Raw genomic sequence first — 98882 nt, forward strand, 5'->3', positions numbered from 1 at the left:
TCAACGTGGCTCTTCCTCTTTCCATCAACCCTTAGAGCAGCTGTTACCTTCCGCGTTGCTGGAAACGGCGGCCCGAGCGCAAAGGCGCGTCGAGGCGGCGTCTCCGCTCGATGGAGCAGGACTGATCAAAGCGGCCACCCAATGTGCAACCCGCTTGAAGCGCATGCGGCTGATGCAGCTCAATACGGAGCTGCGCTATTTGATCCAGGAGGCCCGGGAAACGGGGGACCTGACCGCAGTGCACGAGCTGGAGCGTCAGCTGCAGGAAATCCACCGGCAGATCCGCGAGATTCACGTGAAGACGAATCTGCAGGGATGAAAATCCTCAAGCCCAGATGTTAGATGGGTGAGGTGGGATAGCCTGGGTAGGGGAGTGGGGTGGGCGGGCGGCGATGATCAGCATCGCATAGCGCTATTATCTTACTCTTTATTTTCAGAGAGCAGGGTCAGTCTCTTTATTCGTTATTCATTGCGGACCCGTTTTCTGAAGGGGGAGCCAGAATGGTGAATCAGAAGCAGGATGTCATGACGAGATCGCGGAATGAAGAGGTGCATACTGAACAATTGAGCGATGTATATGAGCCTTTCGAGGCGGACATGCTCCTCGAAGACTCGCACCGTGTTTTTGACGATATCGATTCACTAGGTCTGCGTGCTACCACCGCTGGTAGCCTTGTCACGGCTGCCGATGACGGTGAGTCATATGACCTGTTCTCCAAGTTACAGGACGAAGAAACCATGGATGCCCTGGATACCAAGGAGCCACCGGCAGACTGGGAACCCGGACCGGAGGACGAGGTCGACGTAGAGGCGATGACCGGGGCCAAGTGGGATGATCTCCAGGACGGCCTTGGAATCGTTGTCGCCGACCTCGAAAATAGCCTCGACGATCCGGTGCGCATGTACTTGCGCGAGATCGGGCGGGTTCCTCTGCTGACCGCTGAGGAGGAGGTCCGCCTGGCGCGGCTGATGGAGCGGGGCAAGGCTGAGGCTGCCAAGCCTAACCCGAATCGGCGCATTATCGAGGAGGGTGAGGAGGCTCAGCGGCGCCTGACCGAGGCTAATTTGCGCCTGGTGGTGAGCGTTGCCAAAAAGTACATTGGCCGGGGCATGAGCCTGCTGGACCTGATCCAGGAGGGCAATATTGGCCTGATTCGTGCCGTCGAAAAGTTCGACTACACCAAGGGCTACAAGTTCAGTACCTACGCCACCTGGTGGATTCGCCAGGCCATTACCCGTGCTATCGCCGATCAGGCTCGCACGATCCGCATCCCGGTTCACATGGTCGAGACCATTAACCGGCTGATCCGCATTAGTCGCCGCCTCTTGCAGGATCTCGGACGTGAGCCAACTTCGGAGGAAATCGCCGAGCAAATGGACATTAGCCCCGAGAAGGTGCGTGAGATCATCAAGGTCAGCCAGGAGCCAGTGAGTCTGGAGACGCCGATCGGCGAGGAGGAAGATAGTCACCTGGGTGACTTTATCGAGGATCACACGGCCCTTGCTCCCGCTGATGCGGCCAGCCATCAGCTCCTGAAGGAGCAGGTTGAGGATGTGCTTGCCAGCCTGACCGAGCGCGAGCGGAAGGTGCTCCAGTTGCGCTTTGGTCTCGATGACGGTCGGAGCCGTACGCTCGAAGAGGTTGGCAAGGAGTTTCATGTAACGCGCGAGCGCATCCGCCAGATCGAGGCGAAGGCTCTGCGCAAGCTGCGCCATCCCAGCCGCAGCCGTAAGCTCAAGGATTATCTCGATTAGCTTCTTCCCAAGGTAGCTATGGGGCGCGTTTAACGCGCCCCTACTTTTTTGGGTGATGTGGCTGGGCCAGGCCGGTCAGCCTCCGGCCCAGTCCAGCCCGGTCTATTCTATTCCCTCTGCAGCGCTCTTTCTCGCGTGATCCGGTCTTAGCTCACATAGATGCTGCCTTCGATCAAACCCTCCATCTCCCCTTTGGGGTCGCGCATCATCAGTTCCAGGACGGCTTTGTAGGGGTCGTAACTCTCGAACAGGACGAGGGCGAGCTGCTGGGTAATGGGCATTTCAACACTGTAGCGCTGGGCTAGCTGGAGGGCGGCACGGGTGGTATAGACACCTTCGGCCACGCTGTGCATGGAGGCCAGGATGTCGTCAAGCTTTTCGCCTGCAGCCAGGCGGCGGCCAAGTTGGTGGTTGCGGCTCAAGGGGCTGGAGCAGGTGGCCACTAGATCACCTAAGCCTGCCAGGCCGGCAAAGGTCAACGGATGTGCCCCAGCAGCGGTGCCGAGCCGCGTGATCTCTGCCAGACCACGGGTGATGAAGGCGGCGCGGGCGTTCTCGCCGTAGCCCATGCCGTCATTGATGCCTGCTCCAATGGCGATGATGTTCTTCAAGGCTCCGCCCAGCTCAATCCCGATGATGTCTTGGGTAGTGTAAACCCGGTAGCGCGCTGTGCTCAGCAGGGTACGCAGGTAGATGGCGGTAGCCCCGTCTTGGGCTGCTACCACGGCAGCTGTGGGTTTCCCCTCGGCGACTTCGCGCGCGAGGTTGGGACCGCTGAGGGCGGCAAGACGTGCACGAGCCTCCGGTAGCTCTTCGGCCAGCACCTCCGACATACGCTGGAGCGTGCTGAGCTCGATCCCTTTGCTGGCACTCACGACGATGGCGCCGCGCTCCAGATAGGGGGCTAGCTGCCGCGCGTTTTCGCGCATGCGCTGTGAGGGTGTGACCAGGATGATGACGTCGCGATGGCGAACGGCTTTTTCCAAATCGGCGGTGACTCCTAGATGCTCGGGAAAGCGAAAGCCGGGCAGGAAGAGTCTATTTTCACGCAGACGCGCCATGTCGGCGGCCCGCTCGGGTCGATGCTCCCAGAGGACCGTATCGATCCCTTTGTCGGCCAGCAAAAGCGCCAGCGTGGTTCCCCAGGCACCACTGCCAATCACTGCAACGGATGCCATTGTCCTCCTCTCCTATGCTCGGTTGCCCGCAGGCTCGCTCGCTGAAGGGCTATGGGCTGTCTCTCATTGTAGCACAGGGGAGGTGACGGTCAACCTCGTGTCTCTACTGAGGGGCCTGGCTCCCCTCTCTTTCCCACCACTTCCTCCGCCGCGACACCACGCGAGCAACTCTCTCTGTCTAGCGCTCGCGCTTCCTGGCCCGGCGACCCTCTGCCATGCGTTGCTCGCTTTCTCCGCGCAGAAATGGCCCAATGTCAGCAGATTGATGATCACATGAATAATAGTGCTTGAAATAGTGACGCAGCTCTCTCAGAACTTTACTCGTCTCGTCAGGTGAGGCTCCGTGGCGGTAGAGACAGGCTTTCCACTGCAGTCGCTGGATATACTTTTTCCCTGGCTCTCCGCATTCTTTACATAGGAGATCTTCGATACATTGGCGAGTACGGATGAGCTGGGCAGCGGCCTCCTCGACGCGGCTATGCTTCAGCTCAACCAGGCAGATGGTGCGTTCTGGAGAGCCATCCCGGCTGTAGAAGATGAGGCCATCGCAGCGGCGATCGCCGTCTCTGATGCCCAGGCTGCGGAGCAGCTCACGGGCCTGATCGCTACCGTCGTCGAGCTGGAAACAGAGAATGACCTCGCCGGCGTAAGGGTCGTCCAGATGGCCAAAGTTGGCTTTCGCCTTCTGATTTTTAGGTGCGATGACGACCTTGTCTCCCTTTTCGCCGTTGATACATTTTGAAGAGTTTGCGCCGATGAGCAGCAGACGTGTCAGCGGCATAGCGTGTCAGCTTCCTTCCTGCTGAACTGAAGGGTGATCTTTTTCTCCCTTACCCTTAATCGGCCACTTCGAAGTGGATGCGCTCGACGAGGCGCGTCACTTCGCTAAAGGTGCGCCAATGAATGATGCCCTCTTCATCGAGGATATTGACAGCCTCGCCATCGTCGCGGATGTGGTAGACGGCGACCTGATTCTGAGCGAGAAAGGCCTCTTTGCGCTGAAGGAAAAAGAGCGAGGCCAGCTCATCGTGACGCTCCTGCGGGTGTCTGGCGGCGGCCAGCAGATTGATCAAGTGATCAATCATATAGGTGCTGTGAGTAGTTATCATGATCTGCAAGCCGGCATTCACCAGCATAGCCAGCAGCTCGATCATTTTGACCTGAGCTTCCGGGTGGAGGTTCATTTCCGGCTCATCAATGACGAGCAGCTCGCCCGGGCGAGCCAGATAGCGCAGATAGAGGGCCAGCGAAGAAAGCTCCTTCACCATCGAGGAGGAGACGGATAATTCCAGCTCTGTTCGGGGCGTCGGCTCAGGAGAGGCGGCCATTGGGATAGGGCAAAACAGAATCTCGCGCGCCGTGCCGGCTTCGGCGGGGGTAAAGTCGAGTGTTCCCTCCAGAATCTCCTCTTGCAGAAGAGCGCCCAACTCCAAGTAAGGGCTGCGACTGGCTGCAGCCTGGTCCTCTACCTGGCTCAGACTCAGGCTACTCTGGCGATGGAAGCGCCAGACGATCTCGACGAAGTCGGCGATGGGCACAGGCACGAGACGCGGCTGTTGCTCTGAGAGGGCTGTCAGCAAGCGCTCCAATAAACCTCTGGTATCGGTTGTCCGGTGGCCTCGTTTGTTCCTCACTGAAGGAGGTAAAGAGATAAAGCGCTCGTAGATAATGCTGCTGCGCTCGGTCGGGAAATAGCTGATATTGCGCCAGAAGGCCTGGAGGATCTCGCGGAAGACGATGCCATTCACGAAGCCCGCGATTTCTCGACGGGGAAGGCGCTCGCTCACATTCTGGCCTGGGTAGAAATAGAGGCGGGCCTCTCCACTCTCCTTCAAGGCTTTCAAGGGGGCATCCTCCTTGTCTCCCCCGATATAATCGCTGACGCTGGCCAGGAGCAGCCTTCGAAGGAGCTCCGGCTTAAATGCTGCGATATCGATGCTGAGAGTCAACTCCTCGAAACGCGCGTGGTCGCTGCCCAAGAAGAGCGGCAGCCATTCCGGTACCCCCAGGAGCAGGTCGTTGAGGAAACGCTCGGCGTGCTCCTCGGCGAAGTCCAGCAGATCGAGGAACCCACTGCTCTGCTCGGCAACGCGCCGTACCAACTGATCGAGAGGGCGATACTTCTGGCGCGTCTGCCCACTCAAGTAGGCGCTGAGGTAGCGGCTCCAGCTATAGCGCCCGAGGGAGCCTGCAATCGTATAGGCCAGCCAGGTTTTACCCGTATTGTTCTTCCCGACAAAGACCGTCAGGGGCTTCATGACGATCTCTGCCCGTCGCAATGGGCCGAGGTTACAAACTGTGATCTGCATCGCCTTCCTCCTCGAACGCCCTTCTGATCCTATGAGGAATTATAGCACAAAGCAGGCTCCCTCTGCACCAAGCATGCGCTATTTTAATGATCGATCGCGATCTGAGAGAGAACGGAAGCGCTAGCTGTTTTCTGCTGGACTTTTATGCTGGCGCTCTGGTTTCTGATTGTTCTGATACACCTCGGGCTTCAAGACGCCGATGTAGGGCAGATTGCGGTAGCGTTGGGCATAATCGAGGCCGTAGCCAACCACAAACAGATTGGGGATACGAAAGCCGATGTAGGCCAGCTCCAGGGACTTAGCGCGTTCGCGCTCCTTGTACAGCAAGGTACAGACGCGCAGGCTCAGTGGATGTCGCTGGCGCAGGAGGTCTAGCATATAATGCAGCGTCAGGCCGCTATCCACGATATCCTCGACAATCAGCACATGCTTCTGATCGATTGGCCCCTCCAGATCCTTGAGGATACGCACCACACCACTCGACTGCGTGGCATTGCCGTAGCTAGAGACGGCCATATAGTCGATTTCGTGCAGCATATCAATCGCGCGCGAAAGATCGGCGATGAAGGGAATGGCACCCTTCAGAATTCCCAGGAGCAGCAGGTTCTTCCCCTGGTAATCCTGGGTGATCTGGCGTCCCAGTTCCTTGACTTTCTCCTCAATCTGCTCCTGAGTAACGAGAATCTCTTCGATATCCTCGTGCATAGTTTTTCCCTTCCCGAAGAATAGCAATGAAAAAGCGCTGCTCGCCCTAGCGGCTGATGCTGAGCTGGACAATGCGGCGGGTAGTACGGCTGAGGCGAACGGACTCAGCCAGGCAGAGGCCAGCGACCCAGATGCAGCGCGAGTCGACGAAGAAGAGCGGGAGCGTATCCCGTTCTGAGCGCGGGACGTGGGCGTCGACAAGTACATCCTGGACCTTACGGCTCTGCTGCATGCCCAGAGGCTGAATACGATCACCCGCCCGGCGCGTGCGCACCTGCAACAGTGGGCCAGCGGCCTCGCCGTCGATATATACAAGATAGCGTGTCCGTGGCAGAAGGTGCCAGACCGCTTCCCAGTCTTCACGCGCCAGCGCCTCCAGTGCTGCCTGCTCGACCTCGGGGGCCAGTGGCATCGCCCGAGCGCGCCAGGGGGTACCGGGAACCTGGCCTTCCCCTGGAACGGGTAACAGGAGCGTCTCGCCACCTGCAGTGGTCTCAGAGGTCTGCCGACGCAGAGAATGGTGGAAGAGACGCAGCTTTGACCCGCTGATCTGCAGCTGTAGCTGACCTGGCAGATCCAGCGAGCGCTCGGCCCGCGAGCGCTGGGCCTCCTGCAAGAAGGCTGTAAGCAGAGCATAGTGGCGCGGCTCTAACGGGGACTGCCCTCCACAGAGCAGGGCCGTGGCGCGACGAAGCAGGTGACGCTGCAAACTGAGTGGCTGCGCAAGCAGCGCCGGCACAGTCATGGTCACCTCTTCCGCGCTGGCGCTGGTTACTATTGCCGACCAACTCTGCGAGACACAGCTTTCTATCCATTCCAGGTCGACACGAAGAACCTCAGCGCTACGGCGCAGCGTTTCGCGGATACCCGAATTCAGTTGTTCAAGGAGCGGTAGCAGCTCATGACGGACACGGTTGCGCAAAAAGCGCGGGTCACGATTACTCTCGTCTTCGAGGGGCTGGAGGCCCTGCTGCTGGCAGTAGGCCAGAATCTCGGCCCGGCTCACTTCCAGTAAGGGGCGGATGATATCCTGCTGGCGGGGAGCCATACCAACCAGTCCCGCCAGGCCACTGCCACGCAGCAGGTGAAGCAGAATCGTTTCCACTTGGTCATCAGCCTGATGGGCAACGGCGATGAGGCGGCCCCGGGCTACCTCGCGTAGAAAGGCATAGCGTGCCAAACGAGCGGCCTCCTCAAGCGAGCGTTTCTCTCGTCGCGCCAGGGCCGGGACATCCACGCTACCGATGGTCAAAGGAATGCCCCATGTAGAGACCAGCCGGGCGACAGAGAGGGCGTCTCGCTCGCTCGCCTCGCCGCGGAGACGGTGGTTAAGGTGGGCGGCCAATAGACGCACCGTGGGAAAGGGCCTACCCTCGCCACAGAGCGAGCGCAGCAGGTGAAGCAGACAGAGCGAATCAGCCCCACCCGAGACAGCGACTATGATCTCACTCTGGGGAGGAAGCAGGCCGTGACGGGCGATGTAGGCGGCCACTCTGTCTGTGAGCATCTCACTGGTTGCTGGCGCAGATCCCACGTTCCACCTCCGCCGTCTATGGATAATCGCATGCCCATGTGATAGGATATATACGCAAATTATATAACATTGACTGCCAGACTGTGGCTGTGTGGCAATTCATTCGGGATACGTCTCGGGAAAAGAGCTATGGCGATTCGCAAGATCATTACGGCTGAAAACCCAATCTTGAGGCAGAAAGCCAAGAAGGTACACCGCTTTGAAGCCTCCATGAAGCGGCTGGTGGAGGACATGTTTGATACCATGCATGCCGCGCATGGGGTGGGCCTGGCTGCTCCCCAGATCGGCCTGTCGATTCGCGTCTTCGTCGCTGAGTACGAGGACCACAAAGTGGCGATCTTCAATCCAGAGATCACCAAAGCCGAAGGGGAGACGCTGGGAACAGAGGGATGCCTGAGCATTCCAGGCTACGTCGGAGATAACATCAGACGAGCCGAAAAGGTAGTGGTCAAAGGTCAGAACGTCGAGGGCAAACCGATCAAGGTGAGTGCTGAGGGCTGGTTTGCTCGTATTCTGCAGCATGAGATCGACCACCTGGATGGCATCCTCTTTCTGGACCGTCTCGATCGCCCTGAAGACCTGCGTCCGGCGCGCGAGGGGGAGATCGAGGAGCCGGAACCAGAGGTCGTCTAAGGCCAACGGGAGGACCCGCACCAGCAAGGAATAGGGCGTTGCGTTGACGCTGGCGCGGGCCCTTCTTTCACTTTCCTGCTCTGCGCGCTTGTCTCGGCAGGGCTGCCAGCTTCTGTGGTGCGACTCGGGCTGGCTAAAGGAACCCCTGTCGACTAGCCCTGTCGTTGCTGCTTGCGTAACATCGGCATCGGTTGCTGGCCTAAAAGGCGCTCGCACTCGCGACAAATGTAGAAGCCTTCCTCTCGCCAGCGCAGCTCGCTCAAGCGATAGTGCAGATAGCAGATGCCGCAGCGCGTACTATCGGGCTGGCTGGCTATCTGCCGGTCCCGCTCAAACAGGGCGCGTAGTTCTGCAATGAGGCCGTTGAGGTCAAAAGAACCAGCAGATCCGCGTCCACTGGCGCTCTGTGACACTGATGCTGGTGTTGCGCCGTTCGTCGTGCGCCCTTCACGCCGATGTGAAAAAGAGCTGCCGCTGGCCGAAGCACCATTGCCTGAGCCTGGTATTGGATGGCTGCTCACTGCCAGTATTCTCCCCCTTTATGCCGGCGATGCAAGAATAGCTATTATCTGTAAATTATATACCTCGTCGAAGCTCTTCGTCTAGGGCCGCTGCCGCGCGAGAGCTGCGCTCTGATGGGACGCTATGCGAGCACGCTATAGTTCCTCGCTCCTCTCCCTTCCCTCCATCTCTGGCGCTCTGCATCCTGGCTGCCAGACCTTTGCTGTCCTTTCAGAAAAGAGAAATCTCCTCCAGCAAGTATTGGTTCTATCTCTTCATGTATCTTTGCCTATCTATCTTGTACAATACTCCTGATTGAGATCCTGGCTGCCAAGAAGCTGGCAGCTAGAGCGTTCTATCTATAGGGGAGAAGATAAGGGGGAGGCTCTTCTGAAGAGCGTGGAAGGAGGGAATGGCCTGTTCGGCCTGGACCGTGAAGGAAGCGAAAAAAATCGAACGCCATGCGTATCGCTGTGCTATGATAGACTTTGTTATGGCAGCGCAGTGATATTCGACTCGGGGACAGGATGCCTGCTATGAATCGCTATATAACAACCTCTGCCGGAGCCAGCGGCAGTTATGGGCGGGAGAGAAAGGCCAACTCAAGAGGGTTGTTCCCTCTACTCGTGGTGATGTTCTGCTTCATCTGCGGGCCATCGCTCATACTGATTGCTCTGGGAGGGTCAGCGGTGCGCGCCGAGGGTGTGCCGGGGGGCAATATCCAGGACCCGGCGGTGAAAGCGGTTGATATTGCCCGACCAGCTGTTGTGCGCATCGTTACCCAAATTAACGGGCGGCTCACGGTGCAATTCCCCAATGGGCGCAGCGCGACCTTCCCGCTCGATGGAGGCAGCTATGGCCTGGCCGCCCTTGGGACGGGGACCTTTATCAGCGCTCACGGTGATATCCTCACAGCTGATCACGTTATTAATCCTCCTCATAGCGATGAGCTCAATGCTGTACTCATCAGAGCCGCCGCTCCCGACGTTACCGCCTACTACAATAGCGTGCTAGCGCGTGGCAATCAGCTCAGCGCCGACCAGGTGGCGCAAGATCTACTCAGTGGTCAGTTTCCCTCTACGCCCAGCTATGCGCCTCCTGTAAGTGCCGTTTACCTCAGCACTGACTATAGTGGTCCTTTAAGTGCGGCCCGCTTGCGTGATGTGCCAGCTCTCTATTTTGCCCGCGTTGACCGCGTTGAGCAAGAAAGTCCCCCCAACCAGAAGGACACTGCCATTATCCATGTGGCTATGGAGGATACACCCAGCGTTGAACTCGGCGACTCCTCTGCTGTCCAGGTCCAGGACAATCTCACTATTATCGGTTTTCCAGGCAATGCTGATGTCAGCATGCGCCCGACAGACTTTCTGACTTCATCGGTGAATCGCATCTTTGTCAGCTCTATCAAGACAACCGACAGCGGAGCGCAAGTCATTCAGGTGGGGGGCAATGTAGAGCAAGGTGACAGCGGTGGGCCAGCCCTCGATAGTCAAGGTCATGTAGTGGGGATTGTCAGCTTTGGCACCCCTGGGGGGACCAGTTTTCTGCAGGCCAGCAATAGCGCGCGAGCTTTGTTGCAGAATCTTCACCTGGATACTGAGCCGGGGCCATTCCAGCGGGCCTGGAGCCAGGCGTTCAACGATTATGCCTCGACTGCTCCTGGCCATTGGCATCGTGCGGCTCAGGAGTTTGCCACCCTGGCAGCTCGCTATCCTGCGTTCAAGGCAGTGATGCCCTACCTGACCTATGCCAGGCAGCAGGCTGCTCACGAGCAATCATCGGGGACGACAGGCCAGAGCCAGGGTCTGCCGTTGCTCCTCGTAGTGATTGGGGGCGTGGGGGCTCTGATCATAGTGCTGCTGCTTGTGGGGGCCATCTTCCAGATCAGGCGCCGGCAGGCAAGCGTATCCCCAGTCGTGAATGCTGCGAGCGGTATCCTGCTCCATCCCTCTGGCCCGGCCCATAGAGGGCCAGGCCAGGGCGCGCTGCCGGGATTGCCATCGGCTGCTGCTCCCTATGCCTCGATGCCACCAACTGGGACGCAGCCGCCGCAGACTACAGCGAGGACCGCGGCGCCCGCCGGGCCATCGGCTCCTCCCCACTCGCCGAGACCGTGGCCTCCAAGTCCTGGCAGTCAGTTCTCCGGGCTTCCCCGGCAGCCGGCAGCATCGTCGTCAGCCCCTGGTTCTGCATCTTCTTATCCCTCCCCAGACCTGGAGGATGAGAACACGCTGGTACCGTTCGGGGGCCCTCCACGAAGTGCTGGCAGCAGAGGTCAGCCCTGGCTCTCCAAGGGAGACCAGGCTGCTCCTGCCTCAACCGCTGGCGGAAACCAGCCTGGGCTTCCGCCAAGAAGGAGTGAGGCCTCCTCGTCCTCAGCGCCTGCCCAGGCCCAGGCTGCTAGCGCGCCTTCTTCAGGGCCTGAGCCGCCGACAACGACAGAGCAGCTGCGTCCCTGGCCCTGTGGTCACATGAATCGTCCCCTCGCACGCTACTGCAGCACCTGTGGAGAGCCAGCGCCGCCACCGCCGACAGTGCGACGCATCGAGCAGTGGACCGATCGCCAGGGCCAGTACCAGTAGCCAGGGACTGAAGAACGAGGACCAACCGAACCAAAGCACAAAGGCACTCCCCCACTGGGGGAGTGCCTGCCTTTCTCTTGTTGCCTCTCTCGCGTCATCGAATAGCGCCAGGCCAGGCAAGCGAGAACCGGATAGCTTCTTCTATAGAGAAGCTCAGCTCTCCTGGCGCGCCGCAAGCGAGGCTCAATCTGGTAGAGCGCCGTTGGCGTTTAGGCGCCCATAATATGGTAGCCGGCGTCCACAAAGAGCACCTCGCCCGTGATCCCACGGGACAGTGGGCTGCAAAGGAAGAGTGCAGCGTCGCCGATCTCACTCTGCTCAATGTTACGGCGTAGAGGTGCTACCTCCGTCATGTGGTCGCGCATGGTCGTAAAGCCGGGAACGCCGCGGGCGGCCAGCGTATTCACCGGCCCTGGCGAGACGGCATTGACCCGGATATTGAAAGCACCAAGCTCGTAGGCCAGGTAGCGCACGCTACACTCCAGAGCCGCTTTGGCCACAGCCATCACATTGTACTTAGGCATCACCCGCTCGCTGGCGATGTAAGTAGCGGTCAGAATGCTGCCACCGCCGCGCGCCTGCATCAGGGGCACAGCGCGCCGTGCCAGAGCCACCAGTGAATAAGCACTGATGTCCAGAGCGGTCGAAAAGCCCTGACGGCTGGTCTGCCAGAAAGGATTCTCCATATCCTCTTTCGGCGCAAAAGCGATCGAATGAATCAAAATATCGAGGCCGCCGTCGAAGAGTTCCGCCGCCTGAGCGAAAGCGGCATCAAGCTGCTCATCGCTTTGGACATCGCAGGGGATCAGCGGCGTGCCTGGTACCTTATCGGCCAGCTCCCGCACAAACTTTTCCATGCGCTCCTGATAGGTCAAGGCCAGACGGGCGCCCTCGGCAGCCAGGGCCTGAGCGATGGCCCAGGCGATCGAACGATGGTTGGCCACACCGAAAATAAGCGCGTTCTTTCCTTCCAAGAGAGGCATAAGGTCTTACTCCTTCCTTATGGGTAGGGACTGACTCATCGACAGTCTGAGCTATCAACCAAACAAGCAAGCAAGGATAATAGCGGCAGAGAGAAGGCATCTCTTCGGTCACGAGGAAGAGGCCTACTCGACGGGATAGCCGGAAAGCAGCCAGCCATGCATGCCAGAGGCCAGATTATAGACCTGCTGGAAACCGAGCAGTGAGGCGATCTCTGCAGCGATGGCGCTGCGCTGGCCGACGGCGCAGACAAAGATCACCTCCTGTGAAGGGGAAAGAGGCAGCTCCCGCAGGGCCTGGCCGAAAGCATAGATACCACTGAGAGGGAGAAGCGTGGCACCGGGAATATGGCCCTGCTGCCACTCAGTGGGCCAACGCACATCGATCACGTGGGCGCCGCGTGCCATCAGCTCTTTGGCCTCGGCGGGGCCAATCGTTTGATAGGGCTGGGAGGCCGCCATTTCATACTCGTCAGCGGACATTGTACTGCTCCTTTTCACGCTGATCAGCTTCGTACTGCTCCAGCCAGATCTGGCCCAGCATCGTCTGACTAATCATATACTCATCTCCCACAAAGGTCATCGTCAGCAGCCCCTGATCCTCCATCTCACGGAAATCGTCTGTCACCAAGAAATACCTGCGCAGCATGCGAGAGAGGTCGCTTTCTGGCAGATGCTTCCAGATGCGTAGCTCGCGCAGAACGGCGGCGTACTTCTCGCTGCTATCATCGATAGCCCGCATACTGCTTACTCCTTCCTGCTGGCTGGGGCGCTCCACACTGTCCGTCCGAGCTTGTGGCAGCGGGAGCCGACGTGATTGAGCCACTCACCACTACGAATGGAGGGCATTCGGCGTTGCGGAACAGCAGAGCGACCTGCTTCCGAGGAGAGTGTAGCAAATGCAGGGACGAGCCGCAAGCCTCGACGTTGAGAGGTAACTATGCTATAAAAAAACAGCATAGCGAGCCTCACTCACAGCCCTTACAAGGAGAAGCAACTCATGCAGGCTGAATCAGCGCAGCCTCCGATCCGAGCGAGCGCAGTCATTCGCAATATCGGGCAGCTTGTGACAGTGGCCCAGCGGCCAATCGAAGGAGCCAGGGGAGCGCTGCAAGTCTTGGACAACGCGGCTTTAGCGATCTACCACGGTAGAATTGTCTGGATTGGGACCGATGATGAAGCGGAACCCTTATTCCTCTCGACACGCCAGGACGGCGTCACCATAGTCGATGCCCAGAGAGCGGTCATTACCCCCGGCTTTGTCGACTCGCACACCCATCTCGTTTTTGCGGGTCAGCGCGCTGAAGAGTTTCACCTGCGTCGGGCAGGGATCACCTACGCTGAACTGCTGGCGCAAGGCAAAGGGATCTTAACAACTGTAGAAGCGACCCGCAAGGCCGATGCCGAGACCTTACTGGCCCTGGCGCAGAAGCGGCTTCATCTCATGCGTGATCACGGCACGACCACGGTTGAAATCAAGAGTGGCTACGGTCTGGACCGCATTAACGAAGAAACCTGCTTGCGCCTCATCAACAACCTCAAGGCCCTGGAGGAGGGGGCGCCGTCTTCTGTCCCTCAGCGGGTGCGCGTGGTGCCTACCTTTCTGGCGGCCCATGTCCTGCCGTTGGAATACCGCGAGCGACGAGCAGACTATCTCGACCTGGTTGTCGAGGAACTGCTGCCCTCCTTTGTGGGGCTGGCGCGCTTCTGCGACGTCTTCTGCGAGACAGAGGCCTTCACTGTAGAAGAGTGTCGCAGGATTCTGAGCCGGGCCAAAGAGCTGGGCTATCGTCTCAAAATCCATGCGGATCAGCTCAGTCCCTCGGGTGGGGCACGCCTGGCGGCGGAGTTAGGGGCGACCTCTGCCGATCACCTGGACCATGCCAGCGACGAAGACCTCAAGGCGCTGCGCGACGCCGGCGTGGTGGCGACCCTCTTGCCGGGCTGCTCGTATACGCTGCGAAGCCCGTATCCCTCAGCGCGGCGCCTGCTGGACCTGGGCCTGACCGTGGCCCTGGCTACCGATTGTAATCCTGGAACTTCTTATTGTGAAAACATGCAGATGATGATTGGCCTGGCGATGGCAGCGATGGGGATGTCCCTGGAGGAGGCGCTCACGGCGGCGACTATTAACGGAGCGAAGGCCCTGGCTCTGGACGAGGAGATTGGGAGCATCGAGATTGGCAAGCGCTGCGAGCTGGCACTCTGGCAGCTTGAGGACTATCGTGAGATCGGCTATCATTTTGGGGTCAACCTTGTGCAGTCAACGCTCACGCTGCTCTAGCGCTTTGGCGCCTGGTGGCTCTCGCCACGGTAGGATTTGCTCAGAGGCCCGGTTAGTCGGGGTTGGGCCAGCTTCAGCTCCTTGCGTGGCCGGCGCACTGGCAGTCGACAGCTGAAGATCAGGCTGGGCGGCGCCCGCTGCTCTGTCTGGAGGGTGGCGCTCAGAAAGAAGCTGAGCGAGGAGGGTTTCCAACCGTCAGTCAGACGTTGACTGAGCAGGGACAAGGGGTGCCAGCGGTGCCAGCGGTGCCAGCGCTGCCAGCGCGCCTCGCAGTCTATCCTTAGCAGCAGGCAGTGTTTCACGTGAAACACTGCCTGCTTTATCAGCATTGGGGTCAGGCCAGGGCTGCAGGGTGTAGTCTCTGGCTCCACTGCGCCGCTGGCCGGGCCCGCTGCCGCTGGCGATGCGGCAGAGAAAGGCGGAGCGACCCTTCCGAAGCAGGCCGCTCGTTTGCCTTTCCCTGCTCCTTCTGCTAGAATCCTGGCAGGAGGCGAAGCAGCCAGAAAGGACTTCAGCGATGAAGAATCACATGACCCATCATCATCAAACGGACCTCCGCAGCGCCCCCCTGGTTCTCAACGGCCAGGCCCTCACACCCGCCGAAGTCTGCGGTGTAGCCCGGCGCCTGGTTCCGGTACAACTAGGACCGGAGGCTGAGGTTCGCATCCAGCGTGCGCGAGCCCTGATCGAGCGCATCGTGGCCGAAGACCGCAAAGTCTATGGAGTCACCACCGGCTTCGGTCATCTCAGCCGTGTGCGTATCAAACACGAGCAAGTGCTCGACCTGCAGTACAATCTCCTGCGCAGCCACGCTGCTGGCCTGGGAGAGCCACTTGACGAAGAGACCACCAGAGCCATGATGCTTCTCCTCGCAGCCAGTCTGGCCCGTGGTCACTCTGGCGTGCGTGTAGAAGTTGTACGCCTTCTCATAGACTTACTCAATGCCCGGCTCCATCCCATCGTACCCTCACGCGGCTCAGTAGGAGCCAGCGGGGACCTTGCTCCCCTGGCCCACCTGGCGCTAGTCCTGGTAGGAGAGGGAGAGGCCTGGTATCGTGGGAGACGCCTGCCTGGAGCCCAGGCCCTGGCTGAGGCCGGTCTGCGGCCGCTCCGTCTTGAAGCAAAAGAAGGGTTGGCCCTGATCAATGGCACCCATCTGATGGAGGCCAGCGCTATTCTGGCCCTGGAAGATGCCTGGACCTTACTCCAGACGGCGGAAGTAGCCTGTGCCCTGAGCGTTGAAGCCCTGATGGGCAGCCATGTGCCTTTTGATGAGCGCATTCAGCGCCTGCGCAATCAGCGAGGCCAGCAAGAGAGCGCCGGGCATCTGCGCCGTCTGCTGGCCAACAGCGAAATTAAACGCAGTCATGAGGACTGTCCCCGGGTGCAGGACCCCTATACCCTGCGCTGCGCCCCCCAGGTCTTTGGGGCCGTCCGCGACGCCCTGGAGTACTGCAGAGCGGTCTTTGAGCACGAACTGGGGGCGGTGACAGACAATCCGCTCATTTTCCCTGATGAGGGGGAGGTGCTCACAGGCGGGAATTTCCACGGCCAGCCTCTGGCCCTGGCCCTCGATGTGCTGGCGCTAGCCCTGACTCAGCTCGCAAGCTTCGCGGAGCGGCGGATCTATCTCCTGATGGGGCCGCACGATTGGGATGACCAGGGAGCCCCGCTCTTCTTGACACCCGAGCCTGGCCTCAATTCGGGCCTGATGCTCACCCAGTATGTGGCGGCGGCCCTGGTCAATGAGATGAAGGTGCTGGCGCATCCGGCCAGCATTGACTCGCTCCCAACCTCGGCGGGGACGGAGGATTTTGTCAGTATGGGCGTGACAGCCGCCCACAAGGCGCGCCGTATCCTGGCGCTGGCGCAACAGGTGGTGGCTATCGAATTGCTCTGCGGAGCCCAGCTTTTGGAGTTTCGCCGCCCTCTGCGCGCTGGCGAGGGCGTAGAGCAGGCTTTTGCGCTCGTGCGGACCTATGTGCCAAAACTGGAGCGCGATCGCCCGCCCGCTCCTGATATTGAGCAGCTGGCTCGCGCGGTGCGGGAAGGCGTGTTTGCCCAACTCTAGAACCCGGCGAAGGAAGCAGACCCTGCACCTCTGATCAGACGGAGGCCCTGTCTTCTGTTTCACGTGAAACCAGCGCCGCCTTCTCTTTCGAGAGGGCGCAACGTTTCACGTGAAACAGTGCCAGCGGGAGCAGTTGCTCCTTCCGCAGGGGACAAAGGTCGCCGTCTACTCCGGCACTAAAACGCGCCGATCACCTCGCCGCCATCGACGATCAAGACTTGTCCCGTGATAAAAGAGGCGGCGGGCGAAGTCAGAAACAATGCTGCCGCCACGACATCGTCCGCCTGTCCCCAGCGTCCCAGTGGAATGCGCCCAGCCACGCGCTCGCGAAAGCCTGCTGGACGCGACCGAGCCCAGTCATTCTCAATCCATCCCGGAGCAATACAATTCACGCGCAGTTGGGGCGCCAGCTCGCGCGCCAGGCAGCGGCTCAAAGCGATGACAGCCCCTTTGGCCGTGGCGTAAACCTGACTGACGAAGCCAGGCGCTCCGTCCAGTGCGTGATTCCAGGCAACATTGAGGATGCAACCGCCGCTCCTCATGAAAGGAGCGGCGGCTCGACAACAGCGCCAGGTTCCCAATACGTCAACTTGCAGCAATCGTTCGAAGCGCTCCTCCTCGCTCAGGCCGCGTGTCTCCGAGGTATTGGCACTGGCTCCCGCGTTGTTGACCCAGACGTCAATACCACCAAGTGCCGTCTGCGCCTGGGAGACCAGGCGCTCAACCTGAGCTGACGAGCCCAAGTCGGCTTGCAAGGCCAATGCCTGGCCGCCCTGACGCTCGATTTCGCTGACCAGCTTCTGAGCAGCAGCCTGCGAGTGCCCATAGTGCACCAGCACTTTGGCCCCCTCGCGCGCAAAAGCCAGAGCCAGAGCCCTGCCCAGTCCCCGCGCCGCTCCCGTGATCACAACACTGCGCCCGTGGAATAGCTGCCCTTCGCGCATACGCTTCTTCTCCCTTCCCGTGCTTATGGCCTGCCTATCGATCGGTCGGTCTGCCTGTCTGTCTGTCTGCTTGCTGGTAGCCTGTCAGCGCCATTGCTGGCGGGAGCGAGGATAACGGACTCTTCGCCCGCTCTGCGCCCTCAGCAAGCCAACAATTTAGCTTTTCTTTCCTGTCTGCCTGCTATTGTACTGAGGTCTGGCGGCTGCTGTCAGCTTTGAGAAAGGGGCTGCCTGGCCTGTCACTCCTTCAGCGCGCTGGCAGCTGTCTACCAGCGCCTCGGTTGCCTGCCTTATCCACATATGTTATCCTGTCTGAGGTGCCGTTTCCTCTCAGGAAGCGGCAGGCGACGATCAAGGTCGATCGTTCGCTCTAGCCAGGTTGCGCCATCCTGGCGCATGGAAGGGAGTAAACAGCGGTGACTACTCACGAGACACCTGCTGATTCATCTCGGGCAGACAATCAGCCGTCTCTGCCTGTCCAGGAGCAGCGGGCCATGATCAGGCGCCTGCGCCATGAACTCCTGCTTCGCTATCGACCTGTGTTACAACAGGGGGCGGGACCCATTCGCGTGATGGCGCGGATGGTCGCCGAGCTGAGCAGGCGCTGCCGCGAGCTCGGGCTGGACGAGGAGATCATCGCCAGCGAAATTGTCGACCGTACGATCGGCGACGTCGATCTCCGTCGGATTGTGGAGTGTGAGGGAGAGCCTGGGGGACCAGGTGACTACCGCACGCTCGCTGATGAGCTGGGTATCGCTCTCCCTGGTGAGCATCTCAATGGCTATACAGCCAGCGGCCAGGTTTACCTGTGGCTGCGCGACCAGATGCTCAACTACGAACGCCTGCTTCTGGACCAGAAGATCGATCTGCGTATCTACGATATTGTTGGCACTGGCAATCCTGTGCTGCGTGACTGGCTTGCCGCCAACTGGCAAGAGCAATGGGGCCTGACAGTCAGAGGTGAGCAGGTCTATCTGAGCCTGGGGGCAATGGATGGGATCGATAAGGCCTTGCGCGGCTTCCGCCAGATGTGCGACGAACAGGGAATCAAGGAAAGAGCGGTACTCTTCCCGGCCCCCGGCTTCGGGGTGCCCGAGGCTCAGGCCAGAGCCTACGGCTATCGCCTGCATCGCGTCAGCACACGGCCCGAGCATCGCTTCAAACTGACCGCCGAGGAGCTGGAGCAGGCTCTGCAAGAGGCGCCCGATATCCTCCTGATCTATCTGACGGTGACGAATAATCCTACTACCTTTGCCTTTACTCCTCAAGAACTGCTCGCTCTGCATGCTGTCGTCCGGCGCCAGCGCGAGGCTGGGCGTCAGCTCTTCTTCCTGGCCGATCTGGCATACGTGGGCACTGGGCCGCTGGAGGACGATCGAGCGCGCATGGCCACTTTTGCTGATCCCGCTCACCTGGAGCAGACTATCTTTGTCAGTAGCCTCTCGAAAACACTCTCACTGACGGGCGATCGCTTCGGCTGGGTGACTATTGGAGACGCTCGTCTGGCCCCGGCCCTGGCCCCCGGCTGGTCGAATAGTATGGCTTCACTGCCTGCGGAGTGGCAGCTGCGTTTCATGGCCTATCTCCAGTTGTTACGCGAGCGGCCCTCTCTCATCGAGAAGCTACGCGATCTCTATCGTCTGCGTCGCCGTCGCTTTATCGCCCAGCTACAGCGGCTTGATCAGGAGCTGCAGCTCTTCGCAGAGATCTATCTGGATGACGATGCTACTGTCTATAACTGGAGCAGGCTGCGCCCTGGCGAAGATGCCTTCTCGCTCTTTGAGAAAACCGGCATCGCTGGGGTGCCAGGCTCCGGCTTCGGTTATACCGATGAGTATGTGCGCTTCTCTGTCGGAGTGATTCCTGTCCCTGATGCTACGACCTCGCGACGCTAGCAAGGAGAGGGCGGAGGCGCAGGCAGGTCCAGGGGGCCGGGCCCAGAAAGAGAGGATACGCCCGGCCTCGGCACAGTGAGCGGTTCCCTCTTTCTGGACTTGGCTCATGGGCAGAAGACAGCTCTTGAGGCCGAGGGTCTTCTGCGTGGCTGAACCTTTGCCGGGAGATAGGGCGAGTGAGCGCCCGCCGGCGTGCCTGCTGCTTGACCCTCACTGGAACTGGTGATACTCTTTTAGCTGAGTGTGGGCGCCCGCGGGACGCTTCCGCGGCGCCAGTGTAGTGGCCGCGTGGATGCTGGCACTGGCGTGCGTACAAGCAGGGTACGGCAAGGTGGGCCGCTAAGGAAGGGAGCTGCGCCAGGCGGGTGAGTCTGGCAGGAGGGCCTCTGGCGCGTGCAAGGCAACGCTGTGGCCGGCAGGTATGGTGCGGCGGTCGTTCCTCGACGAAGAGGTGTGAGGGGGCAGACAAGATTCTGTCCAGCGCTTCCTGGTGTTTCACGTGAAACAGCCGGGAAGGGTGTCTTGTCTCAGGATTGTGGAGGCGCTTTATTCCTCCCGCTCCAGCGCTTCGCAGTCATGCTATCTATGACTCGTAGCAGCAAGTAGCAAGAAGGAGAAACATCCGCATGGTAACACGAGTAGGCATCAACGGCTTTGGCCGTATCGGACGGCAATCCTTCAAAGCGATGCTCGAACGCTATCCCCACGAGCTGGAAGTCGTTGCCATCAACGATCTCACCGACACCCACACCAATGCCCACCTGCTCAAGTATGACTCCACCTATGGCCGCTTCCCTGGCCAGGTCGAGGCGACCCCCGAATCGCTGATTGTCAACGGCCACGCTATCAAGGTCCTCGCTCAACGTGATCCTGCGCAGATTCCCTGGGGTGACCTGGGTGTCGATATCGTCATTGAGTCCACTGGCCTCTTCACCGATGCCGATAAGGCAAAGGCCCACCTGCAGGGCGGAGCGAAAAAGGTGATTATCTCCGCTCCCGCCAAGGGAGAGGATATCACCATCGTGCTCGGCGTCAACGAGCACATGTATGATCCGGCCAAGCACCACATTATCTCCAACGCTTCCTGTACGACAAACTGTCTGGCCCCTGCCGCCAAGGTCCTCAATGATCGCTTCGGCATTGAGCATGGCCTGATGAATACGATCCACTCCTACACGAACGATCAGCGTATTCAGGATCTGGTGCACAAGGACCTGCGCCGTGCTCGGGCTGCCGCCCTCAACATTATTCCTACTACCACCGGAGCCGCTCGCGCGGTAGCGCTGGTCATCCCCGAGCTAAAGGGCCGCTTCGATGGCATGTCCCTCCGCGTACCTACTCCTACAGTCTCCGTCGTCGACTTTGTAGCGACCCTGCGCCAGGCTGTGACGCGCGAGGAGGTGAACGCGGCTTATAAGGAGGCCGCTGCTGGCCCCTTGAAGGGGATCCTTGATTACACCGAAGAGCCGCTGGTCTCCTCCGACTTCCGTGGCGATACGCATTCGGCCATTATCGATGGCCTCTCAACGATGGTGACAGGCGGCGGCCTGATGGTCAAGGTGATCGCCTGGTACGATAATGAGTGGGGCTACTCGACGCGCGTGGCCGATCTGACCCACTTCGTGGCCGAGAAGGGCTGGTAGGCTAAGGCGGTAGGTCGGTAGGTAGCTACGGATGTGGCCGCCGATCTGGCCTGGCTAGCTCGCCAGGGCTGAGAAGCGGTCGCTCATGGTATGGGCGGGGTCTCCCCCCGCCCAATGGATGGAGGGTGCACTGGCATGAATAAGAAGACGGTCCGTGATATCGCGGTGGAGGGGAAACGGGTGCTGGTGCGCGTGGATTTCAACGTGCCTCTCGATGAAGAGGGGCACATTACCGATGATACGCGCATCCGTGCCGCTCTGCCGACGATCCAGTATTTGCTCGACCACGGAGCGGCAGTCATTTTGATGTCCCATCTGGGCCGGCCAAAGGGCAAGGTAGTAGAGAAGCTGCGCATGGCTCCGGTGGCCGTGCGCCTGAGTGAGCTGCTGCAGCGTCCTGTCCAGCTCGCTCCCGATTGCATCGGTCCCCAGGTTGAGGAGTTGGCGCGCGCGCTGCAGCCGGGTCAGGTGCTGCTGCTGGAGAATCTCCGTTTCCATGCCGAGGAGGAGCAGAATGAGGCCGGGTTTGCTCGCCGCCTGGCGACCCTGGGCGATCTCTATGTGAACGATGCCTTCGGCACGGCCCATCGCGCTCATGCCTCTACCGAGGGAATTACTCACTATCTGCCCGGAGTAGCCGGCTTCTTGATGGAAAAGGAACTGAATTTCCTCGGCGCGGCTCTGGAGAACCCTCGCCGTCCCTTTGTGGCTGTGGTCGGGGGGGCGAAGGTCTCCGATAAGATCGCCGTCCTGGAGCGCCTGCTGACCCTCGCTGATGCTCTGCTGATCGGCGGTGGGATGGCCAATACGTTCCTGAAGGCCGAGGGCTATGAGGTGGGGGCTTCGCTGGTCGAAGAGGGCAAGCTCGATGTGGCTCGCGATCTGCTGGCGCGCGCGCGTGAGCGCAAGCTGGAGCTGGTGCTGCCGGTGGATGTGGTGATTGCCGATCGCTTTGCTCCCGACGCTCAGTGGCGCGTGGTGCCGCGCGATCAGGTGGAACCTGGCTGGCGTATTCTGGATATCGGGCCAGAGACGGTGGCCGCTTTCCGTCAGGTGCTGGAAAAGGGAGAGACCATTGTCTGGAATGGCACCCTGGGGGTGGCCGAGATGCCGGCTTTCGCCCGCGGTACTCAGGCGGTGATCGAGATCCTGGCGGCCTGTACTGCCCGCGGGGCTACCACGGTCGTCGGTGGTGGCGATTCGGCGGCAGCGGTAGAGCAGGCGGGCGCTGCCGACAAGATGACGCATGTGTCGACCGGCGGTGGCGCTTCGCTAGAGTTTCTCGAGGGGCGCGTGCTGCCAGGCGTCGCAGCTCTGCAGGATCGCTGAGGGTGAGGTGAGCAGCTATGACCACTACCCCAGCGCGTACCGCGATTATCGCCGGTAATTGGAAAATGCACTATGGCCCACGTATGGCCTCTAGCTTTGCCCTGGAGATCACGCCAGCGTTGGGTAAGTTGCTCAACGAGTATCCTTATTTGCTCTGTATTCTTTGCCCGCCAGCGATCTCGCTCTCCGCTGTCCGCGAGGTTCTCGATGCCCTGCTCTTCGAACGCATTGAGCTGGGCGCTCAAAATATGCACTTCGAGGAGAAGGGGGCCTTCACGGGCGAGATCTCTCCTCTGATGGTCCGTGAGCTGTGTACGACGGTGATCCTCGGCCACTCAGAACGGCGCACCTATTTTGGCGAGGGCGATGAGCTGGTAAACCGCAAGGCTCAGGCTGCCCTCAGTCATGGCTTGCGCCCGATTGTCTGCGTGGGTGAGCGCCTGGAGGAGTATGAAGCCGGAAAAACGGAGGCCGTGATCCGGACCCAGGTGCGGCAGAGTCTGGCAAATTTCCGCGGTGAGCGAGCCTGTGACGTGGTCATCGCCTACGAACCAGTGTGGGCCATCGGCACAGGTAAAGCCTGCCCCGGCGAGGACGCTCAGCGCACGATCCGCTTGATCCGCGAGCTGTATGCCGATATGTATGGCGGCGATACGGCCAGCGCCGTGCGCATTCTCTACGGGGGAAGCGTGACCTCTGCCAATATCGCCGAGTACATGGCACAGGCCGACATCGACGGAGCGCTCGTCGGCGGCGCCAGTCTCAAAACCGACTTTGTGGAGATTGTGCGCAAAAGCATTGAGGTACTCAAGCAGGCCTGACAGGAGACTGCCAGTTGTGTCCCATGCTGGCAGCTCATCTCGCCTCCGGCAGGACGCTCTCTGGAAAGACGCCGGTGACCGCTAGTCATCCGTGACGACCTGGCTCCTCTCTCTCCGCTGAAGAGCAGCAAAGGCGGGGCTGAGAGGAGCTTTTGTGCTCGTCCGTTTATCAACCGCTGGCCGCTTACACCCTCCCCTCTGCTGGTCTGCTGCGCGCCAGAGACCATGCGTCCTCCGTGCGAGCAGGTCCGACTGATGGGAAACTGTTACAGTGAGACTGTAACAATTAAGGAGATTCTGGAAGATCATCTGAAGCCTGTCCCGCGGCTATGCAAGGAGCATAGTGTGGAGCAGTGTTCTGAGCATGACTTCCTGGCCCTTGCCCTTCTACTGGAGGCCGGCCGACATACATATGCCGCGCTGCGCTGGGAGACGCCGCTTCCGTGTTGTCGCTGCCGCCTGGTTCGCACCAGTTGGAGTGGCAGGATGGCTCCTGGCGCGATTGCGATACCTGCTTTGGTCCGGCCTTCTTTGTTGGGCAGGAGGTTGTCTCGTGGCGAGACGAACCCGTCTAGTCTCTTGCTTAAGCTGGTGGAATGGCGGCTGACCTGACGATGCAGGGCGAGGCTGGTTGTCTGTATCTACATCTACGCCTTTTTACGAAGCGCGTTGCGTCAGATCTCGGTAGGGCGGCCATTTCGCGCTCCCTCTCTGTGGGAGGAGGCTGACCTGCGCTATCTGAACCGAGCCAGGAGCGACCCGGCCGTCTTCGATGGCCTGCAAGAGGTTTCCTCCTCGGCTACAGGGGTGCTCTATCGTCTGCGCTGCTGCGGAGGTTTCTTGCGCTGATGCCTGCCTGTCGGAGCGCTGCTCCTTGCGCGTGGATGATAAGAGGAAAAGAGGGCACGAAGCAGCGGGCTGGCCGTTCTTGCTCCCATGCCTGACCTGCTTCGTGCCGCCGTGACCGCGCTGGCGGCTTGCTATAGCTAGCCTGCGACAGGCCCGGCCTCCAGACCCGGCTGCGTCATGCGCTCGGGATCCAGAATGCGATTCAGCTCCTCCTCGCTCAGCTGTGTACGCTCGCGGGCTACCTCGCGTACGGTGCGCCCGCTGCGGTGGGCTTCCTTGGCGATCTCCGCGGCTGCGTCGTAGCCGATGATGGGCGCCAGAGCCGTGCAGATCGCCAGTCCACGCTCGACCATCTCTGGCCCCTTCTCGGTAGCTTTAATGCCGCGCAGGCACTGCTCGGTGAAATTGCGCACTGCGGCGCTGAGCAGGCTGATGGACTGGAGCAGATTATAGGCCGTCACCGGCATCATCACGTTGATCTCAAAGTTGCCCGCCTGGCCGGCGACGGTGATCGTCGTGTGGTTGCCCATGACCTGAGCGCAGACCATGCACAGGGACTCAGCAATGACCGGGTTGACTTTGCCTGGCATGATGGAGCTGCCGGGCTGAACGGCGGGTAGCTCGATCTCGCCAAAGCCGGCGCGTGGACCCGAGCCCATCCAGCGGATATCGTTGGCAATCTTCATCAGGCTGACCGCCAGAGTATTGAGGGCACCGCTGGCCTCGACAGCATTGTCCAGGGTGCTCTGGGCCTGAAAGTGGTTGCTGGTCTCGCGGACGCTCACCCCGTTCATGTCCGAGAGACGGCGACAGACGCGAGCGGCGAACTCGGGATGGGTATTGACGCCCGTGCCGACCGCTGTGCCCCCAAGGGCTACCTCGGAGAGTTCGCTTTCGGCGTGACGCAGGCGAGCGATAGCGCGTTCGATCTGACCGGCGTAGCCCAGAAACTCCTGTCCCAGTCGGATAGGAGTGGCATCCTGAAGGTGAGTGCGCCCGGTCTTGATGATCGGCCAGAAGGCTTCTGCTTTCTCGTGCAGCACGCGCTGCATCTCTTCCAGGGCCGGGATCAGCTCTTTGTCAATGCTGACCAGCGCCGAAAGATGGATGGCGGTGGGAATGACATCGTTCGAGGACTGCCCAAAGTTGACGTGGTCGTTGGGATGGACCAGCCGCGAGCCACGCGCTCCTCCCAACAGCTCGCTGGCCCGGTTGGCAATGACCTCGTTGGCGTTCATGTTGGTCGAGGTGCCTGAACCGGTCTGGAAAATGTCGACCACGAAATGCTCATCAAGCTTGCCATCGATGACTTCTTGGGCCGCTTGCACGATGGCGGCGGCCAGACGCTCGTCAAGCAGGCCCAGCTCGGCGTTGGTCTGAGCGGCTGCCTGCTTGATCTGGCCGAGGGCCCGGATAAAAGCACGCGGGAAGCGGAGATCGCTGATGGGAAAGTTGAGAACGGCGCGCTGGGTGCTGGCTCCGTAGTAGGCGTTCGCGGGGACGCGCATCTCGCCCATGGAGTCGCGTTCAATGCGCGTTTCTTCTGCCAGGCTGCTCACAGCATCCTCCTCGATGGAATCCTGGTCTTTCTCGCTGGCTAGCCAGCCAGGGCCGCCGGGCGGTCCGCCGCCTTGCTTTCGACAAAGACGGATCAGGCTCAGCCCCAGGCTGCTGCCTGTCCCATTATATCACTGCCGTGCCGTGGGAGGCGGCAGCTTCCGGGAGAGGGGGACCTGCCGCCAGCCGAAGGACCTCTGGTATGACGGGCTGCTCTTCGCTATAATGTAGCTGAAGGCTGCAAAGCATGGATCGATTCTTTCTGTAGGATGCTCGCGAGACATGTTACTTGAAGTTGAAATACAGAAAATGCTCGTAGATGGCAGCGAGTGGGGTGCGTGGAAGGGCTATCAGCTACCGCTGAGCGAAGAGTACGTGTCGGTCTGGACGCCAGTCGGCACGCCAATGCGGTGGCGGCCAGGTACCTGGATTCTCGAGCGGCATTCGCTGACCTACTTCTGGCCTCATGCCTGGTATACCATTCACATCGGCTACGACCATCAGGACGGGCACTTTGTGAGCGGCTATTGCGATGTTGTGCTGCCGACTGACCCCTATACCAGCACCTCTCAGCGGCTCATCTATGTCGATCTCTACGTTGACGTCGTGATCCGCGAGGATTTCAGTGTCTATACCAAGGACCAGGAGGTCTTCGAACGCGCCGCTCGGCGCTATCCGCTGGTCGAGCAGGTGCGGCAGCGCTCGTTCGAGGTGCTGGACTGGCTGGAGGCGCAGGCCAGACAGTGGAGTGGTCCCTTCGCGGTGATCCCCCGTCGCCTGCCTCTGGTGGACTGGGAACGGTTGAGCGTGGAGGAGATGCGCGCGGCCTGGCAGGCTGCTCTTCTCTAGGCACGTCTCACTCCGCTCTCCACCAGGAAAACAGGCCAATCAGACAGGCTGTGAGTTGCTTGTGAGAAGGAAGGTGGCTGCGGGTGCTCTCCGATGAGCTGCGTCAGGCACTGCTGACACATGGTATCGAGACCTCCGACGATGAGGTGGCCTTACGCCAGATCCTGGAAAGGTATGTTCCGACCTATACCTTGATCCGCCTGGCTCCCTGGCCTGCACGTCGCTGGAAATGTCGTTATCGTCTGTTGATGCGCGACCAGATCTACGATGCTCAGAGTGTCGCCGAGGCATATGCCCGGGGCCTGCTGGCCGTGCTTGAAGGTCGCTATCAGCCGGAGCCGGAGGCCGAGGGGCCAGTGACAACCCAGGAGGAAGCGGGCGAGACCAGCTGAGGCTCTGGACCTGGTAGCTGGTCACCGGGCGCGGGGGGAAACAAACTGGCCAGCGCTGGTCGCGATCCGGTCTCTAACCTCGAAGGGCTGGTAAACGGCGAGAGGACTGTTCCCTGGCCGGGCTTTGCTCGTTTAAGAACAATGAGGGTACCTGGCCTCCGAGGCTCCCTGGTGGCCCTGTCGGGCTACCGGATGCTCAATTGATCGGGCCTTATGTATACTGGTACTGGCGATAGCAGGAGCGCTGGAAGATTTAATCTGGCTCGCCTGCTGGCCGGATCAGGGTGACGGCAGAGGGGCAGTGGTCCATCCTCGACTCCGGGGAAGCCGGATCTGACTGTCGCTGTTGCCTGAGCCCGACTCGATTGGTCAATCGATCGACCGACCGACCAACTTACTGACCGACTGACGAAAGAGGTGTTCTGTATGCAGCGCACGATGTGCAAATCGAAGATCCATCGCGCTACAGTCACTATGGCCGACCTCAACTATGTCGGCAGCATTACTATTGATCAGGATCTCCTGGAGGCAGCAAACATCTATCCATATGAAAAGGTTCAGGTTGTCAATGTGACCAACGGTTCGCGCCTAGAGACCTATGCTATTCCTGGCGAGCGAGGCTCTGGGGTGATCTGCCTGAACGGCGCGGCTGCTCGTCTGAATGCTGTCGGCGATATCGTCATTGTAATGAGCTACGCGCTCTTTAGCGAAGAAGAGATCCGCTCACTGAGACCGCGCATTGTCCTGGTCGACGAGAACAACCGTATCAGCGAGCTACGCGAAGTGCCCTTGATCGAATTGTTGCCCGAGGCGGCGGCCGAAGAAAGCTACGCCGAGGCCGCTCGTTGAGCGCAGCGCAGTAATTCATTTCGTGTAACCGCCCGGTTACATGAATTACTGCTTATACCAAGCCTATCAAACGTTCGTGAGATTTCCCCCTCCTTTCGACAGACAATCCTCGCAGCCAGCCAGCTTCTTCCCCTCGTTGAGCCACCGCCTTTCCTTGCTGTTCCTCTCGCCGGCGTATCTGGTCTCTCCTCTCCTCGCTTATCGGCCTCTTTCTATCCACCCGTTGGCCGGCATCGTAGAGGCTGGCAGAGCTTGTCTTTTCTTCTCGCATGTCCCTATCGTAGCGTTTCAGGGGCAAAGCGCAGGGACTTTTCTGGGAACCGCCTGGTGGATTGCACGCCTGGGCAGCGACATGCTATAGTAGATCCATGCAGATTACAGCAATAGAGCCACAGGCGAACAAAAGCGAGCAAGTGAACCTCTTTGTCGACGGCCAGCGTTTACTGACTGTCAGTGCCCTGGTGGTCGAGCGTCTGGGTCTGGTCGTTGGTCAGGAGCTAAATGCCGAGCAGTTAGCCCAGCTTCGGCGGGAAGCCGCTGTGCAGCAGGCCCTTGATCGCGCCTTAAACTATCTCTCTTTTCGTCCGCGCAGCCGTCAGGAGGTGCACCACTATCTGCGACGGAGGGGGACTGCTCCCGAGCTGATCGAGGCGGTGCTGGAGCGGCTCACCGAGCTGGGCCTGGTCGACGATCGGGCTTTTGCCACTTTCTGGGTGGAATCGCGCGAGCGTTTTCACCCAGAAGGTGCTCAGGCTTTGCGTAGCGAGCTGCGTGCCCGAGGAGTGGCGCCCGAGATCGCGGCTGAAGTGGTGAGCCAGGGGGACGATGAGGAGCGCGCATTGCGTGCCGGGCGCAAGAAAGTGCAGGCGCTGATGCGCGGCGGGGCGGGCAAGAACTATGAGGCTTTTCGCAATCAGTTAGGGGCTTTTCTCCTGCGACGTGGCTTCAGCTATGAAACGGCCAAGCGGGTTGTCCGCCTGCTCTGGCATGAGGCTCGTGCCAGTGCCGCGGACACCGATCCCGCTGATGAGCCTATGGACTAGCAGAAGCTGTGGCGCTTCTGGTCGGTGAGGCCGGAGCTGTCGCTGTTGTGGAGCTAGCACCGCTTGCTGAGGGTAACTGCACGCTCGGCAAGTTGGTAGGGTTCACCGGGATAATCTGGATACGCTGCGGATCGTCGGGCAGCACATCGTTGCTGCCTCCAGCCAGGTGAATACCGATCGAGGCCGGATCAACTCCTGGCTGCTTCTGCAGGTAGGTGCGCGCCTGACTGACCTTCAGACCTTTGATGTGGCTCTTCATGCTCTCCAACTCATCTTGGGAGAAGAGGTACTGGGCTAAAGCCGCGGCTGGTACCTTCAGCGTCGCGGTCCCTTGATTGTCAACGCTCTGCACGTTGACCTTGCCGATCTGGGTCGTCTTCAGTTGAGCATGAGCCCCAAGCTGCTGCTGGGCCTGCTGGCCCAAGAGTTGCAGCACGAGCGAGCGCACATCTCCCAGGAGAAAGTACTCGACGCTGCCCTGCTCGGTGAGTGTGACTGTCACCGTGCTGCTTTCGACTCCGATCGGTGGCTCGGTCTTCTCGTCGACGTCCGAGAAGACGATGTCGCCCACCTGTTGGGCGTTTTGTTGGTGGAGCTGGCGCTGCAGGTCTTGCGAGATCTGATTGACCAGGATCTGCTTAGCCTGGTTAGCCAGTCTGATCTGATCGACGATGTCGACCGACTGCTTGCAGTCGAGGATCAGCAGGGTGCACTTACGGCCTGTGGTCGCTCCCTGCTGAGAGAGAGTCTTGCTCTCGCTCAGCACGCGGGCTGGAATGGTCTTGCTAGCCGTATCGACCTGCTTGACCTTGAGGCTAGCGGTGATCGTAAAGACCTGAGAGAGCGTGGCGGTGCGGGGAGAGATGTTAATGGAGGCGCTCGCCAGGCCGGGAGCCTCCAGGAAGAGCAGACCGCCAATGAGCAAGAGCACCAGGGCAATCGTCACAAAGATCAGGGCCAGCAAGGGATTCTTGCGCCCGCGAGGGGGACGACCGCCGGACCTCCGGCCGGGACCGCCGGAGCTGCTGAGAACATCGCGCCCCAGATCCATCGTCGGCGCATCGTAGTCTTCTCGCGCGAAGCCGCCCTGTCCTGAAAGGGAAATCGGCGGTCGTCCTGTGGGAGACTGCGGTGGCCGCGCAGGGGGAACGTAGGGAGACTGCTCGGGGGCATCTTCGGAACGCTGCAAGGTCATCACCTCAGGAGGAGTGTGGTCCGACAAGGCCGATGGCCGGGAAGCTGCGCCTTGGTTAGCTGATCGGCTGGTGGCGGCTGGCTGGCGTGGGCCAGGTTGGACAGCTACATGTTGAGCCGATGAGGAGCGCTCGCTCTCTTCGACAACCGCTCCGATGGCTCGGTAGGCTTGCTCGAAGGCGGCCAGCAGCTCCTCTGCGCTGCCGAAACGCTCCTTGGGGCGCTCTGCGATCGCCCGTAGCACAACGCGGGCCAGCGGCTCAGGAAGGCGCCTGCGAGGCTGCTCCTGAGAAGGAAGCTGGCCGGTGAGCATCTGATAAAGAATCACGCCCAGAGAATAAATATCGTTACTGACGGCTGCAACGCCCTGCAGGCGCTCGGGTGCCATATAGGCCAGTGTGCCTACCTCGTTGCCAGGCAGAGTCAAAGGCGCCTCGGCGTGCTGCCCCTGGATAGTGGCGATGCCAAAATCGATGAGGCGCACGTAGACCTTTCCATCAGAGCTGCGGTCCAGCAGCACGTTGCTGGGCTTGAGGTCGCGGTGAATGACGCCCCGGCGATGAATATAGGCCACGGCTTGCACCAGAGCGGTGAACAGCCTGTAGACCTCGGGTAGGGGGAGGGGACCACGCTGGAGGCGTTGAGCCAGCGTGCCCCCCTCGATGTAGGGAGTGACAAAGAACAGTCGCCCCTGCTCTTCGCCGAACTCGATCAGCGAGAGAATATGCTCATGCTTCAGATGGGCGTTGACCTCGGCCTCGCGCAGGAAGCGCTGACGAGCGATCGGATCGTGCACCAGGTCAGAGCGCATGATCTTGATCGCAACCTCACGGCCGAAGGCGGTGCGCTGGCGGGCCAGGTAGACCTCACCCATGCCGCCCACGTCAATACGGCGCACTAGCTCGTAGTTACCGAAGCGCCGTCGATTACCATTGCTTTGTTGGCTCCTCTGAGCATTGTTCTCCGGCTCTGGCATAGGAAGACCAAGTTGCTCCCTCATCTCCCAATCCCCTGACCGCCTCTCTCTGCTTAGCAACAGAGAGACATGCATCCAACCAGGATGAACAGCAAAGATGAACAGCAAACAGGAATATGGCAGAGATCGTTACGCATCGCTCGCCGCTCCGTGAGGATGGCTACGATGCCTGTCTCTGCCGGTATTATACCCCGATCGCTACCGCTCGCCCACTGGTAGAAGCTCCTCCATCTTCAGCGGGAGCCGGCGTTGCCTCCTGGTAATGGGCGCGCAGCCAGCGCACGATCAGAACGAAAAGTACCAGGAAGATGATCGTCAGCAAGATGATTAGCAGCTCATCGATCCCAAAGCTCATAGGGCCAAGGTTGAGCTGCCAGCTCTCAAGTGTCGGTCCCACGGGGGCCGGTAGCAGAGTAAGCGAGCCGCAAGCGTTCCAGAGCGCGTGCTGTAGGACTGCGTACAGCCAGCAGGCAAAACCGAGCAGAAAGCGCCGCTGCCTGGTGCGGACCAGGTAGTACCAGCCCAGGGCCACCATACCGGCGCCCAGGCCGTGAAGCAGCCCTGCCCCCGAGCGGACTAGCGCCACGTGAGCCCAGTTGCTGTAGCCCATGCTGATGTAGCCAATGGTTTCAACCAGGTCGAAGCCAATACCTGCGCTCATCCCCAGAATGAAGGCCTCGATCCCGCTGGTGAAACGCCCGCTTAGCAGCGCGACCCCCAGCGGCTTGACAGTCTCTTCGATGAGCGGCGCCACTACTATGGCCAGAATCAAGAGAAAGGTTCTCTGCCCCGTCTGATAGCTGGGATTCGACGGATCGTTCAAAAAGGCCGGGTTAAGATTGCTGCCTGCCGCAATGAGCAGCGTGGCGGATAGCTCGAGCAGCGAAGCCAGAAGAATGCCAAGGGTTGCCCCACTGGTGAGAGCCAGGGTAAAGCGTCGCCAACTGGTCGACCAGCGCGCCTGACGTAGCAGGCGCAGGCCCAGGGTGAAAAGAGTAAGAGCCGGAAGGATGGCCGTCAGCAAGATCAGGATGGTGGTCAGCAGCAAGAAGCTGTCTGCCTGCTGGGTAGCCTGTAGAATCAGCCCAATGGCGAGCGTGATCAGGTAGCCGATCAGAAAGATCCAGAACGGGGGCATCTTCAGAATACGGCTCGGCTTCCCCATCAACGAGCGAATGCTGTGGTAGAGGCAGAAGCTGCCACCAATCAGACCGGCGCTGGTATATACCAGAGTCTGCACCGTCAGGGGGTAGAAAGTGCTCGTCGAGCGCCCAGAGACGGAGAGCAACAAGGCGAAGCTGGCCAGGATCAGCAGGACAAGGCCAGTCAGCAGAGCGAGAGCCGAACCGACGATGCCGACAATGCCCAGCACCATCTGGTAGTTATCTCGCGGACGCTGGGGTGCAGCGGCGAGACCTGGCTGCCAGTAAAAGGGATAACCTGGCCATGCCGGCCAGTTTGGGTAACCGGGATAACCAGGGTAGCCGGTGTAACCAGGGTAACCAGGGTAGCCAGGGTAGCCGGTGTAACCAGGATAGCCGATGTAGCCAGGATAGCCAGGGTAGGGAGGCTGAGCCGGATGCCAGGCACCTGGCCAGCTCGCTCCTCCGCTCTGACCGGCGTATGGCGGGTAACCAGGGTAGGAAGAGGAGGCGGGTGGTCTCACAGAAGCCGGAGGGAAAGCAAAGCCTGAAGACGCTGGCACCGGTGGCGCTCCTGGCGACTGAGGCCAGGCAGGCCCGCCTGCTCCCGCGGCTCCAGCGGCTGGCAAGCCCGCCTGGATAGGCGGCAGAGCCGCTGGCGGAGAGGGAGAGGGCCGGCTCACCTCCGCCAGCGGCTCTGCTCTCTCCTCTAGAGGTTTGGCCTCCCTCTGTGCCTCCTGAGAAGCCTGCTGAGGCGCTCTCGGATCCTCCTGCAGGGACGGGTGCTTTGGCTGAGTCGGCGTCTCCTCGGACGCCTGTGCGATTTTCTCGTATTCTGAACTCACTGTCAATAAGCCTTTTCCAGTACCTTCTACTGTTGAACGATTGATTACAAGACTCACTCAAAGCATATGACAGGTGACGAAAAATGTGAAGAGCCAAAATCTGGTATTCCTGCCGGAAAGGAGCACATCTTGCCCTCTGGCTAGATTCGGCCCTGTTCCTGAGCGACTGCGCTCAGATGGTTGCGCACCTCCCATAGTTCGGGATAGAACACATCATGAATAGTACGTTCGAGCAGAGAAAGAGGTGTGCCGCCGGTGCCGGTCGTCGCCGCGCCGATCATGCGCTCGGCCAGCTTATAATGCCGGAAGCGGAAGGTCTGCATCACCTCGTCGTAATCGATGAGTGCCTCAGCAAAGGCATGGAACAAGGGATAGCGCTCGGCTTCCAGGTAGACATCGCTGAGCGAAGCCCCGGCGGCGGTCAGCAAGGCCCGGAAATCATCCCACAGCGGCGGAGACAGGCGCAGCAGCTCGCGGTAACCGGGCGAGTCGCTGCCCGCTCCGCCAGCCAGCAACTGGCGAAAAGCGTGGAAGTCCCAGGGCGACATTGTCTCCAGCATGCGCATATTCTCCAGCAGCAGATACTGGATGCGGATCACGCGCTGCAGCAAACGCAGAGCCTCGCTGACCTTGGCCTCCTTCAGCAGGCGGCTAATGCTACGCAGCTCGAAAGCTGTCTCCTTCCACCACAGTTCAAAGACCTGATGAACGATCTGGAATTGCAGTTCATCGTGGTGTTTCAGCTCCTCTTCTGGCTTCTGTAGGGAGAGCAGTTCACTGAGCCGCAGATAGCGTGCATAGACGCTCTCGCCGCGCCCAAGGCGACGCACCTCAAGATTGCCAGATCGCTGGCTCATCGTAGCAACCTCCTTCGCTGGAACGTGTGGGCGGCGCCAATGCCGTCCCTCTCCTTTTTACTTATTCGTTAGACGGAGACAGTTGTCATAATAAGAAGGATACCATTTCTAGCGAAAGAGTGCCCTGTCTCAGAGAGCCGGCCTGAGTGGGAGAGGGAGAGAGAAGGCCGAGGCGACGGTCCAGGCTGAGCTAGAAGGTAGCTGGGAGGGAGAAAGAGAACCTGTCTTGTCAGGAGGCTATGGTATAATCTTAGCGATATTTGCAAGCCGATCGGAAAGGCCTGGAAACCACATGGTGCAGGCGGAACGCATTGCCATCGATGGGCCAGCGGGCGCGGGCAAGAGCACAGTAGGCGAGCGCCTGGCGCGCTGTCTGGGCTATCTCTATATTGACACAGGGGCTATGTATCGGGCCTTGACCTGGCTGGCCCTCCAGCGAGGAATTGACCCACGTGACGGGGCGGCCCTCGGGCGCCTGGCCCGCGAGGCCAGCATTATCATCGGCCATCCCCATATTGAGGACGGGCGCCAGTACACAGTGACCGTCAACGGCGAAGACGTCACCTGGGCCATTCGGAGTCCCGAAGTGACCCGGACCGTCTCGCTGGTCTCTTCCCATCCTGAAGTCCGCAGGGTCTTGATCGAGGCTCAGCGCGCACTGGCCCGCGCGGGCCGCGTTGTCATGGTTGGGCGCGACATCGGGGCCGTCGTCCTGCCCGATGCCGAACTCAAGATCTATCTGACGGCCAGCCTGGAGGAGCGCGGGCGCCGACGCTATGCCGAGCTGCTGGAGCGTTTGGGCCAGGATCACCCAGCTCTCCCCTCCTTTGAGGAAGTGCTCGCCGACATTCGGCGCCGCGACGAAATCGATCGTGATAACATGCAGCCGGCGCCCGACGCCGTCGTCATCGACACCGACCATCTCAGCGTAGCGCAAGTCCTGGAACGCATCTGTCACTTTCGGGGAAAGCAATGAAACAAGAAGTCAGCCTCTCCGCCGAACAAGGGCAGCCGGAGAAGCCAGAGAGCCGGCAACAGGCGAAGCGCGCGGCCTCCAGTCGCCGCCAAAAGGACCTCTATCAGCCTTACGAGACGCCGACCCTTATCTATGAGATCCTGCGCATCCTGGCCGTGCTCCTGCTGGCTGTGATCGCGCGCATGCGTCCCCGCGGTCGCCACCACATTCCGCGTCAGGGACCTTATATTGTGGCCTCTAACCATCTGGCCTGGACCGACATCCCGCTTATCCCCATCTATTTGCCTCAGAAGGTCGTCTACATGGCCAAAGAGGAAGTCTTTCAGGGCCGCCTGCACTGGCTGGCGCGCTTCCTGGGGGCCTTCCCCGTGCGCCGCGGCGAGGGGGATCGCCAGGCTCTGCGGGCGGCAGAGACCGTCCTCAAAGCCGGTCGGGTCCTGGTGATCTTCCCCGAGGGAACACGGAGTCGCAGCCGCACGCTGGCCCGCGCCCATGCCGGCCTGGGCATGATCGCCCTGCGCAGCGGCGTGCCTGTCTTGCCGGTGGCGATCTGGGGAAGCGAGGACCTCTTTAAAAAGTTCCGCCCCGAGATTCACATTGTCTACGGCGAGCCACTGCTTTTCAAGCCGCAAGGTCCCAAAATCACGCGCGAGGAGATCGAAGAGGCAACGGAGCGCGTCATGCGCAGTATTGCTGCCCTCTTGCCACCTTCCTACCGCGGCGTCTATGCCACCTCCCTTCCCTCCTCCGGGGAGGAGAAGGCCCCAGCGGCTGGGCCTGTCGGTGATCAGTAGCAGGCAAGGAGACTCAAGCCCGCTCTTCAGATCGCTGCCTGACGTACGGACTGGTTGCCAGGCGGCGATCTGAGCTAGAGGGCGACAGAAGTGACCAGCCTGACTCAGGCGCTGCCTACGAGCTGCCAGACGCGCAACAGGGCAGCCAGATAATCTCGCAGCATCAGCGGCAGCAGAAAGCGCTCCTGCACGCTACGATGGGCAGCGGCACCCATCTGCCGCCACAGCTCGCGTTCCTCCAGCAACCGCAGGGTATAGTCTGCAGCGCTTTCGCTATCATCGGCCAGGAAGCCGTCGTGGCCGTGCGTGATCTGGTAACGCACTCCGGTCGCCGAGGTACCCACCACCGGCTGATACTTCCACATGGCCTCGGTCACTGTCAGCCCAAACCCCTCGCGGCTGGAACGCTGTAGAATCACCTGTGAAAAGCGCTGGAAAGCATTGACCACAGGCGCCGTGAGCTGAGCCGGGTCCCAGAGCAGATGGATATCGGGATCCGAGCCAGCACCCTGTTGCAGATCAGCCAGGATAGCCTGCGCCCGGATATCATCGCTGGCCTCCAGAGCGCCAACAAGCGCCACCTGAACCTCGGGACGCCGTTGCTTCACCAGGCGATAAATCTCCAGCACCTGCCAGGGATTCTTCCAACGCCCAAAGCGCGAGACCTGCGTGATCAGGGGGCGGGCAGGATCAATGCCGCAGCCGGCCAACAGAGCCTGACCCTCGCTCTCGCTCAGAGGAGCATGCCGCTCGCTGAAAGGATCGATGCCGAGGGTGATCACCGCGGTGCGCTCTGGAGGAAGCTGAGGGAAGACCGAGAAAGGCGTGTTAAAGGTGCACAGCGCATAGGCATCCAGAAATTGACTGATGTAATGCAGCGCCGTAGGATCAGGCCGGGCGGTATCGATATGGTTGAACCAGAGTGCCGGGCGCATGTATGGAAACAGCTGCCCCAGGGGAGCGAGCTGGATGTCATGGACATAGTAGAGGTCGGCGCGCTGATCGACGAACGGCTGCATAGCCGACCGCAGCGAGTCCAGAAACTGGCGCTGGTCCTGGGGGGTGAGCTGACCTGGCTCGCCGCCCTGCAGCATATCGGTGAGCCGGGCCATAAAGGTGGCGGCAAACTCGTCAAGCTGGACCACCTGCCAGGTGTGGGGAATGCCCAGTTCTTGGGCCAGCGGCAATAGAACCCGCAGCAGGGCGGCCACGCCCCCGCCCTGGGCCGTTGTGTTGATATGGAGAACATGCACGCCCTGGAGAGGACGCGCCAGATCGTAGATCTCAGAGAGCAGAGCATCGCTCACCAGACCGCGAAAGCGCTCCAGCCCAGGCGTCGTCACAATCGTCATAACTCTCTCCTTCGCCCGCCTTCGAGCGAGCGAAACGCCACTCCTGTGGAGAACGCCTATGGAGAACGAGTCAACAAAAACTGGCTGGCCATTGTTCATGGCTCTCCGCTTGCTGGCTCCCATAGGTGATTACAATCGGGCCAGCGATTCCATTCCCTCCGCAGCCCCATTTTGGGCCGGCTGGCTGAACTCCCCTCAGGCTCTAAAGCGTAACCCCCCTCAAAAGAAAAGAAGCAGGTCAACCAGCAGACGCAGGACCGTCCTCAAGAGCATACTAAGGTAGCAGCCTGGCACTTTTCCTGCTGAATCTGTTGTCGGGCTTCTCTCAAAATGGTCTGGAAAATACTTGACAAACAGCCAGAGCTATGTTATATAGTGCCTGTCAGGAACTTTTTGGATGCAGAGGTACATGTACTGTACCAGTCGCCTACCAGCACGAGTCTGCTCAGAGGACTACCTGCATTCAAATGACCCCTCCTGCGCCAGCCAAATCATCTGCAGAAAAAAGATAATCGCGCTCTATCGCGATCGGTTCTGGGGCAGCCCAGCTTGGCGGCGCTGTTTCCCCTGAGTAAAGAATCAATAGCCTGTCCGACTCCGTCCCGCTGATGGGACAAGGCCGTTGCTGTTTTTTGTTGTTCACCATCTTCTACAGGGCGGGAAGCGTCTATGTTGACCATGCTCAAAGACTTACCGGGTCCAGGATATTACCAAGAGATACTACCTTCGGCGGAATATCCGTTTAAGAAGGGCACCTGGAGTCGCCTGGTGTGGTGCGCTTCCGCCACCTTCCTCCGCAGAAGTCCCCTCAATATTCACCAGCACTTTCTGCGAGGGCGGCAGGCGTAGCCCACAAAGCTCTCAGCGCCGGTCGACCCGTGTTCTCTGGTTCCTGTATCCGTCTTTGCCTGTGCGCGCGCGCGTGACCCACCGCGGCATGCTGTCGTCGTGATTTGGGCCATCTTGCGCTCTTCTTGCGCTTTTTAATCTTATCGTCATGTAGCACTGTGACGGAGAAGCTGCCTATGGATAAGAAGTTGCTCATTGAGTACCTGAACTGCCGCCAGACTCCGCTGACCGGACAGGAGCAAATGGTTACACTGCATCAGAGAATGTGCGAGGCGGCTCCCGAGTTCTATCTGTACCTGCTGACGGATCCATTCGCTGATCTCTCGCATAAGCGAGAGATGCTCGCCAATCTGATCCGTCTGCCCGCAGCTCACACCATCAACAGGCAGCGCATTGTTGAACAACTGCGCGTTCTCTCGGCGGAGGAAGCGTTGTTGGTTGCTGACGTGATCCGGCAGCGGCGCATCAATAACCGGCGCGCGCGCGAGATTGGCCTGCAGCTGCTGATCGGCCATGAGCAGTTTCCGCAGCTTGCGGCGGCTCGGCGACAGCGGGTCACTCTCTTGTTGAAGCACCTCCTGGGAGAGCGCACCTGGTCCTCGGTCCGACGCTTCCTGGCGCAGCCGAGCGAGGTGGGCGAGAAGTTCCTGCGGCGTGAGCTGTTGCACTATGCGCCCGATCCGGCGATTGCGCGGGAAACGCTCTGCTTCCTGGCAGGTGTGCCCTTTGATCCAACCGATCCCACGCTGGCCAGGCGCATGGCCGCGCGCGAGCAACTAGAACAGGGGGAGGGTCTCCCTCGCGAGACCCTCTTCGGACTGCGCGGCATCTATCATCGCGACGTTCCCGCCAGCCGGGTGCGCTCGCTCTCCGCCTCGACGACGCGCCTTGGGCGCCAGGATGGGCCTTTGACTATGCTCTATAAAGAAGCCCTGCAGCAAGGCTTGAGGGCTGAGGAGTATGCTGAAGAGCTGTGGCGGCGCACTGAGCAGGCCGTGGCTTCGCTGCCGCTTGTCGAGGGACGACTGGCTGTAGTCGTGGATCTTTCGGCCTCAATGGCCTCGTCAGGTGAGCGAGCCTTTCATCCGGTGGCCCTGGCCCTGGCTCTGGTCCGCCTGTTGCAGCAGCGTGTGACCTCGGTGACGCTCTATCAGGTCGGCGGAAGCTGTCTGGCCAGTGAGGAGCTGCTCCCAAAGCCGACAGGCCTGACCGACCTGGCCACTGCCCTGCTGGATGCCGCGCGCATGCAGCCGCAGGCCATTCTGCTGATTACTGACGGCTACGAGAATAGTCGCCAGGGCGACGCTGCTCTGATCCTGCAAGGTTTGCGCCTTCTGGGCCTGACTATGCCCGTCTATCAGTTGGTGCCGGTCTTCACTGACTCCGAGCACTTGCAGCAGCGCCACCTGGGCGGCGATTTCATCCTGCTACCTGTTCGACACGAGCAAGGAGTACGCGAGGTGCTGACAAGGCTCTTTCTGGATTATGCTTCCGAGTCTATCTCTCCAGTTGAGGCGGAACAGGTGCAACAACTCTTGCTTACGAGGTGATAACTATGATGGAGATTCAGGTCAAGCAGGAGGTGAGTGAGACCTCTCCTCTTACGGGGCTGCTGGCGCACCTGGCCCCCGGTCCGCTCGTCTCCTGGGGCTTGCTGGAGGTCGTCGGCCTTTTCCCTGTCAGCACCGAGCTGGAGCGGAGCCGCGCGCGCTTTCTCCCCCCGATGCGCTCCCTGGAGGTGGTTGGCTCCCCCTCCTACGGAACGCTCGTGTTGCGCAATCAGGCTGAGGACGGGGTGCTGGTGCTGCCTATGCACATAGCTTTCTTCCAGCCAGGCGTGCAGAATCATGCCACGAGCCGCGTACTCGTTCTCGATGCCGGGGAAACGCTAACGGTAGACGATTGTTTCTGCATCCAGCAGAGGCAGGGCGGTACGCCGCGCCAGGCTCAGCAACGCTTTTGCATGCTGCCTCTGGGGCTGCGCCGCGCCGCTCTCGAGTTGCAGGGCGTCAGGGATTTTAGCCGGCTCTGGACGGCGATTACCGCCTACTCACGCCGCTATGGCATTGACTACAGTGGCCATCTGGAGCGCTGGCTGCGCCCCAACTTTGCTCGGTTGCTGCCCTATCGCCATGCTCTGGAGTGGCTGCCTGGTCAGGTGGGTGCGGCCTTCTTCCTGGCTGGCAAGCTGGTCGGCCTGGAGGTGGCTCCCAATAGCGCCTACTGGCAGGAGCTGCTGCCGGTGCTGCTGATCTACTGCTACGGCCCTGCCGCCCTGCTGGCCGAGCGCCAGCAGCGCACAGCGTCTCGCCCAACCTTCGAGCTGGAGGGCCTGCGCGACCTGGATGATCTCCAGCAGCGCCTCTACGAGGCGCGTCGCCAGGAGCGGAGGTTGCATCTCGAGCAGATCTGCTCGGTGGCTACCCTCCATAAGCAGGCTCGCTCCCAGGAGGAACACGCCGGCCTGCGCGTGCTGTCGATCAATCACGGAGAGTGGCTCGGCCAGGCTGTCTGCTCCGGCTCTGAGGTGGTCTATCTGTCCCTGTTCCGCAGCGAGCTGTAGACTTGCTCCTCGCTGCTTTCCGTGAGCGTCTGTCTCTCTTCTTCCTTCTCCCGGCCCGGGCGCGCTCCTCTCCCTTTTTTCGCCCGGGCCTCTCTGGTCCATGCTCTTGCTCCTGCCGCCGCCTCTCTTCTTCTCTCCAGGTGAGCGTACGCGCATAATGATGGGAATATTTTTGAAGATTAAAAAATTTGGTTGACATAATAATAAAATTCCGTCTATACTTTCGAAAGAAGACTGGAGAGAAGAAGGAGATTGAACCTGTGGAGGAAGCGAGGCGACTTCAGCACCAGCCCGTTGATAATGAGGCGGGGCACAAGCCTGAGCGATTCAGTTGGCCCTTGCCTCCCCTTGTGGCTTATTGGGGGAACAGCGATTATTGCTATACGCATAGCCTGCTTATGGCGCTGCAGGCGGCAGGAGCTGAGCGCACCTGGCTACCTGAGCCGGGCTTTCTCGAGTGTCTGACGACCATGCCCTTTGGCAAGCTCTATCTCGAGCTGCCGACTGGGCCGCAGGTCTTTTTTTCTAACCCCGCGCTCAATCCTGATCAGGGGCTGTCGCTGGCGCTCAAGGCTCTTGGCTGGAGCTGCCAGCAGTGGCCCGAATCTCAGGCCGACACCGTCGATGAGCGCCAGGCTCTGAGCACTCTGCGGGCGGCGGTCAGGGAGGAACCGGCCCTGGTTGGACCGCTCGATTTGGGATGGCTGACCTATCATCCCCAACACAGCTCCTTGCGGGGGGCCGATCATTTCGCCCTGGTGCTGGCGGTCCGCGAAAAGCATGTCTTGTTGCATGACCCTCAGAAACATCCCTATGCCTGGCTGCCTCTGGCCGACTTCCTGCGTGCCTGGCGAGCGAAGAACGTCGGCTATCCTCACGCACCTTTTACTATTCGTATGCATTTTCGTCCTCATGAGCAGCCCGCTCCGTCGCGAGCCACCCTGATCGCCCGCGGCCTGGCTCTGATTCGCGCCCAATTGGGTCGGCCTTTAGAAGGTCCCGTCCTCTATAGCGGTGTAGCCGCCCTGAAGCGTCTGCTTGCTGCTTTGGAGGGAGAGCGCTCGGCGCCGTCGCTGGTGCGCCAGCTTGTCAGCTTTGTCCTGCCGCTGGCTTCGCGGCGTCTGCTTGATGCCGCTCTCTTTCTGCACGAGGCTGGCCTGATTGAGGCTGCGACCTGCCTGCAGAGGCAGGCGCTGCTTTGCGGGCAGGTGCAGTTGGGTTTGGTCCGGCGCCAGGCTCAGACCTGGAAGCCTGCGCTGGAGCAGCTGATGGCTCTGGAGGGAGAGCTACCCGCCTTGCTCGCCGATTAACCTGGCCCATCGCCCCTCTCCTGGGAGCTGCCGCGGCAGCCCCCAGGAGAGAGATCCGATAGCTGCCAGCGAGCACGAGCGGGGGATAGGCCAGTTACCCCTTAGCTGGTTGGCCTATCTCAGTGGCTATGTGCTAGAATGAAGGCTGAGCTGGCTGCTGCCAAACTCCTCCTGTAGCTTCTCTACTCTGGCATACGCTTATGGACAATTTCCACGCAGATCAACAGAAGCCACCAACTCAGCCTTTGCCTATCGCTGTGGACAAGGCGTCGGCCCTCGCGGAGATCAGGGAACCCTTCCCTTCGGTCTGGAAGCTGCTGCGCATCTGGATCTTGATCGGTCTGCAGTCCTTTGGCGGCGGCTCCTCTACGCTGTTGCTGATCCAGCGAGAATTCACCGAGAGGCATCGCTGGTTAACCATCGAGGAATTTGCCCGCGCCTGGAATCTCTGCATTATGACCCCGGGCATCAACCTGGTGGCGATCACGGTGCTTATTGGGCGCAAGCTGGCTGGAATCTGGGGAGTTCTGGTCTCGCTATTGGGTTTGTTGCTGCCGAGTGCGGCGATCACGACTCTCATCGCTGCCGCCTTTCTAGAAATAGAGCATCTGGCCTTTGTCGAAGCGATGTTCCGCGGGGTAGTGCCTGCCACGGCGGGGATCATGCTGGTGGTGGCCATCAACTTTGCTCGCCCTTTGCTCAAGCAAGGCTATCAGGAAGGGATCGGCATGGTGGTGCTCAGCCTTGCCTTTATTGTCCTGGTCACGCTGGCCCTCATCGTCGGCAGAGTCGCTGTAGTCCTGGTTGTCGTTGCCTCCGCGCTGGCTGGTAGACTGCTCTTTGTGCGAGCGCCATCCCTGGCGCGGACCGAGCGGCAGCCAGGGGGGGAGGAGCGATCGTGAAGAATCCGCTCCTCTATTTTTGGCTCTTTCTCAAGGCCTCGCTCTTCTCAACTGGCGGCTTTAGCAACTTTCTGAGCCTGCATCAGGATCTGCTGGCCAACCACTGGGCTGAGGAGAGCGACTTCAGCCAGGCGCTGGTCATCGGGCAACTGAGTCCTGGACCGAACGGGCTGTGGGTCATCGCCCTGGGCTATCTGACCTATGGCTACCTGGGGGCCGCTCTGGCCTTGCTGGCCATCATGATTCCCCCGTTTGTGGTGCTGATCTGGGAGGCCCTTTATCAGCGCCTGGGGGGCCTGCGTTGGGTTGAGGCCCTGATGCGCGGCGTCTCGCTGGCGGTGGTTGGAATCACCGTGGGCAATAGCTGGACGATCATCGGCCACAGCGCGGGTGACTGGCGAGCCTGGCTGATCGGGGCCGGGGCTTGCCTGCTGGGATTGAGCCGGCGCGTCCACGTCTTCGTCATTCTCTTGTTGGCTGCTGGGGCCGGTCTGCTGCTGTACGGAGGTCTGGCGCTGCCCTGGTGGCGCTGAATGAATGGCCATGCCGGCCCGCTGGCTTGGTCACTCGCAGACAGCGGTTAGCCCTCCTGCGGCCTGAGACTAATGGCTTGCTGGGGCACTGTCCTTTCGTTCAGAGGCGATCGGCGCTCCATCCGCTATACTAATACATGAGGCGGACTCGCCACCGGCAGCGCCGCCCGTTGCTGGCGAGGAGGGAGAAGAACGGCACACGGGATGCGTTTTGCCCCGGTCCCTGACCCAGAGCTGTAAGGGGGCGGCCTTCAGTTTAGCCTCCCCTGGGCAGCTTGACGGAAAGGTATGCATCTGCTTGACAATCGCATATCTTATCGAATACAACTAAACAGGAGAGTGCTCTAGTGCTGGCTGACGCGACGCGACGCTCTGGCCTGTCCCTCGACTGCCCGTGTGTTCGTGTGCTCGCGCGCTCGGGCGCTCGTGCACTCGTGCACATGCGCATCTGTGTCTGCCTGCTTGCCGGACCTGCCGCTCTGCTGCCGGGTCCGGTTCGCTTTTCTCTCCTCTGCCAGCCAGCTAGCGCTAGCGCAGGCGAGTGGAATAAGTTGGGCCGGGGCAGGGCGTTGACGCCCTTCGCTTTGAAGCGCCATTTCGGCAATCTCTTGGGTGTAAAAAAGGAGAAGGTCTATGGCATTTGAACTTCCACCTCTGCCCTATAGCTTCGATGCTCTGGAACCGCATATCGATGCGCAGACGATGCAGATCCACCACGATAAGCATCATGGCACCTATGTTGCAAACCTCAACAGCGCGTTGGAGGGCCATCCCTTCGCTAACCTGCCGGTTGAGGAGGTGCTGAAGCGCATCAACGAGGTACCGGAGAACGTGCGCACGGCGGTACGCAATAACGGTGGTGGGCATGCCAATCACAGCATGTTCTGGCGCATCATGAAGCCCAATGGCGGCGGCCAGCCCAGCGGCGATCTGGCGAAGGCCATCGAGCAGACCTTTGGCTCGTTCGAGAACTTCAAGAACCAGTTCAACGATGCCGGCCTGAAGCGCTTCGGCTCCGGCTGGGTCTGGCTAGTTCTCGATAAGCAGGGGAAGCTGCAGGTGATCTCGACCGCTAACCAGGATAGCCCCTACATGGATGGCCTCTATCCGGTAATGGGCAACGACGTCTGGGAGCATGCCTACTACCTGAAGTATCAGAATCGCCGCGCCGATTACCTCAATGCCTGGTGGAATGTGGTCAACTGGGAGGAAATCGAGCGCCGCTATGCCGAGGGACTGAGCCAGCAAAAGTAGTCGCCAGACACGGCGCTTTCTCCCCGTTTTCCGCTGGAGAACAGGGCAAGAGGGTGCTCAGCTAAGCAGGTCTTGGCTGAGCACCCTCCTTTTTTTGGGGAAGACTCCCGGCTCGCGCTCTCCCCCAGATCAGCCAGCCCGGCCCAACCAGCGTTGAGCAAATCTTTGGTTGACCTTGAGCTATTCTTGAGGTTTTTCTGCTACACTACCCCGCGATGTGGTGCTTCGTCGCCACCATCCCACTCTCCGGCACAGTCTCGAGCCGGGCGATCCCTGACTCGCGTCCAGAGCCACAATTGACCAGTTATCAGGCTATTACTGCTATAGAGTATATGCTATGGAGAAGATGAACAAACAGTCGACGAGGCGGCGCATTGCCCCTGGCCGCCCCCTGCTCAGTCTCGTCTTGTTGCTGACCCTGCTCGTGGCGACGCTGGCTCTGACGAGCTGCGGAGGACATGCTTTGCGCTCGCAGGATCAGGCCGTTCCGGCCAGCACACAGAGCCAGACGGCGCCAGCCAGCAGCCAGAGCAGCTCACCTGCCGCGGGAAATAGCAGCCCAGCGCAGCAGGTCCAGGCGATTGACCAGCAGGTCCAGGGTACGCTGCCATCCCTGGACCAGTCCCAAAACGATGCCAATACGAGCGATCAAGGGCAGGATAACGCACCTCTCCCCTAGAAGCTCCTGGCATCTGCTATCCAGGTAATGCTTTTAAGATGCAGATTTATAAATTCATAATAGGAACACAAGAGGCGTAGAGGATGAAAGCGAAGCTCTTCGACGCTATGAAGCGTTCCGCCAGGCTGGCCTTTGTGGCCCTGGTCGGTCTGACCCTGGCGAGCCTGCTGGCCTTTCTAACGCTGCCGGCCAGTGCTCAGGCGGCCCCGGCTGCCGGTGGGCAATGTGCCCGTGGTGACGTCCAGTGCGTGATTAATATCGGAAACCAGCTGATTAATGCCCGCCTGAACGCTCTGAACACGCTCAGCAGTCGCGTAACGCAGCAACAGCAGGCCGGGCATATCACCGCTGATGCGGCCAGCGCCCTCCAGGCCGACATTGCCACCAACCAGAACGGTCTGAGGTCGCTGCAGAGCAAGCTTGACGCTGAAACCTCGGCCCAGGCCGCTCGCCAGGATGTCAAAAACATTTTCTGGCAGTTCCGCATCTACGCGGTTGTTTTGCCTCGTGACTATCAGCAGCTCCACTTTGCTATCGAACAGAAGCTAGCGTCCAGGATGGAGGCCGCCAAGGCTTCCATCGAGAAGGCCATCGCGGCTGCTCCCTCTAGCAAGCAGGCCCAGTTGCAGAGCCTCTACAACGATTTCAAGGCCCAGCTCGCGACGGCGGAAGCCCAGTTTGACACGGTGCAGAGCACGCTGCCGACACTGACGCCGGAGAACTATAACCAGGATCACGCGACCTATGCCAGCAATCTGGCCAAGGTACGTGCTGCTGAGAAAACGGCCCACGCGGCTCTGCATCGGGCGGCCAGTGACCTGCACCAGATTGCCCAACTGTTAAAGAACTGATCTCCTTGCCGCCAAGAGTGGGAACAGGGTCCCTTCACGACGGAGGAGAGGCGAAGAGGGTTTACCCCTTCGCCTCTCCTCTTTGCTTTTGTCGTCTGGCGGATTGGCCCGCCTCGTCTCGCCCTGGCTGGCCTCTCGCTAGCGCTCGCGCTGGCGGTAGCCGTTGCGCAGGCGCTCATAGGCGATGCGTAGGCCCTCCAGGGGAAGGAACTGATTAACGTATTGAATCTCGGGAATGAGCGGGGCCATGAAGTTGGCCAGGCCACCGTGAGCGATGATCTTGACTTCGTCCTGATCGCGCACCTCGGGGATCTCGGCGCGCAGGCGCCGGATCAGCCCCTGGACCAGACCGACATGGCCGTAGATGATACCGGACTGCATGTTCTCGGTCGTGTTTTTGCCCAGGGCCGAGCGTGGCGGGGTCAGCTCGACGCGGAAGAGGCGGGCAGCGGCGCTGCTGAGGGCTTCGGCGGAGATCATCAGCCCTGGAGCGATGGCGCCTCCGAGAAAGTCGCCCTGGGCCGAGATCACATCGAAGGTGGCGGCTGTGCTGAAGGAAATCACGATCGCGGGACCGCCGTATAGCTCGTGAGCAGCGATAGCCGTCACAATGCGGTCCGAACCGACTTCCCAGGGGTTGTCAACAAGCAGGTGCAGGCCCAGATCCAGAGTATGATCGACGATAATGGCTTCCTGATGAAAATAGCGCTGGACCAGTTCCTGAAAGACTGGTGTCAGCGGAGGCACAACGCATGAGAAGATAACGGCGTGCACATCCCCGAAGGCATGGCCGCTGTGATGCATCAGCGTGCCCAGCAGCATCGCATATTCGTCAGCGGTGCGCTGGCGCACGGTGGAGATGGTCCAATGATGCTTGAGGGCCTCACTGTTGTAGAGGCCAAACTTGATATTGGTGTTGCTGATATCAATAGCCAGCAGCATAGGGAACTCCTCTCAGTGGCCAGAGGATAATGTGGAAAGGACAAAAGGAGACTCGTCCGCATGGCGCACAGGCCGAGGATAGCAACCAGCTTGCTCGCTCGCTGATCGAGCCGGCTCCGGCGGGTGGCTCAGGCGATCTGCTGGGCTCTAGCGGCGTACTGTTTGAGCAGGGCGGCAATCAGAAAGGGGTCGCCGTAAGCCGTATCTGTCGTGACAACGACCTCGCTATTGGTGCGCGTGTCGATAAAGGCGAGCGAGGTCGGCGCACGGGAACTCATCGCCTTGCGTCGTTCCTCTGGCGACTGGGTCATGCCGCGCCCAAAGAGAAATCCCACCATGTTGTCGCTGGCGCTGCCAAGCTGGGCTAGCTGGTTGGTGGGTGGTGTGCGGTCCGGCCTGGCACGACCTCGGGCCGTCACATAACGGACGTTGATCAGTGGGACATGGACCACTTTGTTCCCAGCTTGCTGGACAAAGTCCTCAGGCGTGATGACGATCAGGTAGTCCTGGGCCCGGATGAGACGACGCACGTCGTTGACCAGGCACCAGATGCTGCCCAGACCAATAAAGAGGAGGATACCGAGAAAGATTGTGCTGGCAATCGCTCCGAAGGGGCTATGATAGTTTTCGGGCACCATAATGGGGAAGATGGCGGCGAATAGAATCAGGCCCAGGGCTGCCCCAAAGAGCCAGCCGATGATAGAGAGGATCACTCTGCCCCGTTGCAACGGCAGTATGATCCAGCCCTCGGGCTTCGCTTCCCCCGCCCTGGCGCGAGTCAGTATTTCGGATGCTTCCATGACCAGGAACCTCCCGTAGGTGTAAGGGCGTGTCCGCTCCCTTGCCGCCGCGCTGCGCCTGGCCGTCTTGCCCGCTGCGCGCACCAGCTAGGACTAGCCGCCTGCCTGTCTCCCTCAATTATAGCAAAATCCAGGCCGCTGCACAGAAGGTTTCTGTCGGCTTCTGGCGCCGCGCCTGGAACCAGGCTGCTCTGGCTCTGAAGGTGTTGGGCCGGCCCAGGCGAAGATGATATAATGCTTCAGAAGCTGTGGATCTCTTCTTTCCCCCTTCCTACGACCTGGCGGGTATCCGTCCTGGCCACCGTAGCCGGCCGGCGAAGGAGCAGGAAGAGGTAAGGCAAAACAAGGCACAAGGTGCAGGGAGAGAGGTGCCCCGATGGAACAAGAGATACGTGGGCTGGCCATCCAGGCCGCTCGCTATCTGCGCCAGCGCTATCGCCACTACCAGCCATCCCGGGCGGGCGAGGCTCTGCCACTGGATGAGCTGATCGCCTGGCTTGAGCTGGTGATTGTCACCTTTCACCCTGCCGACTATCCCCCGGGCACCTACGGCTTTCTGGAACCCGAGGATAATCTGATCTGGCTCTGCCGCAATCTGCCGGAGACGCAGCGCCGCTTTACGCTCGCCCATGAACTTGGCCATCTGGTTCTTCATTGTCCCCCTACGGAGTCGATGCGCCTCTGGCTGCCCGAGCTGGAAGGCATCTTGGGACCTCTCAGACGCACCCTTACTGGGGAGGAAGCCGATCAGACTGCTCTCTGCGGCCAGGCCGAGATACGCGAGGAGATCGGGGCGCTTTCGGATGGGGAGAGCATCGAGGAGCTGCTCGGACCTGGCCAGTCCTACAGTCCCCGCAGTCAGCGCGAGCTGGCCGCCAACTTCTTCGCCGCCGAGCTGCTGATGCCTCTGGAAGAGGTGCGCACCCTCTACCTGGAACAGCGGCTCTCGCCGGCCCAACTGGCGAACCGCTTCGCCGTCTCGCAGGCTGCCATGCTTAACCGCCTGGCTGGCCTGCTCAAAGAATATTCTCCTGCCATGGAGATGCAAGAGCAGTCAGATCGGCCAGCGGCCCAGCCCGAGCACTCTATCGATAGGGCTGCTGGGTCTGGGCCGGCCTCGATGCCAGGTGGAACGAGCCAGCGCTACGACGAGTTTCAGCAGGCGGCTATTGCTGCTGCCACGCCGGCCCTGGTGATCGCCGGGCCTGGGAGCGGCAAGACGAGCACCCTCATCGGACGTGCCGAGTACCTCATCCGTGCTTGCGGAGTGGCGCCGCGCTCCATTTTGGCGCTGACCTTCTCGCGCAAGGCTGCCGAAGAGATGCAGGAGCGTCTTGGCCGGGCGCTGGGTCTCTCTGCCGCCGGACCTGGAGGCGGCTTCAAGGAGCTACCGACGGTCAGCACCTTTCATGCTTTCTGTGCCGAGTTGCTGCGCCAGTATAGCGAGCTGGCGGGTCTCCGTCCCGACTTTACTCTGGTTGATGACGCCGAGGGCTATTTTTTGCTGCGCCGCCTGGCTCCCCGTCTCCCCCTCCGTTATTATCATCATCTGAGGCAGCCCACGCTCTATTTCCCCGACATACTGAAGGCTATCTCGCGCGCTAAGGACGAGCTGGTAACCCCTGAGCGCTATCGCCAGCTTGCAGAGCGCATGCTGGAACAGGCCCAAACGTTCGAGGAGCGTGAGCGGGGAGAGCGCGCTCTGGAAATTGCGGCGATCTATGCCCTCTATCAGGAGGAGCTGGAGCGGCGCGGGGACACCGACTTTGGCGGCCTGATCATGCTGACCGTGCAGCTGCTCGAACGTCACAGTCCCATTCTGCAGCAACTGCAGAGCCGCTATCAACATATCCTTGTCGATGAATTTCAGGATATCAATCGCGCCAGCGGAGTGCTGTTGCGCCTGCTGGCCGGAGAGGCGCGCCGTGTCTGGGTTGTGGGAGATGCCAACCAGGCCATCTATGGCTTTCGGGGAGCCTCCCCCGCCAACATTGCCCGCTTCCGGCAAGACTATCCTGGGGCTGAGATCCTGTCGCTGAGCCGCAATTACCGCTCGCGCCCCGATATTGTAGCGCTGGCAGAAGCCTTTCGCCGCCAGCGCCTGGAGAGCGGACAGGCTGGCGAGGAGGCGGCTTTGCGGGAGAACGAGGCGGTCCGCCCTTCGCCGCCAGAGGCGTATGTGACGCTGGCAGTGGCCGAGGACGAGGCCGCCGAGCTGACCGGCCTGATTGCCGATCTCCAGGACCGCGCTCGCCAGGGGTATCGCTATCGCGATCTGGTTGTGCTCTGTCGCACGCGCGCTCAGGCCCGGCGTCTCTCTCAGGCACTGGCGCTGGCCGGCCTACCGGTGGTTGAACATGGGGGCACGCTGGAGCAGGAACATGTCAAGGATGTGCTGGCCCCCCTGCTCTTGCTGGCAGGCTCGGACGGGATGGGACTGCTGCGCGCGGCACGCTGGCCTGAGCATCCTCTCAAGCAGGAGGATATCGAGGCTCTCCTCCTATCCGCCTGTGAGCAGCAGGTTGCTCCGGGGTTGCTCGTGTTGCGTGGAGAGATCCCCGAGACAGTCAGCGAGGCCGGACGACGCTCGTTGCAACTGCTCAGCGAGCTGCTTCAGCGCCTGGCTACGGCCCCCGACGTCTGGACTCTGCTCGCTCAATACCTCCTCGGCGAAACGGAGCAGGTCCGGCACCTCCTGGCTCGCGGCGATGCGCGGGCGCGGGCCATGCTGGCCGACTATGCCCTGCTGCTCCAGTTGGCACGACGCTATGACTTGCAGCAAGAACGCCTGCGACACGAAGCAGAGCCTTTGGAGAGCAGCCAGACGACGAGCGCCGCGGAGAAGGTGGCTCCGATCAGCTCTATCTACGAGCAGGTGCGTGGCTTCCTGGAATATCTGCGTGTCCTTTCCATGCTGCGTCAGGACAGCAGCGCGCGCCAACAGAGTCTTGAGGAGAGTCATGGGCAGGAAGTGGATGTTGTGCGAGTCATGACCGTCCATGCCAGCAAGGGCCTGGAGTTCCCTGTAATCTATTTGCCGGGGCTCACCCAGCAGCGCTTTCCGACCACGCGACGCCATAATCCTGTGCCCGCCCCCGAGGGCATGCTCTCGCTGGAAGGCGATGAGGCTGCCCTGCATGACATTGGCGAAGCCTGCCTCTTCTATGTAGGTGTGACGCGCGCTCGTGATCATCTCATCCTGAGCTATAGCCGCCAGACGGGCAAGCGTACCGCCAGACCATCAACCTTTTTGGAGCCGCTGTTGGCTGGCCTACCACCCGAGCGCCTTATGAGGAGAGAATGGCGTAGGCAGGATCAGCCGGCTCTAACCGCGAACGACAAGCCCGCTGAGAAGCCTGAGCTGGCTTCAGTGGCCCGACCCAGCGAAGCATTTATAGAAGCCATGCAGCCCGAGGTTCTCAGCGTCTCCGCTATTGAGTGCTATCAGCAGTGCCCGCGCAAATATCTCTATAGCTATATCTATCGCTTTCAGCCGCTGCAGGAGAGCTACGCGCTCTTTATCCAGGCCACCCGCAAGACGCTAGAGGCCCTCCATACCTGGATCGAGCAGGCGCGCCAGACCGGTGCCGGCGAGCGACAGGTTTCGGCCAGACTGCCGGCGCGCGAGGACGTGCACGAACTCTATGGACGGTACTGGCGCGAGCTTGGCGGCCATGAGTCCCCTTTTGCCTCGCTCTACGAGCAGCACGGGCGTGAGGTAGCCGAGCAGCTCCATCGCAAACTGCTGGAATACCCCGAGAGCCAGCGCTGGCAGCTCTGGCGCGGCTTCACCGTCGAGATCGCCGGACAAACCATTCGGGTCGCCATCGACCGGGTCGAGATCCCACAGGAGCCGGGGCGCGCGGTGCGCTTTGTGCGTACGCGCTTTGGCCGGCGCAAGCAGGAGCCGGAGCCAGACACGCGCGAGCTGCTCTACATGCAGGTCTCACGTGAGCACTATCCTGGACAGGAGGTCGAACTCTGTAGCGACAACCTGACCACGGGCGAGATCAGCTCCCTGAAGCTTGGGCAGCGACGCGAGCAGAATCTCTACACCCGGCTGCTTGAGAGCCTGGAGCATCTCAAAGAGCACGATTTCGCGGCGGCTCCTGCCGACCCGGGACGCTGTCCGGCCTGCCCCTTCTTTCTTATCTGTCCCGCCTGACATCTGCTTCCTGCCCCCCCACCCGATCTATCTGGCCCTGGCCCACCTGAGAAGTCCGGAACCTGGGCCAGGCCGCCAGGGCAAGCGGGCCAACCTCTCTCCTCCCCTGCTACCCAGTATGATATAATGGCCGCCAGGTGAGGCGGAGCGATGATGTCCGTCGCTCCCGAGAACGATGGCCCTCTCTCTCTTGGGAGGCCACTGGGGGCAAGAGGTACTCTTTCACCGAAAGTGGCTTTAAACTCTCTCTCGGGAGAGAGAAGTAACGGGTACAATAGATACAGGGCGTGCTACTCCATGCCCGCACACGAGGCATCGGCATGTTCATAGGGAAGATCGTCAAATCCGACTCGCATATCAATTACGTCTGTCAGATTTATGGTCCGCGCGAGGTCGAGGTCGAGCCGGCGCCTGAAGACTACGCCTTCGGACGCTTCGTGCGTATTGCTGTGCGCGCGCGCCAGGGCGATGATCCCGAGGCGGAGCTGCATCGCGTGCTGGGTATGAGTACGGAGCCAAGAACCTACGCTGTAGGTGTGATCTACGATACCATCCTCTTGAATCCGACCTTTGGCTCGCTGGGGCCTCGCCTCTCTAACGAGACGCAGGTAGAGCTGTTCTCGCCGGACTACATTGCCGAACGCGCCGTGCTCATCTATGTCATGGTGCTCGGCATGATGCAAGAGAGGACAACCCCCGACGGCCAGACAGAAGTCCTCTCAATTATGCATGGCGTGCCCCTGCTCTCGCTGGAGCTGGGCAGCGAGATCGAGACCATGGACGATGAGCAGGTGCGAGCCTTCCATTTCTTCAGCGATCCCGATAGACCGGATAAGCCCCCCTATCTTCATATGGGCTATCTGCCCCACATCATCGCCCAGCGCAATAGCCTGTTGCCTATGGTTACTCTCTGCATCATAGATCAACTTGAGCGTCTATTTCCTCAAAATCTCTCCTTGCTATCGATTGTAAAGCGGAACTTCGCCTGGCGTCTCAAGGTTGAAACCACGGGCTAAGCTGGGGCCGGGGCGGCCCCTGCTCGGCAAAACCGCTGATTGGCCGGCGGAGGCTCAGGCGTGTTGGAAAGGGCCGGGGGCACTCGTGCAGTTCAGAACAAGGGATCTCTCACCTGAGATGGAGTGAAGCGGCTATGGTAAGCGATTCTTCCAATCTGTCACCTGTTTCGCGAGGGCGCACGGGTCGCAAGCCTGTGGGCATTACCAAGGGGCCGGGCGAGTCCGCCCACGAGTATACCTTTGTCTCGCGCGACGATGAGCAGGTCCTCAAAAATGGCGAGTACGTCTATTACGAGCTAGATGAGCCTGATGAATGGGGGCCGAACGGAGCTCAGCCGCTGGCGAGGCGGGTCCTGGGTCGCATCATCAAGCGCGTGCCTCTGCAGCTCTACCCTGATACTTTTCTGGCGGAGCCGGAGGTCTCGCCGGCCCAGGTTGCCGCGATGGTCGGCTACGATGTACGGGCCAACGAACTCTTCGAGCTGCACGTTGCCATCATGGGCTACTATGACCCTGAAAGCGGCTCCTTTATCAATCCCTGGATCCCGCCCCAGTCGGGCAAGCAGATTTTCCTGGCAGACGACGAGATGCTCTCGCAGATTCTCTGTCGCAAGCGTGTCGGCCAGCCTGGCTCGGCGACCATCGGCTCGCTGCTGACGCGGGCGCCTGGGGCGGTCCCCATAGTGCTCTCGGTCAAGGATTTTGTCAGCACGCATCTGGCCATCATCGCCAGCACCGGTGCCGGTAAGAGCTATCTGGCCAGCGTGATCATTGAGGAGCTGATGCGGCCCTACAACAAAGCCTGCGTGCTCATTGTTGATCCGCATGGCGAGTATGGCACGCTGGACCAGTTGCCCAACCTTCCCGAGTTTTCCGAGGGCAGCGACCAGGATGGCGATGCGAGCTACCGGGCTCAGGTGCGCGTCTACCGCCCTGAGCAGGTCAAGGTACGTCTCTCAACCCTGAACATGGGCGATATGCGTCACCTTCTGCCCGAGATGACTGAGAAGCAGCAGCACCTGCTCAGTCGGGCCCTACGCAAAGTCAACGAGATGAAGCGTGGGACGCCTTGGGGCGCCCAGGATCTGATGGAGGCCATCCGCAAGGTAGCGCGTAGCAAGAACGATGAGGACAGCGAGGGGGCCGATGACTCCAGCACAGTTCATGCGCTGATGTGGCGTATCGAGCAGCGCTTTGTTGATAGCTTCACGTTTGACGATGTCCAGCATCTGGATCTGCAGGAGATCTTTAAGCCCGGCCAGTGCACGGTTCTGCAGCTGAACGAGGTCGATGAGCGCGATCAGCAGGTGATCGTGGCCACGCTCCTGCGGCGTCTCTATCAGGCGCGCATGAACACCGAGCGCGGCAAAGTGCACTCTGGCGAATCTTACCTGCCGTATCCGGTCTTTGTGCTTCTGGAAGAGGGCCATCATTTTGCTCCCAGCGGCACCGAGGTTGTCTCGACCCAGATTCTCAAGCAGGTGCTGGCCGAGGGCCGCAAGTTCGGCATTGGCGTGGGCATCATCAGTCAGCGGCCTGGAAAGCTCGATGCCGACGTTCTGAGTCAGTGTCAGACGCAGTGCATCATGCGCATCGTCAATGAGATCGATCAAAAGAGTGTGGCCGCCGCTATCGAGGGGGTAGGCCGCGATCTGCTGGACAATCTGCCGGCCCTCTCGAAGGGCCAGGTGATTGTGGCCGGAGCCGCCGTCAACACGCCGGTGATTTGCCGCGTCCGCCAGCGCCTGACCCAGCACGGCGGCGAAAGCAAGGATGCCCCGGATATCTGGCAGAAATACTTTAGCTCTGAGGCCCGCGAGAGCCGCCGCCTCAAAGAGGCTCCCCTGGGAAACAACCAGGGGTTCAGCCTGTTGAAATAAGCTATGGCCAAGCAAAACGTGCGTTATCGCATCTCCAATCGCGCCGCGCTCTCTCTTCTGGGCGGGCTGGCCCTGCCGGTTTGGGCGGCCTTTCTCCTCTTTACCTATTTTGTTCCGCCACAAGGGCTACTGGCCTTCGTGGCTTTTTTTGTGCTTCTCTTGGGGGCTCTCATCTGCACTTTTGCTCCCCTTGCTTATCTTTTCGGATTGATCTTCATTTCCTCGCGCCTCTACCGGGCCACGATCCGCCATGCCCTTCGTCAAGGCTGCCTGCTGTCGCTCTGCATTGTGCTGAATCTCATCCTGCGCGCTTTACATAGCTGGAGCATCCTGGCCGCGCTTGTCATTCTGGCTGCCGCTGTGCTGGTTGAGATCCTCTCGCTGGCCAAGAAGTGGTGAGAGCGCTATGATGGTGAGCAGGGAAGAGCAGAAAAGGGGGGAGCTGCTGGTAATCCGTCCCGGGGCGATCGGCGATACGCTCCTGGCGTTTCCTGTCTTATCTGCGCTGCGGGCCGCCTCGCCATCTGCCTGTCTGACGCTTGTGGGCAATGCACAGGTGCTGCCGCTGGCGCGCTGGCTGGGGGTGGCCGACGCGGTCGAAGACTATGGCGATCTGCGCTGGAGTGCCTTGTTCGCTGAGGGGGGCCTGGGTCAGGATGAGCTGCGTGCGCGGCTGAGCCAGGCGGAGCGGGTGGTCTGTTGGCTGGCCGACCCCGACGGCCTCGTGAGACGCAATTTGCGCGAGGCTGGGGTGACGATGGCCACGGTGGCCCCGGGTCGTCCACCGGCCGGCGAGCCTGGGCATGTGACGGCCTATCTGGCTCGCACCCTGGGGCTGACATTTGATCTGGCCAGCCGGGGGAGAGAGGTCTACCGACTACCCCCGGTCCTGCTCGAGCGGGAGCCGCCGCTGTTCCCAGTGGCGCCGCTGGTCATTCATCCCGGTAGTGGCTCAGCGGAGAAGTGTTGGCCCCCTGCCCGCTTTGCGGCGGTGGTGCTCTGGGCCTGGGAACGCTCCTGGCCCGTCCTCGTGCTGGCCGGACCCGCCGATCGTGAGCGGCTGGCGGCACTGGTGCGTGCGCTGCCAGCCTCAACCCCGGACAGGCTAAAAGTGCTAATTGACCTGCCTCTCCTGAGGGTGGCGGCCCACATTCAGCGCGCCCGCTGCTATCTGGGCAACGATAGCGGCCTCAGCCATCTGGCTGGTCTGCTGGGGGTCCCGACTGTGGCTCTCTTTGGTCCCACCGACCCCGCGCTCTGGCGCCCCCTCGGGCCGGCGGTCGTGACCGTGCGTGCCCAGCCGCTCGATCAATTGCCGGTCGAGACGGTTGTAAGGCACATCGAGCAGCTACAATGCACTCTCTAGAAAGCGTACTACCTGTGAGTACCGACTCCTTAGCAATAAAGGCTCACTGTTGTATACTGAGAAGCAGTGAATCGTGAGTGAGCAGTGGAAAGGGAAGCTGCCCGGCTCCGGAGGGAGGTCACAGGTGCGTTGGAAGTCAGGATAGGCCCCTGGGCCAGCGGGCCGGGTAAAGAAGGAGGAGGCGGAAGAAAGGAGAAAAGATCTGTCCTGCTCCGCTGCCAGCGGGGGGACTGGCTGACTGCTAAGCTGTCGTTGAGTGCCAGTTGAGTTGAGGATAAGGCGCGATGCTAGATCAAGAGCAACGAGATGAGCAGGGAGCGAGAGGCCAGCCGCTCTCGGGCAAGCTGGTCCTGCCAGCGGCGCCCGGGATGAGGCCGGGAGAGTGGTCCGCTGATCCCCAGCAGCAGACGACCTACATCGCTCCGGAGATGCTGATCCGGCGTCCGCGGCAGAGCGCGCCGCCGACGCTGCTGGGCAAGATGGGCTATTTCTGGCAGAAGGACCCAGCCTACAAGGTCTTGATGGTCGCCAGCGCTCTGGTGCTGATCGCGGGGGTGATTTTCTCTGTAGTTGTGGGCGGTACCCTGATGCAGGGAGGCTCTAATATGGAGGCGCGCGTGCCTTTGACACCACCGCCGGGTGTAGCGCCAACGGGTACGGTAGACCTGCGACCAACCTTTCCGACACCGAGCGGCCAGGGGAGCAATGAGAGTAGTCAGCCCCCGGTGCAGAGCACGCCCGCACTCAAACCCACCCGTACCACCGATAATGGCAACGGTTCCGCTAACGGAGCCGTCCAAATTACCGGCCTCCCGGCCTCCGTGCCTAACAATAGCGATGTCACGGTCACTGTCATTACCAATCAGCCCAATAGCTTCGTTCAGCTCCAGGTGACCTATAATGTGGCGCCCTTCGTGGCCGTGGTCAACGGCAATACCGATGCCTCCGGTACGGCTACCCTGACCTGGCATGTCCAGGTCTTCTCGATGAGCAAACGCGCTCAGGCCCGCGTCCACGCCACGGTCTTCGGCTCCAATGGGGCGGCTAGCTCGAATACGGTGACGGTGCGAATTACAACCAGCGGTTTTGCTCCCGCCGATTAGGGCGAACCTGGCTCTGCGGCACCGGCTGACCCCCTCTGACCGCCTGGATGGCGCACGATCCCCAGGCTGACGGCTTGCCAGACCAGACCGCCGGGCAACGAGTGACGGCGGTCTCTTTTTTATCGCCTGCTTGCCACCAGGAGCAATCTCAACCCTCATGTGGGCGGTCAGAAAACCCTCCGGGGAGGACAGGCCGCCTTCGATCTGCCCGGAGCCGGGTGCAGCGCGCCGCCCAGAGGGACGGCCTGGACTCTTCTCTCGCCGCTTTCCCGAAAGACGACTTTCCTACCTGGCAGGCTTGCTGAGAGGACTGCTACGGCCTGGCAGGCTTGTTTTTCCTGCCGATGGGAAAGCTGCTGTCTGCTCTCGGCTCCGTCGATCCTGCCTCCCGATCAAGTGTTGAACTCTATCCTGCTCCCGAGGGCCTTGCTGGTCAAAGCGCAATACTGTCTACCTGCTTCACGATTCCTACAGAATATGGTATCTTGTAGAAGCAAGCTTATAAGCGTTCTTCTCTTTTCCTGGTGGAATGAGAGGGAGAGCTTCATTCGTGGTTGCTTCAAGGGATTCTTCTGGCAGGCGGACTACTGGCGCTTCGATCTGACAAGGAGGCAGAAGGAGAGTGAAGAAATCTGGTGACTACATTGGACGCTATCGCCTGCTGAGCTGCTTGCGGCAGACTTCTCAGTCTCTCTTCTACCTTGTGGAACATGGGGAGGTCCCTGGCACCCTCTATGCCCTGCAGCTCTGGCCAGAGATCGCTCTGCAATCGAGATCCGCATATATCGAATTTATTGAATGGATGAAGGCGCTGGCCAGCCTGCGTGACCAGGCGATTGTGCCGGTCTTTGAAGGGGATCTGGTCGAGGATCATCCTTATCTTGTGCAGGGGTGCGAGGTCATCACGAGGAGTGAAACGCTGTCGCTGCGGCTGGCGCGCGGCGACAGAGAGCCTTTGTCGGGCGCTCAAGCGCGGGAGCTGATCGAGTGGGTGGGCAGGGGACTGGCGGCCGCGCACGGGCTTGACCTGTTGCACGGCCAGCTCTCGCCGCAGTGGATCTTGCTGACCGCTGACGGGCGGACTCTGCTGAGTGGTCTGAAGCCCCCCTTTGCTCCTCCTGACCAGGATGACCCAGACTGCCTTCCTCCCGAAGGCCGACCCAGCAAGCGCGGCGATCAATATGCTCTGGCCAGGCTGGTACAGCGGATCCTGGCCGCAACCACCCAGCAGGTCTCCGAGCTGGGCCTCAACCTCGCCGCGCTGGAGCCTGCGACCGATCCTGATCCCCAGCGACGCTTCGCCTCGGTGCGGGCTTTTCTGCGGGCCCTTGGCTATGAACTATCCCTTGTGGAGAGTCCGCTGGAGCGATGGGAGCGACCTGGCGAGACGAGAGCGGAGGAGGAAAAGGGCGAGCAGCCTCGGGCCGCGGCCCAGGGGCAGCCAGTGCTGCCGCTCACACCCTTCCCGGAGGGGAGTCTGGCCTCTGAGATTGTTGCTCCTCTCCCAACGGCCAGCAGCTCTGCACCGCTGACACCAGCTTTCCCACTGACACCTGTGACACCGCTGCCCGTCCCAGTGTCTGAGTCGCCTTCGCCGGGCGCGGCGCCACAAAGCCTCAGCGGCGACGAGGGAGGTCCGGGCCAGGCCACGCTCCAGGTGGGGCCCATGCCGGTCGCCGCGCGCAAGACAAAGAAACTGCTGGAGACACGTCTATCTTCTTTCTCTCCCAGGAGCCGCAAGATAGCTCTGGGGGCCGTCATTTCGGGCGTCCTTATTCTGCTACTCATCCTGGGTGGAGTATGGCTCTATGGCCTCTTGCCGGCCACCGCAGCAACCGTGACCATCGCTCCCGTGCGTCAGCAAGTCGTGCAATCCTATAATTTCAGTCGCGGGCAGAACGACGATTTTGCCAATCGCCAGGCAGCGACGCGCCTGCTCAGCTATACCACCCCTCGGCGCTCTAAAACGGTCCAGAGCAGCATCGCTCACGCCAATATTCCGGCCACCCATGCTCACGGCCAACTGGTCTTCTCCTCTGTGAGCCGCGATATCCCGCCCGATGAGCCGCTCTTGCTGCGGGCCAACAATGGGCTGCTCGTTGCTGTCATCAACCACGGCCTGATCAGTGCCCAGGGATCGACTACCGTCGATGCTATTGTCGAGCAGGCCGGCAGCCAGGGCAACATTCCCGCGCATTTCCTGGACGGCTACTATCAGTACAGTGGCAGCGTCACCTATCCCAGCTTCATCGCCTATGTCTCTAACCCGGCTCCCTTCACGGGCGGCGCTGACGCTTACAATGGGCCGGAGGTGGCCCAACAGGATATCGATAATGCCCAGCAAGATCTGACCCAGCAGCTTTGGCAGGAGGCCAGGCAGCATCTGCAAGCCCAACTGCAGCCCGGCGAGGATTTTCTCAGCCTGGGCGGCGATGCGCTTGATTGCTCAACTCAGATGCAGGCTAACCATCGGGCTGGCGACCGCAGTGGCAACGTCACAGTGACCGGACAGTTAAGTTGTGAGGCTGTGGCCTATGATGCCCAGGCGCTTGTTCGTTGGCTAGAGCAGGACCTGCAGCAGCGGATAGCTCACAGTCTGGGCGCCCATTTTGAGCGAGTCGGGGAGCTGCAAACCGCGGCCTCACTGGGACTGATCCAGGCGCCGCAGTTTCTCGTGATTGCCAGCGGCCAGTGGGTGTTACAGCTCGATGCTGCTGGAAGACAGGCCGTAGCGCAGGCCATCGCTGGCCTCTCGCAGGAGGAGGCGCGCGCCATCCTCCTCAAGCGCTTCCATGCTCGGACCAGGAGCCTGCAACTTGCCCCCCTCTGGGGCAAACATTTACCGGCCAGTGCCAGCGCTATTACGGTCATCGGGCTGCCTTCCCTGCCGCCAGGCTCCTAGAGGGCAGGGGAAGCAGCGCGCTCGCGCTGGCTGGCCCTGGCTGCGCCTGGCTGCGGGCCTGGCGAGGGTAAAGAGCGTGGCCTGAAGCCAACGGAGAGAGATGGGTTGGGGCTGGCCTGTCGGCAGGGCTTGTCTGGCAGCGGTGTCTTGCTCTTCTCTTCCCAGGCTCGCTGCCGTCTGATCTGTGATGGCTAACGCGGATCTGGCGTATCTCCACAGAGAAACGTTTGTATGGCCAGGGCCGCGCAGACAGGCAAGAAGGAGGAAGCAGCGCCAGATGGGCACTCCTGGCTTATCTCCTATCAGAGGAGCCAGTTCTGTTCTGGTGACTTCCCCCTGCCAGCGGGCAGGGGCGTTCTGGCCGCCTGTCGTTAGAACCCCGAAGGCGGGGCTTCCGAGGCTCAACGCGGACGCTTCCGCGGCCTGGAGGACGAAGAGCATGATTCAGCCAGAAGAGTTTGTCCAGGTCAGTGAGGCCGCCAGGAGACTGCGAGAGAACATTGGGCAGGTCATTGTCGGCAAAGAGGAGGTCATCGATCTCTTGCTGGTGGCCCTTCTGTGTGAGGGCCACGTCCTCTTTGAAGACGTGCCGGGCACCGGCAAAACTACTTTAGCCAGGGCTCTGGCCCGCTCGCTAGCCTGCTCTTTCCAGCGCATCCAGTTCACGCCTGATCTGCTGCCCTCCGATATCACTGGGACCACCTTTTTCAATCAGAAACAGGGGACGTTCGAATTTCGTCCCGGCCCCTTGCTGACCCAGATTGTCCTGGCCGACGAAATCAACCGCGCCACGCCGCGCACTCAAGCCGCCTTACTGGAGGCGATGGAGGAGCGTCAGATCAGCGTCGAACGCGAGACCATCGTCCTGCCTCGCCCTTTTATGGTGCTGGCTACCCAGAATCCCGTCGAGCTGGAAGGAACCTTTCCTTTGCCAGAGGCTCAGCTCGACCGCTTCTTTATGCGCCTGCGTCTCGACTATCCCTCGGCGGAGGAAGAGCGCCAGATCCTGCGCCGCTTTCGCCAGCGACAGCCTCTGAGCGAGCTGCAGCCCGTGCTCAACGCTGAGCAGCTCGCTCGCTTCCAGCAGCTCGTTCGCGCAGTGGAGATTGAGGAGAGCGTTGAGAGCTACCTCATTGAGCTGGTGCGAGCGACCAGACGGCACGAGGCCGTCGCCCTGGGCGCCAGCCCACGCGGTACCCTGGCCCTCTACCGGGCCGCTCAGGCCCTGGCGGCCATAGGCGGACGCCCCTATGTGCTGCCCGATGATATCAAGCGCCTGGCGATTCCCGTGCTGGCTCATCGTCTGATCCCAACCGATCAGGCCAGCCTGCGTGGCCAGTCGTTGGAGACGATCGTGCTCTCGATCTTGGAAAGCCTGCCGGTGCCAGTAGAGCCATGAAACGCGGTTGGTACGCTCTTGCACTCATCCTCTTAGTGCTCAGTCTTTTCTTTCGGCAGATGGTGCTCATCATCGGCTGTTCACTTCTTTTAGTAGTTCTTCTATTAATAGATATATGGAGTACTTTCTGTCTGACGAACCTGAGCTACAGGCGCTGTTTTAGCCAGCGACGGGCCAGTTTTGGAGAAGAGATCCTGCTGACCCAGGTGCTTGAGAACGCCAAGCTACTGCCGCTACCCTGGGTCGAAGTCAGCGATCGAGTGCCTCTAGCCCTGGTCTTTCGTGGTCTCAGCCCTCATCTTGTTCCTGATGGGAGGCGAGTCATCATCGAAAGCCTCTTTAGCCCGCGCTGGTACGAGCGCATCACGCGCAGCTATCGAGTGCGCTGTCTGGCGCGGGGAGTGCACGCTTTCGGCCCTGCGCTTCTGCGCAGCGGCGACCTTTTCGGCTTTGTCAGCCGGCAGCAAGAACTGGACGACCGCGAGCAGCTTCTTGTCTATCCGCCGATTGTCCCGCTGACGCAGCTCGGCCTGGAGGCGCGCCATCCCTTTGGCGGGCGACGCATGCCGCAGCGCCTGCTGGAAGACCCCACCCGGGTCGGTGGCATTCGTGACTATCGCCCGGGTGACGAGCTGAGGCGAGTGCACTGGAAGGCCACGGCGCGGGTCAGGCGTCTGCAGAGCAAGATCTACGACGCGAGCGCCACCCACACGCTGGTGCTCTTCCTGAACATGTCGTCGCACCTCTCCGCACACGAGCTGGAACCGGCTCAGGAACTGAAGGAGCTAGCCATCTGTGTGGCGGCCTCGGTGGCCGACTGGGCTTTCAAAGCGGGCTACGCCGTTGGCCTCTACTGCAATGGCATGCTCTCCGGCCTGGAAGGCGGCGAGGTACTACCGGGGGGAGTAGTCGGGCAGCCTGAGCAACGGCAGAGAGAACCACGGGGGCAGCCGCCAGCGAGCATTATTCGTTTTCCTCCGGCCAGCGGTGCCCGGCAGCGTCAGCGCATCCTGGAAGCCCTTGCGCGTGCCGAGCCGTACTACGGCGAGCCTATCGAGGCGGTCATCGGTGCCGAGCGGGCGCGCCTGCCCTTTGGGTCCACGGCTATCCTGGTGACCAGCACCGTCAATGAGGCCCTGCTCATGGCCCTGAAGCGCCTCCAGAGCGCTGGTCACTCTCCCTGTCTACTCTGCGTTGGTCAGGTTCCCATAGCCAGGATGCCCGGCATCCTGGTGCAGCACATCGGAGGGGCAGGAACCTGGCGAGCCATTCTCGACTCCTTTGAGCAAGGGCGTGGCGCTCCCAGCTCTGCTTAGCCGGCTCCGATCGCGGCTGCTACCTTCCCCGCTGGCTTGATGCGGGGGCCTCGAGATCCCTGGCATACCAGGCGGTGGCGGCCCTGCTCTACCGAGGCGACCGGCTCCACCAGTCCCAGCCAGGCAGGTGGCTCAGACGGGCGGCCAGAGCTTGCTCGACAGCATCAGCTACAGGCCAGCGCGGCTGCAAACGCCTGGCTGGCGTATTGACAGCCAGCACGAGACCGCAGCGTTCCAAAAAGGCCGCTGTCTCGCCTCCCACCTTGAAGGTCATCAGGCAGCCTTCCGCTGGGTTACTGGACGAGGCAAAATGCACTCGCCCAACCGCGCCGACGGCTCTCCAATCGAAGTCAGCGAGAGCATGCTGAGCGTCAACGCAGGCCGGATCAAGCGTGACCTGCTGGCCATCGATGAAGAGCGCTGAGCTGAGGGATGGACCGGTGAAGGGCTGCGCCTGCCAGCGGGAGCCAGTCCAGATGACGTTGAAAGCGAGTGGAATCGCCTCGGGGGCGAGGCTGTAGAGGCCAGGTGGCTGATGCTGCGCAATGGGCAAACCGTCGTAACGAACGATCTCCCACGAAAGGGTCGTCAGGGCCACAACGTGCCAGCCGTTCCCTGCCAGGCGCAGGCTGGGGAGGGAAGCAGGCTGCCACTGCCAGGCAGGGATCGTACAGAGCTGCAAACAGTTCTCCTCACGCAGCGGGCAATCACCGCTCTCGCCGTAGGGGGTGCCCGTCTGGCAGGCCAGGTAACTGGCCCGCCTTCCGCTCAGGTCGATCATCAGCTGCAGCCGGAGCGTTGCCCGCAGCCGCTGGCCCGATCTGACGACTCCTATATAGCCAGGCTGGTCAAGATCGATATAGCGCTCACCTGGCTCAAGGGATGTGCTCCAGGCTGCCGATTGCCAGGCAGTCCCCAAGGCCGCCAGCAGCGCCTGCTGCTCGCCAGGAAGAAGATCGCTCAGGCGGTCGCGCAGCCAGAGCACCTGAATCCGCTGCCGACCCGGAAGCAGAGCGGTCGAGGTCAGACAGCTATCCTCTGGAGAAGGAGGGACAGAGAGCGTACAGGACTGTTCTTGAAAAGGAGCGGCCTGCCAGCTAATCAAATGGGAACCACGCAGAAGCTGCAGGGGAGCGGCGAAGGTGAGGACCGACCTCTGGTTCAGAGGCTGCCCATCAACGGCCACGCGCGTCCAGGGAAGATCGACGCTCAGGTAGTAGGAAGCGCTATTGACGCTCGCTGTTCCCTGCGTAGAGGAGGCCAGCCGCCAGAGGTGCTGAGCAATCTCCCCCACAGGGAAGAGGTGCCAGAGCAGGAGCGCCGTCGCAAGCGCCGCCAATAAGGCTGCCAGCCCTGGCCGGCGGGACCCGCCAGGCAGAATCGCTGTCTGGGGACGCAACCGACGGGCGCCCGGAAGCGGCAGAAAGGCTGGCTCATCAGCTATCGTCTCCGCTGGCTCTCCCTCTTCTAGAGACGCTCCTGAAGGTTGCTCGCGCGGATTGGACGGCTCGTCCTGGTGCATGGGTCTCTTGGGAAAGCGCGCCTCGAACCAGAGCCAGTGGCGCGCAAGTCGGATCGCGGCAAGGCCATAACCCGGCGCTCAAGCGAGCGGACAGGGGAGGAGTTGAGCGCGGACATTAGGGCCAGGCCATCGGACCACAAACGCCTTCTCTGCGTAGCCTATTATAGCACTGGATGAGTGCGGCATTTCTGTGGACGTGCCACCAAAATCGCCTTGCCCTCGCGTTTTTGCTGGTGATAAGACCGAGTAGTCTATAGGGTGCCAGGATCAGGTCACACAGTACAGAGGAGAAGCAATAGCCCTGGATAAGGCGAAGGCGTCGCTCAGATCAACGACAGAGACATCGAGCGAGGAAGAAGGGAAAGGGATAGGAAGGTTATGCTTGCATTTCCGCCGAGCGAGAGCTTAATCGGTACCACCCTGGGGAACTACTACCTGGAGCAACTCATTGGACGCAACGAGCTGGGGCCGGTCTTTCTGGGGAGCACCGACGAAGGGAGCACCTATCTGGTGCGCTTCATTCTTGCTCCGCGCGCCCTGGACCCCACGGAGCGAGCGGCCTATCAGGAGCGCTTTCTGCAGGTGGCAGGCGAAGTAGCGGCTCTGCAGCACCGTCACATTCTCCCCCTGGTCGACTATGGCAGCTATCTCGGGGGGTCATACCTGGTGACGCCCAATCTGCCCATGCAGACCCTGATCTCAGCGCTCACCAAGAGCGGGCCGCCCGCCTTGAGTACTATCGGCGACTATCTGGATCAGATCGCGCAGGGCCTGGAATATGCGCATGAACAGGGGATCATCCACCGAAACCTCAGCACGGACTGCATCTTTCTGCTGCGCGACGGGCGCCTTGTCATCGGTGACTTCGGCGTCATGCACCTGCTAGAGCTGGCCGCGCCCGCGGGACAGGGCTATCCCGACTACGGCAGCGGCGAGGGGCGAGCGCCAGAACAACTGCAAGAGCATAGCTGCGGTCCTTACACCGACGTCTATGCCCTGGGAGCCGTTCTCTACCGACTCTTGACCACACATGCGGTCTTTCGGGACAGTTCCCGTGAAGGCGTCTACGCGCAGCACCTGCATGCGCCCGTCACCTCGCTCCGCCGCTGGCGCAGCGATTTGCCCGAGGAATTGGACGGAGTCGTCAGACAGGCAATGGAGAAGGAACCGGCACGACGTTTTCAGCGTCCCAGCGAGCTTGTGGCAGCCTATCGTCGAGCTATCGGCCTGAGCACCACGCCGCTCCGGGAGGGGGCCGAAGGGGCTGCTGACCCAAATCCGGCGGCGGTTTCTCCCGACCAGACAGCTCAAGAGGAGCCGCTGCCAGCATCGTCGGACCAGGCCCGGCGCAGGCGAGGAGCCTTGTGGCGCAGCCTGCTCAGGCGACTCCGCAGCAACCGAAACCGCCAGGGCACCTCCTCACCCAGCTAGTCAGGTGAGCGAAGCCTCCCTCGGGCGAGAATCGTCCTGACCTGGCTCCGTCGACGACGGCCTGCCTTCGCGAATAGCGGCGGCCTCCTCGCGTGGCTCCGCCTTGCCGTACTTCTCCTGCACGTAACGGATCTCCCGCTCAAAGATACGGCGCACGATCGCCACGGCACAGGCATAGGTCGAATCCATGCCGAAGTACGAGAGGCTGCCGGCTCCAAGATTCTTGCCACGGGTATAGGGCGTATCCGAGGCATAGTGCAGGATGCCGAGGTCATAAGGCAGGCGCGCAAAGTTAATATTCTCGCCGATGGGGTAGCGCGTCAGATACTGGTCCTCGTAGACCGCGTTGAGGTAGGGGCCGCTCTCCATCTCCACCACAGTGTAGTTGGCGCTATAGTAGAAATCGAAGTACTGGCGGTTCTGGAGAAAGGTCCCCTTGCCGGAGACAGCTTTTTGATTATCGAGCACCGAGCCATAGATCAGATATGGCTGAACATCTTGAGCGGAGAAGCAATTGTCAAGCCAATAGGTATTCTGGCTGTGCTCATCCAGCACCACGTTCGAGATCATCACATCGCCGATGCTGCCATTGAGGGTAGCCGCCTTGCCCAGGATATAGATCCCCAGGATGGTCGCAGTATTCTCCATGATCTCGCGCAGCATGCGGTAGGCGGCCATTCCCAGCGGATAATCGATATTCAGGATAATGGCCTTGCTCTTGGCCAGCAGGTCCATACCGGGCATGCGGCAGCGCGGATCAACGTCGGTCGGGTGGAGGCGGGCCAGCTCGAAGATCTGAGCATCGATCTCCAGTCCGTGGCGAGCGCCGACATGCCAGATCCCGCGCTCCTGCTCCTCTGCGATGCGCTGGCGCATCGCCTCCTGGCCCTGGGGGGTGCGGGCCCACTCGCGGGCGGCAAAGTAGAGGAAATTCTGCCAATTGCCGGGGACTTCGCCAGACTGTAGCTTGCGGCACTCCTTAGCCAGGTACTGATCCTGGCCGCTGAGGGCGAAGTCGATCAGCTCGGCCTCGCGTCGCAGCACCGAGCCAGAGGTCAGATTGACCAGGCTATGGGTATTGCTCGAGACAAAGTAGACCGGGCGCTCGCGCAGACCCAGCGAGTCGAGCAGGCGCTCGACTGGGGCCCACCATTTGCGCGTGGCGCGCACGAAACCGACGTGGGAGCCGCCGAGCATGCGCAGAGTGAAACTCTTGCGCTGGCGCCCGATGATAAGCAGATTTTCCCACAGGCGGTCCCCCCAGACCACTTCCAGGCGGCGCCAGTCGTCGGCGGCGATATGCAGGCGTTGGCGCAGCACGCGGGTGATCTCCGCAAAGACCGGTGACGAGCGGTCCATCCGGGTCGAGAGCAGCTGGATCGTGGTCGGATCGGCGTTAATCAGGTAGTAGAGCTTGTTCCACTCGATCTGGAAGGCCACCAGAATAGGGACAATATCGTCAGTATCGCTGACGCTGGCGACGTAGACCGCCAGCGTCTCTTTGCCATCGTAGAACCACTTGCGGCGGCGGGCGGGCGCTGTCACCGCCTGCCAGCGATCAACCTGGAAGCCCTGTTTCAGAAAAACCTCTTCGGACTGCCCGAGCAGGACGTGAGTGCAGTAGAGGATGGCCGAGGGCAGGCGCAGAGCGCTGTAGATGAGGGCTGACATATCGGGGTAAGGCGAGCGGGCATCGGGATGCAGGCTGGAGTCAATATTGTAGTGGGCCTGAACAAGGGCCTTCAGGCTCACTTCTCCCGAGCTGCGCAGGAGCGTATTGTAGGTCCGAATGTAGAGTTCAACATCGCGTTTCCCCGCCTCATGTCGCCCCTCGCCGCGCTCTACCATATATTCTTCGCTGCTCTCCCGCGCGACCTCCTCCTGCAGACGCTCACTATCTTCTTCCTCATTCAGGAATTCCTCGATGCGCTCGCGTGGCTCAAAGGCATCGGGATCGGGGATACGGCGTGAGGGTGTTGGCTTCTTCCTTGGCATAGGCTCGGTCCTCTTCTTCTTCTCTCCTCTGCTGCGCTGCTGACAAGCCGATCTGAGCAATGCCTGTTCATTCGTTGTTTTCTGGTAATTATAACCTATGCTGTCCACTGACTGGCTGGCTGGCTGGGGAGGTGCCAGGCCCGCTCTCTGCTCTGGCTGGGCTGAGCCTGGCCTTACCGGCCTGCTTCCAGCGATGGCTTACGCAGGACAACGATATACTGGTGGGCGATGTTGGGTACGTAGGCGTTGGGATAGCCGTAGGGACGCAGGCGGGTGCCGGCCTGATACCAGATGATTTCCCCTTTGGGAATGAAGCCTTGCTGGCGAGCGCGTCGGGCCAGATCCACATGCGTAAAAATATATTCCCCGTGTTGATAGGCGTTGCGCACGATCACAACCATATACTTGCGCGGCTTCAGGACGCGGAAGCACTGGGCAAAGACCTGTTCCATTGCCTCCAGGTAGGCCTCGTAGCTGGCCAGATTGGCAAGGTCGCGCGGGTCATCCGAGCGCATATAGTAGTCGGTGCGCCGGTTGGGGAAGGTGGCGGCGTAGCGCCCGTTGCTCATGGTCTGCGTGAGATGGATGTTGTAGGGGGGATCGGTGGCAATAAAGTCGAAGGAGTGGTCAGCAAAGTTCTGCATCACCTGCAGGCAGTCGCCCTGGATCAAGGTCTGAGGCTGCAGTGAGTCACGGTGCTCGCTGAGGATGCGCTCGTAAATCTCTACCCAGCGCGGGTTGATTTCAATGCCCACAGCTCGGCGTGGCTTCTTACAGATGGAGGCGCCGATAAGGGTGCCGCCGACGCCGGCAAACGGATCCAGCACACATTCGCCAGGCTTGGTAAAAAACTCGATGAGCTGACTCATGAGCTGCGGCGGCTTGTTGGCGCCGTGGGCTTTGCGCAGATCATGCCCGTACACAGAGGGATAGTTGGTGATGAGTACGCTTTTGGTGAAATAGAGCCACTCCGCCCCTGTCAGCTCGTTTAATGTGTTTTTCTGCGAGACGCTCTCGGTATCCACATCACCCTCCCGTTGGTATCATCGTTGCTGGGCGCGGGGCTATTCTCTCGCTTGCGGAGCAGGTTACTGCTCTGATTTTGGTCCGCTCCTGCGTTCTCCTGTGGGAGGCGTTACCAACAACGTCGGTTGCCCCATTGACCGACGTTTCCCCCTGGTAGCGTCTCCTTGCTCTTCTTCCTTCGCCTGGCTATCTATGCCCAGCCAGCGGGTGTGACTCTCTTCCTTCCTCTAGCGCGCGCCGGTCCAGATCAACAGGTCGTCTGGACCAGGTACCGGCTCGGCTGCCTCGGCCTGCTCTGGGGGCGGGGCTGGCTGAGAGCGAGGGCGGCGCCATTCGCAGCGGACCTGGCCCTCGCGCAGCAGGCGTCGAATATTAGCATCGTGTTCGGCCTGGGTGAATTGGCCAAAGGTGCTGCTGATAAGCTGCTGGCGCAGATCTGGCCAGCGCCGGCTGCGCAGGGCGCGCCCTGTCTGGAGTGTGCGCTGATAGAGCTGCTCGCGGGCGGCGGCGAGCCGTTCCTCGCGCCGAACCTGAAACCAGGCGCTGGCCAGCAGGTCCGCCTGGCTCTGCTCCTCAAGGCGACGCCAGTAGCTGCAAACGGCGTCGTTCATGGCCAGCAAGCTATCCTGCCGCCGCGTGGCGAAGAGCAGGGTATAGGGGGCTACCTCGAGACGGGCCGGGCCGCTGGTTCGCGGCAGAGTAAGGCGCTGAGCCAGGGGGAAGTGGCGCTGGAGTTGGGATAACAGGAGATCGAGCAATTCGGCGAGCGCCTCCGGTGAGAGCGACGCCCCCTCATCGCGTGGCACCAGGGTCCGCCAGCGATCGCTGCGCAGCAGGTTGAGCAAAGCGGCGGCCTGCTGCTCATGGCGTCGGGCAGCTCGCAGGCGGCTCTCCAGTTGGCGATGCATGATCAGTAAGCAGAGTTCCGTTGGAGCGGCGCGTTGCCAGAGCGGTTCCAGGTCTTCGGAGCGCAAAAGGGCCGGTGCCAGCGGGTTGAGGGCGAAAACCGCCGGTGCCTGGTCAAGGACCTGAAGGACGGCCGGAGCGGCCTCGGGCCAGCTCGCGGCCACCAGGCCACCTTCCCGTGGAATAGCTGGCTGTGGGCTGTGGCTACTGGAGCTGGCATCAGCGCGCGTGGAGCCGCGCCCGCCGGCTGGGCCTGTCAAGACCAGCCCGTAGAGGGCGAACGGGCGCCCTTCGGCGAGCAGGCTCGTCTGAAGCTCGCTCAGGGGTTGTAGCCAGGGATGCGACGCCTGGGCCTGGGACTGGGCACGCCGCTTGCTGCCGGAGCGCCCGCGCCCGCCAGGGGCTTCCTCTTCGCTGGCCTCGTTCCTGGCCGTGGCCTGCTCTCCTCGCGCTGGCTCGCCGCCAAGGGCATCGATCCAGTAGCAACGTCGATAGAGCGGATTCTGCCGTAGTGCCCGGCAATAGCCGGCGAGGTATTCCCTCTGGAGCCAGAGGCGCAGAGAGTTCAGCAGATCTCCTTGCCTGACAGTGCGGGCGCGAGCCCCCGCACGTGTTGCCACCTGGGAGTATTCTTGATCGACATCTGCCCACAGATCATGCATGGTGAACCTATTCTACCACAGGCAGAGGCAGATACGTAAGCAATAACGCTGCCGGTCCAGGTCAAAGCAAAGGCTTTGAGCTGCCAGCCCGAAAGTGGCCTCTTGCTTGCCTGCTCACAATCGGCGAGCGCGAGCGCTGCTGGGACGCCGGAGGGGCAGACCCAGCACCTGAATGCTCGACGGCTGGTAGGGAGCCGTACGTCCCTTCCATTCGGCTCCGCGCCTGCTTAGGGAGAGGCGCACCGCATCGAGCATGAGCAAACCGAAGGCAACCCACCCCACAGGAGCTAAGAGCGAGCTGACGACCGGCAGACCATGCTCACGTTCGATGCAGTGACGGGCCTTGATTTGCAGAGCCAGCGTCACCAGCGCTGGGAGCAGCCCGCGCGGCGGGCGCTTTCCACCGTTTCCAGGGAGGAGCCGGCGCAGACTTATCAAGACCGTCAGCGTCGGTATGAGGCCGTAGCAGATCAGTCCCAGGCCGGCGCCAAGGCACAGCCAGGGGGCTGAGGCCGTCACCGAGTAAACGCTCTTGCGCCAGCCACGCCAGGCGCTGCGCCAGGTCGTCCACTGCTCATTAAAGACCAGGCCCCGCCCATCGACAAAGTCCTCGCGGCACCCTCGACGTTTAAGAAACTGCGCCAGGCCCACATCGTCGCCAAAGCTGGCGCGCAGCTCGGGTGCGCTATAGCCTCCGCTGGATTCATAGGCTTGCCGACGGACCAGCAGATACTGACCAACGGCCAGCGCCCGGCTCGGATGCCTTTGCGCGCGCATCTCCCCAGGGGTGGCGAATTGGGTCATCAACACGGCCCCGGCGGGCGTCAGCAGGCGGGAGCCGGCGCCCACAAGGCGCGCATCCGTTAGCATCGACAGGAAGTCGAGTCGCTGAGATAGGGCATGGGCCATCATCCGCCTCAGCGCCTCGGGCGCGTGACGCGTGTCGGCATCCGTAAAGAGCAGCCAGTCGCCGCTGGCGAGCCTGGCGCCGCTGTGGAGGGCATGGGCCTTGCCGGCCCAGCCGGCGGGTAGCTCCTCGATGCGATGAACCCGCAGGCGAGCGTTGCGCTGCTGCCAGATCGCCAGCAGGGCCGGGGTAGCGTCCGTTGAGCCGTCATCGATCGCCAGCACCTCGAAGTCGGGATAATCCTGGGCCAGCAAGGAGGCCAGGCAAGGACCGAGGTGCTGCTCTTCGTTGCGCATTGGCACGACGATCGAAACGCGGGGCGCTGGCTCCGGCAGAGCAGCCTCAACGGGTGGCTGCGTCTCCCTGATGGTGCGTCGAACGCGCCAGAGCTGCCAGCCGGCTCCCAGAGCGGTCAGGCACAGATAGGCGCTGTGTAGCCAGAAGAGAAGACGAGAATGTTTCCCCATTGCAAAATCCTACCAGGTAGTGCGTGCAGAGGCCAGGCCCTGCAACCGTCCCCCGGCCTGCACGGAGGCGCTCAAGCGCTTTGCCCATAAAAGCCAACGGGTGGATGGCGCGGTGCTGTGGTGGCGCCATACGCCCTTTCCAGGTAGCGCCACGTCCTCCTAGCACGAGCCGTGTTGTGTCGAGCATCAGCAGGCCAAAGGTGGCCCATCCCACGGGAGCCGTCAGCGACCAGGCGAAGGGAAGGCGATACTCGCGCTCAAAGCGCCGCTTGGTATCGATCTGCCAGAAGAGGGCCAGGGCGGCCAGTCCGCTGGTCAGCAGCGAGCCAGGGGATGGTCGGGAAGACACTTGGCGTCGCCTCCTTCGAGCGTGCCACCACTGGCGCAGGAGCGTGAAAGGTGGCAGCAGGCCATAGAGGATCAGGGCCAGACCCAAGACCACGCCCAGCAAGGGGCTACTGGCAACCAGGCCGTAGTTGCTTTTGCGCATCCCTTCCCAGGCGCTCTTCCAGGTGGTCCACTGATCGTTGAAGACCAGTCCCCGCTCGGCCACAATGTCTTCACGGCAGCCATGGCGTTTCAGGTACCAGGCCAGCGTAATATCATCCGAGAAGGTCGAGCGCAGCTCGGGAGCACTGTAGCCCCCGCAGGCCAGATAGGCGGAACGCCGCACCAGCAGATACTGGCCGACCGCCAACACGCGTGTCGGCTGGCGCGGATCACGCATCTCGCCCGGCGTTGCCAGCATGGCCAGCAGGGTTGCGCCGATCGCCGTGAGCAGGCGGGCGGCGGCACCAGGCAGACGAGTATCAGTAAAGAGGGTCAGGAGGTCGAGGCGATGAGCGAGTGCATGGGCTACAGCACGGCGCAGGGTCTGAGGAGCATGGCGCGTATCGGCATCGGTAAAAAGCAGCCACTCCCCCTCAGTAAGCAGTACACCGGTGTGGAGAGCATGGGCCTTGCCAGCCCAGCCGGCGGGCAGCTCTTCGACGCGATAGACCCGCAAGCGCGGATCACGCCTTTGCCAGGCTGCCAGATGGGTGGGAGTGGCATCGGTCGAGCCGTCGTCGATCACCATGACCTCGAAGTTGGGATAATCTTGGGCCAGCAGGGAGGCGAGGCAGTCGTCGATGTGCGCCTCCTCGTTGCGCACGGGCAGGATAATCGTGACGTGAGGGGCTGGCTCTGGCAGCGGAGCCTCATCGAGGGTGACCAGCTCCTGGATGCCTTTCTTGATGCGATGACGCTGCCAGAAGGCGACAACAGTGATGAATAGTAAGAAAAACAGTTGTAGCTGCATAAAGAACTGCGAGAGCTTCATGCTAGACACCTCGCCGCTGCGATGCGCATCCGTGAAACAGAGGGGCCGTTGGTGCGGCCCTGGGCAATCGTCTGCTCGCAGGCCGCGACCAGACCCTGGGGCTGGAAACGTCTACCGGTCTCGGCCTTGCAGGTCTGGTGCGGCTCCACGGAGCCTGGTTTTGCTCCCTTTTCTCTTTCCTTCTCTTCGAGATTACGAATTTGTTACAGCAACGGCAACACACTGGCTTTGGTCAGACGTGGAGCGCGGCGGCCTTTCCAGTCGGCTCCCTGGCCGTTGAGGGCCAGGCGCATCGTATCGAGCAGCAGCAGGCCGAAGGCCGTACTGGCGAAGGGGGCCATCAATGCCCAGCGTGCCGGCAGGCCGAAGGCCTGGCCGAAGCGCCGCTTACTGTCGATCTGCAGACAGAGGGCCAGCAGAGCGAGCAAGGCCGAGAGGCGTTCCTGACGCAGGCGTCCGGGTCGTAGGGCCTCGCGCAGAGTCAGAAGCGGTGCCAGGCCATAGTAGACCAGGAAGCCGCCTCCGACGAGGCCGAGCAGCGGATAGGGAGCCAGTTTCCCGTAGGCTCCCTTGCGCAGGCCGCGCCAGGCGCTGCGCCAGGTCGTCCATTGAACGTTTTTCACCAGGCCGCAGCCGCCGACGATATCCTCGCGCCAGCCCTGGCGCTTGAAGACCTGGGCAATGCCCATGTCCTCAGTAAAGGAAGCGCGTACCTCGGGGGCCGCGAAGCCGCCCGTGGCCTCGTAAGCCTCGCGTCTCACCAGAATATACTGGCCAAAGGCAAAGGCCTGGCGCCGATGGGCGGCACTGCGGATCTCACCCGGCGTAATCAGTACCGTCAGCAGCAGGCCCGTCATGGGCGTGAGCAGACGCGCCGCCAGACCAAGGATCTGCATTTCGGTGAACATCGAGAGCAGATCAAGGCGGTGGGCGATAGCGTGGGCCACCATGCGACGCAGGGTCTGGGGAGCGTGACGGGTATCGGCATCGGTAAAGAGCAGCCACTCCCCGCTGGCCAGAGTGGCCCCAGTGTGGAGGGCATGAGCCTTGCCAGCCCAGCCGGGGGGCAGCTCCTCGATGCGATGAACCCGCAGGCGCGGGTCGCGCTGCTGCCAGCCTGCCAGACGGGCGGGAGTGGCATCGGTTGAACCATCGTCGACCACGATGACTTCGAAGTCAGGGTAATCTTGGGCCAACAGCGAGGCGAGACAGCCATCGATATTCTCCTGCTCGTTGCGTACAGGCAGGATAATCGAGACCCGCGGCGCCGGTTGGGGCAGGCGCCGCGGGAGAGGCCTGGCTGTCTCACGAATCGCCTTCTGAATGCGGTAATCCTGCCAGAGTCCCAGCAGCACGCTGACACCGAGCAGGAGTGTGCGCAGAGCGCCCAGGAAGCGCGTCACGTTCTGCATACCTCTATGATTCCGCCTTTTGTCTAAAGAATTGAGCAAGCAAGCATGCTGTTTTTTTGGGTGCAGCCAGGGCCCTGGAGAGCAGAGGCCCTGGACAAGGAAGCGTAGGACGAACAGAAGAAAGCGGGCGAGCCAGGCGGCTGCAGCTAGATCGGAAGGGGACCTTGTGGGCGCGAGGTAGGTGGGGATGAGGCAGCCGCAGAAAGTAGCTGCACCTGCTCCTCAACGGCGCGCCGCATCTGCTCGGCGGAAGCGAAATCTTTGCGGTAGAGCGCGCGACCGAAGCGCACGGTCACCCGCCAGCGCTGGCGTCGCCCGCCCTCGCGGGCATAGGCCAGGCCAGCCGGCACGACAGCCACCTGGGTGCGGCCATCGCGTTCCGCCAGCTCGACTAGCTTGACAAAGCCCGGGCGAAACGGCAGGAACTGCTCCAGATCCGCCTTCGGCGAGGGATGCGGGTCAATATTGGGATAGGCTTCAGGGAAAATCACCAGCACCTCGCCGGCTCGCAGCAGGCTGACAGCGCGCGTAGCCATCTGCCGCATGTAGCGCCGGACCTCGCGCGGACTATAGGCGCGCGGTTCGGTATTGCCCGGCTGCTCACGAAACTGCTCGCTGCGCAGCACAACGAGCCAGTCGACCAGCGAACAACCTAGCTCGATAGCGAAGCGCAGGCGCTTTGAGCGCAGCCAGTCGAGGGCTACCACCGTATGCAGGCGGCGCGGAAGGGCCCGCAGCAGGGCATAGCCATCGTAAAAGTAGTGAAAGTGGCGAGCGGCGATCAAGATCGGACCCTTGCGCGGCACCTGCTCTAGCCCCTCGACACGGATGCGAACCGCCCAGTGCGAGATCGCGCGGGCGCCAGCGCGCATCAGCAGCCAGGTCGACTGGCTTAGGGCGCGACGCCCCGGATGCCGGGGCTGTGGATGCGCCTGCTCGCGCGGAAAGACCACCAACGACTCCGGTACCAGAACGAAGACCGCCGTTAACAGCAGAGGCGACCAGAGGCCACTGCCCAGATTGAGGGCCATCACAAAGCCTGTGTTCGCCGTGTAGACGGCAAAGGGCAGCCAGATCGCCAGGTGATGGGCATCGAGGTTGGATCGCCACAGCCAGCGGCTAACCGCCATCAGGAGCAAACAGTTGCCGATCCACAGGAAGAGATTGCCCACGGGCAGACCGTAGGCGCTGCTGTAGCCCTCGAGAAGACCGCTAACGCTGGCGAAATGGCCACTCACCATGACAGCGTTCAGCGCCAGATCCCAGACTGTCAGAAAGTAGGTGCCGAGCACCAGCGACCAGAGCGTCTGCCGCTCCAACCCAAGTCGGTCCGTCAGCTTGCTTGCCAGCAAGTAGGATGTGAAGCCCATATAGAACCATGAGAGCGGGAGCGGGTAGGGGACAATACCGGCCAGCTTCGGACCTGGGAAGGCGGAGAAGGAGGCGGTGCTCAAAGGGACACCCCACAGGCTGAGCAGGCTCACGGCAATCGAGATCAGGACGGAGGCGGCGAAAAAGATCAGGGTGCGCCGCACGTCGATGCAGAGCAGGCCGAAGAGCAGCATGGTGGCCGCTCCGAAGAGGATGTGTAGGGAGCCGGCCCAGTGCAGGGCAAACTGGAAGATACGCACTCCAAGCGGGCTGCTGTTCCACAGCTCAGGATGAGGCAGGATGATGAGAAGGCCACCCAGGGCGAAGACAAGCGCCGCCAGGTGGCAGATGAAGAGCAATTTCACAACTCTCATTTGGCAAGGCTACCTCCACGAACACGGACAGTCGGGCGGCATCCGGCGCGAACTCTTCTACATTCTATAACCTCCAGCCTTCCTTCGACTAGTGCTCGCTTGCTTGGGCCTTGCTGCTGCTCGCTTAGCGATTCTGCTCTTCTAAAGCTCGCATCACCTCCTCAGCGAGGCTTTCCGAGGGGGAGCCGTTCTCTTTCACTCGTGAGTGAAAGACACAGGTCTGGCCGCATTTGAACTGCACGCGAATTAAGCGGGCAACGTATCCCTCGCGCTGCAGGGGCTGCTCCTCCTGCTGTTCAATCGTCCCCAGGCCGAGGGCGGGGTGGATGAGGGGATCGCCATCCTGGTATGCTTGCTGGAACATTTCGTGAAAAGCCACTTCCCAGGAGAGGATGCTGAAGTAGAAGGAGCGGCGGTCGCCGATCTGCTCGCCCGGCTCCGGCTGGTCCAGAGTGCCAGCGGCGATGGCGTAGAGCTGGCGGGCGATCGTGAGCAGAAACTGCTGGTCCTGGACGCGGCTCTTGAGGTCCAACGGGATGGCCTGAAGGCCATGGAAGGCTCCCAGCAGGCTCCCCAGGAAGAGGGCGATGGTATCGGTATCGCTGCCGAAGGTATTCACGGCGACGGTGAGGCCCTGCTGAGGATGCTGAAGATATCTCAGGAAAAGATAAATGGCCACGCAGACCGTTGCGAGACCAGATCCTCTGGTCGCGGGTTCGAGGGCACCCGCGAAGGCATAGTAGTCTTTAGGGTCGCGCGCCAGAAACTCGGGAATGTGTTTCAGATAACCCACGGCCTCGCGCAGGGCATGGCGATAGAGCTGACTGAAGCGCAGCTCCTTATTCAGGAGGCCCTGATCCCAGGTGTAGATCCAGCGTTGCAGGCGTGCATCGTCCTGCATGACCCGGGGTATCTGGCGCAGGCCGTCGAGAATGCACTCGATCAGGCGAGCAGGAGGCGGCGGAGCCGACAGAGTGAGGGAGCAGTGAACGGCCAGACCAAAGAGGATGGTTCCCAGGATAGCGCGCGGGTGGCCATGAGTGATGATGGCATTGTAGAAGGAGTCCCGAATGAGGGCTGTCGTATCATGGACATGGGCCAGGGCGATCGGCAGGTTGCGCATAGCAGCCCCGTTGGCTCCAGCCTGTCGGTAGTCAAGATCGCCCTGTCGGTAAAAGTTGTTGAGCCAGCCCGCTCTGCGGGCAAGTAACTTGCGGGCCGCAGTCTTGACGGTCTTCCCGCCACCGCGCTCGTACTGTAGCCAGAGGGGCAGCTCGACGTAAGCGAAGTAATCCGGTACAAAGTGGCCTCTCTCATCGATCGAGCGCGCTACAGCCAGCATCAGCTGCGTATCATCGGAGTACTCGCCGGGGCTGATCGAATCTTCGTAGCCCCACCATTTTCCGCCAACGCGCTTTTTCCAGCTAACAAAGGTCTTCAGCGGAAGCTGGAAAGGATAGCGGTGTTTTGCTGGCCTCAGGGACTCGGTCGGCCAGCCTAGAGCATCGCCGATGGCGCCATAGAGCAGAGCGGCCTCAAAACGCTCAAGCGGTGGCAGGCTCTCTTTCCGAGGTGGACGCTGACCCGCCGGTTCCTCGCCGAAGAGATGTAGTTGCATGGCTCTCTACCTGATTATGTGCTGAGATCGAACAGATAGGAGGCTCTTCTCACCTGATCGAGATAACACTCCAATAAGTATGTGCCAGGCTGCAATCTCTCAGTTGGTATGCTGTACTCGATGTCCAGAAAGGGGCGAAAGGCAGGCCCATAAAGCTGCCTCCGCTCTTTCCAGACCGGACCCCTGGCGGGCTGGTCCAGGCAGGAGAGCATCAGGGAGTTTACTATTGGCGTTAGTGTCGGTAAAAATCACTCCTTGTAATGCTGCTACCTCTGGAGAAATGCAGAGATAACAAAGATGCCTTCTTCTTTTAACATGGTAGGCCATTGGCGTGTAAGGAGTAAAACTTAAAGAAACTTTGTCCCAATTATTATTTTTTTCTGTCGAGCCAGAGGGAACGATTGTCTCCACCGCAATCTACACTATCTAAAATCCCATGTAGCGATAATAATGCTTTGGAGTATAACGAGCCTGCTTTGCAGATAGAGGGGAGATTATTGACGGAGGTGAAATGGTAGAGCCTGCTGATCTCCTCTTTGCGAAGACGGGCCAGAATAGCATCCGCGTCGGGATGGCGGGGGAGTGCCTCCATAGTCTGCTTGCCTTCTAGTTACTGACTGCTCTCTCATTATCTTTATCTAGCCATGTCCTGGTAGCCTCTCTCTCATTATACTCGATGCCTATAAATCTACAGCTTTGGAGCCATAAATAGCGATGAGGGAAGAAGCGGTCTCTATCGCTGCGTTGCGGCTTCTTCCCTCGGATGGCCTTGTTGCGGAGTGGAGGTCTTTCCCCACGAAGACGAGCTAGGGCTGTCCCAGCAGCTCGCGTGCGCGCCAGCGAGCGATGGCCTCGATGATCAGCTCATGCTCGACCGCCTTGACGCGCTCGTGGAGCGTCTCCTCGCTATCGCCCTCCAGCACCGGCACCTCGGCCCGACAGAGCACTGGGCCGGCGTCGACGGCGGGCGTGACGTAGTGGACAGTGCTTCCCGTGACTTTGACCCCGGCTTCCAGGGCCTGACGGATGGCATGGAGGCCGCGAAAGGCCGGAATCGCGCTGCCATCGCTGGCGATGTGCACATTGGCGCTGGGGTCATCGGGCAGCAGTGCCGGATGTAGATTGATCACCCGGCGCGGGAAGCGCTCCAGAAAACCGGCGCTCAGGATGCGCATCCAGCCTGCCAGCACCACCAGGTCGACGCGGAACAGCTCTAGCAGAGCCGCCAGGCGCTGCTCGCTCTCCTCAGGCTCACGCCACGGCAGGTAGAGGGCGGGCAGGCGATGCTGAAGGGCGCGCTGCAGCCCCGCCGCGCTGGCCACATTGCTCACCACCAGCGCGATCTCAGCCGCGGGCAGGCGTCCACTGGCGCAAGCCTCGATGATGGCCTGCAGATTGGTTCCGCTGCCAGAGATCAGAACCCCCAGGCGCAGGTGAGGCAGGGCCTGTTCCCTCGAAAGGCTTTCTCGCTGGCTAACGTCGGCTCTAGGCACCGGCTCCACCATGACTGCGCACCTCGGCATCGGCGCGCTCCAGCTCGGCAGCAAAGCGCTCGCGATAGGTGGCCAGACGCCGGGCAAGGTCCTGATCAAAGAGGGCCAGCATCTTGGCCGCCAGCAGGGCCGCCCCATCCGGCTCAAGAATCGTCGGCGAAGCGATGCCCGAAGGCAAGCGCAGCGACGAAAGGACGTCCATCCCAGCGAAGCGATCGCTGTAGGGCGGACAGGCAATCACCGGAAAGCGCGTGTTAGCATCCACCACTGCCGACAGGGCGTTGGAGCGCCCGGCAATCGTAATATAGACAATGGGGTCGCTGCTCCCCTCATAGCTCTCCAGAATCTCCAGCAAGCGGCGCGTGGCCTTATGAGCCGAGCAGACGCGCAGCTCGTAGGCCAGGTTCAGCTCCTGCAGCGTCTTAACGATGCTCTCGGCGTGGCCACGATCGCCTTTGCTTCCCATGATGATTACAACTTTAGCTGCCATTGCGCCTGAAAATCTCCTTTGACAAGGAATATTCCAAAAGTAGGCTCAGAATAATGCCGTTGAGGCGAAGAGGCTGCGGCTGTCAGGCGCGCAGCCCACGTTTGGCAATATCGCGACGGTAGTGCATGCCCTCGAAATGGATCAGGCGAGCTGCCTCGTAGGCGCGCTCCACAGCTTCGGCCAGCGTTTCCCCGTAAGCGGCCACGCTGAGAACGCGCCCACCCGCGGTCACCAGCTTCCCGTCGCGCAGGGCTGTACCGGCGTGGAAGACCTGCACCTGCTCCAGGCGCCCTGCCTCCTGCAGCCCCTGAATCGGCAAACCGGTGCGGTAGCTGCCGGGATAGCCGCCTGAAGCCAGCGTCAGGCTAACTGCGTACCCCGGGCGCCAGAGAGTGGCGCCTGCCAGGCGCTCAGGGGCTTGCAGCAGATCGAGCAGATCTGCCTCCAGCAGAAGCATCATTGCCTGTGTCTCGGGATCGCCGAAGCGCACATTGTGCTCCAGCACCATTGGCCCGCGCTCGGTCAGCATGATATTTGAATAGAGGACGCCCGAGAAAGGCACGCCGCGCTCTTGCAGCGCGCGCAGCGTGGGCGCGATGATGCGCTCATGGACGGCTTGCTCCGCCTCAGCGCTCACGAAAGGCAACGGGGCATAGGCGCCCATACCGCCCGTATTGAGGCCCTCATCGTTGTCCAGAGCGCGCTTATGATCCTGCGTCAGAACCAGTGGAACAAAGCTGGTGCCGTTGCAGATAGCTGTCGAGCCGATCTCATCTCCCTGCAGATAATCCTCAATCACCACCACCTCGCCGGCGCTGCCGAAGACCCGCTCGACCATCATCTGCCGCACCGCGGTCCGCGCGGTCTCCAGGTCGAGGGCCACGATCGCTCCTTTGCCCGCCGCGTTGCCATCGGCCTTAACAACGACGGGAGCGCCGTGCTCCTCCAGATAGGCGAAGGCGGCGGCGGGATCGCGGAAGCTTCGGTGCCGGGCGGTAGGGATCCCTGCCTCCTCCATTAGCTCCTTGGCAAAAGCCTTGCTGCCTTCCAGCATAGCCCCGGCGCGTGTCGGCCCGAAGATCGGCAGGCCCCGCGCCTGAAAGAGGTCGACGATGCCGGCGATCAGGGGCGCCTCGGGACCAACCACGGTCAGCTCCACTGCCTGGCGCTCAGCGAAGTCGGCCAAACGCTCCAGCTCATCCAGGCCGATGGGCAGGCATTCCGCCAGGTCCGCCAGGCCCGGATTGCCAGGAGCGGCCCAAAGCCTGGTCACGCGCCTGCTCTGGGCCAGCTTCCAAACCAGAGCATGCTCGCGTGCTCCCGAACCGATTACCAGTACACGCATGGTCAGTAGCTCCTCCTTATACCCCTCACTCCGTGCCCTTTGCCTTTGCTCTGTGACCCTGGGCATCAGGAGCGCAAGAGACAGCTGTTGCCCCAGATCCTTCCATCAGGGACTGGTCTCCCTGTTCCTGGACCGCTGTATCTCACGAGCGCGAGGGTTGGCGCATCAGCGGCAGGGGAGAAGACTCGTCGGCAGCCCCGATGGGATCAAAAGGCCAGCCTTCACGGCGCATGCAGCCATAGCAGAACTCGCGATGCAGCAACGCCTCGTAGAAAGCTGAGGTCGCCCCCTCACTGATCTTCGGACCTTGCGCGCTGCTCCTCGCTTCCTGCTCTGGTGGCGCTGACCTGGCTTGCTCGTTGAGACGGCCTACCGAAGCAATGGCGCGCCCCAGGCCAGCAATGCTCAGGTAACCCAGGCTGTCGACGCCGATATAGTCGGCCACCTCCTGAATACTGCGCCCAGCCGCGATCAACTCCGTCTCGTGAGGGATATCGATCCCGAAGTAGCAGGGATGGCGCAGCGGTGGCGCACTCGAGCGCAGGTGGATCTCGCGCACTCCCTGGTGACGGAGGGCTGCCACCAGGCGCTTCATGGTATTGCCGCGCACAATCGAGTCATCGACAATTACCAGGCGCTGGCCCTTCACCTTGGGGCGGACAAAATTAAACTTCAGGTCGACCTCCATCTGGCGCAGGCGCTGGTCGGGCTTAATAAAGGTGCGGTCGCTATAGCGGTTCTTAATAATCGCCTGGCCGTAGGGAATACCAGAAGCGGCAGCGTAGCCCAGGGCTGCCGGAATCGACGAATCGGGGACCGGGACCACCAGATCGGCCTCTACTGGATGCTCGCGAGCCAGCTCGCGGCCCAGGGCCTCGCGCACCAGGTAGACGTAGCGATCGTTCACATAGCTGGTAGCGTCCGAAAAATAGATATACTCGAAGACGCAGAGCGCCTGACGCGGGGCCTGAACCAGAATCTCGGAGCGCAGGCCCTGCTCATCAATCGTGACCAGCTCGCCCGGCTCCACGTTGCGCACGAAGGTCGCGCCGATACGGTCCAGAGCACAGGACTCCGAAGCGGCGATCCAGATCTCGCCAATGCGTCCCAGGCAGAGTGGGCGCATGCCCCAGGGATCGCGCACGGCGTAGAGCTTCCCCTCGGCCAGGATGACCAGACTATAGGCTCCCTTCAAGAGCGGAAAGGCCCTCAGCATACGCTCGCGCAGCGTTGTTCCCTCGGCCAGCAAGAGCAAGAGGGCGATGGCCTCGCTATCGGTTGTTGAAGACAGCAGATGCTGCGGCAGGCGTGCGCGCAGGGCTGGGCCATTGACCAGGTTCCCGTTATGGGCCACGGCGATCGCCCCCTGGCGTCTGCCATCCTGGCTCTCAGCGTCCTCACCGACCACGAACGGGCCTGCGTTCTCAACGCAGCTAGAGCCGGTCGTTGAATAGCGCACGTGGCCGATGCCACAGCGGGTGGCCGGCAAACCCTGGCCCATGTCTGCAAAGACCTCGCGCACCTTGCCCATACCCACACGATGGGCAATGCGGCCCGCCTCATCGTAGACCGCCATGCCCGCGCTCTCCTGGCCGCGGTGCTGCAAAGCTGTCAGCGCCAAGGTCAGATACTGACGCACATCGATGCTTGCCTCACCTGGCCTGGCATAGATCCCAACAATACCGCAGGCATCGCGCAGTCGCTCCATGGCTTCCTTCCTGCTTCTTCTTGTCTCACAAGACGCTATGGGCGGTGCAGCAGAAGCTCTGTGCACCGCCCTCCGATGGCCTAGATCAAATGCGCAGTTTCCCTGTCAAATCGGCCACCAGAGCGTAGCGATCGGCGATTCCCTGCAGATCCTGCTCGGTGACCTCCTTGAGATTGCGGTAGACCTGCTTATCGAGCATGCGATTCTTATCGCCGCCAGGCCAGAGGCGCCAGCTATCGTTATCGATGACGTCGGCGACCAGCAGCTTCCCCTCGCTGTCGCGCCCGAACTCGATTTTCAGATCAACCAGGGTCACATCTACGCTGGCCCAGGCCCGTTCGAGGGTCTCGAAGACGCGGCGTCCCTGCTCGGCCATCCAGGCAATTTCCTCCGCGCTGGCCAGTCCCATCGCAATAATATCCTCGTCCCAGATCTGCGGATCGTGGCGCGCATCGTCCTTCAGGAAGGTCTCGATCACCAGCGGATCGAAGCGTGTGCCCTCGCTGATCTCGGGGTGGCGCTTCAGGTAGGAACCTGTGGCGATGCGGCGCTGCACGTGCTCGATGGGCAGCATCTGGCAGCGCTTCACCAGCAGGGTGGTATCGTTGATCTGGCGAACAAAGTGGGTGGGAATGCCGGCCGCGTTGAGCAGCCGGAAAACGTTGGCTGTGGTGATCGTGCTCCAACGTCCCTTGCCCGCCAACTCATCGCGCCGCGCCCCGTCGCCCGCCGTGATCTGGTCCTTGCTCACCATATAGACCAGAGTCGGGTCCTCGGGGTGGGCGTAGATCTGCTTGGTCTTGCCCTCGGCCAGCAGGGTCCCAAAGGTCACCTGCTCCTCGTGCCCGGTGCTCATGCGATACTGCTCCTCTCTTTCGGATCGCTGTCTTGTGCTCGTGTATGCTTGATCTTCGTTGCGTCTCTCTCTGACCTTGGAGGTAAGAGGCCCTTGCCTGAGTGAGTGAGTAGACGAGAAGGCTCCGCTCCTCACGTCAGTATGACGCCCTCGCCCTGGCGAATGAGGCCGATCCTCACCAGCTCGGGCACCAGACGCTGAGCCTGGTCCGCCTGGTCCTCGGCGACCACCAGCACCATGCCGATACCCATATTAAAGGTCCGGTACATCTCGGCTGCCTCAATTTGGCCCAGCCGGGCAATCAGCCTGAAGAGCGGGGGCACCGTCCAGGCCGCGGTCTCGATAACCGCCTGTCTGCCTGGCGGCAGGATGCGCACGACGTTGCCCTGGAAACCGCCACCGGTGATATGCGCCAGGCCCTTCAGAGCGGGGCCTAACTCGGCCCGCAGGCGCATGATCTCTGGCAAGTAGCAGCGATGGGGGTGCAGCAGGGCCTCACCCAGCGGCTCCCCCAGCTCCGGAAAGACCGTTTCCAGCGGATAAGCGGCGAAGACGCGCCGCGCCAGCGAATAGCCATTCGTGTGCAGGCCGCTGGAAGGCAATCCGAACAGAACGTCGCCGACGTTAATCGTCGTCGGATCCAGACGCTCCGCCGCCTCGACTACCCCGACCAGGGTCCCGGCCAGGTCGAAAGTGCCAGGCACATACATATCGGGCATCTCGGCGGTCTCGCCTCCCAGCAAGGCGCAATCCACTTCCTGGCAGGCCCGGGCCACGCTTGCCACAATCGTCGCCGCCTGCTCGGGATCAAGCTGGCCCGTTGCCAGATAGTCCATGAAGAAGAGCGGTCTTGCTCCCTGAGTCAGCAAATCGTTGACGCAGTGATTGACCAGATCGTAGCCAATCGTCGAAAAGCGGTCCATCTGGACCGCCAACAAAGTTTTGGTACCTACGCCATCGGTTGTGGCCACCAGTACCGGCTCACGCATCTCTTTGAGGGAGGTGGCCCGGAAAGCGGCGGCGAAAGCCCCCATGCCGGCCAGCACAGCGGGACCGTGAGTAGCGCGCACCGCCTCCTTCATCAACTCAACGGCATGTTCGCCGGCCTCGATATCTACGCCGCTCGCCGCATAGGAGCGAGCCGTCGGGACCAGCTCGCGGGTCACCGCCGCCATAGCTGCCGCTCGCTCCCGCTCCCCGCTCGCCAGAGCTGGCGGCAGTGAAGCTGGAACAGAGAGGCCCTCTGGCCGCTCACCTCTCTCCACTCCGCGCTCCAGGCCAGTTGTCCACACGCGCCGTCGGATCCCCTCTTCAGCGCGCTCACGCTCCGTGGGAAGTGCCGGTGGCTCCAGGCCTAGCAACTGGCAGGCATAGGCAAAGGCGTTCTGGAAAAGCAGGAGGCCATCGGCCGGACTGCGCTGCTGAGGATGCTGCAGTGCGCGCACATAGCGCTCAGGGTGGGGCATCAGGCCCAGCACATTCCCCGCTGGATTGCAAATCCCGGCCACATTCGCCAGCGATCCATTGGGATTAGCCGGATAGCCATCGCCGTCGTAGAGCAGGGCGATTTGCTCGTGCTGGCGCAGCTCCGCCAACTGCTCAGCGGCAGCCACCACAAAGCGCCCCTCACCATGAGCAACCGGCAGCTCCAGGGGGCGATAAATACCGCGTGTGAAGATACAGCGGCTGCTTTCCGTTACCAATGAGATCCAGCGGCATTCGAAGCGCCCCGAGCTATTGAAGGTCAGGCTGGCTGTCTGGCGGAAATTCTCCCAATCGGTATGAGGGAGCAGGCCGGCGCGTACCAGTACCTGAAAGCCATTGCAGATGCCCAGCAGCGGGCGACCCTCCTCCACAAAGCGCTGTAGCTGGCGGCCCAAGTGCACCGTCAAGTTTCTGGCCAGCAGCGTACCAGCTCCCAGGTCGTCGCCGTACGAGAAGCCCCCTGGCAGCACCAGGAAATGATAGCTCAGCAGGCGCTCTGGCTCGCGCACCAGGGCATTGATATGGAGCAGCTCCGTCTCGAAACCGGCCAGGCGACAGGCGTAAGCCGTCTCACGTTCGCAGTTAATGCCTGGCGCGCGCAGCACCAAAGCGCGCGGCACAACGCTCATGGCAACTCTCCCTTCCAGGCAGCCTGCAGCTCAGCGATCGAGAGATCGATCAGCGTCTCCGCCCCCTGTTTGATGACAAAACGTCCACTGGCTGTCACGTGGCCGAGCGCCGCCAGGGCCGTCACCCCGCCGGCGCGCATATGGGCCTCGAAACTCTCGCGCTGGCCAGGGGCCACCTCGACCAGGAAGCGCGACGGGCTTTCACTGAAAAGCAGGATTGGCGCGCGAAATCCCTCGGCCAGTCTCTCCAGGCCGCTCGCCGGCTGGCGCGCCAGATCGAGGCTCACTCCGAGTAAGCCAGCCAGAGCCATCTCTGCCGCCGCTACGGCCAGTCCTCCTTCCGAGAGATCGTGACAGGACTGCACCAGGCCCTGGCGGATCGCCTCCCCGAGCGTCTTCATCGTTATCCGCGCCTGTCCAGGCTCCGCCTGCGGCAGGGAAGTCGTCGGCAGCAGCTCCGTGCCCACCACTTCAGCATAATGCGAGGCCGCCAGCTCGTTGCGTGTCAGGCCCACTATATAGAGCAGATTGCCCGCCGCCTTCAGGGCCATATCGACTGTGCGCGCCGCATCCTCGATCACTCCCAAGGCCGAAATCAGCAGCGTCGGAATCACCGGCCAGCGACGCTCGTCGATGCGATACTCGTTATTCAGGCTGTCCTTCCCCGAAATAAAGGGGGTGCCGTAGCCCAGAGCGGCATCGTAACAGCCACGCGCAGCCCGCACCAGCATCCCAAGCTGTTCGGGGTCGGCCGGATTGCCCCAGCAAAAGTTGTCCAGCAGTGCCGCTCGCTCGATATCGCCGCCCAGGGCCGTCAGATTACGCAGTGCCTCATCCACCGCGTTGAGGGCCATATGGTAGGGATCGATTTTGCCGTAGAGAGGATTGATCCCGTTCGTCAGCACCACCCCGGCGCGCGGCAGACTCAGGTCCTCCAGCAGCGGCTGCAGGACAGCCCCATCGCCAGGACCGTTGCCGGCGCGGCCCACCAGCGGCTTGCGTACCGTAGCTCCCTGCACCTCATGGTCGTAGCGCCGCACCACTCCCTCTTTCGAAGCGATCGTCGGATGGCGCAGGAGCGTCAGCAGGGCATCGGTCGCATCGGGAAGGGCTTCCGGTGAAGCGCTCGTCGAACCGACCGTCAGCGGGCGCTGACGCCAGATGGCCTCTAGCCTGCGCTGGGGACGGCCCTCATGTAAGAAAGCCATCTCCAGATCGGCCACCACCTCCTCTCCCCAGGTCACCGTCAGCCGACCATCGGCGGTAAACTCGCCCAGAATCGTAGCCTCCACCTCCTCCAGCGCGCACAGCTCCAGCAGCTCGGCGAGGTGGGCTGGAGGAACAGCCAGGACCATGCGCTCCTGAGCCTCCGACAGCCAGACCTCCCAGGGAGCCAGCCCCTGATACTTCAACGGCGCGCGAGCCAGGTCCACCCGTACCCCCGTCGAGGCCCCCATCTCGCCGATCGCCGACGAGAAGCCGCCGGCGCCACAATCGGTGATCGCATGGTAGAGGCGCCGGTCGCGGGCCTGCAGGACCACGTCCGTCACCTTCTTCTCCGTGATCGGCGCGCCGATCTGCACCGCGCTGCCAGCCACCGCCTGCGTCTCATGGCTCATCTCGCCGGACGAGAACGTCGCGCCATGAATCCCATCGCGTCCTGTGCGTCCGCCGAGCACCACCACCAGATCGCCCGGCTCCACCGTCCGGGGATGGCTTCCATGAGGGAGCAGGCCAAGACAGCCGCAGAAGACCAGCGGATTGCAGAGATACTCGCGATGGTAGAGCACAGCCCCGTTGACCGTTGGGATCCCCATCTTATTGCCATAGTCGCGTACCCCATTGACCACGCCCGAGGCCACCCGGCGTGGGGCCAGCACCCCCGGAGGTAGCTCCTCCACCGGCGTATCGGGCGGTCCAAAGCAGAGCACATCGGTGCAGGCAATCGGACGAGCCGAAACCCCCAGCACATCGCGAATCACCCCGCCGACGCCCGTATTGGCCCCGCCAAACGGCTCAATCGCCGAAGGATGATTATGCGTCTCCACCTTGAAGGCCAGATCGTAGCTCTCCGTAAACTGTACCAGTCCCGCATTATCGCTGAAAGCCGAAACCACCCAGGGACGGGCCAGCTCGCTCGTCGCCCGCATAATGAAAGAGCGCAGCAGCCCCGGGATCGTTTCCTCAACCACCACCTCCCCGCTGGCGCTTAGCTCGCGGTAGTCAACCGTGGCCTTAAAGGTCTTATGAGAACAATGCTCCGACCAGGTCTGAGCCAGCGTCTCCAGCTCTACATCGGTCGGAGCACGTCCCTGTCGCCGGAAATACTCCTGAATGGCCTGCAGCTCTTCCACTGTCAAGGCCAGCATTCTCTCCCTGCTCAAATTGCTCAGCTCTTCGGCGTTCATTTCGGCAAGGGCCAGGCGGGCAACAGGTGGGGGAGAGGGAGGGGAAACAAGAGAGCCGGACGATGAAGAGCGGGGAGCTGAGCGTCCAGAGCTAGCGCCGCCCGAACGCTCGCTCTCCGGCGACAGCAGGCGGTAAGACTGGATCACCGGGTTATAAAGCAGGGCTTCGGCGATCGCTCGCACCTCCTGACGGCTCAAGCGCTCGTCCAGAAAATAACGCCGGCCTGTAGCGACTCGTTCCAGGCCGGCGATGCCGAGCAATGAGGCGGCAAGCAAGACGCTCTCCGCCAGGGTATCAGTGACGCCTGGAAGAAAAAATACGTCTATGATATGGCCAGCGACTCCCGCAGAAGAGCGCGTGGCGGAAGGTAGCAGAGCGAAGGTCTGAGTAACCGGATCGATCAGCAGCTCGCGAGCGAGACGCGTGATCTCCTCCGGCGAGCAAGTGCCACTGAGAGAATAAAGCTGGGCAGTGCGGAGAAAAAGAGGGGGAAAGCTCTCAGCGAGAGCGGCCAGTGCGGGCAGCCTGGCGCGCGAAAGAAAAGACAGCTCACGGGCAAGCTGTTGAGCCAGAACGTCATACTGCGGCGAGGTTGCCCGTACCTCAATATGGTAGTCGGTCACGGTGCTTCTACCCAACACTTCGTCCCCTCGGGGGACAGATTGCTGTTTCCATTGAATGGAACAGCCTCATTGTAGCACTTTCGGGTAACCCCTGGCAAGGCTGAGGTGGGGAAGGCTGCTATGCTTTCTACAGATCAGGATCGGCACATTTACGCTGACCGATAAAAGCCATCTTGCAGTACAATATCTTGATGCAAAACAACCTTTCAGTCTATACTACTATGCAGTAAAACTCTGCTTTAGGAAAAATACCATTTTCTCGTGAACTCGGGGCAGATGTCAATCTTACCCCGTAGGACTGGCGTTTGAGGTGACTGAAGGAGTGCATTTCATGGTGGCTTCCCAGAACCACGTCGTAAGAGACTGCGGCTACGTACTGGATGCGGAGAACGCAGCTGAGACAGCACGTCTTATGTTACGGGACAGGCTGGTCAACGAGGTAATGGGGGGAGTTCTGCCGGAAGGAGTCGATGGCAGGCGCTTAGGGAGCATACTAGACCTGGCTTGTGGGCCTGGGGGCTGGGTTCTGGAGGCGGCGCAGCGCTATCCCTGGGCCCAGGTGACGGGGGTAGACATCAGCGAGACCCTCATCCAGTATGCCCGAGCCCAGGCGCAGGTTCAGGGACTAAGCAACGCGCGCTTTGAGGTCATGGATCTGCTGAAGCCGTGGCTGCTGCCGGAGGACGCCTTCGACCTCGTCAATGCCCGTGACCTGACAGGCTTCCTCACGCCCACCACCTGGCCACGAGTGCTGCGCGAGGCCCTGCGCGTCTGTCGGCCCGGCGGCCTTCTCCGGCTAACCGAATTTGAGCGGCCGCTGAGCAACGGCCCAGCCTTCATGCAGCTACAAGAACTGACCAGGCGGGCCTTTCAACGTACTGGGCGCAGCTTCCCGTCGCCCAGCCATCATCTTGGCGTCCTGCCGCGGCTCGCCTCGCTGTTGCGTGCGGTGGGTTGTTACCAGATCGAGCAGCGGGCCTACGTACTCGACTTCTCCGCCGGCAGCGAAGCCCATGAAGCCCTCTGTCGTGGCTACGAAGTTGAGCTTTGGCTGAGCCGTTCCTTCCTCCTCGACGCAGGCGTCACCACACCGACTGAGTTCGAAGCACTCTATCGCCGTGCTCTTCTAGAGATGTTCGACGAAGACTTTGCCGGCCTCTGTTATATCCTGACTGCCTGGGGTAAGAAGGCCGCTCATGGTTCTTACTGTGCCCCATGAGCGCCACCGGCATAGCCCTGTTCCGCCGCCGCGCCCCTCTCTTCGCGTGAGCGGCTACAGGCGAGCATAGCAAGCGGGAGGGGCCGTCGTGGCCCGTACCACCAGGTGCGTGGGCAGGCGGAGACGCACCGGCTGCGCGCTCTCGATGGTGGCCGTTGTGGCGGCTGGGGCCTGTGGCTGAGATGAGCCGGCGAAGCGGGCCAGCAGCGGCGAAGCGCGCAGCAGGGCCGAGCTGGAGTGATCAGGAGCCTCCAGCAAAGATAGCAGCAGCTCTAGCGCGCAGCGACCCATCTCCGAAAGCGGCTGTCGCACCGTCGTCAGAGGGGGACGCATATGGCCAGAAGAGGCGATATCGTCAAAACCGACCAGAGAGACATCGTCCGGAATGCGCAGGCCAAATTCTTCGGCTGCTCCCATGACCCCGTAGGCCATCAGATCGCTGGCGGCGAAGATAGCCGTTGGGCGGCTTCGCTCCGGCATAGCGAAAAACTGACAGGCGCAGGCCCGACCGCCGGGGGGCATAAAATCGCCCTGCAAGATCAGCGACGGGTCCGGCGCGATGCCGTAGTCCTGGAGGGCATCGCAGTAGCCCTGGAAGCGCTCGCGCGACACCTGATACTTCAGCGGCCCTTGAATGTGGGCGATGCGCCGGTGCCCCAACTCCAACAGATGGCGCGTTGCCGCGTAGGCTCCGGCGCGATTATCGGCTGTAATCCAGGGAATCTGCTCGGGCGGCAGGCCCTGATCGTCGAGCAAGACCACCGGCAGCCCCTGACGTTGCAGCGCAGGCAGGTAGCGCGCCGACTGGCCTGGAAAGATCGCCAGCAGCCCTACGATCAAGCGATTCGCCAGAATGCGATTGATAACGTCGCTGCGGTCACGCTCGTGGTTGCTTGTCTTGATACTGTAGAGCACCAGCTCGTAGCTGGTTTCCTCAACCACTTCGGCTATGCCTCGCATGATATCGGGGATCAGCGGCCAGGTCAGCGCCGGAACCAGCACCCCGATCAGGTGTCCCTTCCCCCCGGCCAGACCCGAGGCGGCCACGCTCGGCACAAAATTATGTTCCTCCATGATGCGCAAGATGCGCTCGCGCGTCACCGGGTCAACGTCCGGTTTGTGATTGAGCACCCGCGAGACCGTGGCCTTGGAGACACCAGCCAGGCGGGCGATATCGCTGATCGTCATGCGCGTGCTCATGCTCCTGCCTCACTGCGTCTTGCATGCAGCCTCTGCCTTGCTGTCGCCTTCTCGACGTTACCGGTTACGATACCGGTATCGTAACCGGTTACAAGGTACAGTGTAATTGCGAGCGCTTGCTCTGTCAAGGGGACAGGACCGTAGCTAGTGGGCAGCAGGCGGAGAGCGGGGGAGAAATTGCATCCGGGTCAGGCGCAGGCCGAGGGAGGCCATAGGCCGATAGTCACATTGACAGCGCAGGTGGCGCCTTCTATTCTTCAGAAGTACGGAAATTCTTACGGCGGAGGCAGCTATTCAGTCATGGCTCCTGACTTTGCCCATCTCCATGTCCACACCGAGTATTCGCTTCTTGATGGCCTCAGCCGCATCAACGCCCTGGTCAAGCGCACCAAAGAGCTAGGTATGAAGCATCTGGCCATTACCGACCATGGCGTCATGTATGGGGCCATCGAGTTCTATAAAGCTTGCAAGAACGAAGGTATTCATCCTGTTATCGGCGTTGAAGCCTATCTGACCGAAGATCTTCATGATCGAACAAAGCGCCATAAAGAAGACTATAATCATCTATTGCTCTTAGCTAAGAACTATACAGGCTATCGCAACTTAATGAAGTTGACCACCATAGCCAACACCCAGGGGGTGCATCTCAACAAGCCGCGCATCGACCGCCGTTGTCTGGAGCAGTATGGCGAGGGGTTGATCGCCACCTCCTCCTGCCTTGGGGGTGAGATCCCACAGCTCTTAATCCACGACAAGCTCGACGAGGCGCGCAAGACCATTCGCTGGTATCAAGATGTCTTTGGTCCGGAGAACTTTTATTTTGAGATCCAGGAGCACTCTGGCTATCCCGAGCAGGAGATCGTCAACAAGCGCCTCTACGAGCTGCATCGCGAGCTAGGGGTCCCGCTGATCGCCACCAACGACCTGCACTATGTCAATGCCGAGGACGCTCGCACCCATGAGGTGCTGCTCTGTGTGCAGACCCAGAGCCAGCTCAGTGATCCGCGGCGCTTCAAATTCGAGAGCCACGAATTCTACTTACGCAGTCCCGAGGAGATGCAGCGGCTCTTCCCCGACCTGCCGGATGCCCTCCTCAATACCGTGCGCCTGGCCGAGTCCTGCGAGGTCGATCCTCTTGCCTACAAGGCCTCGCTCCCGGCCTATACCATTCCCCCTGAGTTCCCCTCTCAGGAAGCCTACCTCTATCATCTCTGCCTGGAGGGGGTCAAGGAACGCTTCGGCGAGATCAACGACCGCATCAGGCAGCAACTGGATTACGAGTTTAATCTGATTGTCCAGAAAGGCTTTGTCCCCTATTTCCTTATCGAATGGGACTTTGTGAACTATGCGCGCCAGCACGGTATCCGCTGTTCGGCGCGTGGCTCGGCGGCGGGCAGCCTCCTGGCCTACGTGCTTGGCATTACCAATGTGGATCCCCTGCGCTACCAGTTGCTCTTTGAGCGCTTCCTCAACCCCGAGCGTTCGGATATGCCCGATATCGATATGGACTTCCCCGATGACCGACGCGCGGAAGTCATCGACTATGTGGCGCGCAAGTATGGGCAGGAGTGTGTGGCCCAGATGGTCACCTTCATGACGATGGCGGCCAAAAACTCGGTACGCGACGTAGCGCGCGTCATGGGGCAGCAGGAGCTGGGCGATCGTATTGCTCGCCTGATCCCGGCGGGTCCCAAGGTTACCTTGCGCAGCGCTGTCCACAACGTTCGCGAGTTGAAGGCTCTCTACGATCAAAGCCCGACGGCGCACGAGCTAATCGAGCAGGCGATGGCGCTCGAAGGCTCGGTGCGTGGTACCGGGGTGCACGCTGCCGGTGTTATCATCGCCAACGAGCCGCTAGAGCATTTTGTGCCCTTGCAGGCCATCAACCCGAAAGATCCCTCTCAGGGCTGGAAAACGCAGTACGAGCAAGCTCATCTCGAGGAGCTGGGGCTGATCAAATTCGACTTCCTGGGCCTCTCCAACCTGACTATTTTGGACAACACCCTCAAGTTCATCAAGCAGTCCCGTGGCGAGGAGGTCGTTCTGGAGCAGCTACCGCTTGATCCGCTCCCTGAGACCGACGAGCGCAGTCGCGAGCTAAACAGGAAGCGCGCCCGGGCCTTTGCTCTCCTGGCCGAAGGGGAGACCACCGGTATCTTCCAGCTGGAAGGCGCCAAGATGCGCGAATACATCAAGCAGCTCAAGCCGACCTGCATCGAGGATATCACGGCGATGGTCGCCCTCTACCGTCCCGGGCCGATGGACAGCATCCCCGACTTTATTGCTGCCAAGCACGGCAGAAAGCAGGTCAGCTATCTTGATCCGCGCCTCAAGGAGTGGCTGGAAGAGTCCTACGGAGTCATTGTCTATCAGGACCAGGTGCTGCAGATTGCCGTCCACCTGGCAGGTTTCTCGTGGGGGAAAGTTAACAAGTTCCGCAAGGCTCTGAGCAAGAAAAAGATGGACGAGGTGGAGAGCTACAAGGGGGACTTCGTGGAGGGCTGTCTCAAGAACGGGATGAAGCGTGAGGTGGCTGAGCAGCTCTTCGAGCTGATCCTCCCCTTCGGTGGCTACGGTTTCAACAAAGCCCACGCTGCCAGCTACGCTGTAGTGGCCTACTACACGGCTTACCTCAAGGCCAACTATCCCGCCGAGTTCATGGCGGCAACCATGACTACCGAGGCCGCCGATGCCAAGAAGATCGCCAACGCCGTTGCCGAGTGCAAGCGCCTCGGCGTCCCGGTCTTGGGTCCGGATGTCAATGCCAGCCAGAAAGGCTTTACTGTCGAGAACGGCGGCGTCCGCTTCGGACTACTGGCCATTAAAGGCATTGGCGAAGGTCCCATCGAGGAGATCCTACGGGCCCGCGCCGAGGGAGGCCCCTTCCGCGACTTGGCCGATTTCTGCATCCGTGTCGATCCGCGCTCGGTGACGCGGGCCGTCATCGAAACCCTCATCAAGGCTGGAGCGATGGACAGCCTGGGCGATGGCAAGCGCCATCAGCTCCTCGATGCGGTCGAGCGCGCCATGCAGATCGGCAAGAGCGAGCGCGCCGCCCGCGAGAAGGGATTGGTCAGTCTCTTCGGCGAAAGCCTGAGCGTTGAGCAAAGCTTCGCCTTCCGCCTCAATCCCGACACGCCCGAGATTCCCCGCAAGCAGTTGCTCAACTGGGAAAAGGAGCTGCTCGGCGCCTATATCTCGCGCCATCCCCTGGCCTATATCAGCGACCTGCTCAGCAAGCGCACCACGCATACAACCGGTCAGCTCAGCGAGGAACTGGAGAACCAGGAGGTGACGCTCGGGGGCACCATCCTGGAGGCGCGGCGCATTACGACCAAGAAGGGCGAGACCATGTGTGTGGCCAAGCTGGAGGATCTGACAGGAACGGTCGAGGTGACGGTCTTCCCGCGCGTCTACGAGCGCACCGCCGACCAGTGGGTTGAGGAGGCGGTCGTTCTGGTTCGCGGAAAGGTGCAGATGCGTCGCGATGAGCCAACGCTGGTCTGTGAAGAGATCCAGCCTCTTCAGGCCGCAGAGGAAGAGCTGAACCGCCGACGTCATCAGGTCTGTCTGCGCTTCCGCACGGCCGGAGAGAGCGAGCGCGCTATCTCCGACGATATCATCAGGCTCCAGGACCTCTATCGCTACATTCAGGAGCGGCCCGGGCGCGACCGCTATGAGCTGATTATCGAGAACGGTCATTGGCGTGTGCGCCTGCGTCCGCGCGATAACACGATGCATTATTCCCCCGAGCTACACGCCAGGCTTGAGGAGCTGCTTGGACCCGAAGCGATCACGGTCCAGGCGCTGGATGCCTAGCGCGCTGACCTGATGTCGGCTCCTGAACGGGAGGGCCGCACGGCCGGCTGGCGAGAACAAAGGTCCCGCCTCGCTGCTCCGCTCTGTCCGGCTGTGGGCCTCCTTGCCGCCTCTGGCCTGGCCAGGCAGAGAGGGCGCTGACTTCTCAATCTTCTCGAGGAAAGCTGTCCTGGGCCTGCGGACCGGGGCTTGACAAACTCTGAGCCATTCTGCTATACTGCAGTTGTCGAAGGCGGGGCGTAGCGCAGCCCGGTAGCGCACCACAATGGGGTTGTGGTGGTCGGAGGTTCAAATCCTCTCGCCCCGACCTGTAAGGCACTGGTTGAAAAGCCAGTGCCTTTTTTCTGTGCCGGGCCGAGCCGCCTGATTCCGGCCCAAAAAGACTGGAGCGCTCTCCGAGGACGACAAAGCGCGGTCAGCTCTCCGCGCCGTCGGGTGGGACGGGTGCAGCCAGACTCTGCCTGGATCTAGAAGGACCAGCCGGAACAAACGAAAAGGGGACAGGCGCTCGTTGCACCCAGGGCCAGGCTTGCTCTTGAGAGCCGGAAAATCTCCCGCCCGCTCAAAGGCCCTGTTCGCCAGTCGGTGGCCTGTCTAATGGAGAACGGGCAGACGTTCCCAGACGGCGCGCAGCCAGCGGGAACGCAGCTCCTCGCCGGCCACCAGCAAGGTAATGCAGATGCCGACCAGCGTGCCTAATACCCAACAGACCAGCAGCAGGGTTGTTGCATCCATTGACTGCAGCAGGTGAGTAGCAGCGGTCAGGGTAGCGGTCAGGGGACCACCCTCCAGGGGGAGCAGGCGCAGCACGACTGGCTGGGTCAGCAGGCTGCCGAGAGAAGCGATCGTGGCCAGAACCGCGGCGGCCAGCAGCTCGCTGGGAGAAGGGCGCAGCTGAGCGAAGATCGAAGAAGGCTGTTGCTGCGGGGTCAAAGCAACGCGCTCCATGATACGCGCCGAGAGGTCGTCTGGCTCGGGAACAGGCTGAAGGCTTTCCAGGTGACGCACAACCTCCTCCAGCAGCTCCAACTCATCGCGGCAGCGAGCACAGCGCGCCAAATGGGTTTCCAGGGCCTGCAAACGCTCGCCAGGCAGCCGCCCGTCAAGATAGAGCTGGAGCTGAGAGACAGCCTCACTGCAGCGCATTCGTCACCTCCGCTTTCTGAGAATCCGCCTGGCGCTGAGCCTGCAGACGTTCCTTGAGCAGATTGCGTGCCCGGAAGAGGTGCGTTTTAATGGTACCGATCGGCATCATCAGGATCTCCGCCATCTCCTCGTAAGTCATTTCCTGCAGGTGTCGCAGTATCAGAACGATGCGATACTTGGTGGGTAACGCCTCCAGTTGTTCACGGACCAGAGCCTGGCGATCGCGAGCCTCGAGGGTAGACTCAGCCTGGCGTCTCTCGTCGCCGGCCTCGTCCAGGAGCTGCTTTTCCTGTATAGCGCTCTGGAGAGCCTTATCGCGCCGGCGCTGTTCAAGCTGGCGCAGGCAGCAATTATAAGCGATGCGATAGAGCCAGGTAGGAAAGCGGGCCTCACCGCGGAAGGTGGGGAGGCCCTGCCAGGCCGCCAGGAAAGCCTCCTGGGTGATCTCGCATGCCTCCTCGTAGTCCTGCAACATACGCAGAATCATATTAAAGATGCGGCGCTGATAGCGCTGGACGAGCAAAGCGAACGCCTCGCGGTCCCCACGCTGGCTGGCTCTCACGAGCTGAGCATCGTCTTGCTCCAGGCGAGCGCGGGCAGCGCTGGAGAGGGGGAGATTCAGGCTGCGAGCGGAATGCAGCAGTTCCTCGTTCATGGGTTGTGCATCAAGCCTGGTACGACTGGAGAGCGAAGCTCGGCCAGGAATGCAACGAATTCGTAGTACAAGACCCTTTCTCAATCGACTTATCTTATATATTATACACGCGAGGCAACAGTAACGAGGTCAGATGCATGTCGTCGAATGTCCTGGCAGCCCTTTTGGGCTGGCTGCTGGCCCTGATCATCTTTTGTGGCTTCATCGTGCTGCTACGCTACCTTGACCATCGAGAGCGCATGGCTCTCATCGCGCGCGGTCTGGACCTGGAGAGCCTGCAAAGGCACAACCGCAGCCGGCGGACCTTGCGAGCCGGACTGATCACCATGATGGTGGGGCTGGCCTTGACCTTCGGCCTCTATCCCCTGGGCTTCATGCTTCCATCCAGTTTGACCGCTGCCCCCTTTCATCTCGGCCCCTGGCTGCTGCCGGGCCTGATCCCCCTGGGCGTGGGAGCGGCCCTTGTGGCCAGTTACTATCTGGAGCAGGACGGACAGCCTCCCCGCGGTCGCAATCAATCCCCCCCACCCTTTGGGCCTCCCTCTTGACAGCCATGCCCCGTCGGCCTATACTCATGGCAAGTTCTTTTAGTAAATCAACTAAGTCAACAATAGTTGTCGCAAGGAGCTGCCATGTCGCTTCTTCAGGACCTACTGGCCGCCAATGAGCGTTACGCTGCCACCTTCCAAAAGGGCGGGCTGGCGCTGCCGCCGGCCAAGAAGCTGGCAATCGTCACCTGTATGGATGCGCGGATTGACCCGGCGCGTATCCTGGGATTAGAGGAGGGTGACGCGCATGTCATCCGCAACGCTGGAGGGCGCACAGCGGAGGCTCTGCGCTCGCTCATTATTTCCCAGCAGCTACTGGGGACCACCGCTATCCTGGTCATTCACCATACCGACTGTGGCATGCTCACCTTTGAGAACGCTGAGCTGCGGCAACGCCTGCAGGAGCAGCTTGGCGCCGATGCCTCAGCAATCGACTTTCTGCCCTTCAAAGACCTGGAGCAATCGGTGCGCGATGACGTGGCCCTGCTCCGTTCTTCTCCTTTTCTTCTGAAAGAGACAGAGATCACAGGCTTCATCTATGACGTGCATAGCGGGCGACTCTCGCCCGTACCTTAGCAGGCTCGCCGCTCCCCATAAGGCGGTCGGCCTGCCCCGAGAACGCCGAGGAGGAGGAATACGCAGAGCGGTATGGAGCGCGATAGTCTGGTGTTGGGACCACTGGTCTTTCGGACCAGCCGCGAGGGATTGGTCGTCGAAATTGCAGAGCGCAGCTACGTGCTCGATAGTCAACACAGTCTGCAATTGCATCGGTTCCTCCATGACTATCAGCACGAGCAACAGCGGCGCAAGGATGGTGGGGAGCGCGAGCATCGCCTTCCCCTTTGGGTCTATGCGATGCACGAGCTGGGATAGATGGGTTGTCCCCGCCCGCGCCTCGCTCCGTTCTATAAGCGCGGTCAGCTCTCCCTCGCTCACCCCGCAGCCGCGGAGTGGCAGGGCTTGACCCCGCTTCGCCAGCGGCTCGGCCGATCGGCGGAAGGGCGACTTTCTGATTTTTCCCAGATTCCTCGCCTAACCCCCTTGACAGCCACGCCAAACAGTGCTATCATCTCCACTGCACTCGGGAACGCGGGAATAAACACTGAAGCCGACCCGGGTGCCCAATGGATCACATGGCCATAGTGCCAGGTGCACCTGAACAACTGAAGAGTGATAAGGCTTTGAGTTAAGTGACGACCGGAAACCTGGGTTCACAGGCGGCTAGCCTTTACCAGAGTGCCAATGAGGGTCTCCTGTAGAGGGGACTTTCAGATAAATCTTCTGGATGGCGAGTTTGATCCTGGCTCAGGACGAACGCTGGCGGCGTGCCTAACACATGCAAGTCGAACGCCCTTTCCGCGAGGGGAGGGAGTGGCGGACGGGTGAGGAACACGTGGGTAACCTGCCCTGCAGTGGGGGATACCGGTGCGAAAGCGCCGACAATCCCGCATGCGCTCTGGGAGCGGGAGCGAGCAGAGGAAAGCTTGAGGCTGGAGGGCCTTGGGCGCTGCAGGAGGGGCCTGCGTCCGATTAGCTAGTTGGTGGGGTAAGAGCCTACCAAGGCGACGATCGGTAG

Annotated in this window: 77 protein-coding genes, 1 tRNA gene and 1 rRNA gene; 42 read left to right on the plus strand and 37 right to left on the minus strand. The window is 61.2% G+C overall.

Annotated elements, in window-relative coordinates:
* The coding region (locus ACFMO7_RS11040; RefSeq protein ID WP_376795544.1) for a hypothetical protein at window positions 1-319 on the plus strand (319 nt) is incomplete at its 5' end.
* Between the two features lie 206 nt (window positions 320-525).
* Window positions 526-1755, plus strand: coding sequence for an RNA polymerase sigma factor RpoD (rpoD, locus tag ACFMO7_RS11045; RefSeq protein WP_084659122.1), 1230 nt, complete (start codon window positions 526-528; stop codon window positions 1753-1755).
* 146 nt (window positions 1756-1901) lie between these two features.
* Here the strand turns inward: rpoD and ACFMO7_RS11050 are convergent, their stop codons facing one another.
* From ACFMO7_RS11050 to tilS, 5 genes are all read right to left on the minus strand, one after another.
* The gene (locus tag ACFMO7_RS11050; protein ID WP_376795545.1) at window positions 1902-2933 is read right to left on the minus strand and encodes an NAD(P)H-dependent glycerol-3-phosphate dehydrogenase; all 1032 of its coding nucleotides are present in this window, start codon (window positions 2931-2933) and stop codon (window positions 1902-1904) included.
* Window positions 2934-3111: 178 nt separating this feature from the next.
* Window positions 3112-3714, minus strand: coding sequence for a hypothetical protein (locus tag ACFMO7_RS11055; protein WP_376795546.1), 603 nt, complete (start codon window positions 3712-3714; stop codon window positions 3112-3114).
* A gap of 55 nt (window positions 3715-3769) precedes the next feature.
* Window positions 3770-5242, minus strand: a complete 1473-nt coding sequence (locus ACFMO7_RS11060) for an AAA family ATPase (RefSeq protein WP_069805810.1) — start codon at window positions 5240-5242, stop codon at window positions 3770-3772.
* A gap of 120 nt (window positions 5243-5362) precedes the next feature.
* Window positions 5363-5947, minus strand: a complete 585-nt coding sequence (hpt, locus tag ACFMO7_RS11065) for a hypoxanthine phosphoribosyltransferase (RefSeq protein ID WP_069805811.1) — start codon at window positions 5945-5947, stop codon at window positions 5363-5365.
* Window positions 5948-5993: 46 nt separating this feature from the next.
* Window positions 5994-7454, minus strand: coding sequence for a tRNA lysidine(34) synthetase TilS (tilS, locus tag ACFMO7_RS11070; protein WP_376795547.1), 1461 nt, complete (start codon window positions 7452-7454; stop codon window positions 5994-5996).
* 156 nt (window positions 7455-7610) lie between these two features.
* Between tilS and def the strand changes: the two genes are divergently transcribed.
* Window positions 7611-8114 carry a peptide deformylase gene (gene def / locus ACFMO7_RS11075; protein ID WP_069805813.1) on the plus strand — a complete coding sequence of 168 codons (504 nt, stop codon included), beginning with the start codon at window positions 7611-7613 and terminating at the stop codon, window positions 8112-8114.
* Between the two features lie 152 nt (window positions 8115-8266).
* On the opposite strand, the gene ACFMO7_RS11080 is transcribed toward def, so the two are convergent.
* A complete protein-coding gene (locus ACFMO7_RS11080; protein WP_069805814.1) occupies window positions 8267-8635 on the minus strand; it encodes a hypothetical protein in 369 nt (122 codons plus the stop codon).
* Between the two features lie 516 nt (window positions 8636-9151).
* Between ACFMO7_RS11080 and ACFMO7_RS11085 the strand changes: the two genes are divergently transcribed.
* Window positions 9152-11197, plus strand: coding sequence for a trypsin-like peptidase domain-containing protein (locus ACFMO7_RS11085; protein ID WP_376795548.1), 2046 nt, complete (start codon window positions 9152-9154; stop codon window positions 11195-11197).
* Between the two features lie 209 nt (window positions 11198-11406).
* On the opposite strand, the gene ACFMO7_RS11090 is transcribed toward ACFMO7_RS11085, so the two are convergent.
* The 3 genes from ACFMO7_RS11090 to ACFMO7_RS11100 all read right to left on the minus strand — a co-directional run bounded on the left by ACFMO7_RS11090 (window position 11407) and on the right by ACFMO7_RS11100 (window position 12919).
* Window positions 11407-12180 carry an enoyl-ACP reductase gene (locus ACFMO7_RS11090; protein ID WP_376795549.1) on the minus strand — a complete coding sequence of 258 codons (774 nt, stop codon included), beginning with the start codon at window positions 12178-12180 and terminating at the stop codon, window positions 11407-11409.
* A gap of 123 nt (window positions 12181-12303) precedes the next feature.
* Window positions 12304-12660 (minus strand): rhodanese-like domain-containing protein, encoded by a 357-nt coding sequence (locus ACFMO7_RS11095; protein WP_084659121.1) that lies wholly within the window; start codon window positions 12658-12660, stop codon window positions 12304-12306.
* Window positions 12650-12919 (minus strand): hypothetical protein, encoded by a 270-nt coding sequence (locus ACFMO7_RS11100; RefSeq protein WP_069805817.1) that lies wholly within the window; start codon window positions 12917-12919, stop codon window positions 12650-12652. The genes ACFMO7_RS11095 and ACFMO7_RS11100 overlap by 11 nt, the downstream gene beginning before the upstream one ends.
* Before the next feature lie 258 nt (window positions 12920-13177).
* On the opposite strand from ACFMO7_RS11100, the gene hutI reads away from it, so the two are divergent.
* Complete coding sequence (gene hutI, locus ACFMO7_RS11105; protein ID WP_069805818.1) at window positions 13178-14461, plus strand: imidazolonepropionase; 1284 nt, start codon at window positions 13178-13180, stop codon at window positions 14459-14461.
* A 517-nt stretch (window positions 14462-14978) separates the two neighbouring features.
* A complete protein-coding gene (gene hutH / locus ACFMO7_RS11110; protein WP_376795550.1) occupies window positions 14979-16532 on the plus strand; it encodes a histidine ammonia-lyase in 1554 nt (517 codons plus the stop codon).
* A gap of 176 nt (window positions 16533-16708) precedes the next feature.
* Here hutH and ACFMO7_RS11115 read toward each other — a convergent pair whose 3' ends face one another.
* Entirely contained in the window at window positions 16709-17476 is a 768-nt protein-coding gene (locus ACFMO7_RS11115) for an SDR family NAD(P)-dependent oxidoreductase (protein ID WP_376795551.1), read from the minus strand.
* 416 nt (window positions 17477-17892) lie between these two features.
* Here ACFMO7_RS11115 and ACFMO7_RS11120 point away from each other — a divergent pair, with 416 nt between their 5' ends.
* The 5 genes from ACFMO7_RS11120 to ACFMO7_RS11140 all read left to right on the plus strand — a co-directional run bounded on the left by ACFMO7_RS11120 (window position 17893) and on the right by ACFMO7_RS11140 (window position 24013).
* Window positions 17893-19371: a pyridoxal phosphate-dependent aminotransferase gene (locus tag ACFMO7_RS11120; RefSeq protein ID WP_376795552.1), complete on the plus strand. Its 1479-nt coding sequence runs from the start codon at window positions 17893-17895 to the stop codon at window positions 19369-19371.
* A gap of 626 nt (window positions 19372-19997) precedes the next feature.
* Window positions 19998-21014 carry a type I glyceraldehyde-3-phosphate dehydrogenase gene (gene gap / locus ACFMO7_RS11125; RefSeq protein ID WP_376795553.1) on the plus strand — a complete coding sequence of 339 codons (1017 nt, stop codon included), beginning with the start codon at window positions 19998-20000 and terminating at the stop codon, window positions 21012-21014.
* Between the two features lie 135 nt (window positions 21015-21149).
* Window positions 21150-22343 carry a phosphoglycerate kinase gene (locus ACFMO7_RS11130; RefSeq protein ID WP_376795554.1) on the plus strand — a complete coding sequence of 398 codons (1194 nt, stop codon included), beginning with the start codon at window positions 21150-21152 and terminating at the stop codon, window positions 22341-22343.
* 17 nt (window positions 22344-22360) lie between these two features.
* Window positions 22361-23164, plus strand: a complete 804-nt coding sequence (gene tpiA / locus ACFMO7_RS11135; RefSeq protein ID WP_376795555.1) for a triose-phosphate isomerase — start codon at window positions 22361-22363, stop codon at window positions 23162-23164.
* A gap of 645 nt (window positions 23165-23809) precedes the next feature.
* Window positions 23810-24013, plus strand: a complete 204-nt coding sequence (locus ACFMO7_RS11140) for a DUF5680 domain-containing protein (RefSeq protein ID WP_376795609.1) — start codon at window positions 23810-23812, stop codon at window positions 24011-24013.
* 137 nt (window positions 24014-24150) lie between these two features.
* Here the strand turns inward: ACFMO7_RS11140 and ACFMO7_RS11145 are convergent, their stop codons facing one another.
* Entirely contained in the window at window positions 24151-25563 is a 1413-nt protein-coding gene (locus ACFMO7_RS11145; RefSeq protein ID WP_376795610.1) for a class II fumarate hydratase, read from the minus strand.
* Window positions 25564-25852: 289 nt separating this feature from the next.
* Here ACFMO7_RS11145 and ACFMO7_RS11150 point away from each other — a divergent pair, with 289 nt between their 5' ends.
* The 4 genes from ACFMO7_RS11150 to ACFMO7_RS11165 all read left to right on the plus strand — a co-directional run bounded on the left by ACFMO7_RS11150 (window position 25853) and on the right by ACFMO7_RS11165 (window position 28703).
* Window positions 25853-26419, plus strand: coding sequence for a DUF402 domain-containing protein (locus ACFMO7_RS11150; protein ID WP_376795556.1), 567 nt, complete (start codon window positions 25853-25855; stop codon window positions 26417-26419).
* A gap of 83 nt (window positions 26420-26502) precedes the next feature.
* A complete protein-coding gene (locus ACFMO7_RS11155; RefSeq protein WP_376795557.1) occupies window positions 26503-26811 on the plus strand; it encodes a hypothetical protein in 309 nt (102 codons plus the stop codon).
* A 426-nt stretch (window positions 26812-27237) separates the two neighbouring features.
* Entirely contained in the window at window positions 27238-27660 is a 423-nt protein-coding gene (panD, locus tag ACFMO7_RS11160; protein WP_376795558.1) for an aspartate 1-decarboxylase, read from the plus strand.
* A 368-nt stretch (window positions 27661-28028) separates the two neighbouring features.
* The gene (locus ACFMO7_RS11165; protein ID WP_376795559.1) at window positions 28029-28703 is read left to right on the plus strand and encodes a regulatory protein RecX; all 675 of its coding nucleotides are present in this window, start codon (window positions 28029-28031) and stop codon (window positions 28701-28703) included.
* Here ACFMO7_RS11165 and ACFMO7_RS11170 read toward each other — a convergent pair.
* The 3 genes from ACFMO7_RS11170 to ACFMO7_RS11180 all read right to left on the minus strand — a co-directional run bounded on the left by ACFMO7_RS11170 (window position 28693) and on the right by ACFMO7_RS11180 (window position 33717).
* Complete coding sequence (locus ACFMO7_RS11170) at window positions 28693-30873, minus strand: protein kinase (RefSeq protein ID WP_376795560.1); 2181 nt, start codon at window positions 30871-30873, stop codon at window positions 28693-28695. The genes ACFMO7_RS11165 and ACFMO7_RS11170 overlap by 11 nt on opposite strands.
* 184 nt (window positions 30874-31057) lie before the next feature.
* Window positions 31058-32578 (minus strand): PrsW family glutamic-type intramembrane protease, encoded by a 1521-nt coding sequence (locus ACFMO7_RS11175; protein ID WP_376795561.1) that lies wholly within the window; start codon window positions 32576-32578, stop codon window positions 31058-31060.
* A 422-nt stretch (window positions 32579-33000) separates the two neighbouring features.
* The gene (locus ACFMO7_RS11180; RefSeq protein WP_376795562.1) at window positions 33001-33717 is read right to left on the minus strand and encodes a tryptophan 2,3-dioxygenase family protein; all 717 of its coding nucleotides are present in this window, start codon (window positions 33715-33717) and stop codon (window positions 33001-33003) included.
* Between the two features lie 292 nt (window positions 33718-34009).
* On the opposite strand from ACFMO7_RS11180, the gene cmk reads away from it, so the two are divergent.
* Together cmk and ACFMO7_RS11190 are read left to right on the plus strand one after the other, a co-directional pair.
* The gene (cmk, locus tag ACFMO7_RS11185) at window positions 34010-34693 is read left to right on the plus strand and encodes a (d)CMP kinase (protein ID WP_376795563.1); all 684 of its coding nucleotides are present in this window, start codon (window positions 34010-34012) and stop codon (window positions 34691-34693) included.
* Window positions 34690-35487: a lysophospholipid acyltransferase family protein gene (locus tag ACFMO7_RS11190; protein WP_376795564.1), complete on the plus strand. Its 798-nt coding sequence runs from the start codon at window positions 34690-34692 to the stop codon at window positions 35485-35487. The genes cmk and ACFMO7_RS11190 overlap by 4 nt, the downstream gene beginning before the upstream one ends.
* Window positions 35488-35591: 104 nt before the next feature.
* On the opposite strand, the gene ACFMO7_RS11195 is transcribed toward ACFMO7_RS11190, so the two are convergent.
* Window positions 35592-36839 carry a glycosyltransferase gene (locus tag ACFMO7_RS11195; RefSeq protein WP_376795565.1) on the minus strand — a complete coding sequence of 416 codons (1248 nt, stop codon included), beginning with the start codon at window positions 36837-36839 and terminating at the stop codon, window positions 35592-35594.
* Window positions 36840-37864: 1025 nt separating this feature from the next.
* Here ACFMO7_RS11195 and ACFMO7_RS11200 point away from each other — a divergent pair.
* The 8 genes from ACFMO7_RS11200 (at window position 37865) to ACFMO7_RS11235 (ending at window position 45780) form a co-directional block, all read left to right on the plus strand.
* Entirely contained in the window at window positions 37865-39238 is a 1374-nt protein-coding gene (locus ACFMO7_RS11200; RefSeq protein WP_376795566.1) for a hypothetical protein, read from the plus strand.
* Window positions 39239-39243: 5 nt separating this feature from the next.
* The gene (locus ACFMO7_RS11205) at window positions 39244-40251 is read left to right on the plus strand and encodes an ARPP-1 family domain-containing protein (protein ID WP_376795567.1); all 1008 of its coding nucleotides are present in this window, start codon (window positions 39244-39246) and stop codon (window positions 40249-40251) included.
* Window positions 40252-40511: 260 nt separating this feature from the next.
* A complete protein-coding gene (locus ACFMO7_RS11210) occupies window positions 40512-41561 on the plus strand; it encodes a hypothetical protein (RefSeq protein WP_376795568.1) in 1050 nt (349 codons plus the stop codon).
* 245 nt (window positions 41562-41806) lie between these two features.
* Window positions 41807-42463 carry a chromate transporter gene (locus ACFMO7_RS11215; RefSeq protein WP_376795569.1) on the plus strand — a complete coding sequence of 219 codons (657 nt, stop codon included), beginning with the start codon at window positions 41807-41809 and terminating at the stop codon, window positions 42461-42463.
* A complete protein-coding gene (locus ACFMO7_RS11220; protein ID WP_376795570.1) occupies window positions 42460-42996 on the plus strand; it encodes a chromate transporter in 537 nt (178 codons plus the stop codon). The genes ACFMO7_RS11215 and ACFMO7_RS11220 overlap by 4 nt, the downstream gene beginning before the upstream one ends.
* Window positions 42997-43629: 633 nt before the next feature.
* Window positions 43630-44250: a superoxide dismutase gene (locus ACFMO7_RS11225; protein WP_376795571.1), complete on the plus strand. Its 621-nt coding sequence runs from the start codon at window positions 43630-43632 to the stop codon at window positions 44248-44250.
* Window positions 44251-44587: 337 nt separating this feature from the next.
* Window positions 44588-44929, plus strand: a complete 342-nt coding sequence (locus ACFMO7_RS11230) for a hypothetical protein (RefSeq protein WP_376795572.1) — start codon at window positions 44588-44590, stop codon at window positions 44927-44929.
* 83 nt (window positions 44930-45012) lie between these two features.
* On the plus strand, window positions 45013-45780 hold the full coding sequence (locus tag ACFMO7_RS11235) for a hypothetical protein (protein WP_376795573.1): 768 nt from the start codon (window positions 45013-45015) through the stop codon (window positions 45778-45780).
* A 138-nt stretch (window positions 45781-45918) separates the two neighbouring features.
* Here ACFMO7_RS11235 and ACFMO7_RS11240 read toward each other — a convergent pair whose 3' ends face one another.
* Window positions 45919-46722 (minus strand): type III pantothenate kinase, encoded by an 804-nt coding sequence (locus ACFMO7_RS11240; RefSeq protein WP_376795574.1) that lies wholly within the window; start codon window positions 46720-46722, stop codon window positions 45919-45921.
* Window positions 46723-46850: 128 nt separating this feature from the next.
* Window positions 46851-47522: a hypothetical protein gene (locus ACFMO7_RS11245; protein ID WP_376795575.1), complete on the minus strand. Its 672-nt coding sequence runs from the start codon at window positions 47520-47522 to the stop codon at window positions 46851-46853.
* A 376-nt stretch (window positions 47523-47898) separates the two neighbouring features.
* Here ACFMO7_RS11245 and ACFMO7_RS11250 point away from each other — a divergent pair, with 376 nt between their 5' ends.
* From ACFMO7_RS11250 to ACFMO7_RS11290, 9 genes are all read left to right on the plus strand, one after another.
* Window positions 47899-51687 (plus strand): UvrD-helicase domain-containing protein, encoded by a 3789-nt coding sequence (locus ACFMO7_RS11250; protein WP_376795576.1) that lies wholly within the window; start codon window positions 47899-47901, stop codon window positions 51685-51687.
* Between the two features lie 320 nt (window positions 51688-52007).
* The gene (locus ACFMO7_RS11255) at window positions 52008-52703 is read left to right on the plus strand and encodes a hypothetical protein (protein WP_376795577.1); all 696 of its coding nucleotides are present in this window, start codon (window positions 52008-52010) and stop codon (window positions 52701-52703) included.
* Window positions 52704-52837: 134 nt separating this feature from the next.
* Window positions 52838-54583, plus strand: coding sequence for an ATP-binding protein (locus ACFMO7_RS11260; protein WP_376795578.1), 1746 nt, complete (start codon window positions 52838-52840; stop codon window positions 54581-54583).
* 3 nt (window positions 54584-54586) lie between these two features.
* Window positions 54587-54982, plus strand: coding sequence for a hypothetical protein (locus ACFMO7_RS11265; protein WP_376795579.1), 396 nt, complete (start codon window positions 54587-54589; stop codon window positions 54980-54982).
* Window positions 54983-54989: 7 nt separating this feature from the next.
* Window positions 54990-55949 carry a glycosyltransferase family 9 protein gene (locus ACFMO7_RS11270; RefSeq protein WP_376795580.1) on the plus strand — a complete coding sequence of 320 codons (960 nt, stop codon included), beginning with the start codon at window positions 54990-54992 and terminating at the stop codon, window positions 55947-55949.
* Window positions 55950-56233: 284 nt separating this feature from the next.
* A complete protein-coding gene (locus ACFMO7_RS11275) occupies window positions 56234-57052 on the plus strand; it encodes a hypothetical protein (protein WP_376795581.1) in 819 nt (272 codons plus the stop codon).
* Between the two features lie 622 nt (window positions 57053-57674).
* The gene (locus ACFMO7_RS11280; RefSeq protein WP_376795582.1) at window positions 57675-59954 is read left to right on the plus strand and encodes a hypothetical protein; all 2280 of its coding nucleotides are present in this window, start codon (window positions 57675-57677) and stop codon (window positions 59952-59954) included.
* Between the two features lie 439 nt (window positions 59955-60393).
* Window positions 60394-61353, plus strand: coding sequence for an AAA family ATPase (locus ACFMO7_RS11285; RefSeq protein WP_376795583.1), 960 nt, complete (start codon window positions 60394-60396; stop codon window positions 61351-61353).
* A complete protein-coding gene (locus tag ACFMO7_RS11290) occupies window positions 61350-62669 on the plus strand; it encodes a DUF58 domain-containing protein (protein ID WP_376795584.1) in 1320 nt (439 codons plus the stop codon). The genes ACFMO7_RS11285 and ACFMO7_RS11290 overlap by 4 nt, the downstream gene beginning before the upstream one ends.
* An 88-nt stretch (window positions 62670-62757) precedes the next feature.
* Here the strand turns inward: ACFMO7_RS11290 and ACFMO7_RS11295 are convergent, their stop codons facing one another.
* A complete protein-coding gene (locus tag ACFMO7_RS11295; protein WP_376795585.1) occupies window positions 62758-64191 on the minus strand; it encodes a hypothetical protein in 1434 nt (477 codons plus the stop codon).
* A gap of 378 nt (window positions 64192-64569) precedes the next feature.
* Here ACFMO7_RS11295 and ACFMO7_RS11300 point away from each other — a divergent pair, with 378 nt between their 5' ends.
* A complete protein-coding gene (locus tag ACFMO7_RS11300) occupies window positions 64570-65622 on the plus strand; it encodes a serine/threonine protein kinase (RefSeq protein WP_376795586.1) in 1053 nt (350 codons plus the stop codon).
* Here the strand turns inward: ACFMO7_RS11300 and ACFMO7_RS11305 are convergent, their stop codons facing one another.
* The 16 genes from ACFMO7_RS11305 to purL all read right to left on the minus strand — a co-directional run bounded on the left by ACFMO7_RS11305 (window position 65623) and on the right by purL (window position 88734).
* Window positions 65623-67617, minus strand: a complete 1995-nt coding sequence (locus tag ACFMO7_RS11305) for a DUF6909 family protein (protein WP_376795587.1) — start codon at window positions 67615-67617, stop codon at window positions 65623-65625.
* Between the two features lie 173 nt (window positions 67618-67790).
* Window positions 67791-68642, minus strand: a complete 852-nt coding sequence (locus tag ACFMO7_RS11310) for a DNA methyltransferase (RefSeq protein ID WP_376795588.1) — start codon at window positions 68640-68642, stop codon at window positions 67791-67793.
* A 228-nt stretch (window positions 68643-68870) separates the two neighbouring features.
* Window positions 68871-70169 (minus strand): hypothetical protein, encoded by a 1299-nt coding sequence (locus ACFMO7_RS11315; RefSeq protein WP_376795589.1) that lies wholly within the window; start codon window positions 70167-70169, stop codon window positions 68871-68873.
* 156 nt (window positions 70170-70325) lie between these two features.
* Window positions 70326-71540 (minus strand): glycosyltransferase, encoded by a 1215-nt coding sequence (locus ACFMO7_RS11320; RefSeq protein WP_376795611.1) that lies wholly within the window; start codon window positions 71538-71540, stop codon window positions 70326-70328.
* Entirely contained in the window at window positions 71461-72906 is a 1446-nt protein-coding gene (locus ACFMO7_RS11325) for a glycosyltransferase (protein ID WP_376795590.1), read from the minus strand. The genes ACFMO7_RS11320 and ACFMO7_RS11325 overlap by 80 nt, the downstream gene beginning before the upstream one ends.
* Window positions 72907-73109: 203 nt before the next feature.
* A complete protein-coding gene (locus ACFMO7_RS11330; protein ID WP_376795591.1) occupies window positions 73110-74318 on the minus strand; it encodes a glycosyltransferase in 1209 nt (402 codons plus the stop codon).
* Between the two features lie 146 nt (window positions 74319-74464).
* Window positions 74465-76063, minus strand: coding sequence for a carotenoid biosynthesis protein (locus ACFMO7_RS11335; RefSeq protein ID WP_376795592.1), 1599 nt, complete (start codon window positions 76061-76063; stop codon window positions 74465-74467).
* Between the two features lie 124 nt (window positions 76064-76187).
* Window positions 76188-77681: an ADP-ribosylglycohydrolase family protein gene (locus tag ACFMO7_RS11340; RefSeq protein ID WP_376795593.1), complete on the minus strand. Its 1494-nt coding sequence runs from the start codon at window positions 77679-77681 to the stop codon at window positions 76188-76190.
* Window positions 77682-77780: 99 nt separating this feature from the next.
* Window positions 77781-78092 (minus strand): DarT ssDNA thymidine ADP-ribosyltransferase family protein, encoded by a 312-nt coding sequence (locus tag ACFMO7_RS11345; RefSeq protein ID WP_376795594.1) that lies wholly within the window; start codon window positions 78090-78092, stop codon window positions 77781-77783.
* 395 nt (window positions 78093-78487) lie between these two features.
* Complete coding sequence (locus ACFMO7_RS11350; protein ID WP_376795595.1) at window positions 78488-79204, minus strand: phosphoribosylglycinamide formyltransferase; 717 nt, start codon at window positions 79202-79204, stop codon at window positions 78488-78490.
* Window positions 79167-79664 (minus strand): AIR carboxylase family protein, encoded by a 498-nt coding sequence (locus tag ACFMO7_RS11355; RefSeq protein ID WP_376795596.1) that lies wholly within the window; start codon window positions 79662-79664, stop codon window positions 79167-79169. Before ACFMO7_RS11355 ends, ACFMO7_RS11350 begins: the two co-directional genes overlap by 38 nt.
* A gap of 82 nt (window positions 79665-79746) precedes the next feature.
* Window positions 79747-81009 (minus strand): phosphoribosylamine--glycine ligase, encoded by a 1263-nt coding sequence (purD, locus tag ACFMO7_RS11360; RefSeq protein WP_376795597.1) that lies wholly within the window; start codon window positions 81007-81009, stop codon window positions 79747-79749.
* Between the two features lie 142 nt (window positions 81010-81151).
* The gene (gene purF / locus ACFMO7_RS11365; protein WP_376795598.1) at window positions 81152-82717 is read right to left on the minus strand and encodes an amidophosphoribosyltransferase; all 1566 of its coding nucleotides are present in this window, start codon (window positions 82715-82717) and stop codon (window positions 81152-81154) included.
* A gap of 85 nt (window positions 82718-82802) precedes the next feature.
* Window positions 82803-83549 carry a phosphoribosylaminoimidazolesuccinocarboxamide synthase gene (locus ACFMO7_RS11370; protein WP_376795612.1) on the minus strand — a complete coding sequence of 249 codons (747 nt, stop codon included), beginning with the start codon at window positions 83547-83549 and terminating at the stop codon, window positions 82803-82805.
* Window positions 83550-83704: 155 nt separating this feature from the next.
* Complete coding sequence (gene purM, locus ACFMO7_RS11375) at window positions 83705-85687, minus strand: phosphoribosylformylglycinamidine cyclo-ligase (protein ID WP_376795599.1); 1983 nt, start codon at window positions 85685-85687, stop codon at window positions 83705-83707.
* Window positions 85684-88734 (minus strand): phosphoribosylformylglycinamidine synthase subunit PurL, encoded by a 3051-nt coding sequence (purL, locus tag ACFMO7_RS11380; RefSeq protein WP_376795600.1) that lies wholly within the window; start codon window positions 88732-88734, stop codon window positions 85684-85686. The genes purM and purL overlap by 4 nt, the downstream gene beginning before the upstream one ends.
* 397 nt (window positions 88735-89131) lie before the next feature.
* Here purL and ACFMO7_RS11385 point away from each other — a divergent pair, with 397 nt between their 5' ends.
* Window positions 89132-89938, plus strand: a complete 807-nt coding sequence (locus tag ACFMO7_RS11385; RefSeq protein WP_376795601.1) for a class I SAM-dependent methyltransferase — start codon at window positions 89132-89134, stop codon at window positions 89936-89938.
* 54 nt (window positions 89939-89992) lie between these two features.
* Here ACFMO7_RS11385 and ACFMO7_RS11390 read toward each other — a convergent pair whose 3' ends face one another.
* Entirely contained in the window at window positions 89993-91138 is a 1146-nt protein-coding gene (locus ACFMO7_RS11390; protein WP_376795602.1) for a LacI family DNA-binding transcriptional regulator, read from the minus strand.
* Window positions 91139-91438: 300 nt separating this feature from the next.
* Here ACFMO7_RS11390 and ACFMO7_RS11395 point away from each other — a divergent pair, with 300 nt between their 5' ends.
* Both ACFMO7_RS11395 and ACFMO7_RS11400 read left to right on the plus strand, forming a co-directional pair.
* Window positions 91439-94957, plus strand: a complete 3519-nt coding sequence (locus tag ACFMO7_RS11395; RefSeq protein WP_376795603.1) for a DNA polymerase III subunit alpha — start codon at window positions 91439-91441, stop codon at window positions 94955-94957.
* A gap of 233 nt (window positions 94958-95190) precedes the next feature.
* A tRNA-Pro gene (locus tag ACFMO7_RS11400) sits at window positions 95191-95264 on the plus strand.
* A gap of 287 nt (window positions 95265-95551) precedes the next feature.
* On the opposite strand, the gene ACFMO7_RS11405 is transcribed toward ACFMO7_RS11400, so the two are convergent.
* Together ACFMO7_RS11405 and ACFMO7_RS11410 are read right to left on the minus strand one after the other, a co-directional pair.
* Complete coding sequence (locus ACFMO7_RS11405; RefSeq protein ID WP_376795604.1) at window positions 95552-96103, minus strand: anti-sigma factor family protein; 552 nt, start codon at window positions 96101-96103, stop codon at window positions 95552-95554.
* Window positions 96090-96758, minus strand: coding sequence for an RNA polymerase sigma factor (locus ACFMO7_RS11410; protein ID WP_376795605.1), 669 nt, complete (start codon window positions 96756-96758; stop codon window positions 96090-96092). Before ACFMO7_RS11410 ends, ACFMO7_RS11405 begins: the two co-directional genes overlap by 14 nt.
* Window positions 96759-96895: 137 nt before the next feature.
* On the opposite strand from ACFMO7_RS11410, the gene ACFMO7_RS11415 reads away from it, so the two are divergent.
* The 4 genes from ACFMO7_RS11415 to ACFMO7_RS11430 form a co-directional block, all read left to right on the plus strand.
* Window positions 96896-97306, plus strand: coding sequence for a DUF6249 domain-containing protein (locus tag ACFMO7_RS11415; RefSeq protein ID WP_376795606.1), 411 nt, complete (start codon window positions 96896-96898; stop codon window positions 97304-97306).
* Between the two features lie 84 nt (window positions 97307-97390).
* Window positions 97391-97882 carry a beta-class carbonic anhydrase gene (locus tag ACFMO7_RS11420; RefSeq protein ID WP_376795607.1) on the plus strand — a complete coding sequence of 164 codons (492 nt, stop codon included), beginning with the start codon at window positions 97391-97393 and terminating at the stop codon, window positions 97880-97882.
* A gap of 72 nt (window positions 97883-97954) precedes the next feature.
* Entirely contained in the window at window positions 97955-98179 is a 225-nt protein-coding gene (locus ACFMO7_RS11425) for a hypothetical protein (RefSeq protein ID WP_376795608.1), read from the plus strand.
* A 409-nt stretch (window positions 98180-98588) separates the two neighbouring features.
* Window positions 98589-98882: ribosomal RNA gene (locus tag ACFMO7_RS11430) — 16S ribosomal RNA — on the plus strand; the annotation flags it as partial.

The sequence above is a fragment of the Thermogemmatispora sp. genome (assembly GCF_042408735.1).
Classification (GTDB): Bacteria; Chloroflexota; Ktedonobacteria; order Ktedonobacterales; family Ktedonobacteraceae; genus Thermogemmatispora.

Bases quoted from the DNA above. Each gene is read 5' to 3' on its own strand.
- ACFMO7_RS11240 (WP_376795574.1), bottom strand. From the start codon at position 46,722: ATGCTGCTGGCTATTGATATCAGCAACACCAATATCAAGTTTGGCCTC.
- ACFMO7_RS11285 (WP_376795583.1), top strand. From the start codon at position 60,394: ATGATTCAGCCAGAAGAGTTTGTCCAGGTCAGTGAGGCCGCCAGGAGA.
- ACFMO7_RS11415 (WP_376795606.1), top strand. From the start codon at position 96,896: ATGTCGTCGAATGTCCTGGCAGCCCTTTTGGGCTGGCTGCTGGCCCTG.
- ACFMO7_RS11100 (WP_069805817.1), bottom strand. From the start codon at position 12,919: ATGCGGGCTATCGATGATAGCAGCGAGAAGTACGCCGCCGTTCTGCGC.
- ACFMO7_RS11250 (WP_376795576.1), top strand. From the start codon at position 47,899: ATGGAACAAGAGATACGTGGGCTGGCCATCCAGGCCGCTCGCTATCTG.
- ACFMO7_RS11385 (WP_376795601.1), top strand. From the start codon at position 89,132: ATGTTACGGGACAGGCTGGTCAACGAGGTAATGGGGGGAGTTCTGCCG.
- ACFMO7_RS11330 (WP_376795591.1), bottom strand. From the start codon at position 74,318: ATGCAGAACGTGACGCGCTTCCTGGGCGCTCTGCGCACACTCCTGCTC.
- ACFMO7_RS11245 (WP_376795575.1), bottom strand. From the start codon at position 47,522: ATGGAAGCATCCGAAATACTGACTCGCGCCAGGGCGGGGGAAGCGAAG.
- ACFMO7_RS11340 (WP_376795593.1), bottom strand. From the start codon at position 77,681: ATGCAACTACATCTCTTCGGCGAGGAACCGGCGGGTCAGCGTCCACCT.
- ACFMO7_RS11060 (WP_069805810.1), bottom strand. From the start codon at position 5,242: ATGCAGATCACAGTTTGTAACCTCGGCCCATTGCGACGGGCAGAGATC.
- ACFMO7_RS11295 (WP_376795585.1), bottom strand. From the start codon at position 64,191: ATGCACCAGGACGAGCCGTCCAATCCGCGCGAGCAACCTTCAGGAGCG.
- hpt (WP_069805811.1), bottom strand. From the start codon at position 5,947: ATGCACGAGGATATCGAAGAGATTCTCGTTACTCAGGAGCAGATTGAG.
- ACFMO7_RS11195 (WP_376795565.1), bottom strand. From the start codon at position 36,839: ATGACGATTGTGACGACGCCTGGGCTGGAGCGCTTTCGCGGTCTGGTG.
- purM (WP_376795599.1), bottom strand. From the start codon at position 85,687: ATGAGCGTTGTGCCGCGCGCTTTGGTGCTGCGCGCGCCAGGCATTAAC.
- ACFMO7_RS11205 (WP_376795567.1), top strand. From the start codon at position 39,244: ATGATGGAGATTCAGGTCAAGCAGGAGGTGAGTGAGACCTCTCCTCTT.
- ACFMO7_RS11165 (WP_376795559.1), top strand. From the start codon at position 28,029: ATGCAGATTACAGCAATAGAGCCACAGGCGAACAAAAGCGAGCAAGTG.
- ACFMO7_RS11225 (WP_376795571.1), top strand. From the start codon at position 43,630: ATGGCATTTGAACTTCCACCTCTGCCCTATAGCTTCGATGCTCTGGAA.
- ACFMO7_RS11275 (WP_376795581.1), top strand. From the start codon at position 56,234: ATGCTAGATCAAGAGCAACGAGATGAGCAGGGAGCGAGAGGCCAGCCG.
- ACFMO7_RS11405 (WP_376795604.1), bottom strand. From the start codon at position 96,103: ATGCGCTGCAGTGAGGCTGTCTCTCAGCTCCAGCTCTATCTTGACGGG.
- ACFMO7_RS11325 (WP_376795590.1), bottom strand. From the start codon at position 72,906: ATGAAGCTCTCGCAGTTCTTTATGCAGCTACAACTGTTTTTCTTACTA.
- purF (WP_376795598.1), bottom strand. From the start codon at position 82,717: ATGGAGCGACTGCGCGATGCCTGCGGTATTGTTGGGATCTATGCCAGG.
- ACFMO7_RS11230 (WP_376795572.1), top strand. From the start codon at position 44,588: ATGGAGAAGATGAACAAACAGTCGACGAGGCGGCGCATTGCCCCTGGC.
- tilS (WP_376795547.1), bottom strand. From the start codon at position 7,454: ATGCTCACAGACAGAGTGGCCGCCTACATCGCCCGTCACGGCCTGCTT.
- tpiA (WP_376795555.1), top strand. From the start codon at position 22,361: ATGACCACTACCCCAGCGCGTACCGCGATTATCGCCGGTAATTGGAAA.
- ACFMO7_RS11130 (WP_376795554.1), top strand. From the start codon at position 21,150: ATGAATAAGAAGACGGTCCGTGATATCGCGGTGGAGGGGAAACGGGTG.
- ACFMO7_RS11055 (WP_376795546.1), bottom strand. From the start codon at position 3,714: ATGCCGCTGACACGTCTGCTGCTCATCGGCGCAAACTCTTCAAAATGT.
- ACFMO7_RS11290 (WP_376795584.1), top strand. From the start codon at position 61,350: ATGAAACGCGGTTGGTACGCTCTTGCACTCATCCTCTTAGTGCTCAGT.
- ACFMO7_RS11335 (WP_376795592.1), bottom strand. From the start codon at position 76,063: ATGAGAGTTGTGAAATTGCTCTTCATCTGCCACCTGGCGGCGCTTGTC.
- ACFMO7_RS11420 (WP_376795607.1), top strand. From the start codon at position 97,391: ATGTCGCTTCTTCAGGACCTACTGGCCGCCAATGAGCGTTACGCTGCC.
- ACFMO7_RS11300 (WP_376795586.1), top strand. From the start codon at position 64,570: ATGCTTGCATTTCCGCCGAGCGAGAGCTTAATCGGTACCACCCTGGGG.
- rpoD (WP_084659122.1), top strand. From the start codon at position 526: ATGACGAGATCGCGGAATGAAGAGGTGCATACTGAACAATTGAGCGAT.
- ACFMO7_RS11170 (WP_376795560.1), bottom strand. From the start codon at position 30,873: ATGCCAGAGCCGGAGAACAATGCTCAGAGGAGCCAACAAAGCAATGGT.
- ACFMO7_RS11260 (WP_376795578.1), top strand. From the start codon at position 52,838: ATGGTAAGCGATTCTTCCAATCTGTCACCTGTTTCGCGAGGGCGCACG.
- ACFMO7_RS11150 (WP_376795556.1), top strand. From the start codon at position 25,853: ATGTTACTTGAAGTTGAAATACAGAAAATGCTCGTAGATGGCAGCGAG.
- ACFMO7_RS11180 (WP_376795562.1), bottom strand. From the start codon at position 33,717: ATGAGCCAGCGATCTGGCAATCTTGAGGTGCGTCGCCTTGGGCGCGGC.
- ACFMO7_RS11305 (WP_376795587.1), bottom strand. From the start codon at position 67,617: ATGCCAAGGAAGAAGCCAACACCCTCACGCCGTATCCCCGATCCCGAT.
- ACFMO7_RS11390 (WP_376795602.1), bottom strand. From the start codon at position 91,138: ATGAGCACGCGCATGACGATCAGCGATATCGCCCGCCTGGCTGGTGTC.
- ACFMO7_RS11255 (WP_376795577.1), top strand. From the start codon at position 52,008: ATGTTCATAGGGAAGATCGTCAAATCCGACTCGCATATCAATTACGTC.
- ACFMO7_RS11350 (WP_376795595.1), bottom strand. From the start codon at position 79,204: ATGCCGAGGTGCGCAGTCATGGTGGAGCCGGTGCCTAGAGCCGACGTT.
- ACFMO7_RS11270 (WP_376795580.1), top strand. From the start codon at position 54,990: ATGATGGTGAGCAGGGAAGAGCAGAAAAGGGGGGAGCTGCTGGTAATC.
- ACFMO7_RS11410 (WP_376795605.1), bottom strand. From the start codon at position 96,758: ATGAACGAGGAACTGCTGCATTCCGCTCGCAGCCTGAATCTCCCCCTC.
- ACFMO7_RS11355 (WP_376795596.1), bottom strand. From the start codon at position 79,664: ATGGCAGCTAAAGTTGTAATCATCATGGGAAGCAAAGGCGATCGTGGC.
- panD (WP_376795558.1), top strand. From the start codon at position 27,238: ATGCAGCGCACGATGTGCAAATCGAAGATCCATCGCGCTACAGTCACT.
- ACFMO7_RS11425 (WP_376795608.1), top strand. From the start codon at position 97,955: ATGGAGCGCGATAGTCTGGTGTTGGGACCACTGGTCTTTCGGACCAGC.
- def (WP_069805813.1), top strand. From the start codon at position 7,611: ATGGCGATTCGCAAGATCATTACGGCTGAAAACCCAATCTTGAGGCAG.
- ACFMO7_RS11265 (WP_376795579.1), top strand. From the start codon at position 54,587: ATGGCCAAGCAAAACGTGCGTTATCGCATCTCCAATCGCGCCGCGCTC.
- hutI (WP_069805818.1), top strand. From the start codon at position 13,178: ATGCAGGCTGAATCAGCGCAGCCTCCGATCCGAGCGAGCGCAGTCATT.
- ACFMO7_RS11085 (WP_376795548.1), top strand. From the start codon at position 9,152: ATGAATCGCTATATAACAACCTCTGCCGGAGCCAGCGGCAGTTATGGG.
- ACFMO7_RS11115 (WP_376795551.1), bottom strand. From the start codon at position 17,476: ATGCGCGAAGGGCAGCTATTCCACGGGCGCAGTGTTGTGATCACGGGA.
- hutH (WP_376795550.1), top strand. From the start codon at position 14,979: ATGAAGAATCACATGACCCATCATCATCAAACGGACCTCCGCAGCGCC.
- cmk (WP_376795563.1), top strand. From the start codon at position 34,010: ATGGTGCAGGCGGAACGCATTGCCATCGATGGGCCAGCGGGCGCGGGC.
- ACFMO7_RS11395 (WP_376795603.1), top strand. From the start codon at position 91,439: ATGGCTCCTGACTTTGCCCATCTCCATGTCCACACCGAGTATTCGCTT.
- gap (WP_376795553.1), top strand. From the start codon at position 19,998: ATGGTAACACGAGTAGGCATCAACGGCTTTGGCCGTATCGGACGGCAA.
- ACFMO7_RS11095 (WP_084659121.1), bottom strand. From the start codon at position 12,660: ATGTCCGCTGACGAGTATGAAATGGCGGCCTCCCAGCCCTATCAAACG.
- ACFMO7_RS11090 (WP_376795549.1), bottom strand. From the start codon at position 12,180: ATGCCTCTCTTGGAAGGAAAGAACGCGCTTATTTTCGGTGTGGCCAAC.
- purD (WP_376795597.1), bottom strand. From the start codon at position 81,009: ATGCGTGTACTGGTAATCGGTTCGGGAGCACGCGAGCATGCTCTGGTT.
- ACFMO7_RS11050 (WP_376795545.1), bottom strand. From the start codon at position 2,933: ATGGCATCCGTTGCAGTGATTGGCAGTGGTGCCTGGGGAACCACGCTG.
- ACFMO7_RS11200 (WP_376795566.1), top strand. From the start codon at position 37,865: ATGGATAAGAAGTTGCTCATTGAGTACCTGAACTGCCGCCAGACTCCG.
- ACFMO7_RS11235 (WP_376795573.1), top strand. From the start codon at position 45,013: ATGAAAGCGAAGCTCTTCGACGCTATGAAGCGTTCCGCCAGGCTGGCC.
- ACFMO7_RS11190 (WP_376795564.1), top strand. From the start codon at position 34,690: ATGAAACAAGAAGTCAGCCTCTCCGCCGAACAAGGGCAGCCGGAGAAG.